Source organism: Marinobacter sp. DSM 26671 (genome assembly GCF_900112835.1).
GTDB lineage: Bacteria > Pseudomonadota > Gammaproteobacteria > Pseudomonadales > Oleiphilaceae > Marinobacter > Marinobacter flavimaris.
Genome location: NZ_FONF01000015.1, coordinates 1 through 98,154 on the forward strand (window position 1 = coordinate 1; position 98,154 = coordinate 98,154).

Annotated in this window: 90 protein-coding genes and 1 pseudogene; 51 read left to right on the forward strand and 40 right to left on the reverse strand. The window is 58.6% G+C overall.

All coding sequences use genetic code 11. The features are described from left to right. Positions 1 to 71 precede the first annotated feature (71 nt). Both BM035_RS15535 and BM035_RS15540 read left to right on the forward strand, forming a co-directional pair. Entirely contained in the window at positions 72 to 1,016 is a 945-nt protein-coding gene (locus tag BM035_RS15535; protein WP_011784145.1) for an IS5 family transposase, read from the forward strand. Positions 1,017 to 1,433: 417 nt separating this feature from the next. Beyond that, on the forward strand, positions 1,434 to 2,558 hold the full coding sequence (locus BM035_RS15540; protein WP_092033022.1) for an HD-GYP domain-containing protein: 1,125 nt from the start codon (positions 1,434 to 1,436) through the stop codon (positions 2,556 to 2,558). 14 nt (positions 2,559 to 2,572) lie between these two features. Here the strand turns inward: BM035_RS15540 and fghA are convergent, their stop codons facing one another. Then, complete coding sequence (gene fghA, locus BM035_RS15545; protein ID WP_008177000.1) at positions 2,573 to 3,415, reverse strand: S-formylglutathione hydrolase; 843 nt, start codon at positions 3,413 to 3,415, stop codon at positions 2,573 to 2,575. A 30-nt stretch (positions 3,416 to 3,445) separates the two neighbouring features. Continuing rightward, a complete protein-coding gene (locus tag BM035_RS15550; RefSeq protein ID WP_008176998.1) occupies positions 3,446 to 3,877 on the reverse strand; it encodes a CBS domain-containing protein in 432 nt (143 codons plus the stop codon). Between the two features lie 182 nt (positions 3,878 to 4,059). Between BM035_RS15550 and BM035_RS15555 the strand changes: the two genes are divergently transcribed. Both BM035_RS15555 and BM035_RS15560 read left to right on the forward strand, forming a co-directional pair. After that, complete coding sequence (locus BM035_RS15555) at positions 4,060 to 5,421, forward strand: alanine/glycine:cation symporter family protein (protein WP_092033027.1); 1,362 nt, start codon at positions 4,060 to 4,062, stop codon at positions 5,419 to 5,421. A gap of 122 nt (positions 5,422 to 5,543) precedes the next feature. Then, positions 5,544 to 6,197 (forward strand): peroxiredoxin, encoded by a 654-nt coding sequence (locus BM035_RS15560; RefSeq protein WP_062783364.1) that lies wholly within the window; start codon positions 5,544 to 5,546, stop codon positions 6,195 to 6,197. Positions 6,198 to 6,275: 78 nt separating this feature from the next. On the opposite strand, the gene BM035_RS15565 is transcribed toward BM035_RS15560, so the two are convergent. The 3 genes from BM035_RS15565 to BM035_RS15575 all read right to left on the reverse strand — a co-directional run bounded on the left by BM035_RS15565 (position 6,276) and on the right by BM035_RS15575 (position 8,919). Further along, positions 6,276 to 7,058, reverse strand: coding sequence for a MetQ/NlpA family ABC transporter substrate-binding protein (locus BM035_RS15565; RefSeq protein WP_014579024.1), 783 nt, complete (start codon positions 7,056 to 7,058; stop codon positions 6,276 to 6,278). Between the two features lie 188 nt (positions 7,059 to 7,246). Further along, positions 7,247 to 7,912: a methionine ABC transporter permease gene (locus BM035_RS15570; RefSeq protein ID WP_008176989.1), complete on the reverse strand. Its 666-nt coding sequence runs from the start codon at positions 7,910 to 7,912 to the stop codon at positions 7,247 to 7,249. Beyond that, complete coding sequence (locus BM035_RS15575; protein ID WP_008176987.1) at positions 7,912 to 8,919, reverse strand: methionine ABC transporter ATP-binding protein; 1,008 nt, start codon at positions 8,917 to 8,919, stop codon at positions 7,912 to 7,914. Before BM035_RS15575 ends, BM035_RS15570 begins: the two co-directional genes overlap by 1 nt. Positions 8,920 to 9,130: 211 nt before the next feature. Between BM035_RS15575 and BM035_RS15580 the strand changes: the two genes are divergently transcribed. Continuing rightward, complete coding sequence (locus BM035_RS15580) at positions 9,131 to 10,552, forward strand: HDOD domain-containing protein (protein WP_092033029.1); 1,422 nt, start codon at positions 9,131 to 9,133, stop codon at positions 10,550 to 10,552. A 7-nt stretch (positions 10,553 to 10,559) separates the two neighbouring features. Here BM035_RS15580 and BM035_RS15585 read toward each other — a convergent pair whose 3' ends face one another. Continuing rightward, positions 10,560 to 11,261: an anti-sigma factor gene (locus BM035_RS15585; protein ID WP_092033032.1), complete on the reverse strand. Its 702-nt coding sequence runs from the start codon at positions 11,259 to 11,261 to the stop codon at positions 10,560 to 10,562. Further along, complete coding sequence (locus tag BM035_RS15590) at positions 11,258 to 11,815, reverse strand: sigma-70 family RNA polymerase sigma factor (protein ID WP_092033033.1); 558 nt, start codon at positions 11,813 to 11,815, stop codon at positions 11,258 to 11,260. The genes BM035_RS15585 and BM035_RS15590 overlap by 4 nt, the downstream gene beginning before the upstream one ends. 156 nt (positions 11,816 to 11,971) lie before the next feature. On the opposite strand from BM035_RS15590, the gene BM035_RS15595 reads away from it, so the two are divergent. The 4 genes from BM035_RS15595 to BM035_RS15610 all read left to right on the forward strand — a co-directional run bounded on the left by BM035_RS15595 (position 11,972) and on the right by BM035_RS15610 (position 16,028). Further along, on the forward strand, positions 11,972 to 13,456 hold the full coding sequence (locus tag BM035_RS15595; RefSeq protein ID WP_053113594.1) for a DUF4331 domain-containing protein: 1,485 nt from the start codon (positions 11,972 to 11,974) through the stop codon (positions 13,454 to 13,456). Between the two features lie 13 nt (positions 13,457 to 13,469). Further along, positions 13,470 to 13,706 carry a hypothetical protein gene (locus tag BM035_RS15600; protein WP_053113592.1) on the forward strand — a complete coding sequence of 79 codons (237 nt, stop codon included), beginning with the start codon at positions 13,470 to 13,472 and terminating at the stop codon, positions 13,704 to 13,706. 76 nt (positions 13,707 to 13,782) lie between these two features. After that, positions 13,783 to 14,901: a tetratricopeptide repeat protein gene (locus BM035_RS15605; RefSeq protein WP_053113591.1), complete on the forward strand. Its 1,119-nt coding sequence runs from the start codon at positions 13,783 to 13,785 to the stop codon at positions 14,899 to 14,901. A gap of 125 nt (positions 14,902 to 15,026) precedes the next feature. Then, on the forward strand, positions 15,027 to 16,028 hold the full coding sequence (locus BM035_RS15610; protein ID WP_227507864.1) for a HupE/UreJ family protein: 1,002 nt from the start codon (positions 15,027 to 15,029) through the stop codon (positions 16,026 to 16,028). 17 nt (positions 16,029 to 16,045) lie between these two features. Here the strand turns inward: BM035_RS15610 and BM035_RS15615 are convergent, their stop codons facing one another. Continuing rightward, on the reverse strand, positions 16,046 to 16,663 hold the full coding sequence (locus tag BM035_RS15615; protein ID WP_053113587.1) for a hypothetical protein: 618 nt from the start codon (positions 16,661 to 16,663) through the stop codon (positions 16,046 to 16,048). Between the two features lie 130 nt (positions 16,664 to 16,793). Continuing rightward, complete coding sequence (locus tag BM035_RS15620; protein ID WP_053113585.1) at positions 16,794 to 18,281, reverse strand: amidase; 1,488 nt, start codon at positions 18,279 to 18,281, stop codon at positions 16,794 to 16,796. A 52-nt stretch (positions 18,282 to 18,333) separates the two neighbouring features. On the opposite strand from BM035_RS15620, the gene BM035_RS15625 reads away from it, so the two are divergent. Together BM035_RS15625 and BM035_RS15630 are read left to right on the forward strand one after the other, a co-directional pair. Beyond that, the gene (locus BM035_RS15625; protein WP_092033036.1) at positions 18,334 to 19,473 is read left to right on the forward strand and encodes a hypothetical protein; all 1,140 of its coding nucleotides are present in this window, start codon (positions 18,334 to 18,336) and stop codon (positions 19,471 to 19,473) included. After that, positions 19,452 to 20,222 (forward strand): sulfite exporter TauE/SafE family protein, encoded by a 771-nt coding sequence (locus BM035_RS15630; RefSeq protein ID WP_092033038.1) that lies wholly within the window; start codon positions 19,452 to 19,454, stop codon positions 20,220 to 20,222. Before BM035_RS15625 ends, BM035_RS15630 begins: the two co-directional genes overlap by 22 nt. On the opposite strand, the gene BM035_RS15635 is transcribed toward BM035_RS15630, so the two are convergent. Beyond that, positions 20,205 to 22,553 carry a sensor domain-containing diguanylate cyclase gene (locus BM035_RS15635; protein WP_092033041.1) on the reverse strand — a complete coding sequence of 783 codons (2,349 nt, stop codon included), beginning with the start codon at positions 22,551 to 22,553 and terminating at the stop codon, positions 20,205 to 20,207. The genes BM035_RS15630 and BM035_RS15635 overlap by 18 nt on opposite strands. Positions 22,554 to 22,739: 186 nt before the next feature. On the opposite strand from BM035_RS15635, the gene BM035_RS15640 reads away from it, so the two are divergent. The 10 genes and pseudogenes from BM035_RS15640 to BM035_RS15675 all read left to right on the forward strand — a co-directional run bounded on the left by BM035_RS15640 (position 22,740) and on the right by BM035_RS15675 (position 29,401). After that, positions 22,740 to 23,528, forward strand: coding sequence for a MotA/TolQ/ExbB proton channel family protein (locus BM035_RS15640; RefSeq protein ID WP_092033042.1), 789 nt, complete (start codon positions 22,740 to 22,742; stop codon positions 23,526 to 23,528). After that, entirely contained in the window at positions 23,515 to 23,910 is a 396-nt protein-coding gene (locus tag BM035_RS15645; RefSeq protein ID WP_092033044.1) for an ExbD/TolR family protein, read from the forward strand. Before BM035_RS15640 ends, BM035_RS15645 begins: the two co-directional genes overlap by 14 nt. After that, on the forward strand, positions 23,907 to 24,317 hold the full coding sequence (locus tag BM035_RS15650; RefSeq protein ID WP_092033047.1) for an ExbD/TolR family protein: 411 nt from the start codon (positions 23,907 to 23,909) through the stop codon (positions 24,315 to 24,317). Before BM035_RS15645 ends, BM035_RS15650 begins: the two co-directional genes overlap by 4 nt. After that, the gene (locus BM035_RS15655) at positions 24,314 to 25,078 is read left to right on the forward strand and encodes an energy transducer TonB (RefSeq protein WP_092033050.1); all 765 of its coding nucleotides are present in this window, start codon (positions 24,314 to 24,316) and stop codon (positions 25,076 to 25,078) included. The genes BM035_RS15650 and BM035_RS15655 overlap by 4 nt, the downstream gene beginning before the upstream one ends. 81 nt (positions 25,079 to 25,159) lie before the next feature. Further along, positions 25,160 to 25,972: a formate/nitrite transporter family protein gene (locus BM035_RS15660; RefSeq protein WP_092033053.1), complete on the forward strand. Its 813-nt coding sequence runs from the start codon at positions 25,160 to 25,162 to the stop codon at positions 25,970 to 25,972. Positions 25,973 to 26,049: 77 nt separating this feature from the next. Next, positions 26,050 to 27,274, forward strand: a pseudogene (locus BM035_RS15665) (serine/threonine protein kinase). Positions 27,275 to 27,489: 215 nt separating this feature from the next. Beyond that, complete coding sequence (locus BM035_RS15670) at positions 27,490 to 28,008, forward strand: Hcp family type VI secretion system effector (protein WP_008176957.1); 519 nt, start codon at positions 27,490 to 27,492, stop codon at positions 28,006 to 28,008. Positions 28,009 to 28,061: 53 nt separating this feature from the next. Beyond that, positions 28,062 to 28,409: a hypothetical protein gene (locus BM035_RS22380; RefSeq protein ID WP_139043689.1), complete on the forward strand. Its 348-nt coding sequence runs from the start codon at positions 28,062 to 28,064 to the stop codon at positions 28,407 to 28,409. Positions 28,410 to 28,419: 10 nt separating this feature from the next. Further along, complete coding sequence (locus tag BM035_RS22385; protein WP_139043688.1) at positions 28,420 to 28,869, forward strand: hypothetical protein; 450 nt, start codon at positions 28,420 to 28,422, stop codon at positions 28,867 to 28,869. Between the two features lie 103 nt (positions 28,870 to 28,972). Continuing rightward, complete coding sequence (locus BM035_RS15675) at positions 28,973 to 29,401, forward strand: hypothetical protein (protein ID WP_008176952.1); 429 nt, start codon at positions 28,973 to 28,975, stop codon at positions 29,399 to 29,401. Positions 29,402 to 29,520: 119 nt separating this feature from the next. Here BM035_RS15675 and BM035_RS15680 read toward each other — a convergent pair whose 3' ends face one another. Both BM035_RS15680 and BM035_RS15685 read right to left on the reverse strand, forming a co-directional pair. Beyond that, on the reverse strand, positions 29,521 to 30,426 hold the full coding sequence (locus tag BM035_RS15680; protein ID WP_008176949.1) for a nucleotidyl transferase AbiEii/AbiGii toxin family protein: 906 nt from the start codon (positions 30,424 to 30,426) through the stop codon (positions 29,521 to 29,523). 47 nt (positions 30,427 to 30,473) lie between these two features. Beyond that, positions 30,474 to 31,046 carry a type IV toxin-antitoxin system AbiEi family antitoxin domain-containing protein gene (locus BM035_RS15685; RefSeq protein ID WP_008176946.1) on the reverse strand — a complete coding sequence of 191 codons (573 nt, stop codon included), beginning with the start codon at positions 31,044 to 31,046 and terminating at the stop codon, positions 30,474 to 30,476. A gap of 299 nt (positions 31,047 to 31,345) precedes the next feature. Here BM035_RS15685 and BM035_RS15690 point away from each other — a divergent pair, with 299 nt between their 5' ends. Next, positions 31,346 to 32,011, forward strand: a complete 666-nt coding sequence (locus tag BM035_RS15690; protein ID WP_053115514.1) for a hypothetical protein — start codon at positions 31,346 to 31,348, stop codon at positions 32,009 to 32,011. Here BM035_RS15690 and BM035_RS15695 read toward each other — a convergent pair. Next, positions 31,995 to 34,640, reverse strand: a complete 2,646-nt coding sequence (locus BM035_RS15695) for a nitrate reductase (RefSeq protein WP_092033118.1) — start codon at positions 34,638 to 34,640, stop codon at positions 31,995 to 31,997. The genes BM035_RS15690 and BM035_RS15695 overlap by 17 nt on opposite strands. Positions 34,641 to 34,735: 95 nt before the next feature. On the opposite strand from BM035_RS15695, the gene BM035_RS22390 reads away from it, so the two are divergent. The 4 genes from BM035_RS22390 (at position 34,736) to BM035_RS15710 (ending at position 38,614) form a co-directional block, all read left to right on the forward strand. Next, positions 34,736 to 34,918, forward strand: a complete 183-nt coding sequence (locus tag BM035_RS22390) for a hypothetical protein (protein ID WP_139043687.1) — start codon at positions 34,736 to 34,738, stop codon at positions 34,916 to 34,918. Between the two features lie 223 nt (positions 34,919 to 35,141). Next, entirely contained in the window at positions 35,142 to 36,524 is a 1,383-nt protein-coding gene (locus tag BM035_RS15700) for a CmpA/NrtA family ABC transporter substrate-binding protein (RefSeq protein ID WP_092033057.1), read from the forward strand. 27 nt (positions 36,525 to 36,551) lie between these two features. Further along, positions 36,552 to 37,559, forward strand: coding sequence for an ABC transporter permease (locus tag BM035_RS15705; RefSeq protein WP_217646355.1), 1,008 nt, complete (start codon positions 36,552 to 36,554; stop codon positions 37,557 to 37,559). Positions 37,560 to 37,747: 188 nt separating this feature from the next. After that, positions 37,748 to 38,614 carry an ABC transporter ATP-binding protein gene (locus BM035_RS15710; protein WP_092033059.1) on the forward strand — a complete coding sequence of 289 codons (867 nt, stop codon included), beginning with the start codon at positions 37,748 to 37,750 and terminating at the stop codon, positions 38,612 to 38,614. A gap of 10 nt (positions 38,615 to 38,624) precedes the next feature. Here BM035_RS15710 and BM035_RS15715 read toward each other — a convergent pair whose 3' ends face one another. Beyond that, positions 38,625 to 39,920 (reverse strand): nitrate- and nitrite sensing domain-containing protein, encoded by a 1,296-nt coding sequence (locus BM035_RS15715; RefSeq protein ID WP_092033062.1) that lies wholly within the window; start codon positions 39,918 to 39,920, stop codon positions 38,625 to 38,627. Between the two features lie 384 nt (positions 39,921 to 40,304). On the opposite strand from BM035_RS15715, the gene BM035_RS15720 reads away from it, so the two are divergent. The 3 genes from BM035_RS15720 to nirD all read left to right on the forward strand — a co-directional run bounded on the left by BM035_RS15720 (position 40,305) and on the right by nirD (position 44,626). Beyond that, entirely contained in the window at positions 40,305 to 41,537 is a 1,233-nt protein-coding gene (locus tag BM035_RS15720) for an NAD(P)/FAD-dependent oxidoreductase (protein ID WP_039882156.1), read from the forward strand. A 25-nt stretch (positions 41,538 to 41,562) separates the two neighbouring features. Then, complete coding sequence (gene nirB, locus BM035_RS15725) at positions 41,563 to 44,070, forward strand: nitrite reductase large subunit NirB (protein ID WP_092033065.1); 2,508 nt, start codon at positions 41,563 to 41,565, stop codon at positions 44,068 to 44,070. Between the two features lie 187 nt (positions 44,071 to 44,257). After that, a complete protein-coding gene (nirD, locus tag BM035_RS15730; protein WP_092033067.1) occupies positions 44,258 to 44,626 on the forward strand; it encodes a nitrite reductase small subunit NirD in 369 nt (122 codons plus the stop codon). Positions 44,627 to 44,761: 135 nt separating this feature from the next. Here the strand turns inward: nirD and BM035_RS15735 are convergent, their stop codons facing one another. Continuing rightward, positions 44,762 to 47,926, reverse strand: a complete 3,165-nt coding sequence (locus tag BM035_RS15735; protein ID WP_008176925.1) for an efflux RND transporter permease subunit — start codon at positions 47,924 to 47,926, stop codon at positions 44,762 to 44,764. Further along, positions 47,926 to 48,990, reverse strand: a complete 1,065-nt coding sequence (locus BM035_RS15740) for an efflux RND transporter periplasmic adaptor subunit (protein WP_008176923.1) — start codon at positions 48,988 to 48,990, stop codon at positions 47,926 to 47,928. The genes BM035_RS15735 and BM035_RS15740 overlap by 1 nt, the downstream gene beginning before the upstream one ends. Positions 48,991 to 49,190: 200 nt before the next feature. Between BM035_RS15740 and BM035_RS15745 the strand changes: the two genes are divergently transcribed. Then, entirely contained in the window at positions 49,191 to 50,558 is a 1,368-nt protein-coding gene (locus tag BM035_RS15745; RefSeq protein ID WP_092033070.1) for a WS/DGAT/MGAT family O-acyltransferase, read from the forward strand. Positions 50,559 to 50,567: 9 nt separating this feature from the next. Here BM035_RS15745 and BM035_RS15750 read toward each other — a convergent pair whose 3' ends face one another. After that, positions 50,568 to 50,975, reverse strand: a complete 408-nt coding sequence (locus BM035_RS15750; protein WP_014578994.1) for an NINE protein — start codon at positions 50,973 to 50,975, stop codon at positions 50,568 to 50,570. 364 nt (positions 50,976 to 51,339) lie between these two features. Further along, positions 51,340 to 52,446 carry a helix-turn-helix domain-containing protein gene (locus BM035_RS15755; protein ID WP_092033072.1) on the reverse strand — a complete coding sequence of 369 codons (1,107 nt, stop codon included), beginning with the start codon at positions 52,444 to 52,446 and terminating at the stop codon, positions 51,340 to 51,342. 225 nt (positions 52,447 to 52,671) lie between these two features. On the opposite strand from BM035_RS15755, the gene BM035_RS15760 reads away from it, so the two are divergent. Further along, positions 52,672 to 53,577, forward strand: a complete 906-nt coding sequence (locus BM035_RS15760; RefSeq protein ID WP_092033073.1) for a metal-dependent hydrolase — start codon at positions 52,672 to 52,674, stop codon at positions 53,575 to 53,577. Positions 53,578 to 53,705: 128 nt separating this feature from the next. On the opposite strand, the gene BM035_RS15765 is transcribed toward BM035_RS15760, so the two are convergent. The 3 genes from BM035_RS15765 to BM035_RS15775 form a co-directional block, all read right to left on the reverse strand. Further along, positions 53,706 to 54,491: a class II glutamine amidotransferase gene (locus BM035_RS15765; RefSeq protein ID WP_092033076.1), complete on the reverse strand. Its 786-nt coding sequence runs from the start codon at positions 54,489 to 54,491 to the stop codon at positions 53,706 to 53,708. Between the two features lie 48 nt (positions 54,492 to 54,539). Continuing rightward, the gene (locus BM035_RS15770; RefSeq protein ID WP_092033079.1) at positions 54,540 to 55,640 is read right to left on the reverse strand and encodes a GGDEF domain-containing protein; all 1,101 of its coding nucleotides are present in this window, start codon (positions 55,638 to 55,640) and stop codon (positions 54,540 to 54,542) included. A gap of 101 nt (positions 55,641 to 55,741) precedes the next feature. Next, positions 55,742 to 56,557: an SDR family NAD(P)-dependent oxidoreductase gene (locus BM035_RS15775; protein ID WP_053113553.1), complete on the reverse strand. Its 816-nt coding sequence runs from the start codon at positions 56,555 to 56,557 to the stop codon at positions 55,742 to 55,744. A 205-nt stretch (positions 56,558 to 56,762) separates the two neighbouring features. Here BM035_RS15775 and BM035_RS15780 point away from each other — a divergent pair, with 205 nt between their 5' ends. Both BM035_RS15780 and BM035_RS15785 read left to right on the forward strand, forming a co-directional pair. Further along, positions 56,763 to 57,221 (forward strand): NfeD family protein, encoded by a 459-nt coding sequence (locus BM035_RS15780; protein WP_008176913.1) that lies wholly within the window; start codon positions 56,763 to 56,765, stop codon positions 57,219 to 57,221. 2 nt (positions 57,222 to 57,223) lie between these two features. Next, a complete protein-coding gene (locus BM035_RS15785) occupies positions 57,224 to 58,258 on the forward strand; it encodes an SPFH domain-containing protein (protein WP_008176910.1) in 1,035 nt (344 codons plus the stop codon). Positions 58,259 to 58,271: 13 nt separating this feature from the next. Here BM035_RS15785 and yfbR read toward each other — a convergent pair whose 3' ends face one another. Beyond that, entirely contained in the window at positions 58,272 to 58,865 is a 594-nt protein-coding gene (gene yfbR / locus BM035_RS15790) for a 5'-deoxynucleotidase (protein WP_008176907.1), read from the reverse strand. Positions 58,866 to 58,971: 106 nt separating this feature from the next. Here yfbR and BM035_RS15795 point away from each other — a divergent pair, with 106 nt between their 5' ends. Beyond that, positions 58,972 to 59,796, forward strand: a complete 825-nt coding sequence (locus BM035_RS15795) for a substrate-binding periplasmic protein (RefSeq protein WP_227497887.1) — start codon at positions 58,972 to 58,974, stop codon at positions 59,794 to 59,796. Positions 59,797 to 59,798: 2 nt separating this feature from the next. Here BM035_RS15795 and BM035_RS15800 read toward each other — a convergent pair whose 3' ends face one another. Both BM035_RS15800 and BM035_RS15805 read right to left on the reverse strand, forming a co-directional pair. Beyond that, a complete protein-coding gene (locus BM035_RS15800; protein ID WP_092033082.1) occupies positions 59,799 to 62,624 on the reverse strand; it encodes a DUF748 domain-containing protein in 2,826 nt (941 codons plus the stop codon). A 79-nt stretch (positions 62,625 to 62,703) separates the two neighbouring features. After that, a complete protein-coding gene (locus tag BM035_RS15805; protein ID WP_008176902.1) occupies positions 62,704 to 63,990 on the reverse strand; it encodes an MHYT domain-containing protein in 1,287 nt (428 codons plus the stop codon). A gap of 234 nt (positions 63,991 to 64,224) precedes the next feature. Here BM035_RS15805 and pdxH point away from each other — a divergent pair, with 234 nt between their 5' ends. From pdxH to BM035_RS15830, 5 genes are read left to right on the forward strand one after another with little or no spacing between them, the layout of a single operon-like run. Beyond that, positions 64,225 to 64,860, forward strand: a complete 636-nt coding sequence (gene pdxH / locus BM035_RS15810; RefSeq protein ID WP_008176900.1) for a pyridoxamine 5'-phosphate oxidase — start codon at positions 64,225 to 64,227, stop codon at positions 64,858 to 64,860. Then, the gene (locus BM035_RS15815) at positions 64,829 to 65,587 is read left to right on the forward strand and encodes a 4'-phosphopantetheinyl transferase family protein (RefSeq protein ID WP_008176898.1); all 759 of its coding nucleotides are present in this window, start codon (positions 64,829 to 64,831) and stop codon (positions 65,585 to 65,587) included. The genes pdxH and BM035_RS15815 overlap by 32 nt, the downstream gene beginning before the upstream one ends. A gap of 33 nt (positions 65,588 to 65,620) precedes the next feature. Next, positions 65,621 to 66,202 carry a DNA-3-methyladenine glycosylase I gene (locus tag BM035_RS15820; RefSeq protein ID WP_092033085.1) on the forward strand — a complete coding sequence of 194 codons (582 nt, stop codon included), beginning with the start codon at positions 65,621 to 65,623 and terminating at the stop codon, positions 66,200 to 66,202. 57 nt (positions 66,203 to 66,259) lie between these two features. After that, on the forward strand, positions 66,260 to 66,565 hold the full coding sequence (locus tag BM035_RS15825) for a DUF6482 family protein (protein WP_008176895.1): 306 nt from the start codon (positions 66,260 to 66,262) through the stop codon (positions 66,563 to 66,565). Further along, positions 66,562 to 67,020 carry a DUF3429 domain-containing protein gene (locus tag BM035_RS15830; protein ID WP_008176894.1) on the forward strand — a complete coding sequence of 153 codons (459 nt, stop codon included), beginning with the start codon at positions 66,562 to 66,564 and terminating at the stop codon, positions 67,018 to 67,020. Before BM035_RS15825 ends, BM035_RS15830 begins: the two co-directional genes overlap by 4 nt. A 33-nt stretch (positions 67,021 to 67,053) precedes the next feature. Here BM035_RS15830 and BM035_RS15835 read toward each other — a convergent pair whose 3' ends face one another. From BM035_RS15835 to BM035_RS15870, 8 genes are all read right to left on the reverse strand, one after another. Next, on the reverse strand, positions 67,054 to 68,052 hold the full coding sequence (locus tag BM035_RS15835; RefSeq protein WP_092033088.1) for a sigma-70 family RNA polymerase sigma factor: 999 nt from the start codon (positions 68,050 to 68,052) through the stop codon (positions 67,054 to 67,056). Positions 68,053 to 68,190: 138 nt separating this feature from the next. Beyond that, positions 68,191 to 69,633, reverse strand: a complete 1,443-nt coding sequence (locus BM035_RS15840; protein ID WP_039882177.1) for an aspartate kinase — start codon at positions 69,631 to 69,633, stop codon at positions 68,191 to 68,193. 50 nt (positions 69,634 to 69,683) lie between these two features. Continuing rightward, entirely contained in the window at positions 69,684 to 70,952 is a 1,269-nt protein-coding gene (ectB, locus tag BM035_RS15845; protein ID WP_008176887.1) for a diaminobutyrate--2-oxoglutarate transaminase, read from the reverse strand. A gap of 207 nt (positions 70,953 to 71,159) precedes the next feature. Beyond that, positions 71,160 to 71,675, reverse strand: coding sequence for a diaminobutyrate acetyltransferase (gene ectA, locus BM035_RS15850; protein WP_008176886.1), 516 nt, complete (start codon positions 71,673 to 71,675; stop codon positions 71,160 to 71,162). Between the two features lie 148 nt (positions 71,676 to 71,823). After that, complete coding sequence (locus BM035_RS15855; RefSeq protein WP_008176885.1) at positions 71,824 to 72,774, reverse strand: hypothetical protein; 951 nt, start codon at positions 72,772 to 72,774, stop codon at positions 71,824 to 71,826. Between the two features lie 4 nt (positions 72,775 to 72,778). Then, on the reverse strand, positions 72,779 to 74,182 hold the full coding sequence (locus BM035_RS15860; RefSeq protein WP_014578974.1) for a sodium:solute symporter family transporter: 1,404 nt from the start codon (positions 74,180 to 74,182) through the stop codon (positions 72,779 to 72,781). A 387-nt stretch (positions 74,183 to 74,569) separates the two neighbouring features. Continuing rightward, complete coding sequence (locus BM035_RS15865) at positions 74,570 to 75,541, reverse strand: radical SAM protein (RefSeq protein ID WP_008176882.1); 972 nt, start codon at positions 75,539 to 75,541, stop codon at positions 74,570 to 74,572. Further along, entirely contained in the window at positions 75,528 to 77,717 is a 2,190-nt protein-coding gene (locus tag BM035_RS15870; protein ID WP_008176880.1) for an FAD-dependent oxidoreductase, read from the reverse strand. The genes BM035_RS15865 and BM035_RS15870 overlap by 14 nt, the downstream gene beginning before the upstream one ends. 254 nt (positions 77,718 to 77,971) lie before the next feature. Between BM035_RS15870 and BM035_RS15875 the strand changes: the two genes are divergently transcribed. Genes BM035_RS15875 through BM035_RS15890 form a run of 4 tightly spaced genes read left to right on the forward strand, consistent with a single transcriptional unit; the run spans position 77,972 to position 80,372 of the window. Continuing rightward, positions 77,972 to 78,589, forward strand: coding sequence for an RNA polymerase sigma factor (locus tag BM035_RS15875; RefSeq protein ID WP_092033090.1), 618 nt, complete (start codon positions 77,972 to 77,974; stop codon positions 78,587 to 78,589). After that, the gene (locus tag BM035_RS15880) at positions 78,583 to 78,849 is read left to right on the forward strand and encodes a zf-HC2 domain-containing protein (protein WP_092033093.1); all 267 of its coding nucleotides are present in this window, start codon (positions 78,583 to 78,585) and stop codon (positions 78,847 to 78,849) included. Before BM035_RS15875 ends, BM035_RS15880 begins: the two co-directional genes overlap by 7 nt. After that, positions 78,846 to 79,157, forward strand: coding sequence for an EthD family reductase (locus BM035_RS15885; RefSeq protein ID WP_008176874.1), 312 nt, complete (start codon positions 78,846 to 78,848; stop codon positions 79,155 to 79,157). Before BM035_RS15880 ends, BM035_RS15885 begins: the two co-directional genes overlap by 4 nt. Before the next feature lie 42 nt (positions 79,158 to 79,199). Next, a complete protein-coding gene (locus BM035_RS15890) occupies positions 79,200 to 80,372 on the forward strand; it encodes an ADP-ribosylglycohydrolase family protein (protein ID WP_008176872.1) in 1,173 nt (390 codons plus the stop codon). A 16-nt stretch (positions 80,373 to 80,388) separates the two neighbouring features. Here the strand turns inward: BM035_RS15890 and BM035_RS15895 are convergent, their stop codons facing one another. After that, positions 80,389 to 81,081 carry a TVP38/TMEM64 family protein gene (locus tag BM035_RS15895; protein WP_008176869.1) on the reverse strand — a complete coding sequence of 231 codons (693 nt, stop codon included), beginning with the start codon at positions 81,079 to 81,081 and terminating at the stop codon, positions 80,389 to 80,391. Between the two features lie 143 nt (positions 81,082 to 81,224). Next, entirely contained in the window at positions 81,225 to 82,247 is a 1,023-nt protein-coding gene (locus BM035_RS15900; RefSeq protein WP_008176867.1) for a Fe(3+) ABC transporter substrate-binding protein, read from the reverse strand. Between the two features lie 193 nt (positions 82,248 to 82,440). On the opposite strand from BM035_RS15900, the gene BM035_RS15905 reads away from it, so the two are divergent. Then, on the forward strand, positions 82,441 to 83,556 hold the full coding sequence (locus BM035_RS15905) for an ABC transporter ATP-binding protein (protein WP_008176865.1): 1,116 nt from the start codon (positions 82,441 to 82,443) through the stop codon (positions 83,554 to 83,556). Between the two features lie 7 nt (positions 83,557 to 83,563). On the opposite strand, the gene BM035_RS15910 is transcribed toward BM035_RS15905, so the two are convergent. The 3 genes from BM035_RS15910 to BM035_RS15920 all read right to left on the reverse strand — a co-directional run bounded on the left by BM035_RS15910 (position 83,564) and on the right by BM035_RS15920 (position 87,076). After that, a complete protein-coding gene (locus tag BM035_RS15910) occupies positions 83,564 to 85,276 on the reverse strand; it encodes an ABC transporter permease (protein ID WP_008176862.1) in 1,713 nt (570 codons plus the stop codon). A 147-nt stretch (positions 85,277 to 85,423) separates the two neighbouring features. Next, positions 85,424 to 86,275 (reverse strand): UDP-2,3-diacylglucosamine diphosphatase, encoded by an 852-nt coding sequence (locus BM035_RS15915; RefSeq protein WP_092033096.1) that lies wholly within the window; start codon positions 86,273 to 86,275, stop codon positions 85,424 to 85,426. Positions 86,276 to 86,452: 177 nt separating this feature from the next. Further along, positions 86,453 to 87,076, reverse strand: a complete 624-nt coding sequence (locus tag BM035_RS15920) for a YbhB/YbcL family Raf kinase inhibitor-like protein (RefSeq protein WP_092033098.1) — start codon at positions 87,074 to 87,076, stop codon at positions 86,453 to 86,455. 114 nt (positions 87,077 to 87,190) lie between these two features. Here BM035_RS15920 and BM035_RS15925 point away from each other — a divergent pair, with 114 nt between their 5' ends. Then, positions 87,191 to 87,523, forward strand: a complete 333-nt coding sequence (locus BM035_RS15925) for an ankyrin repeat domain-containing protein (protein ID WP_092033101.1) — start codon at positions 87,191 to 87,193, stop codon at positions 87,521 to 87,523. Positions 87,524 to 87,529: 6 nt separating this feature from the next. Then, positions 87,530 to 88,273, forward strand: coding sequence for a spermidine synthase (locus tag BM035_RS15930; RefSeq protein WP_092033104.1), 744 nt, complete (start codon positions 87,530 to 87,532; stop codon positions 88,271 to 88,273). Between the two features lie 6 nt (positions 88,274 to 88,279). On the opposite strand, the gene BM035_RS15935 is transcribed toward BM035_RS15930, so the two are convergent. Beyond that, positions 88,280 to 88,840 carry an LOG family protein gene (locus BM035_RS15935; protein WP_092033106.1) on the reverse strand — a complete coding sequence of 187 codons (561 nt, stop codon included), beginning with the start codon at positions 88,838 to 88,840 and terminating at the stop codon, positions 88,280 to 88,282. After that, positions 88,837 to 89,709 (reverse strand): glutathione-dependent disulfide-bond oxidoreductase, encoded by an 873-nt coding sequence (gene yghU, locus BM035_RS15940; RefSeq protein ID WP_092033109.1) that lies wholly within the window; start codon positions 89,707 to 89,709, stop codon positions 88,837 to 88,839. Before yghU ends, BM035_RS15935 begins: the two co-directional genes overlap by 4 nt. Positions 89,710 to 89,818: 109 nt before the next feature. Between yghU and BM035_RS15945 the strand changes: the two genes are divergently transcribed. Next, positions 89,819 to 91,927 (forward strand): NosR/NirI family protein, encoded by a 2,109-nt coding sequence (locus BM035_RS15945; protein WP_092033111.1) that lies wholly within the window; start codon positions 89,819 to 89,821, stop codon positions 91,925 to 91,927. A 26-nt stretch (positions 91,928 to 91,953) separates the two neighbouring features. On the opposite strand, the gene BM035_RS15950 is transcribed toward BM035_RS15945, so the two are convergent. Continuing rightward, a complete protein-coding gene (locus BM035_RS15950) occupies positions 91,954 to 92,508 on the reverse strand; it encodes a carboxymuconolactone decarboxylase family protein (protein WP_092033114.1) in 555 nt (184 codons plus the stop codon). Between the two features lie 117 nt (positions 92,509 to 92,625). Between BM035_RS15950 and BM035_RS15955 the strand changes: the two genes are divergently transcribed. The 4 genes from BM035_RS15955 to BM035_RS15970 form a co-directional block, all read left to right on the forward strand. Next, positions 92,626 to 93,231, forward strand: coding sequence for a TetR/AcrR family transcriptional regulator (locus tag BM035_RS15955; RefSeq protein ID WP_008176841.1), 606 nt, complete (start codon positions 92,626 to 92,628; stop codon positions 93,229 to 93,231). 246 nt (positions 93,232 to 93,477) lie between these two features. Then, positions 93,478 to 94,788, forward strand: coding sequence for an NAD(P)/FAD-dependent oxidoreductase (locus BM035_RS15960; protein ID WP_008176838.1), 1,311 nt, complete (start codon positions 93,478 to 93,480; stop codon positions 94,786 to 94,788). Positions 94,789 to 95,375: 587 nt separating this feature from the next. Then, positions 95,376 to 97,412, forward strand: coding sequence for a TonB-dependent receptor family protein (locus BM035_RS15965; protein ID WP_217646356.1), 2,037 nt, complete (start codon positions 95,376 to 95,378; stop codon positions 97,410 to 97,412). 488 nt (positions 97,413 to 97,900) lie between these two features. After that, positions 97,901 to 98,154, forward strand: a 254-nt coding sequence (locus BM035_RS15970) for a transposase (protein ID WP_175497406.1), incomplete at its 3' end; no start/stop codon positions are given.

Below are 98,154 nucleotides of genomic sequence, written 5' to 3' on the forward strand. Positions count from 1 at the left end.
GGAGGCTCTGAATAAGTCTCCAAAATCAGCGATAATACGGCCATCGTCAATCGCATAGGATCGTTGCCAGCATGGATCAGATCACCTTCTCCGAAGCCGAATACCAGACCAAGAAGCGCAAGACCCGTCGCGAGATCTTTCTGGAACGGATGGACAAGCTGATTCCGTGGAAGCAGTTGGAGAAGAAGGTAGCCCGTTATTACCCGAAGGGCCGGAACGGACGGCCCCCTTATCCGCTGCCTGCCATGCTGCGGGTTCACTGCATGCAGTTGTTCTATAACTTGAGCGATCCGGCCATGGAAGACGCGCTGTACGAGATCGAATCCATGCGGCACTTCGCGGGTCTGAAGCTGGACCGTTTGCCAGATGAGACGACGATTCTCAACTTCCGGCATTTCCTGGAGCAGCACGGTCTTGGCAAGGCGCTGTTTAAAGAGGTGAACAAACACCTGGAGAAAAACGGCTTGATGTTGCGTGAAGGAAGCATCGTAGATGCCACCATCATCTCTGCTCCCAGCTCCACCAAGAACCAAACTGGCAAGCGTGATCCGGAGATGCACCAGACCAGAAAGGGCAACGAATGGCACTTCGGCATGAAAATGCACATTGGTGTCGACGACACGTTCGGTCTGATTCATAGCATTGATACCACCGCTGCCAATGTTCACGACATCGTGCCCACCGACAAGCTGCTGCATGGTGAAGAGCAACGAGTCTTCGGCGACGCCGGTTACCTTGGCATTCAGAAGCGGGATGAGCATAAGCACCGCAAAAACGTCTCCTGGTTCATTGCCAAACGGCCTGGCACCCGGAAGACGCTGGATGCCGACAAACTGAAAGCAGAGAAGATCAAAGCCAGTGTTCGTGCCAAGGTCGAGCATCCCTTCCGGTACATCAAGCGGGTCTTTGGTTATGGCAAGGTCCGCTATCGCGGCCTTGCCAAGAACAGCAACCGGTTGCATTTGCTGGCCGCGTTTAGCAACCTGCTGATCGGTGAAAAATACATGCTGGCGTAGGGCCAGTGCGCCTGTTTTCCGCCAAAATGGCGGGAAACGGGCAAAAAACACACAAATAAAGGGAAAATAGTGTCTGAATCTTCGATTTTTTGCCGTTTAAACCCAAGATGGGCAAATATCAGCAGTTATTCAGACCTTCCTTAGCGTTTTCGTCCGACAAAAGTACTATCCAGAATCCCAGAATAGCTCAACCAATTTGAATGATCGTTAAAGGACAACGATTCTTTACATATTCTCTATCAAAAAAGACAAAGTGTGAACGCTTGCTCATTTTTTCTTCCTCCCGAAACAGGGGCAGCGGTAAAATCAGGTAAAACCACACTGCTTCCTGGCCAGAGCCAGCCCGCGCCAGTGGAGCCCCAGCCGCATTCGGGGTTACACTGGCGACACAATTAACCTGTACCAGAGACAGCTGATTTGACCGAACTTGTCCGAATTGCGCCCGGGGCGCTGACCATCGGCCGGCCCCTGCCCTGGGACGTCTACGATGCAGACGGTAATATCCTTCTGCGCCAGGGCTATGTGATTCAGACAGATTCCCAGCTGGAGCAATTGTTCGAGCGCGGCCGATTCAAACCTCGCAAGATCGAACGCCCTCAGGAAGAAGTGTTCGAGGATAACCGGGACAGGAACCCGTTTGCCGATTACCCGGACCTGCTCCACTCCCTTGAAGCTACCCTGAAAGCCATTACCGATTCTGATCCTTCGGCCCAAAAACGGCTCCTCGGTCTGGCCCGGATGATCGAGCGCACATGCACGGAATCACCCGATGCAACCCTGGCACTGGTTCACCTCTACTCAATCGGCCCGGTCATTCACGAACAGATCCTGTTTTACGCCATTCTTTGCCAGTTTATTGGCCGGCAATTCGGCCTGGAGGAGAAACGAGTTGCAGTACTGACTGCTGCCGCCCTTACCGCCAATCTTGCCCTCGTGCCCATCGCCGACAAGCTGAATGCGTCCAATACAGTGCTTAACGATGAACAGCGCGGCGTCATTCGCAAACACCCCGAACGCAGCATCCAGGCCCTGCAGGCCGCGGGCATCGATAACAAGCTCCTGCTGACCATCATTGCGCAACACCATGAGCAAGCCGACGGAAGCGGCTATCCGAAAGGTCTGAGTGGCACCGAAATACGGCCGGAAGCGGAGATCCTGGCGCTGGCAGAGCGTTACGTGGCCATGATCACCAAACGGGCCTACCGGCAGCGCATGAATGTGGCCGACGCCCGGAAGCTGATTGCCAACCTGGCCGACGGCAAGTTCCGACCGGCCATCCCCAAGGCCCTGCTGCAGATTCTCGGGGAGTATCCGCCCGGCATTCTGGTTCGTCTGGAAAACAACGAAGTGGGCGTGGTTACCCGCCGGCCAGTCAGAGCCCGGGGACCTTTCGTCAAAGCCATTTTCGGTCCCCGTGGCAACCGTTACACCGGCACCTTCGAGCGGGACACCAGCGAGCCGGATTTCGGCATCCAGTCCCTGGAAGAGCCGGAAGTCATGCCTTCCATGGACTTCAGCCTGGTCTGGGGCTTCCGCTCCTGACCAATGTCACCATGCTATAAACCCAGTGCTTTTGCATGATGATCAAGGTGATCATCAATGAATGAGGCAATGAAGAAATAGCTGTGATCATAGCCCCGGTGCATGCGCAGGTTGATGTGATGGTGGAACTTCTCACAGGCGTCCGCCAGCGCATCCGGGTTCAGCTGGCTGTCCAGAAACTCGTCCGCCGTGCCCTGGTCCACCAGTAGCGGCAACCGCTCCCGAGCGGTGGGAATGAGCAATGTGGCATCCCATTCTTCCCAACTTCGCGGATCGTCTCCAAGATAGCCCTTGAAGGCTTTCTGGCCCCAGGGGCACTCGGTTGGGTTGGCGATGGGCGCAAACGCCGACACCGAGGCGTAGCGGCCCGGATTCTTCAGGGCGCAGATCAGAGCGCCGTGGCCGCCCATGGAGTGGCCGCTGACGGAGCGCTTGTCTGTTACCGGCAATTCATTCTCGATCAACTGCGGCAATTCCTTCACCACGTAGTCGTACATCCGGTAATGGGGTGCCCAGGGTTGCTCTGTGGCGTTGATGTAGAAGCCGGCGCCGGAGCCAAAGTCATAACTGTCATCCTCGCCCGGCAGGTTCACTCCACGGGGGCTGGTGTCAGGACAAACGATGGCCATCCCCAGCTGAGCGGCCCGTTTCTGGGCACCCGCCTTTTGCATGAAATTCTGGTCGGTGCAGGTCAGCCCTGATAGCCAGTAGAGAACCGGCACCTTCTTCGGGTTGGAGCCCACAGCCACGGGCGGCAGGTACACCGCAAACTCCATGTCGCATTCGAGGGTAGCGGAAGTATGCCGGTAGCGGCGGTGCTCGCCTTCGAAACAGACGTTCGTGGATAGGAGTTCCATAGTGTCCTCAATTCAGAAAATAAGTGTGTTTCAGTCCAGGGCACTGGCGTGCTTTGGCGGCTCCAGACCGAAACCGGTGCGCGCCAACTCGGCCAGGATAGCAGTACGGGTGACAATACCAATCAGTTTGCCGTGATCCACAACCGGGTACACCTTTGGCTTGCCCGCACCGAGGTTCTGGGCAAGATCCACAACGGCCATCTCTGCCGAAATCGTCACCGGTTTCCGGAACATGACGTCGTCAACAAGTGGATCGCCCTCACGGTGATAGCCGCTGACCAGCAGGGCATGGATACAGTCCTGCTCGGAGATGAATCCGATAACATGGCGCTGGTCATCAACAACCGGAAGACCGGTTACGTGGTTGTGGAGCAGCGTCTTTACCACCTTGGTGAGCTGCGTGCCACAGCGGACCGGCTCGATGTGGTTCCACATGACATCTGAAACTTTGAGTGAACGCATGGGCAGAATCTCTCTCCTCGGTGGATGGTCGCCATTGTAATGAGCATAGGCAATCACCCCTGAATCCACCACTTTTACCGGGCCATCGGTTTACATGGGAAAATTTCTGACTAAACTCAGCCGGTTATACCCAATCCGGGTCAAAAATCCAAACCAATCCATGGCAGACAGAGGGAGATCCCATGGAAGCTATTTCTGAATTTGTAGGACAGATAAACGGACTGGTCTGGGGCCCACCCATGCTGGTTCTGATTCTGGGCGTCGGGCTATTCCTCAGCCTGGGCCTGAAGCTGATGCCGGTGCTGAAGCTGGGCGCCGGTTTCCGGTTGATGTGGAAAGGCCGCTCCGCCGCGGGATCTGAATCCGAGGGTGAAATCCCGCCGTTCCAGGCGTTGATGACAGCGCTCTCAGCCACCGTTGGCACAGGCAACATTGCCGGGGTTGCCACAGCCGTGTTCCTTGGGGGCCCCGGCGCGCTTTTCTGGATGTGGCTTACGGCCCTTGTGGGCATGGCCACCAAGTACTCCGAGGCGGTCCTGGCGGTGCGTTTCCGCGAAGTCGACGAACGCGGTGCCCACGTGGGCGGCCCGATGTATTACATCCGCAACGGCCTGGGTCGCAAGTGGGCCTGGCTTGGCGTCCTGTTTGCCGTCTTTGCCGCCATTGCCGGCTTCGGCATCGGCAACACGGTTCAGGCCAATTCGGTGGCGGATGTCATGGAAACCAACTTCGGACTGCCACACTGGCTGACTGGCCTGGTGCTCATGGTCCTGGTGGGCATGGTCCTGATTGGTGGCATCCGCAGGATCGGCCATGTTGCCAGTGCCCTGGTGCCGTTGATGGCGGTTTCCTATCTGATTGCCGGGCTGGTGGTGCTGGCGATTAACGCCGCCGACATCCCTGCCGCCTTTTCCCTGGTGATCAAGCACGCCTTCAGCCCCATCGCCGCCGAGGGTGGATTTGCCGGTGCAGCCGTGTGGGCCGCAATCCGTTTCGGTGTGGCGCGAGGCATCTTTTCCAATGAAGCGGGCCTCGGCTCCGCGCCCATTGCCCACGCCGCGGCGCAAACCCGTAACCCGATCAACCAGGGTATGGTGGCCATGCTTGGCACCTTCATTGACACCATTATTATCTGCACCATCACCGGCCTGGTAATTATCACCTCCGGCACCTGGACCTCCGGGGAGTCCGGCGCTGCCCTGACGTCCATGGCCTTCCAGGAGGCGCTACCCGGCGTTGGCAACTATCTTGTAGCTATCGCCCTGGCGGTTTTTGCCTTTACAACCATTCTTGGCTGGTCGTTCTACGGCGAGCGCTGTATCGAGTTCCTGTTCGGCGTAAAGGCAATTGTGCCTTACCGCGTTGCATGGATTCTGGCCATCCCTGTTGGCGCCACCCTCAACCTGGGCTTCGTCTGGCTGGTGGCAGACACCCTGAATGCCATGATGGCGCTGCCAAACCTGATCGCCCTGCTGATGCTGAGCCCGGTCGTGTTCAAGCTTACCCGGGAGCACTTTGAGAAAGAGAAGGCATTGGGGGTTTGAGCCCCTTGTAATTGCCTCATATGGCACCAAGGTTTGAGGTATATAGGCAGAATACAACCCGGCAGCTTTCTTGCCGGTATAACAAACGAAATTGTCACTACCATGATCGAAGGAGAGTACACATGACTTTACGTCTCGGAGATACCGCACCCGATTTTGAGCAGGACTCCAGTGAAGGGAAGATTTCGTTTTACGACTGGCTCGGCGACAGCTGGGGCGTGCTGTTTTCACACCCGGCGGATTTTACCCCGGTCTGCACCACCGAGCTGGGCCTGACCGCCAAACTGAAGGACGAGTTCGCCAAGCGCGGCGTCAAGGCCATCGCACTGAGCGTTGATCCGGTCGATTCCCACCACGAGTGGATCAAAGACATCAATGAAACCCAGGGCTGCGCGGTAAATTTCCCGATCATTGCAGACCATGATCGCAAGGTGTCCCAGCTGTACGACATGATTCACCCGAATGCCGACAGCAGCCTCACCGTGCGCTCGCTGTTCGTGATCGACCCGAACAAGAAGGTTCGCTTGATGATCACCTACCCGGCCAGCACCGGTCGTAACTTCAACGAAGTTCTGCGGGTGATCGATTCGCTGCAGCTGACCGACGAACACAAGGTCGCGACCCCGGGCAACTGGGAGCGTGGTGGCGATGTGGTTATCGTTCCGTCCCTTCAGGACGAGGAAGAAATCAAGCAACGCTTCCCGAAAGGCTACAAGGCGGTGAAATCCTACCTGCGGATGACACCAGACCCTAAAGCCAACTGGAGCGGTGACTGATCACTAGCCTCTTAAGCCTATAAAAAAGGCCGGGCAGCATTCGCTGTCCGGCCTTTTTCATGGTCGTGGATCAGGCAATCAGAATGCCGGAACCACTGCACCCTCATACTTTTCCATGATGAAGTCGCGAACCGCATCAGACTTCAGAGCCGCAGCCAGTTTCTGCATAGCCTCGCTGTCCTTGTTGTCCGGACGGGCCACCAGGATGTTCACATAAGGTGACTCGGAGCCCTCAATTACCAATGCATCTTCAGACGGGTTCAGGCCGGCTTCCAGCGCATAGTTGGTATTGATCAGCGCCAGGTCGACCTGGTTAAGGATACGGGGCAGGGTGGCAGCTTCCAGTTCCTTGAAGTCGAGATCTTTCGGGTTATCGGCGATATCACGGGGTGTTGCAGTGATCTTGCTCTCGTCTTTCAGGGTGATCACGCCGGCCTTCTGCAGGAGCAGCAGCGCACGGCCACCGTTGGTGGGGTCGTTCGGAATGGCAACCACAGCACCTTCTTTCAGCTCGTCCAGCGACTCAATCTTGCTGGAGTAGGCGCCAAACGGCTCAACGTGAACGCCGGTCACGGTTACCAGGTTGGTACCACGGCCTTCGTTGAATTCATCCAGGTACGGCTGGTGCTGGAAGAAGTTGGCGTCCATCCGCTTCTGGTCCACCTGGATATTCGGCTGGATGTAATCGGTGAATACCTTCACGTCCAGTTCCACGCCCTGCTCGGCCAGCTGCGGCTTCACGAATTCCAGGATCTCGGCATGGGGAACCGGTGTTGCAGCGACAGAGAGTTCTTCGGCAGCAACGGCGCCGGAGAACGTAGCTGCGGCAGCCAATGCTGCGAGTGTTTTCTTCAGATTCATAGATCGATTCTCCTGTTGAGCATCTTGAACAAATGAGTTCGGGATCGGAGTACGGCCGGCGGTCGGTCGGAGTACCCTTCCGAAAAACGCCCGTGAATACGTCCGTGTAGGGCTCGGTCGCGCCATCCCTGGCGCTCCACGTTTTCGGAAGGGTACTCCGACCGCCCACCGGCCTATATCCAGCTTTTCTACTTTCTGCTGAAGTACAGAACCAGACGGTCGCCGACCATCTGCAGCACCTGTACGAAAATAACCAGTAGCGCGACTGTAATGACCATTACGTCGGTCTGGAATCGTTGATAGCCGAAGCGGATGGCGAGGTCGCCCAAGCCACCGCCACCAATAACGCCGGACATGGCCGCGTAGGAAACCAGAGTGATCGCAGTAACGGTGATACCGGCGATGATGCCCGGAAGCGCTTCCGGTAACAGAGCACCGAAGATGATCTGTTTAACGCTGGCGCCCATGGCCTGTGTGGCCTCGATGATGCCGCGGTCCACTTCTCGCAGGGAAGTTTCCACCAACCGTGCAAAGAACGGCGCACCGCCAGCCACCAGCGGCGGGATTGCTCCGGCCACGCCCAGGGACGTGCCGATCAGCATTACGGTGAAGGGGATCATAACGATCAGCAGGATGATGAACGGCACGGAACGTAGCACGTTCACGACGAACGACAGCACCGCATAGGCCACGGGCTGTTCCAGCAGCTGGCGTTTGCCGAACAGGAACAAAAGAACGCCGATGGGCAGGCCGATCAGGACGCTGAACAGCAGGGACATACCCACCATGACCAGGGTATCCCAGCTGGCCCAGCCGATTTCGGTCCAGTCTACATTGCTTAACAGGTCTTCCATCAGCGCAGCACCTCCACGTGAACGTCGGCAGCCTTGAGCGCCTGCATGGCCACCTCAAGATCACCGCCCACCAGTGACAGGGTCAGCTGGCCGTAGGGTGTGTCCTTGATGTGGTCGATTCGGCCGGAAAGAATGCTGAAATCCACGCCGGATTCCCGGGCAACGCTGCCCAGCAGCGGTTTATAGGTGGATTCGCCCTTGAAGGTCAGGCGGAGGATCCGGCCGCTGGCCTTGCTCAGGTCTTCCTGGAGTTCGTCCCGGTCAATGCTTTCGCTCTCGAAGACAAAGTCTCGTGTGGTCGGGTGCTTCGGGTGCAGGAACACCTCGCTGACCGGTCCCATTTCGACCACTTCACCAGCGTCCATCACTGCCACGCGATCGCAGACCCGGCGCACCACGTCCATTTCATGGGTGATCAGTACGATGGTCAGGCCCAGCTCACGGTTGATGTCGGCAAGTAGCTTCAGCACCGACTGGGTCGTTTGCGGGTCGAGGGCGCTGGTCGCTTCGTCGCACAGCAGGATCGTGGGCCGGCAGGCCAGGGCGCGGGCAATGCCCACTCGCTGTTTCTGCCCGCCGGAGAGCTGCGACGGGTATTTGTTGGCGTGATCGGTAAGGCTCACCCGGGCCAGCAGTTCCTCAACCCGGTCACGGATCTCGGTCTTCGAGTAGATGCCCGCCAGCTTCATGGGGAAGGCAATGTTGTCCGCCACGGTTTTCGACGACAGCAGGTTGAAGTGCTGGAAGATCATTCCCACCTTGCGGCGAAAGGCACGGAGTTCGGCAGCGTCGTAGTCGGTGATGTTCTCGTCGTCGATCAGAATACGACCGCCGGTGGGTGGTTCCAGCAGGTTGATCAGACGCACCAGCGTCGATTTACCGGCGCCGGAATGGCCAACGATGCCGAATACCTCGCCGGTTTCAATGGTCATATCGGTGGGATGAAGCGCGGGGATCGCCCGGCCGCCTACCTGATACGACTTCTGTACCTGGTCAAATACAATCACGGTCAGCGCCTTGTGGGTGCAGCGTTAAAAACCGGCGATTATAGCCCATTCGGTTGGCAAACCCGAATTCCGGAATGATTCTCAGTGTGGGTAGATATCCCTACACAAACGGTTACCTGACATCCGCCACAGCCCTGAACTAAACTTGGATGTCACAAGAACCTTAATTTCCCTCCGTTTCGAGAGCCGCGCCACCCAGAGATGCCAAAACGTGACCATTGAAAAACAGCCAACGCCCTCACGGATGAACTCCACCCAGGCATGGGTCACTTATCTCAGCAAGGTCGAGCTGCCGGTTCTGGCCAACACTCTCAAGCGTATCAATGAGTTGACGGACAGCCGAAACAGCACGGTTAACGAACTGGCCAACGTCATCCTCAACGATGCCCAGCTCACCTCTCAGGTTCTGCGGCTGTCGAATACCGTCTTTTACAACCAGACCCGCACCCAGGTCAGCACCGTCAGCCGCGCCATTACATTGATCGGCTTCGATGCCGTGAAATCCATGGCCATCTCCTCCCTGATTGTCGACACGCTGTTGAAACGCAACGACCGTCCTCATCTGTTGCGCTGTCTGGCCCGTGCAATTCACGCCGCGGTTCAGGCCAGGTGTCTGATGCCGAAACGCAACGAGACCGCGCTTGAAGAGGTGTTTATCGGGGCCTTGCTGATGAACATTGGTGAATTGGCCTTCTGGTCCTGCGAAACCGACCAGGCCGCCGAACTGGAAGAACGGCTGCGCCTTGAAGAGCCCCCGGTAGAGGCGCAAAAGGCCGTGCTGCACTCTACCTTTACCGAAATTACCCGGGGCCTCGTGGATGCCTGGTCCCTGGGACCATTCATCAAGGATGTCGTCTCGCCGGGGCAGGCCAATTCCATGGCCTCGAGCCTGGTCCGGAATTCCGTGGAAATGGCCCGTCTGTCGGAACAGGGCTGGAGCGGTCCGGAAATGGATCAGCTACTCGAACGCCTGGGCAAGGACATTGGCGAGAGCCCGGCCGTGGTTCGCGACCGGCTCAAGGTAAACGCCTCGGAGGCGACTCGGGTGGCAGTCTCCCTCGGCATCCCCCAGGTAACCGCCATGATGCCGGGCGCCGAAGGCAAGGCCGGCGACAGCGGGGCGACGGCTCCGGAAATGGACCCGGAACTTCAGCTGGAAATTCTGCGTGAATTGAGCCATTGCCTGGCGGAGAAACCGGACATCAACGAAGTATGCCAGTTGATCATTGAGGGCATCCACAGGGCTGTCGGTATGCAGCGAGTCGCTCTGCTGATGAGTGACCGAACCGGCAACGAACTGGTGCCCCGAAAGCTCGGAGGCCGCGGCACCGAAGAATGGCGACAGCATTTTGTAATCCGTAAGGATGGCAGCGGGCCACTGGGCTCGCTTCTGCCCCATGCCCATTGCAGCATCTACGAACCCAAACGGAACTCGGAAGGCGTACCTTACGATCAGTGGCTTGGCAAAGTGCCGGCGCTTATCGGGCCGATCAAGGCGAATGGTCGTCTGATCGGCCTGTTTTACGCGGACAATGCAGCCGGCGCTTACCTACCCTCAAAAGAGCAGTTATCAGCGTTTGGCCACTTTATCCAGAATGCGCAGCTCTGCCTGAACCTGATCTCTACACATTAACGCTCGTTCACAGCTCGTAGAGCTTGGTGACGTGCAGAATCGGCCCGGTTGGAGCCCCAGTCGGTGAGCCACCTTCGGGTTCGAGACTGATCGCAAGGGTCCGGCTGCCGCTCAATGAGCTCTGAGCTTCATCCGACAGCCCCACCTGGTGAGTTTCACTCGCCGGCAGGACCCCTAGCGAAAGAGGCCGCCCCTCCTCTGGTACAACCCAGAGCTCATAATCCTTACCGGACTCCGCGGAGCCTGCGGCAACAGCGCGCAATTTCAGCAGGTTGCCACGATCCGTCTCACTTAACAGCCACAGCGGGTCGCCAAGTTCGGCCTCGATGATCGCCCCGGCTAACATGGGCCTTTCTGGAACGGGAGACGGCTGTAAAACTAACAGAACGGCGAAAAAGACCGCCGCTGCGGTTGCCGTCAATCCCCAGCCTGGCCAAAACCATCCGGCTCTTGAGGAAACCGGGGCTTTCGGTTTGGAGTGTTCGGGCCACAACCGTTGCTGGATGCCCGACCAGATGCTTGGCGGGGGCGTCTCCGGGATGGCGATCGTCGACAGGGCGCCGAGCTGCTGCTCCCAGAACCAGACTTCCTGACGAACCCGACCGGATTCCATCATCCATCCCTCGAAGCGGAGGCGAGCAGGGCCTTTCAAAGAACCCAGAACATATTCCGCCGCAAGAATCTCTACGCGCTCGGGTGTTTTTTTCATCGCTCAAGACACCTCTTCAATGCCATAAGCCCCCTTCGAATCCAGCTTTTCACCGTCCCAACGGGTGAGCTCAGGGTTTTCGACAGCTCATCGTGAGTGAAACCCCGGTAGTAGGCGAGCAGAATGCTGTCACGCTGAACATCACTGAGCTCTTCAAGGCACCCCGTGAGCTGGGCCGACCCGGAGATCCGCAAGGAGTCATCCAGAGGTCCACCACGGTTGTCCTCAACCTTGTCAAGGTGCTCATCTCCGGTCGTCTGCCGTACTTTGCGGGCTCGCATCAGGTCCAGGGTCCGGTAGCGCGCAATGGTCATCATCCAACCGAGCGGCGCACCCCTGTCCCGATGGTACTCGCCCGCGTGATGCCAGATCTGAATAAAGCTCTCCTGCATTGCTTCCTCGGCCAGCTCACGATGGTTTGCCAGCTTGATGCAAAGGCCGAACATCCTCGCCGCGACCTTGCTATAGAGTTCTTGAAACGCTTTCCGGTCCTTCCTTGCCACTGACCGCAGCAAGCGCATCAACTCGTCCTGATTCACCTCGGCATAAGCCATAAACACCCTCATTTTTCTGGTAACTGCAAAAGGTACGAGCGCGGGAACGCGGAAGTTGCGTGTCTACCAAGAAAGTTTTTTTGCAACAGCTGCAACTTTTGACGTCCACCACCCGTTCCTTCCCCCGACGCACCCAAACACAGAGAGGAAAACAACATGAAAACAATTCTGAAGCGGTCCAGCCTCGCTATCGCCGTGGCCGGAACCTGCCTCGCCACCGGCCTGGCCCAGGCTTCGAGTCACCGTGAAGCGCCCTTCATCACCGAAATCCCCAAGGTCGACGGCACTGACTTTTATATGTTCCGGAGCTACGAAAGTGGCAGAAGCGACTTCGTAACCCTGATTGCCAATTACCTGCCACTGCAGGATGCCTATGGCGGTCCCAATTATTTTGATCTGGATGACGACGCCATCTATGAAATTCACGTCGACAACGACGGCGATGCCGTTGAGGACCTGACGTTCCGTTTCCAGCTGGAAGACAACCTGAACGACATTCAGTTGCCGGTCGGGCCGGATGGCGACCAGCGGATGGTATCTGTGCCCCTCAAAAACATTGGCGATGCAAGTGACGGGGCCAACGTTCAATTGCGACAAACCTACACAGTGGATGTCATTTCCGGGGATCGTCGCACCGGTTCCGTGCAGGCAGCCACCAACGTGAACACCGGTACCGAAGTCTTTGACAAACCCCTGGATAACATCGGTGCAAAGTCCTTTGGTGATTACGCCGGCTACGCCAGCCAGCACGTGTTTAACATCGCCATTCCCGGCTGCGGAACCAACGGTCGGGTATTTGTCGGGCAGCGCCAGGAGGCGTTTGCGGTGAACCTGGGTGAAATCTTCGACCTGGTTAACACCAACCCGCTTGGCCCCCGGAATGGTGAAGGCCCCGGTGATCTGGCTGACAAGAACGTCACCTCCTTTGCCCTTGAGGTGCCTACCGATTGCCTGACCGGCACCGCCATGAACTCCAACGGCCAGCCCGTAATCGGTGCCTGGACTACAGCGAGCGTCCGGCAGGCACGTATCATCAACCCTGCTCCCAGCACCGCAGGCCGGGGCGCAACCGTTGAAGGTGGTGCCTATACCCAGGTTTCGCGTCTGGGCATGCCACTGGTAAATGAGGTGGTTATCGGGCTCAAGGACAAAGACCGTTTCAACGCCAGTGAACCCAAGGATGATGGGCAGTTCGCCACCTATGTCACACACCCGACACTGCCGGAGCTTCTGGAAGTGCTGTTCCCCGTAACTGCACCGAACAACTTCCCGCGCAACGATCTTGTCACGGCATTCCTCACCGGCGTACCGGGAGTCAACATGCCTGAGGGCGTAACTGCCTCCGAAATGTTGCGACTGACGCCCGCCGTTGCACCAACGCCGCTGAACAGCCAGAACGATCTCGGTGTTCTGGCGGGTGACAACGCCGGCTTCCCGAATGGCCGTCGGCCCTACGATGACACCGTCGACATTGCGCTTCGCGTCGCCATGGGTGTACTGGCAGACCCCGCCGATGCGCCTGATGGCAGCCTCGAGTACACCGACGGCGTCCAGCTGGCAGCGGATCCTACCAGCCTGCCCGCAGACTATGAGTCGTTCCCTTACCTGGCGACACCCATCGCCGGTTCACCCAACGAATAACCGGGAGGTAGCCATGAGGTCCCTCACAAAACTTACGGCCGTCTGCGCGATTGCGTTATTGATGGCAGGTTGCTTCGACGGCTCCAACAGCCGATCGGAAAGGCCGGCTGTGACCGTCGACTTTACAACGTTTGTTAAAACCCAGTTCGCCCGGACAAGCGACGACGCCCAGCCGGCGAACGTCAACGGCATCGACCTGAGTTTCAATGACCAGAATAATCCACAGGCATTCGATGACCTGCTTCAATAACACTCCACTTGGCCGGTTTCCCCGTTGTTTCGGGCCGGCCTTATCCTTGCCTGCCCTTCGGGGCAGGATTTTTTGGTTGATCGCGATTTTCGCGCCCTGCCAGATACACGCCGCCCCGGATCCCATCATCACGGAGTTCAATGACAATGAAATACTGACCGAGTTACCCGGCGCCGCTAACGAGCTCTTACGGGAGACGGATTCCCCCGAAGTGGTTGGGGACCGTCTGCAAATGCTGATCACACAGGCCAGGGCCAGTGGTGATCCGAGATACATGGGGTACGCCCAGACATTGATTAACCGCTGGCCGGACGAGCAGCTGACCGACCGGCTGCGAGTGCTCCGGGCAACCCTGCGCCAGAGCCTGCATCAATTTGATTCCGCCCGCGCCGATCTTGAACAGGTACTTTCAAGCTCTTCGGACAATCAACAGCGTATCCAGGCTCGCCTGACCCTTGCCAATCTCGAGCTGGTTCAAGGTCGTTACACCGAGGCCGGGCGGAATTGTCAGGCACTTCAGTCGGACTATCCCGGCCTGATAGCGAAGAGCTGCCTGGCTTCCGTGCAGGCGAGGACAGCCGACCCTCAAAAAGCCTACCGGAATCTTGCGCAACAACTCGCCGAGGCGACAGGCCGCCAGCCTGCTGATTCCACCAGTCGACTCTGGACCGAAGGCACACTTGGCGATATCGCGGCCCAGGCAGGCCTGCCCGAAGCCGAACTGCATTGGCGAAGGGTTCTGCAGGCATCTCCGAGCGACCTGTATATCCGAGCCCAACTTGCCGACTGGCACCTTGAGCAGGACCAGTTCGAGCGCGTTTTGACACTCACCCTGGGATTCGAGGCCGTTGACACACTGGCCGTGATTCGGGCCATCGCCATGAAACGCTCCGGCCACCCGGGCAGTGACGAACTGATCGGTCGTTTACGGCAACGATTTGAAGAGGCCCGGTGGCGAGGCACTTTACTGCACGCCAGAGATGTTGCCCGTTTCCTGCTGGATGTAGAGAACCAGCCGCACGATGCCCTGAGACTGGCGATCGAAAACTGGGAGAGTCAGAGGGAGCCCCTGGACACCCGGCTTTCGCTCAGAGCTGCTCTGGCTTCAGGTGACAGGGCCCAGCATCAAAGAGTGAGCGAATGGCTCAGTCAGCAGGGTCAGATCGATGCCCGCTATCCGGAGTTCAAACAATGAGGATAACAATAAGAATCTGGCTCGCCTTGACCACAATAGCGCTGATGTCAGCCAGTGGGATGGCAGCAGCACACAAAGCAAGCGACAGCTTTCTTTACCTGAACAGCGGTCCGACGGAACTTCGAATGGATGTTGCACTACGGGACCTCGCGCTGCTCGTGAGCATTGATAGCAACGGAGATAACGAAATATCCGGTCAGGAACTGCGACAGGCAAGACCAGAAATTACGCGGACCATCGAATCCGCGCTCACCTTTTCGAACAGCAGTGGCAACTGCGGTCTGGCCGGTAAGACTTGGGGTATCAGCGAGCACAGTGACGGATTCTATTCCGCTGCCCGTTACGCTATCCAGTGCCCCGATGGTGAGCCGCCGAGAGCGCTTGAGTACAACCTACTGTTTGAACAGGATGCACTGCATCGGGGCCTGGTGAGCCTTGACCATGATGGGCAGAAACGTCTGACCGTACTGGGGCCCGATTCCCGAACGCTGGATCTGACAGGCACGGACACCCCGGGCTATTTCGGTGTGTTTACCACCTTCGTTTACGAGGGCGTTATCCACCTACTTATCGGCCTGGACCACATCCTGTTTCTGCTGGTTCTGGTCATTCCGGCAACGCTGTCCACTGCCAAAAACCAGGCATCCAGCGGCCAGTCACGAGCCTTGCGGGGCCGTCTGCTTGAACTGGCCGGCATTATCACGGCCTTTACCTTGGCGCACTCCATCACGCTGGCGCTGGCCGCCCTCGATATCGTTTCACTCCCCATCGCATGGGTGGAAACGGTTATCGCGCTTTCCATTGGCTTGGCAGCATTGAACGTGGCCTGGCCGATTCTCGGGCACAAAACCTGGAAGCTCGCGTTCGGATTCGGTCTGGTGCACGGTTTTGGCTTCGCCAGTGTTCTGGGCGATCTCACCAGTGGCGTATCCGGGCTGGCGGTGGCGCTGGCAGGTTTCAACCTCGGTGTGGAACTCGGTCAACTGGCGCTGCTGGTCGTGGGATTCCCGGTGCTGTATTACCTGGGTAAAAATCGGATGTATCAAAAGGGCGCCGTGCCAGTGATGCTGGCCGGCATAGGTGCTATCAGCCTGTTCTGGGTTGTCCAGCGCGCGCCCCTGTCCTGAGCGCGCACCGGATGACCTTAATGCAGGGCCCGCATCTGACGCGGATAAAGTGCGGCGCTGACTTCCGGCTCTTCCAGCAGGTCGGCCAGCTCGCGGTCTACGTTAGTCTCTTCACCTTCTTCCGGCAACGGCTCGAACAGGGTGCTCAGCCAGGAGGCTACGGAGGGTGCTTCGTCCCGTTTGTAATCGGTGGACAGCGCCTTGATCCGGCGGAAGCCGATGATGCGCTGGTGTTTGGGATCCCGAATCTGTTCAAAACCCCGCCAGTAGACGTGATCCCTGGTGTGCAGTTGCACGAACAGGGTGTCGATGGGGCCGTCTGAATCGTCGGCACCCTCGGCTTCTTCCTCAATGGCTTCCGGGGCCGCTTCGGCTTCCACTTCGGGTTTCTTGTGACGGATGGTGGTCCAGGCCGGGTACAGCACGGCCACGGCATCCGCTTCAACATGCTCGCGGGCGGCGCGGAGGATCAACCCCCAGCGGGCCTTGTCGGCATCGGTTTCAAGGGAATTGATGGGCAAGTCATAGCTTTGTTCGCTGGACAGGACGATGGCCATCATGGGGGCGTCTAACTCCCCCATGGCCTCGGCCTGTGCTACTGATACCAGTTCGTCGATTGCCATCGGTTGGTTCATAATACGCTCGCCTCCTCGATGCCATCAGGGTCGTTCAGGAAGAAGGGGTCTTCCTGACTAACAGCATAGCCTGTTCCGGCTACAAAGATAAACGTGGAGTTTCCCCAGCCGGATCACAACCCCGGATACCTCAGAACGCGTCCTCAAGCCTTTCGTAGTTGCTGAACCAGGGATTGGCCTCTTCCAGTTGGCCCGCCAGCTGAAGCAGGGTCGCTTCGGCGCCGTGGGGACCGCCAAACTGGACCCCGACCGGTAACCCTTCGGCAGTCCAGTGCATCGGCACAGACATGGCCGGTGTCCCGGTCAGGTTTGCCAACTGGGTAAACGGCGTCCGGGCCAGGCTTTCCAGGGCCATCTGATCCACCTGTCCAGAGCGATGAACCAGTTTACCGGCCTTCAATTTCAGCATCAGACGGGCAGCGAATTTGAGGTGGGCCGGCGTTTCCAGTTCGCCGATGGCGGCCGGCAACTGCCCGGTGGTCGGGCTGAGGTAGAGATCGTAACTCCCGAAAAACGCACCCAGCGCCCTGGCAAACTCGTTCCACTGCTGGCGCCGCCGGACATAGTCGGACAGCGGCATCGTCTCACCAAGCATGCCAATCAGCCGGGTATCCAGCTCGAAATCGCTGTCGGTGGCGCCGAACTGCTCTTTCGCCTTCGCCATCAGCGCCGACACTTCACCGAAATACAGGCCGAGGTAGCAGCGGGCCAGGGCCATGCCGTCGAATTCCGGCGCAGCATACTCAACCCTGTGACCCAGATTCTCGAGAACCCGGGCCGTTTCCTCCACGGCTGCAACGCACTCCGGTGCTACCTCCGTATTGTAGGGTGAAGACGTGAACACGCCGATTCTTAGCTTGCCCGGAGACCGCTGCATGAGCTCGGAGTAGGCCGCAGACGGCCCGGGAATCTCGAACGGGTCGCCCGGAGCCGGCCCACTGAGCACATCCAGCATCGCCGCACTGTCTCTCACCGTCCGGCTGACCACATGGTCGGTAGACGCACCGGTCCAGGCTTCACCCATAAAGGGACCCGAGGAAATGCGTCCCCGGGACGGCTTGAGGCCAAACAGGCCATTGTAGGCAGCTGGAATGCGGATGGAGCCGCCGCCATCGTTGGCGCCGGCCATGGGTACAATGCCGGCCGCCACCGCCGCGCCGGAGCCGCCACTTGAGCCACCCGGGGTCAGCTCCGTGTTCCAGGGGTTGCGGGTTGGCCCCCAGAGCTCAGACTCGGTCACCGCTTTCAGACCAAACTCCGGCGTGGCGGTTCGCCCCAGGAAAACCAGCCCACCGTCCCGTGCCCGGCGGACAAATTCCGAATCCTGGGGCGCAATATTCTTTATCAGCCCCCGGCTGCCGTAGGTACACGGGTGACCCGCCTGCTCCTGGGCGAGGTCCTTGAGCAGCAGGGGCACGCCGGCAAAAACCGCCTGCTCGGGGAAGTGCTGTGCTGGCGCCTCGGAGAACTGCGGATAGCAGATCGCATTAAGTGTGCTGTTCACGCGGGTTGCCCGCTCAACCGCTGCCTCGCATACTTCCCTTGAAGTGACCTCACCCCGACGGACAAGATCAGCGAGTGCGGTAGCATCGTAACGAAGATATTCAGATTGCTTCATGGCAGGTTCCCTTTGTTATTCTGTTTTGAGGAAGGTCACGGGTATATCGTCTATGGTCAGAATTCTCAAGAGCTTACGCCAGCTTGCCGTGATTTTCATCCTGGCAGCGCCGGTTGCCGTTGCCGCCCAGGACCCGCCGCCAGCGGCCAGTGAAGACAGCGACTGGACTCGCGTGGTCCGGTCCTCGCCCTACTGGGTCAGCCAGGGGGTATTTGAAAACATCCTCACCATCCGGCGCTGGGTATTAAAAGAATCCGGCTATTGCGCCAGTGCCGAGCGCCACGTCCTCTACGATATGCGGGGGCGCTTTCTGGCCTGGATCAGTGATGGCGAAGACCGCGAGGCCACCCAGCGCCTGCTGAACACCACCCGAAAATCACTGTATGAGAATGACAAGGTGGAAGACTGGGTTGCCGGCGAGACCGGCCAGACCGGCTATCCGTTCGCCCTTTCCTGCGACCAACCCCATGTAAACGTTGATGAAGCCGTTGCCCGTTATCTTGGCACCCTGCCGGCAGACCGGATCTGGGGCGCCTGGGACGACCTCAACTTTGCCGACAGCAGTGCTCCGGAAAGCCTTCATGATGCACTGATCTACGTGTACGAACACCGCAGCAACCAGAACCGCCTGACTCTGCCACAAGCCTTGCCCCGCTACCTGGCGGGCCAGATCCTGATTGAGAGTGGCGCACAGGCAAGAGCCCATTCCCGGGCAAACGCCAGGGGCATCCTGCAGCTGTCACCTGCGGCTCTGTCCGACTGCCAGATTGCCCCCAACAATTTCTGGCATCGGCTGGCACAGATCGACTGCGCCCTGCGGCTGATGAACCAGAATGCCCGCAATCTGGCACCGGTTTTCGAGCAACGGTTTGGTCATCTGCCAGAAGCCAAGAGGGACCGTCTGTTCACCCTTCTATTGGTTCAGGCGTATCATGGCGGCGCCGGACGGGTTCAGGCGTTGTTGGACGATCCAGTGCTGTCGCAACCAGCAGAGTATTTTGCCGCCAACCATGAACGCTTTACCGCCGGCGATATTGCCTTCGGCCTGATTTTTCACAATCTGGGGCGGGACCGCCTCGGTCTTGCGTCGCTCTACTATGTGGCCGACGTTCAACTGGCAACCGAGGCCCTGTGTCGCACGGCCAAACTGAAATCAACGGAATTCTGCGAATGGAAGTACTCCACCAACTGATACCCGAAAGCCTGAGCCTTCCAGTCGCCGTTTTCCTGCTAGCCAGTTCCACCATCACCTCGATGATCACTGCCAGTCTCGGCGCGGGTGGCGGGGTTCTGCTGCTGGTACTTATGGCCAGCTGGATGCCGCCCGCCGCCATTATTCCGGTTCACGGCATGATCCAGCTGGGTTCCAATGTTGGTCGGGCAGCACTGACCTGGCGACACGTGGACTGGCGGGTCATTGCCGCGTTCCTGCCCGGCGTCATGGTAGGCGCGGCCCTGGGCGCCTGGTTGCTGGTGAATCTTCCGGCCCATATCTGGCAGCTGACCATCGCGCTTTTCGTTCTCTACCTGTGCTGGGGGCCGGCGTTGCCCAAAGGTGCATTTGGTGCCCCTGGGGTATTCCTGGCGTCGGCGCTGACCAGTTTCGTCAGTTTGTTCGTGGGCGCCACCGGGCCACTCGTTGCAGCGTTCATCAAGCAGATTCATACCGACCGGTTCAGAACCGTCGCCACGTTTGCCACTGCCATGACACTGCAGCATGCGCCCAAGGCGCTGGTGTTCGGGGCGGCGGGCTTCATGTTCTTCGAGTGGCTGCCCTTCATTCTCGCCATGATTGCCTGCGGCTTTGCCGGGACCTGGCTTGGGCTGCATGTGCTCCGTTCCCTGAGCAACAGCAAGTTCACGTTGATCTTTAATATCGTGCTGACCGCGCTGGCGATTCGCCTGCTCTGGCAGGCCAGTCTCTCAGCCGGCTGGTGGTGACGGCACCACAACAACCCTGTTACGTCCCCGGGATTTGGCGATGTAGCTACCCTCATCCGCCCGGGCCATAACCTCCCGGGGGCCGCTGTCTTCCGGTGTCAGTTCCGTCAGGCCGATACTCGTGGTTACACCGAATGACCGGCCGTCATGCTCAAGGCGAAGAGCCTCAACATCAGCGCGGATCCGTTCCGCCAGAGCCTGCGCCCTTGCCATGCCACAGGCGGGCAAAATAATGCCAAACTCATCCCCGCCGAGCCTGGCCACGGTATCGGACTGGCGAACCGAGTCCTTGAACAGGTCCGCCAGCCGTTTGAGCAGATCGTCGCCGAGCAGATGACCACCTTCATCGTTTACCGGTTTGAAGTAGTCGAGATCAATGAGCATCAGTACCGAACGGACTTCCTGGCGACCGGACTCCCCAAGGCAGCGGACCAGCGACGCATTGAACGCGCGCCGATTCAGCAACTGGGTCAGACTGTCGTGGGTTGCCTCCCAGGACAGCAGCTCCTCCTGCCGGCGGCGGTCGCTGTCATCCCGTAACACGAACACCAGGCGCTCATCCTCGCGACCCTGACGAATGTGCAACATAGTGAGATCAATCGGGAAGGGCACACCCAGCGAGTTCCGCAGAGTCACGTAAAGACTGTCCAGATCTTCTCCAGAAAGGAACTCCTGCGCTGTCAATTCCCGCTCTTCAGCTTCAATGGTGACCAGCTGGAAAAAGTTCCTGAGTAAGCACTCACCCTCTGTTCCCAGAAGCCGACAGGCGGCATCGTTGGCAAACCGTATCACACCCTCGACGTCCACCATGAGAACCCCTTCCTGGAGGACGCGAAGTATCGTCTCGGCGCGCTGCTGCTCTGTCCTGAGCGCCTCTTCCACCTCCAGTTCATGGGAAATGTCGCGGACTACGGTGATGGTACCGAGGGCCTTTTCCGGCGTCTGAATTGCTGCCGTCATCACATCCCCCCAGATCACCTGATCCGGAGCAGGCGACGCCAGCCTTAACCGGCCCCGGAAAACACTTTGATTCCTGATCGCGTTTCTCCAACCGGCAATCGCCTCCTGCCTGTCGGTCTCATGGACGCGATTAGCCAGGTAACTGTAGGTGAGATCTTCCGCCGGCTGGCTGACGATAGCCTCAAAGGCCGGATTGGCGAATTCGATACGGCCCAGAACGTCTGTCTGGACGATACCGATAGGCGCACTCTGGGTGAGGGAGCGGAAAAACGCCTCTCTTTCGGCCAGGGATATCAGTACCTCGTCCCGCTCATCGGTCACCGTATTAAAAATCTCCGCGACCCGGCGGATTTCCTTGCCTCCGGAGACATCCACCGGATCGGAACGCATACCAAAGTGGCGTTCCTGAATCTGCATGCCTAATGTTTTCAGCGGCGCCATCAATCGCCGGAAACGCCAGAGCGCCAGAGGCGCAATCAAAAGGATGACCAGCAGCAGAATCCAGACAAACGCGTCCACGGTGCGGGTGATCGGCGCCAGGGCTTCGCGGGCCGGCCAGGAAGCGGAGACAAACCAGGGCACCTGGGTCAGCTGCTGTACCGACATGATGGTTCTTTCCCCGTCGCTGCTGCGAGTCTCCAGCGTGCCTTCAAAGCCCTCCATGGCATCCCGGAGCACAGGATTCGCTACCCGCACCGGCGTCATGGCTTCGTCACCCCGCTGATTGACGACCACAAAACCACTCCGGGTTGCCACTCCCAGATAACCGGAAGTTCCTATGCGGATATTGATAAACTGATCAAGAAAATTGTTGCCATCCAGGGCGATGGCGCCACCAATCACACCAATGAAACGCTGGCGGTGGTCGAAGATCGGCGCGGCCACCATGATGGCCGGCTTGTCCTGATAGTTGGAGATGTAGGGCTCGCTGATCACTGGTGTGAGCGTGGAGGAAATCCGGCGAAAATACTCCCGGTCACTGACATTCAACCCCGCCTGGTGGTAATCCTCTGGATGCTCGGCAATAACCAGGCCCTTTTCATCCATCAGGTAGACCGCATCGAACAGGTGACCCAGGGCTGTTTGCCGGCGGATCAGAACCCGGGCTCTTGCGTCCAGAACATCGCTGGACATGGTCAGGTTCTGGGCCACGTGATTGAGTGCTTCAAGACGCAGGGCGAGCTTGTCGTCCAGCTCCCCGGCAATCAGGGTGGCAATCGTTTCCACCTGGTTACGGGCCTGCTGTTCCAGCTCAGAACGGCTAAGCAGGAAACCGGCGACGGTTACCAGCAAGGCTGTCAGGATGATCGCGACAACCACCAGCGCAACGGCCCGATTCGCCAGGCTGCCCAACCATCGCTTGATCAGCATGACATCCAGACTCCGCAGCGGGTTCGACAACCAGTAATGACCTAACCTCCGTTCTCACGCTTTTTTGTGGCTCTTATCTCTGGGTTAAGTCTAACAGAGGGGGTGCTGAAGTCAGATTACACGCTTGCAAATTCAATGATAATCGTTATTATTTAGTTCCATTTTTGCACATTGAGAAACCTTCTCATGACGGACCTCTCTTTGCCCCTGAATACCGGCCCGCTCGCGCAACTTATTGATATGGGCGGACCTGTGATGATTGTGCTGGTAATGCTCGCCGTTATCGGCTTCGTTACCTTCGTGTATCTGATGCTCCTGGGGGCCCTCTATGCACCGCGTTTGTCCGGCCGGCTTAAAAAAACCGTAATGAACTGGCAGAAGGTTCCGGCATCGGTGCGACCGTCCAACGTCCGTCATCAGGCAGGTCGCTGGGGGCGGATGAATCCGCTGCAGCATCTGGTCACCGATACGATTGAGGCAATCCAGAACGGCCAGGACGACCGGCAGATCCGGGAAACCGCCGCACGGGATGCGCAGCATTCCCTGGAGCCGTTCGAGGCACCGCTGAAGATTATCGAAGTCATCGCAGCCCTGGCACCTCTTCTCGGCCTGCTCGGCACAGTGCTGGGCATGATGGAAGCGTTCAGTGCCATGGCGGCCACCGAAGGCCGTGCCAATGCCACCCAGCTCAGTGGCGGCATCTACGAAGCACTGACCACCACAGCGGCGGGCCTGGTTGTGGCCATACCGTTTGCGGCGCTGGCTGCATGGATCGAGTTCCGGCTGCGACGCATCCACAAAATCATCAACAGCACACTGGTTTCGATTCTGCATATCGTGCCGGAGCAGACTCTGGACGCCGTTGAAGCAGACGACCAATTGCCGGAAAGCCAGCGTAACGCCAGGACAGCCGTGGACGAGCCCGACCGTTATTCAACCGCCAGGGGTCAGCGATTCGCCCATGCAACTGGTTGAGCCGAGGCCAAACCGTCCGATTCCAATCCGGATCACGCCCCTGATCGATGTGGTCTTCATTCTGCTGGTGTTCTTTATGCTGACCACCCGGCTATTGCCCGTGGACTACCTGGAGTTGGCCAACAACACTTCGAGCCGCAGCCCGGTCACCGGAGAGCCTCTGCCGGAACTGACGGTCACGGCCAATGGCGACGTAAGGTGGCAGGGCCAGACGTTACCCCTGGAGCGGCTGGTCAGCGAACTGTCAGAAGCCGGTGTCACCGAAGTCAATCTGTCGACAACGGGCGACGCCCCGCTTGGCGCTTTCACCACGGTTCTGAGCGGCTTGACTGACAGAGGTATCGATACCCACTGGAAGCGGACAAACGCAACGACACCATGAGCGATCTGGTTCCACCTCCGTTTACCTCCGGCAAAACCTTGATGGAACGCGTGGAAGATGCACTTCTGCCGTTGATTAATCTGGTGTTCCTGCTGCTGATGTTTTTCATCGTTGCCGGCCAACTTGCCGATGACCCGCTGCCAGAATTGCCCGCCACCCGGCAGGCAGAGGACCGGCAGTCGCCCCATGCGGACATGATTGTAAGCGCCGACGGAGAATGGAAAGTTGACGGTGAGCTGCTCAGTAAAGAATCCCTGGTTGCCCGGCTGCCGGAGCCTGATGGCCAGCAGCCCCTGAAAATCGCCGCTGCCGAGAGCATCACCATGGCAGATCTGGAAACACTCTTCCGTTTGCTGGAAAAGGCCGGGTATCAGGATATTCTGCTGTTGACGGAGCCTGGCCAATGATGCCGCAAAAGCCGCCCTTCCGTTGGGCACTTCTGCTGCTCGCAACGGTAGTGACCTTCGTCGCCCTGGCGATCGCCTCTCCCGAAGAGACGGTGGAGCTCAACACCCTGGGCGAATCCGCGGTCAACACAGCGCCGGCCATCCGAATCAAGCTGGCTGGCGAACCCGCGCCGAAACCCGACGCTGCGCCAGAGCCAGAGCCAAAGCCTGAACCTGAACCTGAACCTGAACCTGAACCTGAACCTGAACCTGAACCCGAACCTGAACCCGAACCCGAGCCAGAACCTGAGCCCGAACCTGAGCCGGAACCTGAGCCAGAACCGGAACCCGAGCCGGTAACGGAACCAACGCCCGAGCCAGAGGTTGCCGAAGAGGTCATGGAAGCGGAAACACCGAGCGGTGATCCGGCAGAGACTGCAACTGAGGAGCAATCACAGGCAACCGTTCCACTGCAGAACGCTGGCGTTAAATCAGAAGTGGATAATTACCTGTCCAAACTCAGTCGCCATCTTGCCCGATATTATGAATATCCGCGCAGGGCGAGGCGCCTTGGCCAGGAGGGCACACCCGTGATTGTGTTCGAGTTTCAAAGGGACGGGTCCCTGGTGGCCCACAGCCTGAGAACCAGCTCCGGACATCAGCTTCTGGACGAGTCAGCGCTGGCCATGCTCGAACAGGCGGCGCCTCTGCCATCAGTGCCGGAAGCGATTGCAGGACAGAAATTCCGCTACGCCTTGCCCGTGCGGTTCAGCCTTCGCTGAGCCGCGGCCCCGCTGCGCCAGGTTGCAGCAGCGTTGAATGGTGACGCACCGATCGGGTGCGTGAGAGCGGAGGTCGCCTCTATGGTCGACGCCGGCGAATCCAAGATCTACATGTCTACCCGGGACACCCTGATCCGGGCTTTTATGGCCGGCGCCATTCTGGCGCTGGCTGCAGCGTTTGCCATCACTGTAGCGGTCGAGACCGGAGTCTTTCTGATCGGCGCTATCCTGTTCCCTATCGGGTTTTGCATGCTCTACCTGATGGGCTTTGACCTGCTAACCGGGGTGTTCATGCTCACGCCCCTGGCATTGCTTGATAAACGCCCCGGAGTGACCCCGGCAGCCATACTGCGCAACTGGGGTTGGGTATTCCTTGGCAACCTGGGCGGCGCACTGACCGTCGCCTTCATGATGGCGTTTATCTTCACCTACGGTTTCAATACCGATCCCGGTGCCGTTGGCGCGAAGATCGCCAGTGTTGGTGAAGCGCGCACGCTTGGGTACGCGGAGTTCGGTGCTGCCGGCTGGGCCACCATTTTCATTCGCGGCATGCTGTGCAACTGGATGGTCTCCATGGGCGTGGTTGGCGCCATGATTTCCACCAGCGTCAGTGGCAAGGTACTGGCTATGTGGATGCCCATCATGCTGTTCTTCTTCATGGGTTTCGAGCACTCCATCGTGAACATGTTCCTGTTCCCGTCTGCCATCATCATGGGCGGCGAGTTCTCGGTGATGGACTACCTGTGGTGGAACGAGATTCCCACCGTTCTGGGTAACCTGGTTGGCGGCCTCGCCTTTACCGGCCTGACCCTCTACACCACCCATGTGCGCACCGCGCCCAAGCGCAAGGTTGCGGAAACCTACAACGACGCTGCCCTGGCCCGTACCAACTGAGTCGGGGCGTCCTGCAACTCCGGCTGCCGCACCCGCCGGAGTTGCGTTTTCCTTGATCGAGGAAATGCCGTTTCCCAATGACCAGCTCCCTTTCCGTTTCCGCCGGCCAGTACTCCGACGCTGGCGTCAAACCAGTCAACCAGGACTTCCACGGTTTACTGGTGCCAAAGGGCCACCAGCTGATCACCAAAGGCATCGCCGTTGCCATCGCCGACGGCATCAGCTCCAGCAATGTCAGCCAGATTGCCAGCGAGTCCGCCGTCGCGGGTTTCCTCAGCGACTACTTTTCCACTCCGGAAAGCTGGTCGGTGAAACAGTCCGCCCAGCGTGTGCTACGAGCTGGCCGGGTTACCGTTTGCGCCGGAACTTCAGCCGGGCCAACATCTGGACGGTTACCGGATTCTGAGACAGATTCACGCCAGCAGCCGCAGCCATGTCTACCTGGCGGTGGATGAGGAAACCGATACCCGGGTGGTGCTGAAGATGCCCTCACTGGAACAGAGACACGATCCGGTCTACCTGGAACAGTTTTCCACCGAGCAGTGGATTGCCAGGCGAATCAGCAGCGCTCATGTCGCAAGACCGTTCCAGTCCAGCCAACGACCCAGCTTTCTCTACCAGGCCACAGAGTTCGTGGAAGGCTGTACCTTGCGGCAATGGATGCTGGACAACCCGGCTCCGACACTTGATACCGTGCGTGATCTCGTTGAGCAGATTGGTAAAGGCTTGAGGGCATTCCACCGGCTTGAAATGGTGCACCAGGACCTGAAGCCGGAAAACGTGCTGGTGGATCCCCATGGCACTGTCACGCTGATTGATTTCGGTGCCACCCGGGTCGCCGGCCTTGAGGACTCTGAGATCGGCGAACAGGCGGTTCCTCGGGGGGCCGCCCTTTACAGTGCCCCTGAGACCTTTCTCGGCGAGCCCGGCAGCTGGCTATCAGACCAGTTCTCCCTGGGCGTGATTACCTACCAGTTGCTCACCGGCCAGCTTCCCTATGGCGCGGAAGTACCGAAAATCCATAGCCGGAACCAGCTTCGCGGGCTGAACTACCGGCCCGCGAGACACTTACGTGAGAATCTTCCCGCCTGGGTCGACGATACAATTGAAAAAGCGGTTCACCCTCAGGCCCACAGACGTTACCCGGCGCTCTCGGAATACCTGTACAAGCTGCGACACCCATCCGTCGACTGGCACAAGCGTCATCGGCCGCCGTTAATGGAGCGCAATCCCGTGGCCTTCTGGCAGGGTGTATCCGCGTTATTGCTCCTGGCGTTGCTGGCAGCCCTCGGCCTGGGCTGAAGCGGGTATTGCCCGAGCAAGTTTTTGCCCCACCAGCAATCCTTCGCCCGGCGTTCGGGCGCGCGGTTGCCTGGCCCGCCGGGGACATCTCCGAGAAAAAAGATAACCCACTGTTTTAAAAACTATTTCCTCTTCTGGCACAGGCTTTGTAATGAAAGTCCGCGTCCAGGGAACACCCCGGGGACACTATTCATTCACAAGTCATGGAGCAGACTATGCCAACTCCTTGTTATATCAGCATCGAAGGCCAGACCCAGGGCAACATTACTGCCGGCGCATTCACTTCCGATTCCGTCGGTAACATCTACGTGGAAGGCCACGAAGACGAAGTGCTGGTTCAGGAATTCAGCCACGTCGTTACCGTACCGACCGATCCCCAGTCCGGTCAGCCTTCCGGCCAGCGCGTGCACAAACCGTTCAAGTTCACCTCCGCCCTGAACAAGGCCACCCCGCTGATGTACAACGCCCTGGCCTCCGGCGAGATGCTGCCCAAGGTCGAGCTGAAGTGGTACCGCACCTCCGTTGAGGGCAAGCAGGAGCACTTCTTCTCCACCATCCTCGAAGATGCGACCATTATCGACATCAACTGCAACATGCCCCACTGCCAGGACGCCGGCAACGCCGACTTCACCCAGCTGGTCACCGTTTCCCTGTCCTACCGCAAGGTAACCTGGGAGCACGCCGTTGCCGGTACTTCCGGTGCTGACGACTGGCGTTCGCCGATCGAGGCGTAATCACGCCAGAAGGGCCCCGCAGGGGTCCTTCTGCCTTTGCAGGGATGAAAAAAATGGATAGTCAATTGTCGGCCGAAGACATTGATAAAATCAGAGCCATCATGAAGGCGTTCTACGGCCATTCTGTTGCTTCAGGATTCACTGAAAGCAGCGTAACCGAAGAAACCGTGCGCGCTATCGCCCATATGCTCGTGGAAACCGTCGATTGTAGTAGATGGGTTGATGCTGTTCCTTCTCCACAGGACCTACTACGACCAACACGCAGGATCACAAAATGGGCTTTACGCCTGATTCGCGAGGCAGGGAAACCTTTTTTGCAGAACGAAGTGAAGGTAAGCTGGATTTGCCGAACTGTTCGTTCTGGCCAGTTCAGATCCTCTATCGAAACGACATTGAGATGAGACTCCCACCATGGCAAGGATAGCCCTAGCTTTATCATTTTTACTTCTTCTCTCCGGCTGCGCATCCCAATCTTCATTGGTCATTCAACCATACAGCGAACTAGCTATAGAAGTACCAGAAAAGATGTTCTCCTCTGTGAAGATGAGGGATGGCGAGCTTGTATTTTTGAGAAACAACCGGGTCGTAGGTTTTGTCAGATCGGAGGAGATTCCAAGTACAGTAAGCTCAAGTTCAGCGATTGACACCTCAACGACGCTTTTTGAGAGTGCCAATCAGGGTTCAAGTAAACCAATTTGGATGGAGCAAATTCCCGAAGCTCAGGTATTTGGAGTAGTTCAGGGGGACTTTAGAACCGTATTTATTGTACCGAACGGCCAAGCTCAATCGCTTATTACCTTCCAGGGCCCAGTTGAAAGCTCAACGTCATTGCGGATAAATGGCGCGAAGATTTCAGAATAATGCATAGCTACCACTCACCCGAGTCCCGAATTCAGCAGCCTTCCAGCAGCTTTACGTCGAAATACAACCGGTAATGAGAAGATTCATAATTTTAAGGATTGTTTTGGCCAGCCTGGTCTCAGGTTGTGCTGTAACTGACCAGGCATCCATTGAGTTTCGCACCTCCAACGATCTGACGTTCGAACTCAGTAAGAGTCGGTTTGATGCTATCGAAGTGCAGCCTTTCGAAACACAACTTTGGCTTGATTCAGCAATCGTTGGTTCGTTGAGGACTATGGAAACCAGCCCAGATTTTGAAACGGCCGTTGACGAAGTTCGGCAAGGATCTAACGAAACGCAACAATACTCTGGTAAGGTCAAAAAGTTGGATTTGGGTGGCAGCGCCTACGGCTTCTCGGTCACCGTCAAAGGCTACACCACTGCATTTATCGCGACCTCGGAACACCCTTCTTCATGGATTACCATTAGTACTCAGGATGACGTGTTCGGCGAAGTTCTATCTTCTTTGTCTGTCAGTAAAACACGCGAATGATCTATGCTGTCTATGTCAGGTTTTCCAGCTTTTCGGTATGACGGTCCAGCCCATTGGAGCCGTAAATATGCTGCAAGCGCTGCAAAAGTTCTTGCTTGATACTGTCTTCCGAAATAAGACTAGCCATAAGCCTGCCGACTCCATGGACCGGGTGGGCACCAAATTTCCTTGGGCGCGTCCACGTCTCTGCTCAGCATCAAAGGGCCGAGGAACTCAACCACCGCCTCTACTACCTCCGAAAAAGCCTCTGGCACATGTTCTTGGCCAAGGCGCTTACGGAAAGCCCGCCACTGTGGTTGCTTGCTGTCCATAAAAGCGGCAGAAAAGGGACTGGTTTCAGGGATTGCTGTCCCACGCTTTCGGAAGGTGCCCTCAACCGCCCCCTCGAGATTTTCCAACCGGAACTCGTGCTGACGCGAAAGCAGCCAGATATCGTAAAAGTCCTTCATCCGGCTGTTCAGTTCGCCAAGGTTGACCATCGCCTGGAACTTCTCAGCAATCGACGATTCCGGGGTGTAGCACTTAATCCGTGCAGTTGGAAAATCCAGCAAGCCCGGGAACTCCAGCCAGGATGGGAACGGAAATATGGGATCGCCAAAGCCAATGTCCAGTTGCATTGGAATCCTGGCGTTGTCGAGAAAACCGCTGAAGGTCACCCTTAGCCCCTGATAGTCTGCATCTTCGGTAATGGTCTCCGCCTTCAGGGTATCCGGATCAAATCGCAAGCCATCATCCGGCACCTCAGTCGCAATAATCTCGCCCACCTGGGCCAGAATAGCCTCTGGATCATTGCTGGTCTGGCCCGACATATCGATATCCCGTGTCGGTCTGCTGTTCGGCCCCTGCATTGCCCAGAACATCAGCGCACCTTTGAGGGTAAAGCAGCGGTTATGGGGCGACTGACTCAACCGGTAAAGAAACCGCTCCATGGCGTAATACTGCAGCAGTTCATCAAAGCGACGCTTTTCTTCCCGGGACTTATTCAGCAATCTCTGCCGAACGGACGCAGCAGTGTTTTGTGCCACCGTGATCTCCTTTCACTCTTTTTATTCCATCGCCAGGATGATTCTGTTCACAGCTTGGCTTCCAAGTAGGGTGCCATGACATTGGCGACCCTGCAGATTCTGGCATATTCCATCAGTTTTCCTGGACGGAAGTTTTTGCGGGTGCGGTATAGATCCAACGCCTCCAGAACCACATCCATGCCGATTCGATTCCGGAACTTGAAACAGTCGGCCAGGGTTTTCTCCGGGTTGTAGACGTTCAGGGTGATGGCATCCACGTCAACCTGTTCAATGCCTTCACTAAAGGCCCGCCCGGAGAACCGGTACCCGGCTACCGGCGGATAATCCAGCACCGGCAAACGGGCATCCCGCTCCACCGCCAGATGCACCTGATGGGGAATCTGTGTAGTAATGTCGTGCCAGGCCAGCGCGGAAATCAGGCAAAGCACCGCATTGGGAAAACGGGTAGCGGCAGCCACCAGATCCGGGTTCTCTATTGAGGGCAGGTCCGCCAGCCGGTAAATGCCACGGCTGACCGGCTCAATCAGCCCCTCGTCCCGAAGCTGATAGAACTGGTACCGGCTAAAGCCCCGAGCCAGCGCTTCTGTCAGGCGGAGCTGACCGCCGCGTTGACGGAACATGGTTTGGAGTTTTGCCCTGGAAGATCGGGCGGAGTCGGAGCCAGACAAATCGTCACCACTTATTTATATATGGTGACAGTTTGTCTGAATGGCATAGGTCATTCAAGTGTCGGCTTTGCTGGACCTTTCCCAAGGTCGATAATCAGTACCACCGCATAATATTGCCGAGCCAGACCATAGCAAACCGTAAATTCGAACGTTAAGCTTGTTTGGTATTACGCATCCGTGAAGTAGCCAGGTACCCAAGTTTGCAGAAAACGCCCCTACCAACCCAGACCGCCATCAGCCTTGGCGAACTCATGTGCGCCGTCACCCGGGACTGGCTCTGGCAACCGGCGGAGCAATGGGTCCGGGAACGCAATCCGGGCAGCGTCCTGCATTGCCGGGTTGGGTCCGGCCAGGCCACCTATCACCGTTACGATTCTCGAGACCGGCAACACCTGATCACCTACGGTGCCCGCATGATTGCCGCCAAGCACCAGCCGGAGACGGCGAGCGGCTGGCTGTCAGGCCGAGAGATCCGGAAACGGGGGTACTTTGGCGGGGAACTGAGCACTCTGAATCTGTTGGCACACACCTGCTGCCACGAGTTTGCCCATCTCCTGCAGCAAAGTGCCGGCCAGCGATATCGGGGCTCTGTGCACAACCGCCATTTCTATACCATTCTGGATGAGTTGCACGAGAACGGGGCGGCGCAAGCGACCCGTAAGGCCCTGGCAGATGAGGCGAGGGAACAGGGTCTGGCGCTACCGGATACGCCCTTCGAGCCTGTGGACACAAGGCAACAGATGGCCCACTGGCAGGTGGGCGATACCGTGCGTTTTGGTGCCGGCCGGCGGGAACTGCACGGGCAGATCATTCGGGTCAATCGAAAGACCTGCACCGTGGACGGCATCGGGCACTCGAAAGGGGTGCGATACAGAGTGCCTGTGCAGATGCTAAGCCCGCTTACACCACCTCGGTAGAGGCAACCAGGAGGCTCCGTATCTCCGGCACACAGGACCCACAGTTGGTGCCACACTTGAGCTCACGGCCGAGGGCATCGACGCTGTTGGCACCCCGCCCAATTGCCTGCTGAATCTGTCGGTCCCCAACCTGGAAGCAGCTGCAAACCAGGTTGCCAGCATCATCCCCATCGACGGCCTTTGCCGCCAGCAGGCCGCGCCGGCTCGCCTCGTCGAGCTCTGGCTGACTAAAGCAGCTGACCAGCCAGTCCACGGATGGCAAGGCAGCCGCGTCACGATCCACCATGAGTACCGCCTCCAACTGACCATTGCGCAACCGCGCCGCCCGGAAGCGGCCTTCGCGGACATCTTCCATCACCAGCTGCGGCTGGCCGCCGAGCCAGTCTGGCACAGCACTTTTCCAATCCATTTTGCACTGCCCCGCCACGATCCAGCTATCGCAATCGGGCAGAACCTGTTGGGCCCAGTAGTCTGCCTTCCAGCGTTTTGGACGATCCCGTCGCACCAGCAAACGTCCATACCAACGGGCAGGCCAGTGGGTGAGGGTAGCACGACCGTGCTTGGCTTCCGGTTGCCCGGATATCGGGTCTACCAGGCTGTCAGTAAGCGCTGTAGCCAGACCCTGCCCGGTGAACTGATCGTTCCAGTGGATCGGCACAAACACCTCACCACGCCGCTGCTCCGGCGCACTGCGCACCCGGCCGACAAAGTGCCCATGGGCACTCTTCAGTGTTGCCAATGCCCCCGGGGTGAGGGAAAGCGCCCGAATATCCTCGGGATGCACCTCAATGAACGGCTCGGGGCGATGGGCCAGCAACCGGCTGGACCGGGCTGTCCGGGTCATGGTGTGCCACTGGTCCCGGATACGGCCGGTATTCACGATCAACGGAAACGCTTCATTCGGATTCCTGGCCGGTAATCGAGAGGCAACTGGCATCAGTCGAGCGCGCCCGTTGGCGGTCGCGAACCGACCGTCAGTGAACAGTCGCCTGGAATCAGACGCCGCCCCGGTAACCGGCCATTGGACAGGCTCAAGCAACTCGTATTGTTCATTGCTCAACTCCGCCAGCCCGGAAATATCAAAGAAACGCTGACCGGCGTTCTCGAACCCCGACAACCGGGCATGTTCCCGGAAAATGTCCGCGGGCTTCCCATAGTCAAAGCCCGCCTGGTGTCCCAGGGCGCGGGCCACCGCACTGACGATCCACCAGTCGGGCCGGGCCTCTCCGGGCAACGGCAAAAAGCGCCGCTGACGGGAAATGCAGCGTTCGGAATTGGTAACCGTGCCGTCTTTCTCACCCCAACCTGCCGCCGGCAACAGGATGTCCGCATGGCGAGCGGTGTCTGTGTCCCTGACGCAATCAGACACAATGACAGTCGGGCACAGGTCCAGAGCCCGCCGAATACGATGGGTCTCCGGCAAACTGACCGCAGGGTTGGTGGCCATGATCCACAACACCTTGATATCACCCCGCTCAACCGCATCGAACAGGTCGACGGCTTTCATGCCCGGTCCATCTGCGACCGCCTCGGTCTCCCAGAACCGGGCCACGCGGTCCCGGGCATCCGGTCTGTCGTAATCCATATGAGCGGCAAGGGTGTTGGCCAGCCCACCCACTTCCCGGCCACCCATGGCATTGGGTTGGCCGGTCAGGGAAAAGGGGCTGGCGCCGGGCTTTCCCACCCGGCCTGTGGCCAGATGGCAGTTGATAATGGCGTTGCCTTTATCGGTGCCGGCTGAGGACTGGTTGATGCCCTGGGAGAACGCCGTCACCGTGCGCTGTTCTTCTGCGAACCATCGGTAAAAGGCAATGACATCTTCTACCGGCAGTTCACAGATCCTGGACACCGCTTCGGAAGAGGGTGCCGCGATTCTGGCAGCGCTGAGGCTGGCGTCGAAACCCTCACAATGGTCCTCCAGATAGCCATTATCAACAGCCTGCTGGTCGGCCAGCCAGACCAGTAAGCCATTGAACAGCACCGTATCGGTCCCGGGGCGGATGGCCAGATGCAAATCCGCCAGATCGCTGGTCGCGGTTTTACGGGGATCAATCACTACGACCCGGCGACCGGGTCGCGCCGAAGCCTGCATTCTCTGATAGAGCACCGGATGCGCCCAGGCCGCATTGCTGCCGGCCAGCACCAACAGGTTGGCCAACTCCAGGTCTTCATAACAGCCGGGAACCAGATCCCCGCCAAAGGCCCTTTTATGGGCTGCAACGGCAGACGACATGCACAGGCGGGAATTGGTATCCACGTTGGGTGTGCGGATAAACCCCTTGGCGAGTTTGTTGGCCACGTAATAATCTTCCGTCAATAACTGACCGGAGAGATAGAAGGCCACAGACCGGGGCCCATGAAGCGCCACTGATTCACGAATCCGTCGGGCCACTTCCGCCACTGCCTGCGGCCAGGCACTTTCACGACCGTGAACAACAGGCCGCAACAGTCGTCCATCAGGAGTCAGCGTTTCGTGTAAGGCAGAGCCCTTCACGCAAAGGCGCCCCAGATTCGCCGGATGTGTCTCATCCCCGCGGGTCGCAGATGGCGTTGCGCTCACTCCACAACCCACACCGCAATACGGGCAGGTGGTTTGAACCGTCGCCGGTTTTTTGTTGGTACCGGTCACAGCACCTCCTCGGGTTTCATAAAAAAAGCCCGCCAATCCGGATGCCTTGGAGGCGCATCAGGGGCGGGCTTCTTTGCCAATGGAATCAGGTTGTCTTGAACAGTCGCATTACCGGCTGCAATAACAGGGCCATTCCGATCAAGGGCGGCTCCGGGCTCTGCCAGACACCGACTATGGCGGCTCTCGAGGATTTCAGCCCCGCATCAATGCGCCAAGGCTCCGGGCCAACCATCAAATCCGGTATCAAAGTGGTGCAAACCTGGCCTACCACGCACTAAAACCAGACGAATGCCCGCTCACCATACCTGCCGCCTCCTCGAAGAGCTCTCCTAACTCGTTGTTTTATTGAGACCAGCCGAGATGGCACGGCCCGTGCAAGACTATAAACAGAGACGCGCGTTACGACTCAACAGAAAACTGATCCCCAGGCACAGGCGCCTGCTTTCCGGCAACGGAGAGCGGGCGTTTTTGCGTTTGGGCCAAACAGAATGAGGTATATCCATGTACACGCTCACACGAAGAACCGCCCGCTGGCTCACTCGAATTCTGCTTACAGCCACCGTCTGGACAGTCAGCACGGGGGCTCACGCGGAGATCGGTCCGGCCGAGAAGCCGGACCTCAAGCTCGGCTTTATCAAGCTGACCGATATGGCGCCCCTGGCGATTGCCTGGGAACAGGGCTTCTTTATGGACGAAGGCCTGTTTGTTGAACTGGAAGCGCAAGCGAACTGGAAGGTCCTGCTGGACCGGGTGATTACCGGAGAACTGGATGGCGCCCATATGCTCGCCGGCCAGCCTCTCGGCGCCTCCATTGGCTACGGCACCCGGGCCGATATCATCACGGCCTTCAGCATGGACCTGAACGGCAACGGTATAACGGTTTCCAATGATGTCTGGGACACCATGAGCCAGCATATCCCCGATAATGCCGACGGCAAGCCCGAGCACCCGATCAGCGCCAGTGCACTTCTGCCCGTGGTGGAAGCGGCCCGGGATCGGGGCGAACGGTTCAGAATGGGCATGGTGTTTCCCGTGTCCACCCATAACTATGAGCTTCGTTACTGGCTGGCAGCCGGCGGACTGAACCCCGGCTACTACGCCCCCCAGCGCGGCGACACCAGCGGCACCCTGGAAGCCGACGTGCACCTGTCGGTGACGCCACCGCCGCAGATGCCGGCCACCATGGAGGCGGGCACTATCCAGGGCTACTGCGTAGGTGAGCCCTGGAACCAGCAGGCCGTGTTCATGGGCATCGGCGTTCCGGTGATTACTGACTATGAGATCTGGCCGAATAACCCGGAAAAGGTCTTCGGCGTAACCCGTCAGTGGGCCGAGGACTACCCGAACACCCATCTGCGCCTGCTGCGCGCCATGATTCGCGCCGCCCACTGGCTCGATGAGAACAACAATGCCAACCGGGACGAGGCCGTGAAAATCCTGGCCCGGCCCAGCTATGTAGGTGCCGATGAGGCGGTGATTGCCAACTCCATGACCGGCACCTTCGAGTATGAAAAAGGCGACGTTCGCGAAGTCCCGGATTTCAATGTCTTCTTCCGGTATCACGCCACCTACCCGTATCCGTCCGATGCCATCTGGTATCTCACCCAGATGCGCCGCTGGGGCCAGATACCCGAGGCCAAGCCGGACGACTGGTATATGGAAACCGCAGCCCGGGTTTACCGGGCCGACATCTACCAGCAGGCAGCTCGTTCACTGATTGCCGACGGCACGCTGAAGGCCAAGGATTTTCCGGACTTCGATGCCGAGAACTTTCAGCGCCCGCAACAGGGCGAGCTGATTGACGGTATCGCCTTCACCCCCCGAACACCCAACGCCTATATCGACAGTTTCGAGATCGGCCTGAAAGGTACGCAAACCCCGTAACCGGGTTTGCAAGGAGGTTTGATAACCATGACTACGATTACTTCGGCCAAAAAACCCTCCCAGCCGCCGCGCTGGCTGGGCCAGAGATTCAGGTCCCTCGGTGAGTCGCTGACACCCGGCCAGCTCGCCGCCACCGGGCGCCAGATGTTGCTGCCACTGATAGGTATTCTGGTATTCGTCGGTTTCTGGCATCTGGCGGCACCGCAGGTGGATACCTCACTGGGCAGCTTCCCGGGCCCGGCACAGGTCTGGGAACAATCGGGGCAACTCTGGCAGGAGCACGTCAACCAGCGCGAGCGGGCCGACAAGTTCATTGCCATGCAGGAAGAGCGGAACGCCCGGATTCTGGCGGACAACCCTGAGGCTGAGGTCAGGATTCGGAATTACCCCGGTGCCCCCACCTTTCCCGACCAGATCCTGACCAGTCTGGTTACGGTCCTGGCCGGATTCATCGTGGCGACCGCTATCGCCGTGCCCCTGGGCATCGTGGTTGGCCTGAACCGGCATTTCCAGGCGGCGGTCAACCCGCTGATCCAGGTGTTCAAGCCGGTGTCACCGCTGGCCTGGTTGCCGCTGGTGACCATGGTGGTCTCAGCAACCTACGTGAGCGATGACCCGATGTTCGAGAAGTCGTTCCTGACCTCCATGATCACGGTCACTCTGTGCAGTCTATGGCCCACGTTGATCAATACCAGCGTCGGTGTGGCCGCGGTCAATCCGGATCTGCTGAATGTCTCCAGGGTGCTGCGGCTGTCGTTCTGGACCCATGTCCGCAAGGTGGTTTTACCTTCTTCGGTGCCGATGATTTTCACCGGCCTTCGGGTGTCGCTGGGCATTGCCTGGATGGTGCTGATCGCGGCCGAGATGCTGGCCCAGAGCCCGGGGTTGGGCAAATTCGTCTGGGATGAATTCCAGAACGGCAGCAGTGAGTCCCTGAGCAGGATCATGGTGGCGGTTCTGGCTATCGGGTTTATCGGGTTTGTGCTGGACCGGGTGATGCTTCTGATCCAGCGCAAGGTTGCCTGGAATGAGTGACGTACTCCCATCGAGCTTTCGAGTTCCAACAGTGTTCTTTTACCACGGAGCATGCCGCACCGGGTGGGTCATGCCTCCCGAAACACGCGGCGAGTACATCCCTGTACGCTCCGCAAAAACATCCATGTTTTTGAGGGTTTCGGGAGGCGTGACCCACCCGGCGCTCCGATTACCGCGAGGTGCTTTCCATGAGTAAGGCTCATCTTGAATTAACCGGTGTTGAAATGGCGTTTGATACGCCGAAGGGACCGTTTGTGGCCCTGGACAACATTAATCTGAAGATACAGAAGGGCGAGTTTGTTTCCCTGATTGGCCACTCCGGTTGTGGCAAGTCCACCGTCCTGAACATTGTGGCTGGCCTGCTTCAGGCGACCAGGGGCGGCTGTGTGCTGGATGGCCATGAGGTGAATTCGCCGGGGCCGGAGCGTGCGGTGGTGTTTCAGAACCATGCGCTGATGCCCTGGCTGACGGTGTACGAGAATGTCGAGCTGGCAGTGCAGCAGGTTTTTCGAAAATCCATGGGCAAGCAGGAGCGACGCGACTGGATTCATCACAACCTGGAGCTGGTGAATATGGCCCATGCGGCGGACAAGCGACCGGGTGAGGTATCGGGTGGTATGGCCCAGCGGGTGGGGATTGCCCGTGCCCTGGCCATGAAGCCCAGCGTGCTGCTGATGGACGAACCGTTCGGCGCGCTGGATGCACTGACGCGGGCCCACTTACAGGACTCGTTGATGGAGATTCAGCAGGAGTTGAACAACACGGTAATCATGATCACCCACGATGTGGACGAGGCGGTGTTGCTGTCAGACCGGATCATCATGATGACCAACGGGCCCGAGGCCACCGTGGGCGAGGATCTCTACATTGACCTGCCCCGGCCGCGCAACCGGGTGACTCTGGCCGATAACCCGGAATACGTGCATTACCGGCAGGAGGTCTTGCGCTTCCTGTACGAGAAACAGCGCAAGCTGGAGCACATCTCGCCACGTCGTTCGGGAAAGCCGGAAGCCTCCGAGGGTGAGCAACCGAAGGCCCGGGCCGCCAGGACGTGATACGTTTCGGTTACTTCAGCACATCCGCCATGGACACCAGGGCCCGGGCTACCTCGGGCAACTTCCGGCCCTGGTCCATGGCCAGTTTCCTTAATACCCGGTGAGCTTCGTCGTTGCTGATCCTGCGATGCTCCATCAGCAGTAGCACGGCTTTTTCCTGGGTTTTGCGGTCTTCCAGAGCCTCCCTGGCACTCTGCAGTTCATCGGTCATCTGTTGCAGGCGCCGGGTCTGCTCCTGGACCAGATCGAAGATGGAGCGGCCAAACTGCTGACCAATACCATCGCTGGCCCAGGACTCACCGGCCTGTTGTTCGTTTCCGGAATCGCACAGCACCAACATGGGTTGAGAAGCCGGTTCCTGGGCATCCAGGGAAGTAATCAGGGTTTCCTGGTGGGCCAGCGAGTTTCTGGCATCGGCAAAACGCTCGGTGCAACGGGCGTGAAAACAGCCCTCCACGGAATCCTCTATCTTTTTGAGCTCATCCATCCGCTCAGACATGAGCCTGAACCATTCATCGGCCAGGGCCGGGTCCAGGTCTTTATAACGACCAATGGCTGTGCCCCGCTGGCGGAGGTTTTCAATTTCGGACTCACGGGGGTTTTCGCGCAGTTTTTCCCACAGGTCCAGGGAACCCTCATCGGCAAAGCTGTTAAACACCTCGAAACAGCGTTCCTGCGCCTCAATCAGGTGCGCCATGCGCTCTGACAGTGCACGATCAAACCGGCCACTGGAAAACCCCGCCGAACCGACAGCCCGCTCCTGTCCACAGAATTCTTTGCCGTTCATCAGGTGCACCATGGCCACCAGAAGCCCCGCTATGGTGGGGTCAACCGCGGTATCTGCGGCCTCAAACACCACCGCAATCAGGTTGTGGATCAGGGTACTGTAATCCTCGGTGGCAGAGGCCGCGGTTACTTTCCGGGCCACCACACACCGTCGCAGTTCGGGCAAGCCCTCAAGGCCGTGAAGGGCGCTCGCAAGCTGGTTAAGCAGGCGGCTACTGACAGGATGCGCCGTCAGTTCCTGGTGAATCTCGGCAAGGGCCTGCTCAAACTCAGAACGGAGCTGATCCGACGTCGCAACCAGGTGTTTTCGCTCCTGGGCAAACTTTTCGCCGGAAGAACCAAGAAACACGTTAGACGCACCCCGCTCGCACTGCAGTGCATGTACCAGATTGCTGATGCACTGGACCAGTTTGCCCATCTGCAAGAAGTACTGGAGGTTCATCAACTCGCAGCTTTTCGAGGCAATCAGGTAGTCGCCCGCGGATGGCGATTTATAGGCGGGGGCACGTTTGGTGTTCATAACAGACTCCGGAGGCAGACAGCCTCAAATGCGACAATCACGGTCAGATCAGTCACTCGCGTAACCAACCTCCTGCCAGTGCGCAGCAATTACCGCGCCACCGCATCTGGCCCAAAACCGTGCAATCCGCCCCGTCGCAGGGCAGTTTTCAAGTGTTCGTACTGGTGATAGCAGCCTTATAAAATTCTAATTATCTGATTTTTAAAGGTTCGTAGAACTGGCACGAAGATCGCTTTGCAATTGGTAAGGACGAACGTCTCGGCCAAGGATCAGGCCGGACCATCAGATCATTGTTGTTGGCATTGGCGCCGGACCATCGACTTCCCCTCGGGAATAGATGCTCCGGCTTTTTTTGTTTGGTCGAAAAGTACGGGTTCGAGCGAAATGACAGGAAACACTGAATCGACACTGGTGATCTGCGGGCACGGCATGGTTTCGCAACGCCTGCTGGAAGCTCTCTGCCGTGGGCGAGTCAGACCGTTTACCCGCATCATCGTGTTCAACGGCGAAGCATCCGCTGCCTACAACCGGATACAACTCTCGCTGCTGCTCGCCGGTGAAACAAACGAAGCTTCGCTGGCCTTGCAGCAGGACGAGTGGTTTCGGAACAGCGGTATTGAAGTCTGCAACGGAGAACCGGTAGTCACCATCAATCGGGAAGATCAGACGGTGACCACCGGATCCGGTCGGGTACAGCCCTACACCCATCTGGTGCTGGCCACCGGATCGAGGCCCGCAAAACCGGGGCTACCGGGCGCAGACCTTCCGGGTGTCATGACCTTCCGGGACCTGGAAGACACCAGGACCCTGATTGAGTCTGCTGGCCGCCATCGGCGGGCGGTGGTCGTCGGCGGAGGCTTTCTTGGCCTGGAAGCCGCTGAAGGTCTCCGCCAGCGTGGTATGGCCGTCACCCTGCTGCACCGCAGCGGCCATCTTCTGAACCGTCAGTTGGACAGAATCGGGGGTCAGCTCCTGCAACAGCACATGGAAGAGCGGGGCGTAAATATTCGCACCGGAACGGCTCCCAAAGCCCTGCTCGGGCGTTCCATGGTCCGGGCCGTCCAGCTGGATGACGAAACTCTCGTCAGCACGGATCTGGTGCTATTCGCCACCGGTATCACGCCTGCTACCGAGCTTGCCCGGACTGCCGGCCTGGAATGCGATCGCGGCATTCTCGTGGACGGGCAGCTAAGCACCAGCGATCCGGCAATCTCTGCGCTGGGTGAGTGTTGTCAGCGTGGAAACACCACCTTCGGACTGGTGGAACCCGGGTACCAGCAGGCCGAGGTGCTTGCAGGCGTGCTCAACGGAAACACTCCAGACGCCGAGTATCGGCCGGTGGACACACCGACCCGCCTGAAGATCAGCGGCGTTCCGATTTTCTCCTGCGGACAGATCAGCCCCGACGGGGACACCGAATCCGTGGTCTGGCAGGACCACGAACAGAATCACTATTGCCGGCTGCTGATCCGCAATCAGCGCCTGACCGGCGCCGTACTGCTGGGCGACACCCGGGACGGCCCCTGGTACAGCCAGCGCATTCAGCAGCAGGACGATATTTCCCGCTACCGGGACTTCATTGCATTCGGCAAGAACTACTGCGAGGCGGCGGCATGAGCCGCTCCGGAAAGAGGACAGACCCATGAGCAAGAAAACCCTGATAGTCGTCGGCAACGGCATGGTCGGCCATCATTTCCTGGAACAATTCTGCGCCAGCCCGGCCGCTGCCGATTTCGAGATCATCGTGTTCGGCGAGGAAAAACAGCTGGCCTATGACCGGGTCCACCTTTCCGAGTATTTCGGCGGCTCCAGCCATGCCGATCTCGCCATGGGTACCCTGGAGTGGTACACCGAGCAGGGGATTCAACTGCACCTGAACGAACAGGTAACCGGCATAAACCGGGAAAATCGCACTCTGGAAACGCCCCGTGGCAGCTACCGGTACGACGAACTGGTCCTGTCCACCGGCTCCTATCCGTTTGTACCCCCTATCAAGGGCAATGACCGCCCGCACTGCCTGGTTTACCGGACCCTGGATGACCTGGATGCCATTCACGCCAGCTCGGAAGGTGCCCGCACAGGCGTGGTGGTAGGCGGCGGCCTGCTGGGTCTTGAAGCTGCCAATGCGCTCAAGAGCCTGGGACTGGAAGCCCACGTTGTGGAATTTGCACCCCGGCTGATGCCGGTTCAGCTGGATGCCGATGGCGGCGCCCTGCTGCGCCACAAGATTGAGGAGCTTGGCGTTCAGGTGCACACCGAGAAGGCCACCACAGCGATTACCGAGGGCGAGGATGCCCGTCTGCGCATGAATTTCAGCGACGAATCCTTCCTCGAGACAGACCTGATCGTCTTCTCCGCAGGCATTCGGCCCCAGGACGCCCTGGCCCGGGCCAGTGGACTGGAGATCGGCGAGCGCGGCGGCATCGCCATCGACAACCACTGCACCACTTCGGACCCCCATGTGCACGCCATTGGCGAGTGCGCGCTCTGGGAACAGAAGATATTCGGCCTGGTGGCCCCCGGCTACACCATGGCCCGCACTTTGTCTTCCGCCCTGAACGGTGATCGGGAGACTGCTTTCACCGGCGCCGACATGAGCACCAAGCTCAAATTGCTGGGCGTGGACGTGGGTTCCATCGGCGACGCCCATGCCCAGACCCCGGGCGCCCGCAACATCCGCTTCAACGATGAGCGGGCCGGCCACTATCGACGAATGGTGATCAGCGAGGATGGCAAGACCCTGCTGGGCGCAATTCTGGTGGGCGACAACAGCCACTACGACACCCTGCTGCAATATGCCCTCAATGGCATCACCCTGCCGGAGAATCCGGAAACGCTGATCCTGCCGGAGAGCCAGGGCGGAGCGCCGGCCCTGGGCCCGGATGCCCTGCCGGAAACTGCCTCCATTTGCTCCTGCCACAACGTCACCAAGGGCGATATCTGCGGCGCCATTGATGCCGGCTGCTCGGACCTTGGCAGCGTCAAGGCCGAAACCAAGGCCAGCACCGGCTGTGGCGGCTGCACCGCCCTGCTCAAGAACGTAGTGGACAGCGAGCTGGAAAAACGCGGCGTGGAGGTCAGCAAGGATCTGTGCGAGCACTTCCCGTACAGTCGCCAGGAGCTGTTCCACCTGGTGAAGGTGAACGGCATCCGCACCTTCCGCACCCTGATCAGTCAGCACGGCAAGGGGCACGGCTGCGACATCTGCAAACCGGCGGTGGCGTCGATTCTCGCCACCTGCTGGAACGAGCACATCCTGGCCACCGACCACGTGCCGCTTCAGGACACCAACGACACCTTCATGGCCAACATGCAGAAGAACGGCACCTACTCGATCGTGCCGCGCATTCCCGGCGGCGAGATCACCCCGGACAAGTTGATTGTGCTGGGTGAGGTGGCGAAGGAATACGATCTTTACACCAAGATCACCGGCGGCCAGCGCGTGGACCTGTTCGGCGCCACCCTGAGCCAACTGCCGGATATCTGGGAAAAGCTGATTGCCGCCGGGTTCGAGACCGGCCATGCCTATGGCAAGTCACTGCGTACCGTGAAGTCCTGCGTTGGCAATACCTGGTGTCGCTACGGCGTTCAGGACAGCGTAGGCATGGCGATTCGCCTGGAGGACCGCTACAAAGGGCTGCGGGCGCCCCACAAGGTGAAGATGGCGGTCTCGGGCTGTACCCGGGAATGCGCGGAAGCCCAGAGCAAGGACTTTGGTGTGATTGCCACGGAGAACGGCTGGAACCTGTATGTCTGCGGCAACGGTGGCATGCGGCCCCGCCACGCCGATCTGTTTGCCACGGATCTGTCTGACGAGGAGCTGATCCGGACCATTGACCGGGTGGTGATGTTATATGTGCGCACGGCCGACCGGCTGCAGCGTACCAGTGTCTGGATGGAAAATCTGGAGGGCGGCCTGGAGTACCTGAAGCAGGTGGTTCTTGAGGACAGTCTGGGGATCGGCGCTGAGCTGGAGGAGCACATGGAGGGGATTGTTGGGACCTACCAGTGCGAGTGGAAGACGGCCGTCGAGGATCCGGAGAAGCGGAAGCGGTTCCGGGAGTTTGTTAATGCGCCTTCTCAGACGGATCCGGTGCAGGAGTGGACCGTTGAGCGGGGGCAGCGGCGGCCTGTGTTGGAATCTGCGTAGCTTTCGAATTTGGAGTTAGAGCAAGGCGCCATGGGGGTACTTTTCTTCTGGGAAAAAGCAACTCGCTTCGCTCAGACATCTTTTCCCCGCCAGAAAAGTACCCCCATACCACCTCGCTCACCGGGCTTCGGTGGTATCAGAGGCAAACATTAGTTGAGACAAACACAGACTGTTTGGGAGAAATATCATGAAACCACGCACTCGTTGGGAAGCCGTCTGTACCGTTGACGACCTGGTGCCGGAATCTGGCATCGCGGTCTGGACACCGGACGGGCCGGTGGCGGTGTTTTACCTGCCGCACCGGCTGCCGGCGTTGTTTGCCATCAGCCATACGGACCCGTTCAGCGGCGCCAATGTGCTGGCCCGGGGGATTACCGGGGATCTGAAAGGGGAGCCGGTGGTGGCGTCGCCGTTGTACAAGCAACATTTCAGTCTGCTTACGGGTGTCTGTCTGGAAGACGATACCGTGCGGGTCAAAACCTACCCTGTCCTGCTGGACGGCAACCAGATCCGCTTGGAAGTACGGGCCAACCAGCGAGAATCCATCGCGGCCTAGGCCCTTAACAATGCCGGCGAAAGCCGGCGCGTGGTATGGGAAGTCTTTGTGCAGGGGAAAAGATGTCTGAGCGAAGCGAGTTGCTTTTCCCCGGAAGAAAGACTTCCCATGGCGCGTGACGGCGATACTCCGAGGCTAAACCTCTCTGGAGCGACGCCAACGCTCCCGCCAGCCAAGAACAAAGATGGTCAGTGACGGCAGAAAAGTCACGGTTACGATCGCTGCCCCAAGCAGGCCAAACAGAACGATGGCGCCCACGCCCCGATACAGCTCGGTGCCTTCGCCGGGCAGGAACACCAGGGGCGAGAGGCCGCAGATGGTGGTCAGGGTGGTCATGGCGATGGGGCGCAGGCGGGTCTGGACGGCGGCGGTGACGGCCTGTACTACGGTAACGCCTTTCTGGCGCAGGTTCTGCCGGGCCTGGTCCACCACCAGGATCGGGTTGTTCACCACGGTTCCCATCAGTATCAGGAAGCCCAGCATGGTAATCATGTCAAAGGGCTGCCTCAGAGGCTGGAGGCCGATCATGGGCAGCAGGCCACCGACCAGGTTCATCAGGGCCAGGCCCACAATGCCACCGGCCACGCCAAGCGGTATTGCGGTCATGATCAGCAGCGGGAATCCCCAGTGCGCGAAGATGGCCACCAGCAGCAGGTAGACAATGGCAATGGCAATGATGAAATTGCCGGTCAGAGCCTCCCGTGTGGCATTAAGCTGATCGCTGGCGCCGGAAATATCCACGTTCACATTCGCGGGCAATGCGCCGCTGTCCCGCATGAACTGCAACAGTTCCGTGCGTACCCTCTCAACGCCGGCTTCGAGCGGCACATCGTCCGGGGGAATCACGTTCAGAGTCACCGTGCGGCGACCGTCCACCCGGCGGACCGTGCTGGTATCGACGGTTTCCTCGATGGTAGCCAGGCTGGAGAGCGGCAGGGTAGCACCCTGGGGGGTGTGCACCATGACATCCGGCAGGCTGTCCAGTGACGGGTTGCGACCCTCGCTGCCGTAGACGTAGATATCGATCTTTTCGTCGTCCAGGAAGAAATCGTCGACGTAGCTGCCCTCGGTCAGAGAGGCTACGGTGAAGCCAATGCTTTCTGCTCCCAGACCCAGTTCAGCCGCGCGATCCCAGTCGGGCATAATCTGGATCAGCGGTTGCGCCAGGGACAGCGTGGAGGGCTGGCTCTGGATGCGGGGGTTGTCGAAGATCTCCTCGGCCCGCTGGTAAGCGGCATTGGCGGCGCTGTAGACCGACACCAGGTCCGGGCCGGAGATGTCCAGGTTGATGCTGCGGGTGCCGCCGTCGTTGCTGGAAATGATGGAGCCCTTGGCCGCGAAGGCGCGCATGCCCGGGAACTGTTCATAGAACCGGGTGATCTCGTCCATCAGGGCTTCGATGTGCCTTGGATTCAGGGTCTCGGCGATGATCCGGATCCTGGTGGGCGTTACCTGCATGTTGAGATAGGCCATGGGCGGCACGCTGGTTTCGCCCGCGGCGTAGGCCTGGCCGTCCGCGTTCACGTGGGGCAGGAAGTAGTCTTCCACCTGGCGGGCAATGGCTTCCATCTCCTGCAGGTTGTAACCCGGCGGCGCCGACATAGCGGCAAAGGTCTTGGGCTCCTCGCCTTCCGGCAGGTATTCGGCGGGTGGGGTCAGCACAAAAATCACCCACAGGCTGAAGCCGACGGTGGCTGCCATCACCAGAAGCCGGCGCACCGTGCCATTCACCAGCCATCGCACCGCCCCCATGGCGGCCCCGCTCCAGCGACCCGAGGTTTCGTTGCCGTATTCATCGGTGGTCACGCCCCGGCGGCCGAAATCCAGCCGGGCGCAGAGGGTGGGTATGATGGTGATTGCCACCAACATGGAGGCGAGAATGGCGGCAGAGATGGCAATGGCTACGTCGGAATACAACTGGCCCGCCTCTTCCTCGATAAACAGGATCGGCAAGAACACCAGAATGGTTGTGGTGGTGGACGCCAGCACCGCCGGCCAGACTTCACGCACGCCCTTGAGGGCCGATTCGAAACGGTCCAGCCCCAAACGCCGGTGTCGCTCGATGTTCTCCAGCACCACGATGCTGTTGTCCACCGTCATGCCGATGGCAAAGGCGATACCGGCCAGAGAGATCACGTTGATGGTGCGGCCGGTGATCAGCAGCCCGATAAACGCGGCTATGGCACACAGCGGTATGCCCACCACCCCGGCAAACGTGGCCCGGCCGGATCTCAGAAACAGGAACATCACCAGGGTTGCGAAGGCGGCACCAATCCCCAGGTTGGTCCAGACATTGGCCACCGAGGCTTCCACGTAACGGGCATCGTCTGCGGTCAGGCCCAGCCTCATGCCCGCCGGCTCCAGCACCTCCTGGTTGATGGCGGCCACTTCGTCCATCATCGCGCGTTTGATATCTATGACGTTGGAGCCGCTTTCACGGCGCACCTGCAGGCCAATCACCCGCTGGCCGTCGATAAAGGACAGCTCCCGGATCCGGGAATGGCCCTGCTGAACCCGGGCCACCTCACCAAGGCGCACCACGCTGTCACCCTGCCGGCGTACCACCAGCTGTTCCAGGGATTCAACGTCGTCAAAGCGCCCGACCGTGCGCAACAGATACCGGCGCTTGCCAGAGTCGATCTCGCCGCCGGAAATGTCCTGGTTACGGGCCACGATTGCGTTGCGCAGATCCACCAGGCTCAGGCCGCGCTGGGCCAGGGCGGATTCGTCCACAATGATCTGCATCTGCCGGTCGGCACCACCGCCAACGGTAACCTCGGAAACCCCCGGCACACTCTCCATCCTTGGCCGGACGCGATCCTCGATGAAATCGCGCATAAGCTCGATGTCCAGCTCGCGGGGATTGCCCTCCAGGGTAGCGACACGGAAATACATGAACGCATTGGATGAGAAAGATGCCGCCACTATGCGCGGCTCATCGACGTTTCTCGGGTAGTCAGGGACCTGGCTCAGGGCATTGTTGATCTGGATAAGGGTCTCGGTGATATTCACCCCGAACGGGAACTCCAGCTCGATCTCCGCCGCTCCGCTGGATGCGGTGGAAGTCATCCGGCTCAGGTTAGGAACATTGCGCAGGAACCGTTCCTGCTCAATCAGTATGTCCTTCTCAATGTCCTGGGGCGTCGCACCCGGCCAGCTGGTTTCAACGGTGACGGTGCGCACTTCCAGGTCCGGAATCATCTGGACCGGAATCCGGAGCGCCGCGGCGGTTCCAAGAATGGCAACGATCAGGGCGGTAACGGTAACCAGGGTGCCATGACGGATAATGCCGGCGAACATCAGCGGCTCTCCCGTTCGGCAATGCGCACGCTGATGCCCTCGCTCAGGGACTCGTTGCCACGGACCACCACCTGCTGGTCCGACTCAAGACCACTGGTAACCTCTACCCGGCCCTCGAAGCCGGTGCCAAGGCGCACCCGCTTTTCGCTCACGGTCCAGGTGTCTTCATCCCCCGGTTCGGCGATCCACACGGTGGTTCGTCCTTCGGGATACCGGTTGATGGCATCGCGGGAAACCGTCAGGCCACGTTCACCGGTAGTGACCCGCAGTACCGCCTGTACCGACATCCCCGGGAGCAGCTTCACGGATTCGGGCTTGATGGCGCGGAGGAGAAAGGTTCTGGACTGGGGATCGTTGACCGGTACCAGAACATCGATGGTGGCGCTGCTCAGTGCCTGGTCATCCTGCACCAGCAGCCGGCTGTTGTCGTCGATGCGTTTGTAGAAGGACTGGGGTACCTGGAAATCCAGACGAAGGTTGTCGGTATCCACCAGAGTCAGCAGCTGGTCACCGGGGGTAACCCATTCCCCGAGATCCCGGGAGCGCTGGCTGACCACACCGTCGAAGGGCGCGGTCACGCGGTGGCGCCCGGCCCGGACTTCCACCTGGCGGCGGGCGGCTTCCAGGCGAGCCAGGGTCGCTTCGCTGGCGGCCACTTCACTTTCCCGTGCACTGACTTCGGTGGCCGCGATATTGCGGCCTGCGCCAACGGATCTGGCCTCACGCAGGCGACGCCGGGCTTCCTCCAGGCGACTGCGGGCCTCTTCTGCCTCGGCTCTTGCCGCGGCCAACTCCCAGGTAACCAATTCGTCATCCAGCTCGACCAACACATCGCCCCGGTCAACACGATCACCGGTTTCCACCCGAACCTCGTCCAGCAGGCCCGCAACCGCCGCCGACATGCCAGATACCCGAAGGGCATTCACCGTACCATTCAGGGTCACTTCCTGAACGATATCTTCTGAAGAGACGGTTTCCAGCTGAACACCAGGCAGGTCCTGGGCAGCGGTGAGCACCGGAAACAGGCTGCACAAAAACAGAACAACACCCTGCAGGCTCTTCATGGGGGTAGCCACGTCCTTTTCTCCAAGATTCATTTCGATGGATGCAATTACTAACCTTAGTTCATGGCTTACGAAGAAAAACCCCGTCCAGACCTTGGCCCGCGTTTGACCTGGCCGGTGCGGAGAATGCGAACCGTGGTCAATCACGTTGCCAGCTATCTGCGCTACTATTGTCACAACACCGACAACAAGGACGCCCTGTGAAACCTCTTAGCCCTGCGGATCAGCTTTTTCTCTGGCTGGAAAAGCGGCAGCAGCCCATGCACGTGGGCGGTCTTCAGCTGTTCTCTTTTCCCGACGACGCACCGGATGATTACGTCGCACAGCTGGCCGACCGGCTCAGGCAGTACACGAAGGTGACTCCGCCGTTTAATCAGCGTCTGGATTACCGTTTCGGCCAGCCGGTCTGGGTGGAAGACGAGCACCTGGACCTGGAACACCACTTCCGCTTCGAGGCACTGCCGACACCCGGGCGGGTCAGGGAACTCTTGTCGTTTGTCTCGGCGGAACATTCCCACCTGATGGACCGGGAACGTCCGCTGTGGGAGTTTCATCTGATTGAAGGCCTGGGGGAACGGCAGTTTGCGGTGTATATCAAGGTGCACCATGCCCTGGTGGATGGTGTATCCGCAATGCGGATGGTCACCCAGATGCTCTGCCAGGACACCGGCGAGCGGGACATGCCGCCGATCTGGGCCATGCCACCCCACCCATCCCGTGAAAAGGATGATGGCGGTCCTTCGCTGTGGCGAAGCGTTGGCCACCTGCTGGGTGAATCCGGCAAGCAACTGGGCACCGTGCCCACCGTCGCCCGGGAACTGCTGCGAACCATCAACGACGCCCGCAAAGACCCGGCCTACTCCTCCATATTCCACGCGCCCCGCAGCATTCTTAACCAGAAGATCACCGGGTCCCGACGCTTCGCGGCACAGTCTTACTGCCTGCGCAGGATAAAGGGTGTTTGCAAGGCCTATGGAACCACGGTCAATGATGTGGTGATGGCGATGTGCGCCACCGCGCTGCGCAGCTACCTGATGAACCAAGACGCCCTGCCGGAAAAGGCGTTGATCGCCATGGTGCCGGTGTCCCTGCGCAAGGATGACAGCTCAGGCGGCAACCAGGTAGGTGTTATCCTCGCGTCGCTTCACACCGACGTCACCAGCCCGGTTACCCGGCTGAAGCAGATCCACGAGGATGTAAAGGCGGCCAAGGACCGATACGCCCATATGTCTGCGGAAGAAATTATCAACTACACCGCCCTGACCCTGGCGCCGGCGGCGTTCCATCTGCTTACTGGCATGGCACCGAAATGGCAGACCTTCAACGTGGTCATTTCGAACGTCCCCGGGCCCCGGGAGACCTGCTACTGGAACGGCGCCATGATGGACGGCATGTACCCGGTCTCCATCGCCATGGACCGCCTGGCCCTGAACATGACCCTGACCAGCTACGGCGACCAGGTGGAGTTCGGTCTCATTGGCTGCCGCCGCACGCTACCCAGCCTGCAGCGGATGCTCGACTACCTTGAAGAGGCCCTGGTCGAACTGGAAACCGCCGCCGGCCTGTGATCCGATCGGTCAGCCGAAGCGGCGCTCTTCGTTGCGGATGGAAATCTGGTTGTTCAGAGTCCAGAAATCATACAGCACACCGATCAGGAACAGGCCGCCGGTAAACAGGTAGATGATGCCCGTGATCCATTTGCCCATGTACATCCGATGAATCCCGAACACTCCCAGGAAGGTCAGCAGAATCCAGCCGATGTTGTAGCTGACCTCACCTTCCCGGAACCGAAGATCCGCCTCCCGGTCCATGGCCGGGATCAGGAACAGGTCGATGATCCAGCCGATGAACAGCAGCCCCAGGGTAAAGAACCAGATGGTGCCGGTAACGGGTTTGCCGTAGTAAAACCGGTGTGAGCCCAGGAATCCGAAGATCCAGAGCAGGTAGCCGATCAGTTTGCTGTGGGTGTCTGGGCGTTCTGTCATATCCGTTCTCATCCTTCTGGATTCGTAGCCGATTTTCACTATAGACCCAGCCTGCATGTGCTGGGGGCTGGCCGGGGGGAAGGAATATTTTCCCTCGGGAAAAACAACTCGCTTCGCTCAGACATCTTTTTCCTGTCGGGAAAATATTCCTTCCCCCCGTCCGTCCAAACATTGTGGCATAGGAGACGAAAAACAAATTAAGGCAGAGCAATAAAAACTCGGACGGCAATCTTCTCTGTCAGCAGGGCGTGGGGTGGGGCTTTATTTTTTCGGGGAAAAAATGTCTGAGCGCAGCGAGTTGTTTTTACCCGAAAAAATAAAGCCCCTCCCCGCGACCACGCTCCAAACCAGGAAGCCCAAAAAATCAGGGCCCAACCTCAGGCGCCGGATCCGGACCACCCTCGCGAAACTCGCTGGCCGACTTGCCGGTCCACTTCCGGAACGCCCGGCTGAAGTTGGAAAGGTCCGCATAGCCCAATTCGTAGGCAATCTCGCTGACCGACTGGTTGGTATACCGGAGCAACTGGATCGCCCGGTCTTTCAGCACCGACTCGAGGATCTCCCGGTAGCTGGTGTCCCGGTCCGCCAGCCGGCGTTTCAGGGTTCTGGACGAAACGCAGAAACGCTCGGCCATGGCTTCCAGTGACGGCAACGGCCCGGGCATCATCCGGAGCATGTTGCGGATCGCCAGGACGATGTCACCCTGTTCCTTCAGGGCCTTCTGCAGCTCGAACTCGCACTGGTCACGGGCCATTCGGGAGGCTTCGGCATCGGCCAGGCGCATGCGCACCTCCAGAAGCTCCCGGGGGAACACCATCATTTCGTCGGGCTGGCCGTACTCGAACCGAACCGGAAGCTGGTCGGCAAACCGCTGGTACCAGGGCGGCTCCGGAGCGCTCAGGCGAACGGTGACACCCGGCAGTTTGCCGTCTTCCAGGGCAAAGCCGTGTTTTGCTGCGTCCTCCCGATCCAGGAGCTGTTCGGTGAGCAGGATCAGGGTGGCGCTGACGGTCTCCGCCAGAAACGGATAGAGGCCGGGCACTTCGAATTCGGTGCACAGCTTTACCAGCACCTGATCGCCCGCTTCGGACTGGCTCATGCCGAGAAAAGGCACCCGCAGATGCAGGTAACGGCGCACGGAATCCAGGGCATCGGCGAAGGTGGGGCTGGTGAGGGCCGCGAAGCCCAGGGTGCCGTGGATTGTCAGCCGCAACTCCCTGGCCAGCGTGAAGCTGAGACCGTCCTGGCCGGCCAGGTTCACGGCCCGTTTGGCCATGATGATGGCATCGGTAACAAACACCCGGCTGTCGTTGGACTTGAGATCGTCTGGGGTGACATCCAGGCCTTCATAGAGTAGACGGTCGTTATAGCCCAGTTGCCGGACGGTTTCGGCCAGAACCCGCAGGTAAGCGCCCGGCACCAGGAACAATCCCAGCATCTGCCGTTCTTTGTCCGGTCCGGTTGCACTCATTGGCATTCCTTCTTATTGGGTTGGCTGAAGCACGTCAATTGACTCTATCAGATGCCTCCCGCCGCTACAGTGGGGCCCGGTACACCTTGCTCGCCGTCAGCCTGGCCAATCAAATCCCGGCCCGTGTCCCATCCTGATCGACGGCCGTCCCCTTTGCGCATTCCTGCCCGGGCTTGACTGCCACACACTGGAGCCATGACATCAGCCAGAGTGAGGAGTACACACATGCTGAGCAGCAAAACCGCAGAAAAGAAGACGGCTCCCGTTACGCGGGCCTCCAACACACCGGACAACGTCACCATCACCGCCCAGCGCATGGGGTTTGAGTTTGGTGAGCAAGCGCCCCGTTACTGGGTCGACAACAGCTACACCATCAGCCACATCATGAATGGGCTCTCGGTGCTGTTTCCTCAGGGCGAGCAGTTCTTCGTGGATTCAGTAAGGGCGTTCCGGGACCAGATTTCCGATCCCAAGCTGAAGGAAGAGATACGCGGATTCATTGGCCAGGAAGCCATGCACTCCCTGGAGCACATCGCCATGAACCAGCACGTTCGTGACCAGGGCATGCCGGTGGAAGAACTGGAAAAACACCTCGAGGTGGTTCTGGGGATCGCCAAGAAGCTGCCCAAGCGTCACCAGCTGGCGATCACCTGTGCACTTGAGCACCTCACCGCCATGATGGCCGACATGCTGCTGGAGCGTGACGATGTGCGCCAGGACATGGATGAATCCATGCGTCCGCTATGGGTCTGGCACGCGATTGAAGAAACCGAGCACAAGGCGGTTGCCTACGACGTGTTCCAGGCGGCGGGCGGCACCTACGCCGAGCGAACCTTTTACCTAATGTTCAGCACCGCCGCCCTGGGTGTGATGAGCACCTATTTCACCTGCCGGATGATGCTGAACGACCGCAAGAACTTCTCTTTGAAAGACACGGCTACCGGCCTCTGGCGACTCTGGGGCGTAAACGGCACCTTCTCAAGCCTGATTCCCACATGGCTGGAGTACTTCAAACCGGGCTTCCATCCCTGGGATCACGACAACAGCGACCTGATTGCCCGCTTCAAGGAAGAAATCCAGGCGCATATTGCACCGCAGTATCAGAAGGGTAATCGACGAACCCTGCAGTAATCTTCGGAGTTACGCGGACAAGCAGGTGGGGAGGCCTTTGTTCCGGGAAAAACAACTCGCTGCGCTCAGACATCTTTTTCCCTGCACAAAGGCCTCCCCACCCACTCATCCGCTTGATCTGGCAGAGATCAGCAGCCCGCTTTGGCCACTCCGGATCTAATGACCTCTCCTTTCTTCCATAACCGCCATTCACCTGGCTGGTAAACATCCCACTTTTCATCTGTGGTCAGAGGTTCAGTAACGATCACGCTGACGATGTCGTTGGGCGTCGTTTCCGATTCGAAATCCACCGTTACATCGGCGTCTTTCAGACGGGCAGGACCAAACGGGGCTCTCCGGGTGATGCTGGCCATTTTGGTGGTGCAGTAAGTGAACAGCCAATCACCGTTACTCAGTAGGAGGTTGAAAACGCCCTGGCTGGCGTAGGCGACGGACAACCGGACCAGGCGGTCGATGATTTCATCGGTTCCGTTATTGCGATCGCAGTGCGTTCGAAGGTGGTTAAGAATATCGCAGAACAGCGCCTCGCTGTCGGTGGTTCCGACCGGCTCATAGAACCCTGGAGTCGAACCGAAGCCGGAGAGCTGGCCATTGTGGGCGAACACCCAGTAGCGACCCCAGAGTTCGCGCATGAAGGGATGGGTGTTGGCCAGGCAGATGTCGCCGACGTTGGCCTGGCGAATGTGGCAGATGGCCACTTCGCTTTTGATCGGATGGGTCTGGACCACTTCGGCGATTCGGGAATTGGCGCTGGCATCTGCGTCGTGGAAGGCCCGGACGCCTTTGCCTTCGTAGAAGGCCACACCCCAGCCGTCCTTGTGGGGGCCGGTCTGCCCACCCCGACGGGTCAGGCCGGTGAAACTGAAACACAGGTCGGTGGGCGTATTGGCACTCATGGCCAGCAGTTCACACATGGGTTACTTCAATCTTGCAGGAGAATGATTGTCTCAAGAATACCGGAATCAGCCGGCTTCGACAGTCAGAATCTCAAGCTGACGGGGGTTATGGCCAGCCCCTACAACCCGATTTCGCCCCGCTCGCTTGCCACTGTAGAGCCACCGATCGGCAACCCGGAACAGGCTTTCGGCCTCGCGACCATGGTCTGGCCACTGGGCTATCCCGAAGGAGGCAGTCACCCGGATGCGGGCTTCCCCGTAGGGCAGTTCAAGGTCAGATATCCGCTGGCGCAGCTCGTCCATCAGGACAAAGGCATCCGCCGGCTTCACATCTCTCAGAATCAGGCCGAACTCCTCGCCACCCAGGCGGCCGACAAAATCGGTGCTCCTCAGCCGTTCGGTCATGCATCGGCTGATGTTTTTCAGAACAAAGTCTCCGGCCTCATGGCCCAGAGTGTCGTTAACGACCTTGAAGTGGTCAATATCCATCACCACCAGCGCAAAACCGGCTCCACTGCGATCGCACTCGGCAATGGTGCGATTCAACGTACCCTGGAAGTTGCTGCGATTGGCCAGACCAGTGAGCGCATCGGTCTGGGCCATGTCCACCAGGCGCTGCTCGGACTCTTCGCGGCGCACCTCATACAGGTGAATGAAGGCCAGCATCAGTGCACCGCACAACACCATGTTGAGCAGATCGATCATCGCGTGGGGGCTGCCGACCTGGCCAAGGTGAATGTAATAGATAACGCCCCCGACGAGCATAAAGGGTGCGCTGAGAATCATGCCTTCTTTCTTGCCAAGCAACAGGTAGGCGAGAACCGGCATCATCAGCACCCAGACGAAAGCGGACACCGAGGCTTCCGGTAACAGCATGATCACCAGGAAGAACGCGAACAAAGGCACCAGATAGGCATAGACCCACTGCTGCAGATGAGGAGTGGATTTCAGGCGCCAGACGCCGAAAAAAAGCAAAGTGCTGGCAAACAGCTCAGCAACCGCCACCCATGGGTAGCCATTGAGAAACTGCAGGCAAGCAAAAATCACCAGAGCCGAGCCGGTGATCAGAAAAAGCAGCCGCATCAGTGAGCGGCGATGGCTGTCGCGCAGACCCGAGCGGCTCTGTTCCAGAGTGGCCCCCAGGTCAGAATGGTGAGGCGTATTCATGCTGACTCTTCCTTGGATCAGCTTCCGAGTATAGCCCCGAAAAACTGTTTGTAAAACGTACAGCGAGCCCAAGCTTCAGGCCCGCCGCACGCATCGAGTCTTCAGATATAGAGGTTCTTGCGGGAGAAACGCTCCACCAGCGGCTGGTAAGCAGAACCCAGCAGGCGGTTGATCGCATCAATACCCCAGGCGTCCGGGCCCACCAATATGCGGGACTCATTCTTGAGGATGCCTTTTACAATGATTTCTGCGGCTTTCTCGGGCGTGGTCATGGCGAGTTTATCGAAGCCTTTACGCTGGGCGACGGCGTTCTCGGACTTGCCCATGCGCGCTGCATTGACAATGTTAGTGCGGATACCACCAGGATGCACACAACTCACCGCCACCGGCTGGTTCTCCAGCTTCATTTCCTGGCGCAGGGCTTCGGTGAATCCTCGCACCGCAAACTTGGCGGCGTTGTAGGCGCTCTGCTTGGGCACTCCAATCAGGCCAAATACACTGGAAACGTTCACCACATGGCCATCGCCCGAGGCAATCAGATGGGGCAGGAAGGCCCGGGTACCGTGAGCAACCCCCCAGAAATCAATGTCCATGACCCATTTGAAGTCTTCGTCGGTCATCTCACGGACCGTGGCAGACAGGGCAACGCCCGCGTTGTTGATGACCAGATTGACCTGACCGAAATCTTTCACAACCTCCTCCGCATGGGCAAAGATGGCATCGCGATCAGACACGTCCAGCCGGTAGGTTTTTACATCAGCGCCGCTTAGCGCTGCAGCGGTTTCGGCCAGGCCTGACTCATTGACGTCGGACAGCGCCAGTCGGCAGCCCCGGTCCGCCAGCGATTTGGCGAGCGCGCGGCCGATACCCGAACCGGCACCGGTAACAACGGCAACTTTGTTCTTCAGATTCTTCATGGTCACAGACCTCTTAATTGTAGGCACATCAATTAAAGCAGATACTCTAACAATTGCCTGCTTGCGGGATATGGCTTTAGTGAACCAGGCCACATGGCATTCCGGCCACCCTCTGACGCGGCACCCGGTTTCCGGTACAATCCCTTGCCGTTGGCCGGTGCACGACACCGGCCCTCTACCTCCCCCGAATCTGTGGATTTTCTGTATGGAATGGAGTCTTACGCATTTCTGGCTGATCCTGGCGCTGGTGCTGGGCCTGGCTGAACTGGCCTCAGGTGTCCTGTTACTTCTGGCCCTGGGCATTGCGGCCGCGCTGACCGCCTTGCTGGCCTTTCTGGGAGCACCATTCGAATGGCAGCTGGCCGGTATGGGGCTGTTCTCGGGAATTCTGGTACCTGTCGCCATTCGCTGGATCCGTCCGCGCTTCTCACCCAAAGGTGTGGCATATGGCACAACCGGTACCGGCGTGGAGCAAGGCCGGCGTTATCAGACCCTGAAGCGGGATTTCGATGGAGCCACAGGCATCAAGGTCAATGGCGATTTCTATCGCCTGCGAGTGACTGACACCGGAGAAACCGACCTTCCGGAAGGAACCGACGTCATTTTCAAACAGTTTGACGGCACGACCGCCGTTGTTGAGACGATCACACACAAGGAACAGTAAGCATGGAACAGTATCTTTCACCCGGGCTGATCATCAGCCTGATTCTGGTCGCTATTGGCATCTTCATCATCGCCAAGGGTCTGGTCATCGTGCGCCAATCCGAGGTTATGGTCATTGAGCGCCTCGGTTCGTTCAACCGGATCCTCGAAAGCGGTGTGAACATCATCATTCCCTTCATCGAGCGGCCACGGCCGATCACCATGATCCGCTACGTGCGCATGGGCGAGGATTATCATCCGGTGATGAGCGATGAGGTCCGGATTGACCGCCGGGAAACGGTTATGGACTTCCCGGGCCAGCCGGTCGTGACCACCGACAACGTGACGGTGAAGATCAACGGCGCCCTCTACTACCAGATCATCGACCCGCGCCGGGCCGTGTACGAAGTGGCCAACATGAGCCAGGCGGTGGAAGTGCTGGCCAAGACCACCCTGCGCTCGGTGGTCGGCAAGATGGAACTGGACAAGCTGTTTGAATCCCGCAGCGAGGTGAATAACGCGATCCAGGCCGAGATGGAAGAGGCCGCTTCCAAGTGGGGTGTAAAACTCACCCGGGTGGAGGTTCAGGACATCAGCATGCCGGAAGAAGTGGAAGAAGCCATGCGATTGCAGATGGCTGCGGAGCGGAAACGCCGGGCCACGGTTACCGAGGCCGAGGGTGAAAAGTCGGCGGCCATCGCCATGGCCCAGGGCCAGCGGGAGTCTGCCATTCTCAACGCCCAGGGCGACAAGGAATCAGCCATTCTCCGCGCCCAGGGCGAGCAGGAGTCCATCCGTCTGGTACTCAGTGCCATGGGTGACTCCGAGGAAAACAAACAGACCGTCATTGGCTACCTGCTGGGCCAGAGCTATATCAAGGTTCTGCCAAATATGGCGAAAGAGGGAGAGCGGGTGTTCGTGCCCTATGAATCCTCAGCGCTGCTGGGTTCCATGGGCATGTTCCGGGAACTGGCCGGCAGCCCCGAAGACACCGTTCGCCAGCACTTGCAGCGCGATGGCTTGCGTGGCGGACTGGTTGGCTCGGCCGGTAACAGTTAAGCCCTGAAAGCTTTCACCCCAGCAGGTTGTCCAGGGGTTGCTCGTAACTGGGGGCAAACACCTTCAGGAAATAGGCAACCTCTGACAGCCCGTCTGCGTCCAACCGCTGGCGGATCTGCCGGGCGGCCGGCTCGAATTCCTTGTTGCCGGCCCGGATCTCCGCCTGGCACTTGAGCCACGCCGAGAGCCTGTCGGCGGCCTTGATCAATTCCCGGTCTTCGGCCGGTAGCTGAGACTCCCGAACGTAGGGCGAAAAAGCCTCCCGCAAATCCTCCGGTAACAGCGCCAGCAGCTCGGCCTCGGCCTTGTGCTCGATGTCCCCGAACGCCTCACGCATCACCTTCGAATGGTATTTCACCGGTGTTGGCATATCCCCGGTAATTACTTCCGTCGCATCATGGTAAAGCGCTGCCGCTGCAATGCGGTCGGCGTTCACCTGGCCGCCAAAATGCCGGTTGCGGATGATGGCAAGGGCGTGGGCGAGGGTCGCCACCTCCCAGGAATGGGTGGCCACATTTTCCTCAATGGCATTTCGCATCAGCCCCCAGCGCTTGATCCAGCGCAGGCGGGAAACATAGGCGAAAAAATGGCTGGCAACGTTACCCATCACTTACAGACCTGTTTTGCATAAGTTCATAATCTTTTGCTTCAGGTGCACAAAATCCCCGTGCTATTCTGAATGCGTATTCAATTGTTACATAACCGGGGATATCGTGTCCGCTGAAGCCCATATTCGAAGATTAATGGCCATTCTTGTTGCGGCTATTATGCTGGCAACGGCGCCGGTTCGGGCAAACGAAACCGAAATCACTGTGGGCGTTTACCACTTTCCCCCGATCGCCAGTGTCAATTCCGATGGCAAAGTCGAGGGCTTCCTCGGGGGACTGCTGGAGGTGCTTGAGCAGATACACCCGGATGTCTCATTCCATATCATCCACACCTCCCCCAAACGCCGCCACCTGGATTTCGATGCCGGTCTCTACGACGTCATCTTCTTTCAAAGCCCTGACTGGGGTTGGACAGAGAAGGATGTGGACATTACCCGCCCGATCCTGGCCGACGAGGAACTTTATGTCGCTCTCAAGAAACCCGGCAGAGACTCCTCATTCTTTAACGACCTGCGCAACCGATCTATTGTGGCCATTTCCGGCTATTACTATGGTTTTACCGGGTACGAAACTGACAACTCCGTGCTGGAAGAAAAATTCAATATCGAGTTTTCCGACAGCCACACGCGCAACATGAATCTGATCAAGGCCGACCGGCCTTCTGTTGCCGAGGTTGCCATCATCAGCCGTTCTTACCTGCAGAAACATTTTGCCCAGCACCCGCAAGACCGGGACAAATTGCTGATCTCGAACGAGCCGGATCAACGCTACCAGCTCAGCATCATTGCCCGAAAGGGCGGCGCCCCGAGTGCGGACGAAATGCTTCGACTACTGGCGCCACTGGTGGACGACGGCCGCTACCGGCAACTCGTTGAAAACTGGGGCCTGCGGTTGCCAGCGGGCTTTCTGACCAGCTTCGAGGCACCCTGACTTCATCGCACGTCCAGGTTGAACGCCACGATAACGTTGCCCTCATCACCCACTTCCGCATTGCGGGCCGGACTCAGAAGGAACAATTGATCGGCAGGGACTCCGTGGGTTTGCTGCATGATGTTACGCAAGCTTTGGCCTCGCGAGGATGCCAGATTTCTCAATGCCTCCGGCGCAAGTGACCGCTCACCGGCCAGGTAGGCTTCCCGGGCCTCCTGCCATGCCTCCTCCGACAGGTCCTGCTCACCACTTGCAGTCAGTTCATCACGCAACAGGGCAAGGCCATCTGCCTGGGACTCAACGTTGCCACGTATGTTCAGCAACAGGTCCGGCCGGTCCAGCAGCGCGTCTGCCAGAGCGGCCAGCTTTTCCGCCTCGCCGTCAGCCAACTGGACACTGCCCGGAATGAAACGCACCTTGCCAAGCTCTTCGCCACTCAGGCCGGCCAGTTCGGCAATCGAGCCGAGCATACTGAACGGCGACGCCGCCGCCTTCGCCAACAGGTTCACAAACGCCCGCATCACTACCTGTCCGACGCTGAACTCCGGGTCGGACAGGTCCCCACTGATGGGCAGGTCCACTTCGATAACCCCTTTGCTGTCACGCAGCAGGGCCAGACCAAGCTTGACCGGCGCATTGACGGCCTGATCGCTGGCTATGGCGGACCCCAGCTCAAGCCGATCCATCACCACCAGATTGGATGCATCAATCCGTGAACCGGCAATCTCGTAATCCAGATTCAGGTTCAGCTTGCCACTGTCCACGCCATAGCCCAGGTATCGACCGAAATACGGCGAGAGCGCCGGCAGCGAAACATCCTGCATCATCAGCTGGAGGTCGCTGACGTCCTCGGTTCCGAGTGTGCCAATGGTGCCTTCAAAGTCCATATCGGCCACGCCGCCTACCCGACCCCGGATAGAGACCTTGCCCTGCTGCGGGGAAATGTTGCTCAGCCCGGTCACGCTGCCATTCAGCTCATCAAACGACGTGGTGAAGGCCGGGTCCAGAGTGCGATCGGTATATGCCAATTCGCCATTTTCGAGCATCAGCTGGCCAATACGGAAAATGAACCCCGGCTCGGAATCCTCCCCCTGCTGAGCATCTGCGGTCGCCTCCTGCTGACCACCGGCCGCTGGCGCTTTGGCGATCCGCTCGACGTTGTGGATATTGTCGGTATTGCGGACAACGTTGATGACCGGCTGGGCCAGGGTCACCGTTCCTATTTCCAGGCGTGCCGGATACACGTTGTATTCAATAGGTGCCAGGCGCAGGGTTTGCCAGGAAACCAGCGAACCAGAACTGTCGGGCAGCTTCAGATCCAGACCGGCCACTTCCGCGGTGCCGCTGAAGGTGCCTGTGAGCGGCTCCTGCTGCCCATCCAGATCAAGGTTGCCGTCAACGCCCAGCGTGCCGCTGGTAATGGCGAGGTTGGCGCCTTCCTGAACGTAGGGCTCAAAGGCGGCCAGAGCGATGCCGTTTCCGGAGATGGCGGCTTCCAGGGTAAACGGTGCAGGTGTCAGCTGGCCGTTCAGTGACAGTTGGCCGCCACTGGCCAGGCTTCCGGTTATCTCGTAAGACACCGGTTCTTCAAGTTGATGGCTCAGTGGCCCGATGGATGCGGAAAGCTGCTCTACGGCAATTTCAGTCGCTGTCGCCGGTTGACTGTCCTGCCAGAGAATACGCCCACCGGAGAGCGCGACGCCCGCCACTGACCAGCGGAATGGCTGGCCGCCGGTAGACGCTTCGCCGCCGCCCTCCGTCTCACCGTTGTTGGTGGCCAGCGGCGCCAACCAGTCAATCTCTCCGTTTGCGCTCCTGGCCACGGCCACATCGAGCTTGTCCAGAGAGACCTGGCCGATACGGATTTCGCGGCCATTCAAGTCGAACCCGACAGCATCCAAAGAAAGCTCAGCGTTGGTCAATCTCGCCTGCTCACTCTGTTCATCCAGAGCGACGGCCAGATTCTCGAGTTGCAGCTGACCGTTGGCCGTCTCCAGGAAAAAGCCGTCGCCGGCCTGGATTTCATAGTCGGAGCTCAGGGTGACGCTGCCACCACGCAGATCATAGGGAAAGAAAGGAGCCAGGAAATGAGCCAGGGTTTCATAGCCCACCGATGACACCTTGAGCGTGCCGTTCGAGTAGAACGGGGCGACGCTCAGATCACCCTGCCACTCGATGGTCTGACTGCCCAGCGCCGCCAGCAGGGAGTAATCGCTGTCCTGCCCCTCGCGACGCCAGGTGGCCAGATCACTCAGGGTAAGATCCATCGGGGTAATCCGGAACTCGGCCATGTCCGCCTGGGTAAAATCCCGGAACAACATTTCGCCGCCGTTGAGTTCAATTTTCCCGAAGTACAGCCGGGGTGGCGCCGCCGCGTCATCCGATTGCGACGCTTCAGGCGCTGGTTCTGCAGGTCCCGGGTTGGCCGCCTGCCAGTCTCTCGCAAAATTGACGCTGTAGTCCTCCAGCAGATCCACCCGAACATAGGGCTCATCCAGCTGGATGGCTTCAAACCCGGCAATACCCCGAACCAGCTGGAAAAAGTTCATGTCCAACATGAGCCGGTCAAAGGCAACCACCTGCTCACCCTGGGGATCGTTGGCCGACAGACCCAGCGCCTCAACTCGAAGGGTGAACGGGTTGGTTCGGATATCAGTGATTTCTGCCTGCCAGCCCATACGCTGGTCCAGCTGCTCGGGTACCAGACGCTCCAGCCACCAGGGAAGTAGCAGGAAACCGGCCAGGGCATAGAGGATGAAAAGCACCAGGAATCCGATCAACAGATTCCTGGGCATATGACTGCGTTTACGGCTCTGGGCCACGGACATCTCCTTCTAAACGGCGGATTCCCGGGGCAATCTTGCCCACCTGCCTGTTCACAAGGATAGTCGTCCCAGAGGCTGTTTGTCAGCTGTGACGGTTATGACCCGGCATCACTAACTCCGGGTCGGCGGCCATGTTCGCAAATTCGCCGATCTCATTGAGGTCTCTGGGTACCATGGCAGCCCGCACCAACTTGCGGGTCGAATTGCCGGTTTTCGGATAGGCCGCCTGGCCGGCGCGCCAGGTAACCGGCATTGAAGGCGTGCCGATACGCTGATCAATCTGCCGCAACCGCTTGTACATGAAGGCATGCTGGCTATCTTCATGATCTGGCACCAGGGCAAAGAAGGCGCTGGCCGAGTATCGGGCGAGAAACACCTGATCCGACATCTGATCACGCAATGCCTCGCTGATTTCCCTGACGACCGCGTTCAACGACTCATCACCCATTCCGGTGGACAGTTCACGGAAGTTGGCGATGTCGAGGTAAATCAAGGCAAACGGGTTGCCGCGGTCGTTGTCCCGGGCAAGGATATCCAGCAGGCGTTGTTCCAGCGCTGACCGGTTGGGCAGGCCGGTAACGGCATCGGTAAAGGCAAGCTCTGCCACCCGTTTATCCTCTTCCGCCTTGAATGCCTCAAGTGCCCGCTGATGTTTTACATCCAGAACGGTCACAACCAGGGCCACGGCCAGCATCGCAATGCAGAAGACTGCCAGGGGTATTCCCATCCAGTTCCCCCGCAGGCCGTTGTCAGCTGCAGGCACGGCGCCCTCCGGAAAGGTCATCGCCATCATGCCCGTGTAATGCATCCCACAGATTGCAGCGGCCATCACCAGGGCGGCCACGAACTGTACCGCCAGGGTGCCGGATCCGTCCATGCCCTGCAGTTTCCGGCAGAGGGCAAGCGCAGCTCCCGAAGCCACAACGGCAATCGCGATCGAAATCAGCAAAAATACGGTGTTAAACGTTGGCGGCGCTGACATGCGCATGGCATACATGCCCAGGTAGTGCATCACTACGATACCGCTGGCCATGGACAGGGTCGCACTGACGAACAGAGGGACTCCCAATTGTTTGCGCCCGATGATGTGCAGAGCCACACCGGAAGCGAGCACGGCTGCGAGCCAGGAAACCAACGTCATCATCACATCAAACGACATGGGAACACCCATCGGCATAGCCCGCATTCCGACGAAATGCATCGTCCAGACTCCGGTGCCCATCAGCAGGGCGCCGGCCAGTAGCCATTTCCGACGTTCGCCAGACTCCGCATTAACGAGTCTGGCACCAAAAAACAGAGCCGCATAAGCTGCCAATACAGCAACCAGAAAGGAGGCGACAACCAGGGGCAGATCATATTCGGACATCATTTGTGCAAACCTTTGTTTTGTGTGTGCGCGCGGGCCAGCCAGGAAGTTTGCCTAAACCAGACCCGCATCAGCGTCGAAGGAGATACGGGCCAGCTGTGATCCGGGTCTCACTTTATTGTTGGGTTTATGTAACCGTTTCAGACATAAGCAGCGCTGACAGTGAACCCTGAACCCGATATGCTTCTGGCTCGTATTTCTCCCGGGTCGTTTTACGCGCAGGCAAGAGGACAGGTTATGGACATCGGCGATATGCGTCGTGATTTCGAGAGCGAGGGGCTGGATCGCGATGCACTGGACAATAATCCGGTGCAGCAGTTCCAGAACTGGTTTGAGGATGCCCGGGAAGCAGGCATTCTGGAACCCAACGCCATGTCGCTGGCGACCACGGGGCAGGACGGCATGCCAGATCTACGCACGGTATTGCTGAAGTACTTCGACGACCATGGCTTTGTGTTCTACACCAACTACGGCAGTCGCAAAGCGAAGGAGATGGAGGAAAATCCGCAGGCGGCGCTTTTGTTCCCCTGGATCGGATTGAACCGACAAGTGAGGATCCAGGGTGCCGTTGAGAAAGTCAGCAAGGCCGAATCCCTGCGGTACTTCGCATCGCGCCCCAGGGGCAGCCAGATCGGCGCCTGGGTTTCCGAACAGAGCAAGGCCATTACGTCCAGGGGCCTACTCGAACAGAAGGTTGCCGAAATCAAGCGGAAATTCAGCGAGGGCGAAGTGCCTCTTCCCAGCTTCTGGGGCGGCTATCGCATCGTGCCGGAGCGTATCGAATTCTGGCAGGGCAGGCCCAGCCGGCTTCACGACCGTTTTGAATATGTGAGGAAAGGCGATGGCTGGCTCATCCAGCGACTTCAACCCTGAATCCCGACCGTCGGTCTGGCTGTGTCACCAGACCGACGGGCCCGAAATTGCGCACCCGCACTGGCTGACTGACTACGAACGCCAGACAGCGAGCAAGTTCAGCGGTCCCCGGGAACGAGAATACCTTTCCAGCCGCTGGCTGATTCGTCAGGCCATCGGCAAGTCAGCGCAGATGGCACCGGACCTCTGCTGCCCGGTATCCGGGCGCCCCAATGCGTCCGGCACGCCCGAGGGCTGGCGACTGTCCCTCAGCCACAGCCAGGGCCTGTCTGCCTGCGCCACTCTATCAGGCTCCCCCATTGGACTGGATCTTGAACCCTGCCAGCGCCATGCTCAATGGCAAAAAGTAGTAAAACGCTGGTTCTCCCCCGTCGAGCAGGAGTGGCTGTTCCGCGAAGACGACTCCAACACCTTCCTCAAGGTCTGGACCCTGAAGGAAGCATGGCTGAAAGCCACGGGCAGAGGCATTGCCGGCAACCTGCAAACGCTTGAGGTGCGGAAGAATTTCGAGATCTACGGCGACCAGCCCGAGCAGGACTGGCAGGCGGCCTGTTGCTATATTGAAGGCTATCTGTTGACCGTGGTGTACCGTGGAAGCCGACCCCTATGGCCGGAAATCACCCTACTTGAGCCGCCGCCACGGGACTTCGCCCTGGTGGATGCCGAGCCGATGGAGGCCTACTGGGAGCCACTGTTCCAACGCACGATTCGTCGAAAAAGCCCGTAACCCGAACCAGACATAAATAACACAGGCTATTGTATGGAGACCGCTGAACGCTGCCCCTGGTGTGGAAATAATCCGCTTTACGTGCACTATCACGACACCGTCTGGGGCCGCCCGGAGTACGACGATCTCGCCCTTTTCGAAAAACTCTGCCTGGACGGCCAACAGGCCGGCCTGAGCTGGATCACCATCTTGCGAAAACAGCACAATTACCGAGCCGCTTACGACGACTTCAATCCGGAAAAGATCGTCCGTTACGATGAGGCAAAGGTCGAGGAACTGCTGTCCGACCCGGGCATCATCCGCAACCGGCTAAAAGTCAGATCGATCATCAAGAATGCCCGGGGCTATCTGGATCTGCAGGAACAAGGTATCGGTTTCAGTGATTTTCTCTGGTCGTTTGTTGGCGATAAACCAATCCAGAACCATTGGCGCGCCTTCTCCGAAGTGCCGACCACAACCGCAGAATCCGAGGCCATGTCGAAAGCTCTGAAGCGGTCCGGTTTCACCTTTGTCGGCCCAACCATTGTGTACGCCTTCATGCAGGCGACCGGCATGGTGAATGATCATCTGGTTCAGTGCCCACAACACCGGGAATGCTATTTACTAAGCCAATGATCTCAATAGGCTGGGGGGTCGTAAGTTCTGGAGTGTTTGAAACCGCGGAGCTTTACTGTGCGAATCACTCTTGACCAACTCAGAAGCCTGCAGAGTCCGGTTATCGACCTGCTTGAGATCCTCTCGCTTGAGGGCCAGCACTACATGGCCCGCCTGAGTATGGACAACCAGACCCTGCTCCTCTCGGAAAAGAACGGAACCACCAGCCTTTTCCGGGGTGCCTGGCAGATCCAGGACACCCTGGCGTCGTTCGACATTCGGGAGACCCAGGTGGTCCACCCCTCCGCTTACCACGAAATGGTGGGAATGGAACCGACCGACGTTGAACCGATGCGAATCCGGGTGCAGAGGCAGAAACCGTGATTGCTGTAGCGAGACTAGCCATCCTTGTTGGCATCGCGGGGTTGATCCCGTTTATCGGCCTCCTGGCGGGGCTGTTTTTCATGCCGCAATACAGTGTGGCGCTTCTCGGCTACTTCTATCTGTACAGCGCAGGCATTCTGGCGTTTATGGCTGGCGTCTATTGGCCCATTGCCATGCAGCTGGACAACTGCTGCTACCCGTTGTCTCCACTGATGACTATGCTACTCAGCCAGGTCTTCTTTGTGGCCGCAGGGATAGGGCTACTTCTGCCTGTCAGTGGCCAGATTGTGTTGTATACCAGTGCCTATCTCGCCCTCTATCTGGTGGACGCCCGCTGGATGAAGGTCTATTGGCCAGCCTGGTATCTTCGCCTGAGACTCGTCCTCACCTCAGTCGTCCTGGTCTGTCAGCTTACAGCGGCAGCCTGGTTTCTCCTGCTGCACACTGCTCACTGAATTCTGAAGGGGAATGCGGGAGCCTGACGTAAATCAGGCTCCAAACGCATCTTCGGGGGATTCGTAACGACTCTGCAGCTTCTTCAGGGCAGTTTTCTCGATCTGGCGCACCCGCTCTCTGCTGATGCCAAGATCGTCGGAAATCACCTGCAGCGTTTCCGGTTCCGGCAGTCCCAGACCATAACGACGCGACAGAATGTCTTTCTCACGATCATTCAGCTCGCTGAGCATCGACTTCAGGGTGCGCTGCCGGTCCCTGTCCGACATCGGGTGATCCGGCGCCATCTGGTCGCCGGCGTCCAGGCTGTCTCCGAGGGTGACGGACCCGTCCTCAACAAGGGGAACATCGGTTGATATCTCCCGGGTCGCCAGCGCCCTTAACTCGCCGATCCTCGACGGGCTTGCCTCCATTTCGCTGGCAAGCTCCGATTGGGAAGGCGTCCGCCCAAGGCTCTGATGCATTCGCAGCGACACCTTGTGCAGCTGTCGAATTTCATCCACCACATTTTCCGGTGTGTGCACCAGCCGCGTCCCACGCTGCAGGCAGCGTTTGACTTCCTCGCTTATCCACCAGTAGGCATAAGTCGAGAATCGGAAGCCCTTGGTGGGATCAAAACGCTCTACCGCCTTGATCAGACCGACGTTGGCGTCCTGGATGAGGTCAGACATAGGGATGCCGTGCTGCCCGTAACGGCGGGCAATATGCACCGCCAGACGCAGATTGCTCTGTATCAGCTTGCGCCGACAGGCAGTCGCCAGATGAAAGGCCCGGCGACATCGAGATGAAAACGCACAGGCGTCTCCGAGGCTACCAATCACTTCCCGGAACGTCTGCGGAGTCTCCTCCGGCAGGGCCAGTTCGGTACTGATAATTCGGTAGCACAGTGTCAGTTTGCTGGAGAGGCGGCGTTCGGCCTCATCTGTCAGCAGTTCATACCGGGACGCATCCCTGAAGTACAGCCCGACCAGGGAATCCCTTTCACCATCGTTGGGCGTTGTCGGAGACGGTCCCAGCCTTTCGGTCGTTCGCATGGCTTAGGTACCGGTCAGAATTTACACCAAAGAATACGACGTGCTGTAGCTGATGGATTTACCGGGGCAGGGTCAGTAAAAACCCACAGGCGACACGGACGGTCGGCTGTGGGTATCGTGCGGGGAAGTTACAGAAACTCAGGCTGCGACGATGGCATACTCATGGTTGTGAGGCTCGATCAGAACGCCATGCAGAGCAACGATGGCTTTCTCATAGTCGTCCTCATCCACCACAAACTGGATGTCCACCTGACGCATGCACTGGTGCAGCGCAAGAATACTGATTTCCTCATCGGCCAGCGCCTTCACGGAACGGGCCAGAATACCCGGAACCTTCATATCGCTGCCGATGGCCGAAACAACCGCCACCTTCCGGGTGTTGATTTCGGCATTGGGGAACTCTTCCTTCAGCGCTTTGACCACCCGCTTGACGTGTTTCAGCGTGCTGCCCACATAGTGGGTAATGGTGTTGGCGTTGGTGTCCTTGGACATGAACCGAACCTTGAAACGGCTCAGCACGTCCAGGATACGCCGGTCGGAACCGGGCTCACCCTGCATGTCCTGATCGAAGACTTCCACGGCAAACACGCCCTTGGCGCCGGCAATGATCTCTACCTGGGGCTTCTCACTGACATAATCGCCGGTGATCAGGGTGCCGGTGTGCTCCGGCTCGAAGGTATTCATCACACGCAGCGGAATCTCGTTCTGGCGCATACCCTTACCGGCACGGGGATGAATCGCTTCCATACCCAGGTTGGCCAGCTGGTCTGCCACGTCGTAATTGGTGCGACCGAGGGGGACCACCTTGTCTGCACCAACGATGTTGGGGTCGGCGGAGCTCAGGTGGTATTCCTTGTGGATAATCGCTTCGCGGGCCTCGGTGATCACTGCCACCCGACTGAAGGTCATCTCGCTGTAACCGCGGTCGAAGGTGCGCATCAGACCTTCCTTGCACTGGGCGTAACCGGTCACGATCGGCAGCTCACGGGTGAGGTCCACCGCATCGAAGGCCTGCTTGAGCTTTTCGTCCAGCGGCAGCAACTCGTTATCGCGCCAGCCGGTCAAATCCACAAAGCGGGCATTGATGCCTTCCTGCTGGAGCTTCAGGGCGGTATTGAAGGCACTGTGGGCCTCACCAATACCGGCCAGCATTTCACGCACCGTCAGCAGATGTTCTTCCAGCTGGAACTGGCCATAGGAGCACAGGCGCTGCAGGTCGATGAGGCAGCCCCGAACACCTTCAATCCGGTCGGTGATAAACTGATCCGCCTGCTGCTTCAGCATCGGGTCTTCGAACAGCTCGCCGTTGATGTCGGTCAGGAACTTGACCAGCTTGGTGAGATCGTCACCCCAGGCCCAGTCAGACTCTGCATCCGCAAACAGGGCATAGACGCCTGGCTCACCGGTCTTCTTGTGTTCCAGCAGTTCATTGGTCACGCCGCCATAGGCAGAGACCACGAAAATGCGCTGGTACAGATTGTCCTTCTTGCGATTACCGATAATGATGTTGTCACGAACGGCCTCGTAGTTACTCATCGAGGTGCCGCCGATTTTTTCAACGGTATGTAGTTGGCTGGTCATAATCTTGCCTTTGCTATCCTGCAGCATGAATGTCCGGAGGTGCAGGCGTCTTACGACGCCTCGCTGAGCCCTTCCTGCATGATTTCGTCCACACTTTTTGCCAGCAGAGCAGCCCCTTTCTTGAGGTCTTCCTCGCTGGTTGTAAGCGGCATCAGGCACTTGATGACTTCATCATTCGGACCACTGGTCTCGATGATCAGGCCGTGCTCGAAGGCACGTTTGGTGATCGGGCCTGTGATGTCTGCGTGTTTTGCTTCAATACCACGCATCAAACCGCGCCCCTTCATTTTGAACTGACCGGGGTACTTGTCGCAAATCGACTGAAGGGCATCGCCCAGCACCTTGGTCTTGGCCTTCACCTCATTGGCAAAGGCATCGTCTTTCCAGTAGTTCTCGACAGCAGCGCGGGCAGTGATAAACGCCATGTTGTTGCCGCGGAAGGTACCGTTGTGCTCGCCCGGATCCCACACGTCCAGCTCCGGCTTGAACAGTACCAGGGCCATCGGCAGGCCATAGCCGCTGAGGGACTTGGAAACCGTTACGATGTCCGGCTTGATACCGGCAAATTCAAAGCTGAAGAACTCGCCGGTGCGGCCATTGCCCGCCTGGATATCATCCAGGATCAGCAGAATATCGTGCTTCTTGCACAGCTCCGACAGACCTTTCAGCCATTCCGCGCGACAGGCGTTCAGACCGCCTTCGCCCTGAACCGCTTCGACGATTACCGCCGCTGGCAGTTCAAAACCGGAGGAACCATCGCTCAGCAGTTTATCCATGATCGCCAGGGTATCGACATCGTCGCCCAGGTAGCCGTCATAGAACATGAAGTCGACATTGCCCAGGGGCGTGCCAACACCGCCGCGGTGATGCTTGTTACCCGTAGTGGCAACCGCGCCCATGGTCACGCCGTGGAAACCGTTGGTAAAGGAAATAATGCCGCTGCGGCCTTTCACCTTACGGGCCAGCTTCAGGGCCGCTTCCACACAGTTGGTGCCGGTGGGACCGGTGAACTGCATTTTGTAATCCAGACCACGGGGATCCAGAATGTGCTTCTTGTAGGATTCCATGAAGTCGTGCTTGGCCGTGGTAAACATATCCAGGCCCTGGCTCACGCCGTCTGCCTCGATGTACTCAAGCAAAGCCTTCTTCAGGGTATCGTTGTTGTGGCCGTAGTTCAGGGACCCGGCGCCGGCGAGAAAATCCAGGTATTCCTTGCCATCTTCGGTGTACAGATGCGCGTTCTTGGCGCGGTTGAAGATAACCGGAAACGCACGGCTGTATACACGTACTTCGGATTCAGTCGACTTGAAAATTTCCATCGTCTTGCCTCTTAGCATGTCAGGTTCGAGGTAGATGCGCGGCGGCTTATCAAAAACTGCTGATGGGGTAGCGATAGGCCTACCGTGCGTTGATTAAAGCCCTGTGACAGACCTACCTCAGTGGTCCGCCGGCTAATTCAAATCACAGCTTTACAGTCGTTCACAGCGCCGCAATCTTGTTGCAGGGCTGATCCAGGACCGCGGCCCTCAGGCTGGCTTCGTGAAAGGCCCTATGCGCAGCAAGAATTCGGAATCGTGCTTGCCGCCAAAGTGGGTCTCTTTCTCGAAATGCTCGTGGTAGGTGAGCTCGGCTCCCATATCACGGGCGAATGAACGGAACAGCGCCCATGAGGCCTCGTTGTCCTCGGTGATGGTTGTCTCCATATGGGTGACGTTCTTGCACGCATCACGGCCAACGATTTCTTTCAGCATCCGCTTGGCCAGGCCCTGTCCACGACCTTTCTCATGCACGGCCACCTGCCAGACAAACATGGTTTCGGGCTGTTGGGGAGGGATGTATCCGGAGATAAAGCCGACCAGATCGCCGTCCTTCTCCGCGGCCACGCCGGTTTCGGCAAAGTGGCTGCACTGCAACAGGTTGCAGTAAATCGAGTTGGGGTCCAGCGGCGGGCACTCTGCCACCAGCTGGTGGAGCCTGAAGCCATCATCTTTCACCGGTGTGCGAAGCGTGATGGCGGTGGTATTCGATCCTTCTGATGTCATAACGAGATCAATTCGTGGCAAAAAGTTAGTGTTGAATTATATAGACCACAAAATATATTTCAAGTACAGCTCAAACCCGCCTACGGCAAGGCTCCAGCTCACTCTTTCAGAATAGACCGGATTGAAGCATTCGCCAGTGACAAAATGGTTAAATTAGTGAAGGAAAAATCACATCATCGGCACTCAGTGAGGTGCCTTTCAGAATTCGGTTCCGATAGGACACAGCGGCAGGCGAGCCGACCGGCCACAACCGGTCAAACTCCGGCAACCAGGCCTCAAGTGCATAGGATACAGGCAGCAGAGACACATGCAGCCCATGCCGCTCAATTCCGGCAACCGGCTCAATGACGGGGCTGGACAGACCAATCCGGGTGATCAGCCCACGCGGGTCTGATTGCAGATTCCCCATGCCTGCGGAGCCATTGTTCACTACCACCCGATTCTGCTCACCCACCAACCCCGACCAGAGCACCGGCAGGCACGTGTGGGTTGAGGCAATGACATCGGCCCCCGACGCCAGGAACCATTGCGAGAGCTTGCCATCGTTACCCTCGACAAAAGCTTCGTGAGCCAACCCCCATCCGGCCAGGGACTCCAGATCCCCGTGCACCACCAAAACCTTTAGGCCTCCAAAGATCAGGCATCGATACCGCGGCAGCAAGGACAAGCGACGCTGGATATCCGGATGTTCCCCGGCAATCCCCTGAAGCCGCTCCATGATAAGGTTCGACCGCTCCACTACGCCCTGATCGACAAAATCCGGGTAGGCGCAACCGCATCCGGCACCGGCACTGGGATTCGCCAGCTCGAAATCCACATTCCCGAGACTGACCGTGTGATCCAACACCCGGTTATTGATGGTTCGGAACAGGCGATCGCTGGCGTTGAACCAGTTGAAGTCACCATTGAACACCAGCTTCACCCGGTGCCCCTGACGCTCCTCCGCCAGCGCCATCTGCTCGATTTCATCGAGGGCCCAGGGATTCCCGTAAAGCCCTCCAATGATATACAGCACGTCCTCGGAAACCGTGCGGGGATCCTCGCAAAGCGATTCGGCAGAGTACCGGTACGCCAACGGACAGCTGCGGCCTTCGCTCATCGGCTCAGGCCTCCCCCGCCGCCAGTGACCGTCCGGCAAGACGACGAAGCACTAAAGGCGTAAAGAAGCCAGCCGTGCAGATCAGGAAGCCATAGGCGTTCACGCCCAGCAACATGGCGTATTTGCCATCGCCAATGGCCCAGCTTGCTGGAATCAGCCCAACCGCAAGCAAGACCCCGAGCCCCAGGCCGGTCCAGAAACTCAGATGGAAACTCCACGGCGACCACTTGGTGAAACCGTAGAACAGGAACACCGGCGCCAGCCCCATGACCATCGTCCCGGAGATGGTCGTGGCCTTGAGGATATCGGTGCCGGCGAACATCGGCAGGTTGCCCAGGAAGGCAAAGATCACCATCACGACCGCACCCACCCGCATGCTCGGCAGCTTGTCAGAGGCACGTTGCGCCAGCCTGGGCAGATCTACCGCCAGCGACTTGGCCAGCGACGTGAAAGTGGAATCCAGGGTGGACCCCGCCGACGTCATCATGACCACGCTCATGAAGAACAACGCTGCCAGGCCCAGAGACTGGCCCACGGCAGCAGGCGCGTTGCCCATGGCCTCAATGCCGTTAAGACGGGCGTGAACACCCACCAGACTGAAGATAAACACCGCCACGAAGCCCAGTAGCCCGGCCACCACAAAGCTCTTCAGCATGGTCTTTTCCTTGTTCACAAAGCCCCGGTCGGTCAGCACCGGATCGTGGAACGGATAACTGAACAGCTGCAGCAAAGCCACCAACAGCAGGTCAAAACCGGCGTTGAGCCGGAACTCACCATTGGTCAGCAAGGCGCTGGTATCGTTGGCCGGAATGATCAGGAACAGCACCGCTCCCACAAAGAACACAAACACGAAAGCCTGAATCACATCGGTGAAAATCGAAGACCGCAGCCCACCCTTCAGGCTGTAGGCCAGAGTAAACACCGTAAACAGCATCGCCGCCGCGTAATACTCCCACTCACCGGGCAACCCGAAATAACCGCCCACCACCGCCGTATTACTCCAGACTTCGTTATAAAGCCGGATCAGAATCGCCGCCGCAAACGCCAGACTGGCCAGCCGGCCAAAGCGGGAGGTCAGAAAATCCTGCAGACTCCGCGCCCCGGTCTGGGTTCGGATCAGGTAAATCACATACCCCGCCACAGGAATCGACAGCCAGTAACTGGCATAGGCCAGACCGCCCACCACGCCATAAGCCGCACCCAGGTTCGCCGCATTGGTCACCGACTTGGCAAAGATCCAGCTGATAAAAATACTGGCCGTAAGCGACCACTGCCCCACCGGGTTACCCTGGTCATCGGCGCCTTTATAAAAAGAATTCGCGTTCTTGCTCCTGGGCGACAGCCAATACATCACCACGCCGTAGACCAGCAGGAATCCCCAGAACAGGGAGGCCTCTGTGAAGTTCATGTTTTCTTACCTTGTTCTTTGTCGTTTAATCCGGGGTTTTTCCCGGGTTTCTGGTTTGGGTGCCTTTCGGGACAGGCCGGTAGGGATTTCAAAAAAACGCCCGTGAACCCATCCATGGGGGGCTTGGTCGCGCCGTCCATGGCGCTCCACATTTTTTGAAATCCCTACCGGCCTGCCCCTTGTTCAACTTCCGTTCTGGTTTCCCCGGCGAAGGAGATAGCCAACAACCGAATAGCAAAGCCGTACCCGCGGTCTGGGTGGTGAGGTTATTTTCCCGCCAGGAAAAAGATGTCTGAGCGAAGCGAGTTGTTTTTCCCAAGGGAAAATAACGTCACCTCCCAGGCCGCCAATGACCAGCAATCAGTCCTGAGCGGCCCTACACCAGAATCAAGCCGGCGCCGAACAACTAGCCCCAAAGCGGTAACAGGAAAAACACCGGTGATGCCGCAACATAATGCGCTCATCCATACTCTCGGTCAGCGTCCCCCCCAGGTCATACTGCGGGTCATCGTCCACCAAAGTGCAGGCATACACCCGAACCTCATCGCCCTTCTTCACCAGCATCCGGGTATAGGTGCACATGAAATGAGAGCGAGCCTCCTTGGTCGGATACTTCTCCATGCAGGTCTCGGTAATCTCCGGGCTGCCGTCTTCCGAGCCTGGCGTACCCAGATCCGGAAATGCGGTGAATGCCAGGTTCTCCGGAATGCCCCACTCCCGGAAGATGTCACGGAACGCGGCTTCGACATCTGCCGGAATTTCCTCCGGATCGGTCTGGCGGGCAATGGACACCTTGAAGCCCTGATCGACCAGCCAGCGGATGCCCTGCAAGGCCTCATCAAAGCTGCCGTCACCGCGGTCCTTGTCGTGACGGGCCCTGTCCGGGAAGTCCAGGCTGACCCGGAAATGAATCGGGTAGGGGTTATCCAGCAAAGGCAGCACCTGATGCTGTCGCTTGTGCAGCGGCTCGGTGGCGTTGGTCAGCACGAAGCAGGGCCGGTGCTGGCTGGCGTAATTCAGAATATTGACGAAGTCCCGGATCACGAAGGGCTCACCACCGGTGAAGGAAAACTGCTCCACCCCCATGTCGATGGCTTCGTGGATAAACGGCTTCACGTCACTGAGCTTCATGCCCGGAATGCGGCCATCGCCGGGGTGCGAACCTTCCAGGCAAAACGGACACGCCAGATTGCAGGCGGTGCCGGTGTGGATCCAGAGCTCTTTGAGCTTGTCTGCATCGATGTAACCCCGGGGGTCGCCGTTGCGAGTGTGGGTCCAGCTATCACGGGCCCGGGGTTCCAGGACTTCAACGGCCGGAATTCGATTTTTCCGGGCCGGTCTGGCTTCAGTCAGGGGCATAGATGCTCCTCGGTGTATTCGTGTTTTTCCCACGGCGCCAGCCGTGCAGTTTCTCCAGCAGCTTCAGAATGCCTTCAGGGGCATGAGCGCGCTTCCATTCGCCGGCAGCGTATTTCGCCGACTCGTTCCAGGTCGGGTACGGGTGAATGGTGCCCAGGATCTTGTTCAGGCCCAGGCCATGCTTCATGGCCAGGGTGAATTCGGCCAGGATTTCCCCGGCGTGGCTGCCAACCACCACGGCGCCCAGGATCTTGTCCTTGCCCGGCGGGGTCAGCACCTTGATAAAACCATGATCCTCACTCTCGGCAATGGCACGATCCAGATCATCCAGCCCGTAGCGGGTCACTTCGTAGGCCACGCCCTGCGCGGTTGCCTCGGCTTCACTGAGTCCCACCCGCGCCACTTCCGGCGAGGTAAAGGTCACCCAGGGCATTACGCGGTAGTCTACCTTGAAGCGCTTGAACTGCCCGAACAGACCGTTGACCGCCGCGTACCAGGCCTGATGGGCCGCCGCGTGGGTGAACTGGTATGGACCAGCCACATCGCCGCAGGCAAATACGTTCGGGTACCTCAGGCTCATGTCTTCCTCTACCGGTACGGTTCCGTTCGGCAGGGTATCCACACCAATCCGCTCCAGGTTCAGGCCGGCGGTGTTGGCTGCACGGCCAACAGCAACCAGAACCTGGTCGAAAGGAATGCGCACCCGCTCACCCTCGTGCTCGCAGTAGGCAACTTTCTCTCCTTCCTCCATACGGAACTCGGCAGCAGCATGTTTCAGGCGGACATCCACGCCGTCTGCCTGGAACTGCTTCAGAACCAGTTCAGAGACATCCTCATCTTCCTTGGCCAGCAAGCGCTCGCCCATCTCCACCTGGGTCACCTTGCTGCCCAGTCGGGCAAAGGCATGGGCCAGCTCCGAACCGATCGGGCCACCGCCCAACACCAGCAAGCGCTCGGGCTGCTCCTGCAGTTCCCACAGGTTATCCGAGGTTAGCGGCTCCATGTCCTTCAGGCCGGGAATCGGTGGTACCGCCGGCTTGCCGCCGGTGGCCACCACAATGCTGCGGGCGGTCAGGCGTTCGGTGCGGCCGTCATTGTGCCGGACCTCTAGCTCCCAGGGCGACACGAAGCTGGCTTCGCCGGCAATGCAGTCCACACCCAGCTTGCGGTATCGCTCCGGCGAATCGTGGGGCTCCACTTTCGCGATGACATCCTTGACCCGGTTCATGATGTTCTTGAACGAGCCTTTAACGGGCACCGATTCCAGCCCGTACCGGTTGGCATGGCGCAGGGTGTCCGCCGCCTTGGCGCTGCGGATAAGCGCTTTGGAGGGCACGCAGCCGGTATTCAGGCAGTCGCCACCCATCTTGTGCTTCTCTATAAGAGCCACCTTGGCTTTCACGGCTGCGGCAATGTAGGCCGAGACCAGACCGGCAGAGCCACCGCCTATGACCAGAAGGTTGTAATCGAAATGTTCGGGCTTCTGCCAGCCGGCGTACACTTTGCGGCGGCGGATAAAGCCCACCACAAATTTGGCAATCAGCGGGAACAGACCCAGCAGCGCGAAGGAGAGCAGTAGATCGGCCGAGACGATGTCGCCGGTGGACTGGATCTGGCCCAACTGGGTACCCGCATTCACATAAACAAAGGTGCCGGGCAACATGGCGATCCAGCTTACCAGCGCATAGGTGCGCAGCTTCATGGCCGTCAGGCCCATGGCCAGGTTGATCAGGAAGAAGGGAAATACCGGCACAAGCCGCAGGGTTGCAAGGTAGAAGGCGCCGTCTTTTTCAATGCCGCGATCCATCTTCGCCACGGTTTCGCCATACCGTTTTCGAAGCGTGTCTCGCATCAGGAACCGCGCCACCAGGAAAGCAAGCGACGCACCGATAGTTGAAGCAACGGAGACGGCTGCCAGACCGTAGAGATTGCCGAAAAACGCACCACCAGCCAGAGTCATGATGGTAGCGCCTGGCAGAGAAAGCGCTGTTACCACGACATAAACAACAACGAAGCCCAGCACCGCAACCAACAGATTATGATCGATCCAGTTACCGAGGGACTGTTGGTTTTGCTTCAGGTTCTCGAGAGTCAGAAGCTCGCTACCACCACTGGCAATAAACCCGACAACCACAGCCGCAATCAACGCGACCAGAATCCATTTCTTGAGTGTCATGAAATAATCCTTTCTACCTTGAACGTGATAACGAAGAGACACCCCAATCCCGGAAGTGTTACATCAAACCTTGGGCTCAGTGTTCGTTACCGGCTTACCGTTGTTGTACGTCGTTCGGCAACGCATTGTGTCAACGATTGCTCATGAATATCTAACAATTTGATTACACCGCCTACCGAATACGCCGGGAACTTATCGACCGATTTCCAAACTTACTGCTATTCTTGAACAATTGCTCATAAAAGGGAACGGTCATGACTGACTCAAGTCGGGAAAAGGAGATAGAACTGATTCAGGGCTTGAAAACGGGTGATAATGATTCTTTTCAGGAAGCAGTACGTGCCTACACCCCCGGCATGTTAGCAGTCGCCCGGTTCTATCTGGATCATTCCAGTGCAGAAGAAGCCGTTCAGGATTGCTGGGTTAAAGTTATTGATGCGATCCATGGCTTTGAAGGTCGTTCAGGTTTAAAAACCTGGTTGCACCGGGTTGTTGCCAACCGTTGCAAGAATCAGCTTCGATCGGCCAAGCGAGAGGTTCCTTCCGATTTTTCGGGGGCCTTGGAGCCGGCGCTGTCGGACCGATTTAACGCCAAAGGCCAATGGGATCTGCCGCCCAAACTGCAGTTTCACGACTCTGCCGACACCCTGATGGAAAACGGCGCCCTCAGCGATTGCCTGGACAAGCACCTCTCTGCGCTGCCGGAGACCCAGCGTTCTGCCCTGATGCTTTATGAGGCCCACCAGCACAAATCCGATGACGTCTGTAACATTCTGGACGTCAGTGCCTCTAATCTGCGTGTACTTTTGCATCGAGCGAGGCAAAAGATCTTTCTGATGGTGGAGAATTTCCAGGAGACCGGCGAATGCTGATGTGCAGGGATCTCGCGGTAATTGCCAGCGACTATATTGATGGCGAGCTGCCTGTTCTCCAGAACATGTCAGTCAAAATGCACCTGATGATGTGCAAGGACTGCCGGACCTTTATCGGCAATCTGCGGGCAAGCACCGACATGTTAAAAGCACATTCCTCTGGCGAGACAGACGAGGAGCTTATCCGCAAGATTGACGAACGGGTGGCCGAGGCGCTAAAAGAGGGTCCCCGCGATTCCACAAACCGAGGCCCGAAATGATCAAAGTCAGTGTGATGTATCCGAAAACCGCAGAAAGCACCTTTGACCTTGCCTACTACCGAGACACGCACATGGCGTTGGTCCGCGACAGGCTGGGCGATGCCTGCAAGCGCACAGCCATCGAATCCGGGTTGGCCGGCGGCGCCCCGGGAGAGGGCCCCACTTACATTGCCATGGGCCACATGTATTTTGACTCTGTTGCCGATTTCCAGACCGCCTTCGGCCCCCATGCCAAGGAAATTCTTGGCGACATCCCGAACTTCACCAACGTTCAGCCAACGGTCCAGATCAGCGACGTTATCGAATAATCCTTCAGGTCGGACTCACAAACCGGACATCAAGGATCTCCCATGGTCAGCAATCTCCCTCCCGAAAGAAAAGGCGCCATCACCGCTGCTCTGGCAGGCGGCTGGGTCGCAGACGCAGCCAGCCTGGGTTTGCACTGGCTCTACAACAGCGAGCGCATTCTGGAGGTGGGTGGACAGTCGCCCGAATTCCTGCCTCCACGAGCCGAGTACTACACAAAGGGATTCGGTTACTTCGCTCACGAGGGGAAACAGGTTGGCGATGTGAGTCACTACGGCGCAGCCACCGGCGTGCTGACCGACAGCTTACTGGCCACCAACGGCAATCTGGACATCCGCGATTACCAGCGCCGGTTTCGTTCGTTCTTTGGGCCCGGTGGCCAGTGGCGGGGATTCATCGATAACCCGACACGGATCACGCTGGAGAATTTCAATGCGATCGAGCGCAAGGCGGTCGAGGAGGCGCAGTCCGGCATGCCGGATGATCTTTCCGACAAACAGAAGCGGATTCTGGTGCAGAAGGTCATGCCCTACACCCGCCGTCTGAGCGGCAGCGCGCTTGCGCAGCCGGTGCGGGAGGCCATCAGCCTGACGTACAAGGAAAAGGCCATTCAGGACGCCGGCGTTCATCTGGCGGAAACCATCGACCGCAATCTGGTACCGGCGAGTGGCGCCGACGACATGCAGTTGCCTGCGGTGTCCAAGCTGCCGCCACTCGTTGCCGCCCATAGCGGAAGCACAAACCTCCTGGACGTTGTTGAAGCAGCCGTGCGGGTTACCAATCACAACGACGAGGCCGTTGCCTGGGCAAAGTGTGCAGCGGTGCTTCTGGACGGGCTATTCAGGGGCGAGCCTCTTGCCAAGGCAATGAATTCGGCCATCGACGAAGCACCCGATCAGGCGTCCCTCAAACGGGCACTTGAGAGCTCGGAACTGAACGGCGTTGCTGCCGGTGACACGTTTGGCCGCACCTGTTACCTGCAGGAAGCCATGCCGGTCAGCTTTCACATTCTGAACACGGCCCGGAGCTACACCGAAGCCATCCGCGCCAACATTCATTGTGGTGGTGACTCCTGCGGTCGAGCCTGGCTGATTGGCCCGGCCATGGCCGCCATGCACGGTGTTGGCGGTGAGAACGGCATTCCTCTGAGCTGGCTCGCCAGGGTAACGGATGCTGCGACCGTCTATCAGGATATCGAGTCGCTTGTGGGAAATTGAGAATCTGCAGCGGGCATCAGACCCTTCCATCCAGCTGCAGCCAGCGAGCCAGACGGGAATGTGGGCGATGCCGCAGGTAAAGGGGCAACGTGCTCATGACCAGCAATACCGTAGCTGCCGCTATAACGGTCAGGGTGGGGTTAAGCTCGAGGGTATGCCCCAACCCGGCAAACACAAAGGTCATGGGTAACATTCCAATAACCGTTGCCAAGGCGTAACGCCAAAGGTGTATCGCCGTCACTCCGGCGGCATAGCTGATCAGGGCGAAGGAGAACACCGGGATTAACCGGGTGAGGAGGACTGCAATAAACAGGAACCGCTGTGACCCTCTGGCCGAGAATACCGGGTTGTTTTCGAGCTTCTGCTGAACAGCATCGCGACCAAGCACTCGCGCCAGATAAAAGGCAATCAGCGAACCCGCCAGTGCACCGGCTACCGCGATTGCCGTTCCGTTGAACATTCCGTAAACCAGGCCGGACGCCGCACTGATCGGCAACGTGGGTATTGGCCCGACCACGACAGCAAGAACCATCAGGAGCATCAGTAATACCGGCCCAAGAGTCCCCTGACTGGCAAACCAGTCGGACAGCACCGTTGGTGCAAAGCTGGCAGGCATGCCCAGTTGCCGCAGCAGAAGCCAGATCATGGCCATCAAAAACGCGACAATGGCAAGAAAGGAGAGACGGAAAACCAGCGGCGATCGGGTCATCCGGCTATTCTACCCGCTCATCAGGTAACAGGAAGCACAGCCGGTGCCTCGATAAAATAAAAAGGGCCGGATGTCTTACCAACATCCGGCCCTTGGGCACGCTCTCTCAAGCGTAATCTGCGATCAATTTCGTGATACTTCGATTAACGCCAGCCCACACGGTCGAAGATCTTCACCGCTTCCGGATTGTTGGTGCCCAGTACGCTCACATTGATGTCATCAATGTTCAGGTTGCCCCAGGAATCCAGCACCGGATTCTTCAGTACACCGTCTACCGCCGGGAACTCGTGATTGCTCTCAGCGAAGATCTGCTGGGCGGTATCGGAGGACAGGAACTCCAGGAACCGGACAGCGTTGTCGCGGTTAGGCGCGGTAGCCACCACACCCGCACCACCGATGTTGGCGTGAACACCACGGCCATCCTGGTTCGGGAAGATAATGCCAACCTCCCGGGCCACTTCACGGTCTGCAACATCATCAGAGTTCAGCAGGCGCGCGTAGTAGTAATGGTTGCCAACCGCCAGGTTGCATTCACCGGCAGCCACAGCACGGATCTGATCGGTGTCGCCACCCTGGGGATCACGGGCCATGTTATTGACTACGCCCTGCGCCCACTCCTCAGCGCCTTCTTCGCCGTGGTACTCAACGAGGCTGGCCAGCAATGACTGGTTGTAGATGTTGCTGGAGGACCGGATGCAGATCTCGCCCTTGAATTCCGGCTTGGCCAGGTCCTCGTACTGACTGATCCGGGAAGGATCAAAGTCTGAACGATCGTAGTAGATCACGCGCAGACGCTGACTGAAGCCGAACCAATGCCCTTCCGGATGACGCAGGGAATCCGGCAGACGGCTGTTCAGAACTTCCGAATCCACCGGCTGGAAGATGCCTTCCTGGTCGGCTCGCCAGAGGTTACCCGCGTCAACGGTAATCAGGATATCGGCCGGGCTGGCGACACCTTCTCGCTGGATTCGCTGGATCAACGCATCGGACTTCCCCTCAATCAGGTTGACCTTGATGCCGGTCTCCTCGGTGAAGGCGTTATAAATTGCCTGGTCCGAATCGTAGTGCCGCGCAGAGTACAGGTTGACTTCACTCGCGGAGACACTCGTTGCTGCCAGTGTTGTTGCCAGGGCAGCGGCTGCCAACTTCGCTTTATGAGATACCACGGGATCTCTCCTTGGTTGCTAATTACTATTGCAGGTGAAAACGATTAGTATTTAGATGCGATTTAAACGAACCCGGGCATAGAAGTCAATAAATAGGAATCAGTCGCTTTTACGTATTCAATACACAATCAGACGCAACAAGCTTACAATTGCACCTCCACTGGAGTTTGAACCGGGAGGCTGGATCGGCACCATGAGCATTTATCAGGAAAGCCCAACCTACAGCGACCAACTCGAGAACGGCCTGTCGGGCCCGTCATTGATGCTTGACCGCGTGCATTGCCAATTCCATGGCGATAGCGTTGTCAAAGACATCAACCTGCATCTGGAAGCAGGCGAGGTTGTCTGCCTCCTCGGCCCTTCTGGCTGCGGCAAAACAACGCTGCTGCGTATCGCTGCAGGCCTCCAGACGCCGTCCCGCGGCAAAGTCTTTCTCGGCAGCTCCCTGGTTTCGGCACCCGGTGGCGTGCAGGTACCCCCGGAAAAGCGGAATGTGGGCCTGGCATTCCAGGAATCTGCACTCTTCCCCCATCTGACGGTGCTGGAGAACGTCTGCTTCGGCATCAGCTCCATGCCGAAAAAGCAGCAACGTACGCGCGCACTCGAACTGTTGGGGCGCCTGGGCATGGCCGATGCCGCCAATGTTTACCCACATACCCTCTCAGGTGGTCAGCAGCAGCGGGTAGCCCTGGCCAGGGCCCTTGCTCCGTCGCCACGGGTCATGCTGCTGGACGAACCATTCTCCAGCCTCGACGCCCGGCTGCGCGACCAGATTCGGGACGATACACTGCATGTGCTGAAAGAGCTGAACACGGCCACTCTTCTGGTTACTCATGACCCGGAGGAAGCCATGTTCATGGCAGATCGGATCGCACTGATGCGAGACGGAGAGATCGTGCAAACGGGAACTCCTACAGACCTTTACTGCAATCCTGCCGAGCCGTTCGTGGTCAACTTTTTCGGGCAGGTGAACGAACATCGCGGCGTTGTCCACAACGGCGTGGTGACAACGCCATTGGGCCACCTGGAAGCTAAAGGTTTTGAGGACGGCAGCAGCGCTAGAATTCTGATCCGTCCGGAGGCGGTCAAAGTCAGGCAACTTGAAGGACAGGCCGGTGATGACCGCACCAGCCATGTTCTGATGTCCCGACTGCTCGGCCCGACCAGTCTGTTGCATATTTGTGCTCACGGGCCGGACGGGCAGGAAATGCACCTGCATGCAAAAGTGCCCGGGGTGTTTCTGCCGGAAGAGGGACAGGCTGTCTCGCTTGAGCTGGATATGTCGCAGGTTTTTCTGTTCGCCGAGTAAACCGTGGCTACCCCGTTTTACTTCCCGGGCGGGACCGACGCATCGCCAGGCTCAGAATGACCACGGGAATGATCCCGACCACAACAATGGCGAGGGAGGACATGGCCGACTCGGCCAATCGCTCGTCAGAGGCCAGGCTGTAGGCACGGACCGCCAGGGTATCGAAGTTGAACGGCCGGAGTATGATGGTCGCCGGCAACTCCTTCATCACGTCCACAAACACCAGTATACCGGCCGCCAGCAGGCTACTGCGCATGATCGGCGTATGAACCTTGCGCAAGGTACCACCGGCGGTTTGACCGAGGGTTCGCGCAGCTGCGTCCATTGAGGGCGTAACCTTCCCCAGACTGGCCTCAACCGTATTGAAGGAGACGGCCAGGAATCTCACCGTGTAGGCGTAGATCAGGACAAAAGCGCTGCCACTGAGTACCAGACCCACCATGAAACCAAAGTTGTCACGAAGAAAGAGATTGAGCTTCTGATCCAGCCAGGCCAGCGGAATCATGATGCCCACGGCAATGACAGACCCGGGGATGGCATAGCCCATGGCCGCAATCCGGTTCGCACTCCGGACCCAGGAGCTGGGATTCAGCCGTGCGCCGTAACTCAGCATTACAGCAAGCGTAACGGCAACCAGCGCCGCGCTTGAGGCGAGTATCAGACTGTTGAACGCGAATTCCAGAAAACGCGTCCCGAAAAGGCTGTCGCCGGTCGTAATCGCCATTTCCAGCAGAATCAGGGCCGGAACAATAAAACCAATAAGAACAGGCAGGAAACACACTGCAAAGGCGAGCGCAGCCTGACCTGAATTCAGCGAATACTCGGGCAATGCCTGGTACCGTGCCGAGGTATGGTATTGCTTGCCACCGCGGGAAACGCGTTCCAGAACAACAACAAGAACCACGAACACCAGCAGGCAGGCTGCGAGCTGAGCCGCTGCAACCGGCTCACCCAGGCCAAACCAGGTCCGGTAGATTCCGGTGGTGAAGGTATCGACGCCAAAGAACTGGACTGCCCCGAACTCGTTCAGTGTTTCCATCAGGACCAGCGAAACGCCGCCGATGATCGCAGGACGGGACAGCGGCAGAGCAATGCGTTTGAACATACGCCATGGCCCCAGGCCCAGAGTGCGGCCAACATCAAGTGCACTTACCGACTGCTCCATGAACGACGCCCGGGCAAGCAGGTACACGTAGGGGTAGAGCACCATGGTAATCAGCAGGGCAGCACCGCCCAGGGACCGGATATCCGGAAAGTAATAGTCGCCAAACTCCCAGCCGAACCAGTCGCGCAAGGCGCTTTGTAGTGGCCCCGCAAACTGCAGGAAATCCGTGTAAGCATAAGCAATAACGTAGGTTGGCACCGCCAGCGGCAGCAGAAGGGCCCACTCGAACAGCCGCCTGCCGGGAAACCGGCACATAACCACCAGCCAGGCGCAGGCAGTGCCAATCAGGGTGGTTCCTACAGCCACAGAGACACTGAGCACCACGGTGTTACTGAGGTATCTTCCAAGAACCGTGCTGACAAGGTGTTGCCAGACTTCACCGGACGGGAAAAACACATGGGCAAGGATGACCAGCACTGGCATCGCAACCAGCAGGGCGATCACGAGGGTGCTGACCGTCCAGGCATTGAAACGACGCGCGCGATGACTGGCGGCGCCGGTTCCGGGGCCAGCGCCAGCAAAACCGCTTGTCTGTGATGTCGTATGTTCAGCCATAAAGCCTATGAAGGGCTGGTAGGGACACGGAGTATAAGGGATACGATGGCGTTATGAAAAATAGCCACCCTGAAGGAGGGATATTGAAGCCTCGATCGGCCTGAGCGAGTGCCAGGGTGGGCGACCGAGGTCGCCGCACACCTCTGCTCAGCTGACGAGCCGGTTGACCTGCTCCACGAACGCTGTGGGCAGGGCATCAATCACCGGCCGGGCGTCTCCACACACATCCGGATGCGGGGCGTCAGGCTCTCTGGCCAGAACATTGGGGTTTTCCGACCAATGCAGCAGCTCCAGTGTGCCGTTCTCCTGCTCCACCAGCGCCGTGCAGTGTTCTACCCAATCGCCGTCATTGCAGTAAAGACCATCTTCGCTGCGCAGGAAGCCGGCGGAGTGGATGTGGCCGCAGATGAAACCGTCGTAGTTGCCCTTTTCCGCGACCGTCAGCGCCGCCAGTTCAAACCGCCGGATGAACGTGCGCGCCTTGCCGATTCTGCTCTTTACCCAGGCTGCGAGCGACCAGTAAGGCTTGCCCTTGAGCCGGCGCCAGGCGTTGAACCAGCGGTTCAGGCGGAGCAGGATACCGTGGGCACGGTCACCGACCAGAAGCATCAGTGGGCTGCATCGCACCACCTGATCAAACTGGTCGCCGTGGCAGACCATGAAGCGTCGACCATCAGCCGTGGTATGCACAGCTTTGTACTGCAGTTCAATTCCGGCAATGGTCTGGCCGCAGAACCGGCGCAGGAAATCGTCGTGGTTACCGGGCACATAGACCACCCGCGTTCCACTGGCCGCCAGCTCAATGACTTTGTGAATGACGGCCTGATGGGAATCCGGGAAGTGAACCCGTCGCTGCATCGCAATCAGGTCGATGATATCGCCCACCAGATACAGAGTTTCGCAGCGGACCTGGTTCAGGAAATCCAGCAGATACTCGGCCTGGCAGTCAGCCGTGCCCAGGTGCACATCGGAAATGAAAACGCTCCGGTAGCTCCGCATCTTGCCTCCCGTCTTTCAAGTATTCCGGATGCTGACACCTTGGCAAGACCGGGTGACGGGGACATGACAACAACAAGACACTTCTGTGACGTTCAGAAAGGAATCAGGGGGAGGGAACGATGGCTATCCGGTAACCGATTGGGTTACCGGAATATCACTGCTCGGTGTCTGAATCCGTTAGCGCAGGTCCGGATTCAGGGTGTAGGTACCCGTCACCCGGGCGCTGGCCAGTACGTGACCTGCCATGGCTTCGCGCACATCGTTACCATCGAACTCGCCATTCAGGGCAAGGGTATCCACATCCAGTGCATGCACCTCGAAGTGGTAGTGATGGATGATCTCATCGTTCCAGGGCGGACAGGGACCATCGTACCCGGCGTAGGTGCCGTTCATGTCGGGATTGCCCGCCAGGAACTGGGTGTAATTGTTCACGCCGCGGATACCGATGGGACCGGGCCCCGGCTCCTTGCCCTTGGGAATCACGCCATCGCTGTCTTCGCCTTCCGGAATCCGGGTGGTGCCGGCAGGCACATCCACCAGCAGCCAGTGGAAGAAGTCGACGCGGGGAATATCTTTTGAAACCGTCTTGCCTTCCTGGTTCACATCATCCGCAACGCTGGGCACGTCCGGATCGAACATCATCACCACGAAGCTTTTCGTGCCCTCTGGCGCATCGTCCCAGACGATCTCGGGATTCCGGTTGGGGCCGAAACTCATGTGATCTTCTTCACTGTAGACCCCGAATGCGAATTTCTCCGGAATCGGCTGGCCTTCGTCTATGCCTTCAACTTGTAGTTTCACGGCGTTGCCTCCTGTCGTTTTTAGCCTTGGGCTCATTGACTGTGTCTGGGACAGTCTCATTCTGTGATAATACGTTTTTAACACAAAATCGATTGAACTGACCACGGAGCCCCGATGAGCCAACAGAAGCCCGGCAAGCCGCAAAAACCCGCGAACCAGAAAGACGAGGATGCGGTTGCCTTCGCCCAGGGTATTTTCGAACTGGCCCGCAACGGCGGTGCCGGACCTCTGAGCGTGATGCTGGATGCCGGCGTCCCGGTGAACATGCGCACCAGCGACGGCGAGACCCTGCTGATCCTGGCCAGCAAGCACGGCCACCCGGAAACGGTACGTCTGCTGCTGGAAAAAGGGGCCGATCGCGAAGCGAAGGACAGCAACGGCAATACCGCTCTGTCGCTGGCAAAAACCGACAGCGTAAAGCGCCTGTTCGAAGAATCCGGCCAGTAAGCCGGCATGTTCAACAAAGGCGAGATTATTCATCATACCCGGGATGCCCTGGGCAGTATCCTGGTGGTCGATTACCGCAAACACCGGGTGCTCACCTTCAATTCGGTGTTCGAGCAGAGCAAGATCGACCGTCGCTATCCCTATCTGCCAGTACACGAGTACAACCGGGCCATGATGCTGCCGGCGGTCTTTGCCAACCCCCGCCACGTCACCATACTGGGCCTGGGCGGCGGCGTGATGGCCGGCGCATTTCACCATCTCTATCCCGCATGCCGGATACACGCCGTAGAACTTCGTCAGGCGGTACTGGATACGGCCAGGGAGTTTTTTGACCTGCCCGACAGTGAGCGCCTGGAGGTCACCATTGCCGATGCCCGGGATGCCCTGGAAAAGCTGCCGGAGGCGAGCACGGACATGATCCTGGCCGACCTGTATAACGCAGACCGGATGAGCCCTGCCCAGGCCCAGAAGCAGTTCGTTGATGAATGCACGCGGGTGCTGACCGACGATGGCTGGCTGGTGCTGAACTACCACAGAACACCGGATGTCGAAGGGGCCTACTTCCGGCGGCTCAAGCGGCACTTTGCGGTGCTTCTGGGTTTCCGAAGCAAGAGCAACAACACCGTGGTTTACGCCAGCAAACAGCACTTCCAGTCCGTACATCCGAAAGACCCGGTGTTGGCGGAACTGGAGAACCGGCTACCAATAGACTGGCGTCGTTTGATGGCGAAAGTCAGCCGGATGGAGTGAGGTCGCTCACAACCACTTTTCCCCGGGGCCCTGATAGTCCTGAAAAGCCCTATGCAGGCGATCTGGCTGGTCGGTCCGGATCAGCATGTCGATGTATTGTTGCTGCAAAAAACCGGCACGTTCCATGTTCTCCGCCATCGCCAGCAACGGGTCAAAAAACCCGTTGACGTTGTAGATGGCACAAGGCTTCTGGTGCAGCCCCAACTGGCCCCAGGTCCAGGCTTCGAACAGCTCTTCCAGCGTGCCAATACCACCCGGCAATGCGACAAAGCCGTCGGCCAGATCCGCCATCAGGGCCTTGCGCTCGTGCATGTTTTTGACCACATGCAGCTCGGTCAGGCCGGAGTGGGCCAGCTCACGATCCCGCAGATGCTCCGGGATGACCCCGTGGACCCGGCCGCCCGCGGCCAGGACAGCATCCGCCACAACACCCATCAGGCCGACGTGCCCGCCACCGAACACCAGCTCAATGCCATTTCGACCGAAGTAATCACCTAACTCCCGGGCCTTGTCCGCGTAAAGCGGATCATTTCCGGACCGGGAGCCGCAATAAACCGCGACCTTCATTCACCGTCACCAATCTTGTCCTGGGTTTGGGTCTCGAAATCACTGGCGTCGTGACGCTCGTGCAGCTGGCTGCTCGGCTCACCCCAGGCCCGGTTGACCATGCGGCCACGCCTGACCGCCGGACGCTGGGCAATCTCATCGGCCCAGCGAATGACGTTGGTGTAGGTGTGGGCTTCCAGGAACTCGGCCGCGTCGTACACCTTGTTTTTCACCAGGGCACCATACCAGGGCCAGATCGCCATATCGGCGATGGTGTATTCGTCGCCGGCGATGTATCGATTGTTTGCCAGCTGACGGTCGAGCACATCCAGCTGGCGCTTGACCTCCATGGTGTAACGGTTGATCGGATACTCATAGTATTCCGGCGCGTAGGCGTAGAAATGACCAAAGCCGCCACCGAGCATGGGCGCACTGCCCATCTGCCAGAACAGCCAGTTCATGGTCTCCGCGCGTCCGGCGATGTCACTGGGCAGGAACGCCCCGAATTTTTCCGCCAGGTAAAGCAGGATGGACCCGGATTCGAACAGGCGGATGGACGGGGTGACACTGTGGTCCATCATGGCCGGGATCTTGGAGTTGGGGTTCACTTCCACAAACCCGCTGCCAAACTGATCGCCCTCGGTAATCCTGACGAGCCACGCATCGTACTCGGCGTCCTTGATACCCAGCTCCAGCAGCTCCTCCAGCATCACCGTTACTTTCACGCCGTTGGGCGTCGCCAGCGAATAAAGCTGCAACGGATGCTTGCCAACCGGTAGCGCCTTGTCGTGGGTCGGACCGGCGATCGGGCGATTGATACTGGCAAACCGACCTCCGCTCTCAGAGTCCCATTTCCAGACTTTGGGTGGCGTGTAGGTAGCGTCGGTCATGGCATTTCTCCTCACAAAGTAGCATTCAGCTGGCTCCGAGGTCGCATTGAGCCCGGGGCCGAAAACTCTAGCATGGAAGTTCAAACAAAAAGAACCACAGGAGTACCCCATGGCAGGGCGCATCGTGCTCCTTCTTGCCTGTCTGTTTTTAGTGCCCCCGGTTCACGCCGAGCTGTCAGACAGCAAGCGGGCGCTGATTCAGGAGCTGTTTCCCTCGGCAACGGTCATTGAAGACAAGCTGCCCGATTTTCCCGTGTACCCGGTGTATCAACTCCAGGAACTGCTTGGCTATGCCTACGAAACCGCAGACCATAGCCGCCTACAGGGCTTTGCCGGCAAACCGATCAGCATGCTGATCGGCCTCGACAGCAAAGGGCGTTTCACCGGCATCAAGGTGCTGAATCACCACGAGCCGGTTTTTCTCCATGGCCTGGGCGAAGGCCCCCTGTTCGACTTTGTAGACCAATACGAAGGGCATTCGTTACAAGAGCAGATTATTGTCAGCACCTCCAACTCCAGCCGTTCCGGACGAACCAGCGACGGCAACGTGGTGCACTTTGACGGTGTCAGCAAGGCCACGGTTTCGGTCCTGATCATCAACGACACCGTGCTCTCTTCAGCCCTCAAGGTGGCCCGCAAGAAACTCGAGGGCTTTGCCCAGAGCGCACCCACACGGGCGAAACCGGATTTCTACCAGCCCATGTCCTGGCAGCAACTGGTGGATCGCGGTTACATCGGACACTGGCAGATTGCTGCCGAATCCATCGAGGCCGAGCTGGGCCGGCCTCTTTCAGACTACCCCATGGACATCGAACCCGCAGACGGCGAACCTTTTACCGAGCTTTTCTTCGCCTACATCAATTCGCCCATGGTGGGACGGAACCTGCTTGGAGACGATGGCTACCAGCGACTTATGGAACGGCTGGATGATGGCGCACAGGTTCTGGCCGTCATGTCCCGCGGCGCCTTTCCCCATGTTTCCCGCGAGTTCGTCCCCGGCAGTTCTCCCGACCGTGTCGGCCTTACCCAGAACAACCTTGCCGTGGAGATGCGCGACCTGAACCTGCTGGACCAGAATCTAGATTTCCGGGCGGCCGGCATCCCGTCATTCGATGCCGGAAACCTGTTCCGCGTGGGCGGTAACGCCGGTTTTAACCCAGGAGCGGAAGCCAATCTGAAGCTCAATGTCGAACTGGCCCGCAATCACCTGATGGTGGACCGCACATCCCTGAATATCCCGGTTCGGTTCAACGAAGAACTGTTCGAAACCGTCGAGGTTGCTCCCAACCCGGAGGACACCCGTCAACCGGTCTGGATCGGCCTTTGGAAAGAACGTTGGTGGCAGATTTCACTGCTGGTAATCGGCCTGACCGTTCTGACCGTGTTCTTCGCCCGCCAGAAAACCCTGAGCCGCAACCCGAAGCTGGTACACCGGTTCCGCTGGGGATTCCTGTTTTTCACTTTGTTTTTCATTGGCTTCTACGCCCAGGGCCAGCTTTCGGTGGTTAACATCTACACCCTGTTCCTGGCGATCTGGGACGGTTTCTCTCTCAATGTTTTCCTGCTGGATCCGATCATCTTCATACTCTGGATCTACACCTTCGTGACCCTGTTCATCTGGGGCCGGGGCCTGTTTTGTGGCTGGCTCTGCCCGTTTGGCGCCCTGCAGGAAATGGCCGCCTGGCTTGGCGAAAAACTGAAATTCCGCCAGATCAAGGTGCCCGAGCACTGGCACCGGCGACTGATTCTGCTCAAATATCCGATCCTGCTGGCTCTGGTGGGCACCGCTTTCTACTCCCTGACCGTCGCCGAAAAAATGGCGGAGGTGGAACCATTCAAAACCAGCATAACCCTGTTTTTCGTTCGCTCCTGGCCCTTCGTTCTCTACGCCGTCGGCCTGCTTGTGATCGGCATGTTCATCCACAAATTCTACTGCCGCTACCTGTGCCCGCTGGGCGCCGGCCTCGCGGCGCTCGGCCGGTTACGCTTGTTCAGCTGGCTGGACCGGGTTGAGCTCTGTGGCAACCCCTGCCAGCACTGCAAGAATGAGTGCGGTATCAATGCCATTCGCAAGGATGGCCGGATCGATTACGACGAATGCATTCAGTGCCTGGAATGCGTCGTTATTCTCGAGGACGACACCCGGTGCGTCGACAAGCGGCTCGAGACCAAAAAACGATCAAGACAGGCGAACATACTGGCAACGGACGCGGGCTGACCCGTCCCGTTGCCGCGAAGCCCGGATTATTGCTTATTCTGCCATTCAAACTTCTTGAACGGCTCATCAACGGGCGTCTCCGCAATGTGGTTGACGTAGTTACTCATGACTTTCTGGGACAACACCAGAATCACTTCCAGTACCTGGCGGTGCTGGTAGCCCGCTTTATAAAACGCGTCCAGATCCTCTTTGCTGACATTGCCGTGTTTGCGCATGACTGCGAGAGTGAAGGTTCTCAGCGCCTCGAGCTTGTCGCTCGGCAGCGGCGTTTCGTCCCGCAGTGCATTGGTAATGTCGTCAGACACGTCCATCATTTTGGCAATCCCGGTATGGGCCGGGACGCAGTAATGACAGGCGTTTTCCACGTTGATGGTCTGCCAGACGACGGTCTTTTCATCATTATCAAAGCTGCTGTCCAGCACCAGTTGATGCAGTTGCTGGTAACCCTCGAGGATGCCCGGCGCCTCCGCCATGACCGCGTGCAGGCCAGGAATCATGCCGAACGCCTTGAGCGAGTTGTCCAGCAATGGTCTGGATTTCTCCGGTGCAGTGTCTTTGTCGTGAAGGGGGAAATCTGTCATTGCCAACTCCTTTATTGAATGTTTGCTCAATTAATACTTCAGGCTGACTGTTATTGAGCGATCATTCAATATATAATTGAGCGGTCATTCAAATCACTACGATGGTGAATTGTTGTTATGGCCAGACACGCACGCTATGACCGAAAAACCGCTCTGGAAAAGGCCGTTGGCCTGTTCTGGGAGAAGGGCTATCACGGCAGCTCCATGAAGCAGATCGAGCAGGCCCTCGATATGCGGCCGGGCAGCATCTACGCCACGTTTGGCAGCAAGGACGGTCTGTTTTCAGAAGCACTGGCCGCCTATGCGGAACAGGGCGGCCGGGAGTTGGCCGTTCACCTCAAGGGTTTTGATTCCATTGTTGACGGCCTTCAGGACTATCTACGCGGCATCGCCTGCAGTTGCGGAGACGGAAGCGCGGCACCCTCACGAGCCTGCATGATCGTGAAAACGCTGCTGGAATCCAGCAATACGCATTCGGCCCTGGCGGACCAGGCTAACAGCATTCTAGCCGCGATCGAGGGATCTCTTGCAGACCTGGTAGAGCAGGCTCGGGTGAAAGGGGAGCTGGCGCAATCCGTAGACAGCCGTCGACTTGCCCGGCTCCTGCAGGCGCAGATCATGGGCCTGAGATCCATGGGTGAACGCAATCTGGATCCGCAAGCCATGAAAGACCTTGGTGACGATATGGCCGCCATCCTGGACGGGTATCGCACCCAGCATTAAACCCGCTTTTCCTTCTGCGGCTCCGGCGAGCGCGCCACCCACAGGTTCGCGAGCGCCAGGCCGGAAGGAAACAGCACTTCCGTAGAATTGTACCCACAGGTCCGGGCGCGTTAACATTATTGCCCGGCTCAGGCCCCGCCCTGTTTCCCGATCGAATTCCGGCTTCTCGTCTGGTTCCGAGTGAGGACAGCCAAGCATTCTCGCCTGAAGAGTCCTTGGCTCTCTTCACTTACAGGTCTGATTGGTATGGACAACCTTCATCACATTGTTGTGGTCGGCGGTGGCGCCGGCGGTCTCGAACTTGTTACCAGCCTCGGGAACAAACTGGGTAGAAAGGGAAAAGCCAGAATCACGCTGGTGGATTCCGGTCTGACCCACGTCTGGAAACCCCTGCTGCACGAAGTTGCCTCCGGTTCCCTGGATGCCAGCGCGAACGAGATCAACTACCGCGCCCATGCCCGCAAACACCATTACGAATTCCAGCTCGGCCGCATGAGCGGACTGGACCGCGATAGCAAGAAAGTGGTCATAGCCCCGTTCCACGATGTCGACGGTACAGAGGTCGTTCCCGAACGCCATATCCCCTACGACACACTGGTGATTGCCGTGGGCAGCACCGCCAACGACTTTGGCACGCCCGGCGCCCAGGACAACTGCCTGTTCCTGGACAGCCTCAAACAGGCCCGGCGCTTCCACAACCTGATGCTCAACGCCTTTCTGCGCAAGAATCACGAGGCGTTGCAGGGGGCTGAGCATACCCTGAATATCAGCATCATCGGCGCGGGTGCCACCGGTGTGGAACTGGCAGCAGAATTGCGACTGGCGTCCCGCGAGCTGCCGGTGTACGGCATGAACCACCTTCAGCCCTCGGACGTTTCCATTTCCGTGATCGAGGCCGCTGACCGCATTCTTCCCGCCCTGCCTGGCCGGCTGTCTGCGGCGGCCACCAGGGAGCTGGAACACCAGCGGGTGAAAGTACTGACCGGCCAGCCGGTGAGTGAGGTACGGCCCAGTACGGTCGTGATGAAAGACGGCACCGAATTACCCTCGGAAATGACCATCTGGGCAGCGGGCATCAAGGCCCCGGCCTTCCTGGCCGAGCTGGAAGGTCTGGAGGTGAACCGGAGCAATCAACTGGTGGTGGAACAGACCCTGCAAACCACCCAGGATGCCAATATCTTCGCCTTCGGCGACTGCGCTGCCTGTCCGCAACCGGATTCCGACCTGCCGGTTCCCCCCCGGGCCCAGGCTGCGCACCAGCAGGCAGACACCCTGTTCAAGACCCTCTGCAACCGCCTGGACAATGGCGAGGCGGTGCCCTTCGTCTACAACGACCACGGCTCGCTGATCAATTTCAGCCGCTACACCACCGTCGGCAATCTGATGGGCAACCTGTCCGGCCGCAGCATGTACATCGAGGGCAAGGTGGCCCGCATGTTCTACCTGTCCCTCTATCGGATGCATCAGGTAGCCCTGCACGGCATGTTCCGCACCGGGATTATCTGGCTGATGGATAAAATCAGCCGTGCCATGCAACCCCGACTCAAACTACACTAGAGATACAGTCGAGCGGCAATGAAGTGGAGCGGGTGAAGGGAATCTAACTTCTCATTACAATCAAATGTTTATATACATTTATCAGGTTCGTCATACAAGCTGCCATACAAGCCTGATCGGCCTGAATTTTTTGTTATTTTAGGTAACTTCGGGTACTGCGCCGTTCATCTGTAAACTCCTCAGAAAATAGTCGCGGTTAAGAGTGGGGCGTCATAACGATCGCAAAGGTCGCAAAGCGGACATTCAGGTTGAGGGCGAGTTCGCCATAGTCACTTGTTAAAAGTTTAGCGGCCGGATTTTTCCAACTCTGGGTGGACCTAATACGGGGTCAGGGTCAAAGGCGGTGTTTTTCAAGGTAGTTGGTGGCACTGTTCGTCCGTCTAAGCTGCGTTTTTTTCCACTATCAATTTTTCCGGGTTCAGCGTCAAAAGTTACAGCGGAACTGCTATCATTTTGGCTTTTGACGGATATGCCTCGGATAAGGATGACGAGGCGGTGCATAAGCTAGGGTCAGCAAAAGCCATAAAAAAACAATCAGGCGGGAAGCAGGTATGAGGATCAGGCAAGCATGTAGAGCAGGCCCATTGATGGCCGCGGCACTGGCATGGAATGGCGACGCAACCGGGCAGGATGATGCCGCAACCTCCGCGGAAACCCTGCCGTTTATCACGGTGACTGCGCCTCGGCTGTCACGGGATATCTATACTACCCCGGCGGCGGTTTCCGTCGTTAACCGGCGGGATATCCAGCAGGGCCAGCAGCGTATTCACCTGGACGAGTCCCTGGAATTTGTCCCTGGCCTGTATCTGCAGAACCGGGAAAACTATGCCCAGGGCCAGCGCATCTCCAGCCGGGGCTTCGGGGCGCGGGCGCCATTTGGTATTCGCGGCCTTCATATCCGGGTCGATGGCATTCCCTACACTTTGCCCGACGGGCAGGCCCAGATCGACGCGGTGGACCTGGCCAGCGCCGAGCAGATTGAAGTGATTCGTGGTCCTTCCTCGGTCCTATATGGCAACGCCGCCGGAGGTGTTATTGACATCACTACGGCGGATGGCCGTCGCATGCGGCAGTCACCGGTGATTGATCTGCAGGGTGGTAGTCACGGACTGAAGCAACTTGGCATCCGGGCTGGCGGTGAGCAGGGCGACTGGTTCTACTCGGCCAGTGCTTCTGCCCTGCAGTCCGATGGCTACCGAGAACAGAGCGAAGTGGAAAAATACCTGTTCAATGGCAAGCTGGGCTATCAGTTGGATGACCAGCGATCCCTGACCGTGCTGCTCAACCTGCTGGACACTCCGAAGGCGGAAGATCCGAGTGGTCTGAACCTCGAAGATGCCGAGGAAGATCCACGCCAGGCACGAGACATCGCCAAGAACATCGATTCAGGGCAGACCGTGGACCAGCAGTTGGTGGGTGCCCACTACAGCGACCAGGCCTTTGCGGGCGGCGCCCTGGATGCCCGGGTCTTCTACAGCTGGCGCGACTTCGAGCAACAACTGCCGTTCCCCGGCTCCAGCCTAATCAACTACAAGCGGGACTATTACGGCGGGAGTCTGGAATACAGTCGACAGGCCGACCTGGCAGGGCGTCCATTCAACTGGATCGTGGGCACGGACCTGGGCTGGCAGGAAGACGACCGCGGACGTCGCAGTGTTGATGTCACCGGAATGGTTACCGGCACGACGGGGGATGAGTTTCAGCAAGCTAGGAGCACAGGGGTCTTCGCACAGGGTGAGTGGGCGCTGACGGAAAAACTCGCCTTCAGTGCTGGGGTTCGACATGACCGGGTTGCCATGGAAATAGACGATGATTATCTGGGGGATGGCAGCGATGATAGTGGCGAGCGAACCTTTCGCGAATGGTCCGGTAGCGTTGGTCTGAGCTATCAGTACCGACCGGCCCACCAATGGTACGCCACCGTCGGCGATGCCTTCGAAACACCAACTTTCACCGAGTTTGCCCGCCCTGATGGCACGGGCGGCTTCAACCCTGACATAGAGCCCCAACAGGCCCGGAACTATGAAATGGGTGCCCGCGGGTTATTCGACATGGGGCTGGAATACGAGGTCGCTCTGTTTTCCATCAATGTCGATGACGAACTGATTCCATTTGAGAGCCCTGGTGGGCGTACCTTCTATCGGAACGCAGGCCGAACCTCCCGCGACGGTCTGGAGGCGGCGGTCCGTTATCCCTTCCTGCCTGCCTGGGAGGTCCGCAGCAGCCTGACCCTGGCCCGTTACGAGTTTGACCGCTACACCACCAGTGGCGGCGATGACTATGCCGGCAACGATCTGCCCGGGCTGCCGCAAACTCTCTGGAACGGCGCTTTGGCATGGCAGGGGCTGGGCGGTCGTTTCGCCGAAGTGGGTGCTCACTATGTCGGGGATTTCTATGTCGATGACGCCAACACCGAAGAGGTCGACAGCCACTGGCGGTTTGACCTGAGGGGCGGGGAAAGGTGGCACGTGGGTGGCGACACCACCGTGGATCTATATGGGGGTATTCGCAACCTCTTCGACGAGGACTACTACGAGAACGTGCGTATCAATGCCAGCTTCGAACGCTATTACGAGCCTGCGCCGGGGCGTACTTTCTACGCCGGTGTGAAAGTCGGATTCTAATGTTCAGTGCCAGAAGGGAGTGTCGCGGGACGAGGCCATGTAACGTTACGTCGACAGGTTGGAAGAACCCCGCAGCTGGCACTTTTCGCGCTGTTACTTAGTCGCTAGTGCCGGTGATTTGGATCCGGCCAATAGCACGCCCTCGGGCGATTACGTGACTTCAGTCACGGGCACCATCGCTGGTACATCACAGCTACAATGGCAACTACGGGCGTTAGTAATGCAATCACCCGACGAGAGCTCGACATGATTCTAGGCACAGCCACTGGTCAGTTCTCCTTTGCAGGCGGTTCTGGTGCCAACGACATGCCTGAATATGCAACGTGCATTTGATTAGTGAATTAGGATAAAACATCGTCTTGGGCAAGCTTAGCCTGATCTGATGCCCCTAGCCCGAATTTCTCATGAGGGGATAAAAGAAAGCGGCTGAAAGTGTTAAAATTTCAGGACCTTACACCATCAATCAACACCAACAACCGCTATCCAAAATGGTACCTCAAAAACTGACCTTCTCGCCACTTTCCCGCCGCCAGATTGAAACCGACTTCTCCGGAGGCCATATCACCTCCGATGCCGGCTTGCTGTTACTGCGCGAAGTCGACAAACAACACCGGTTAACCCAACGGCTGGCCGAGACTCTGACCGACCAGCGGGATCCCCGGATGATTCGTCATGAGCTCAAGTCCCTGGTCCGGCAACGGGTCTACGGTGTGGCCGGTGGCTACGAAGATCTGAATGATCA

Bases quoted from the DNA above. Each gene is read 5' to 3' on its own strand.
- nirD (WP_092033067.1), top strand. From the start codon at position 44,258: ATGAAACCACGCACTCGTTGGGAAGCCGTCTGTACCGTTGACGACCTG.
- BM035_RS22380 (WP_139043689.1), top strand. From the start codon at position 28,062: ATGGATAGTCAATTGTCGGCCGAAGACATTGATAAAATCAGAGCCATC.
- BM035_RS15630 (WP_092033038.1), top strand. From the start codon at position 19,452: ATGGAAGTACTCCACCAACTGATACCCGAAAGCCTGAGCCTTCCAGTC.
- BM035_RS15720 (WP_039882156.1), top strand. From the start codon at position 40,305: ATGACAGGAAACACTGAATCGACACTGGTGATCTGCGGGCACGGCATG.
- BM035_RS15610 (WP_227507864.1), top strand. From the start codon at position 15,027: ATGGATGTTGCACTACGGGACCTCGCGCTGCTCGTGAGCATTGATAGC.
- BM035_RS15710 (WP_092033059.1), top strand. From the start codon at position 37,748: ATGAGTAAGGCTCATCTTGAATTAACCGGTGTTGAAATGGCGTTTGAT.
- BM035_RS15835 (WP_092033088.1), bottom strand. From the start codon at position 68,052: ATGCGAACGACCGAAAGGCTGGGACCGTCTCCGACAACGCCCAACGAT.
- BM035_RS15935 (WP_092033106.1), bottom strand. From the start codon at position 88,840: ATGAAGGTCGCGGTTTATTGCGGCTCCCGGTCCGGAAATGATCCGCTT.
- BM035_RS15890 (WP_008176872.1), top strand. From the start codon at position 79,200: ATGGTCAGCAATCTCCCTCCCGAAAGAAAAGGCGCCATCACCGCTGCT.
- BM035_RS15915 (WP_092033096.1), bottom strand. From the start codon at position 86,275: ATGCGGAGCTACCGGAGCGTTTTCATTTCCGATGTGCACCTGGGCACG.
- BM035_RS15805 (WP_008176902.1), bottom strand. From the start codon at position 63,990: ATGATGTCCGAATATGATCTGCCCCTGGTTGTCGCCTCCTTTCTGGTT.
- ectB (WP_008176887.1), bottom strand. From the start codon at position 70,952: ATGGAAATTTTCAAGTCGACTGAATCCGAAGTACGTGTATACAGCCGT.
- BM035_RS15650 (WP_092033047.1), top strand. From the start codon at position 23,907: ATGAGCGATCTGGTTCCACCTCCGTTTACCTCCGGCAAAACCTTGATG.
- BM035_RS15735 (WP_008176925.1), bottom strand. From the start codon at position 47,926: ATGTTCGCCGGCATTATCCGTCATGGCACCCTGGTTACCGTTACCGCC.
- BM035_RS22385 (WP_139043688.1), top strand. From the start codon at position 28,420: ATGGCAAGGATAGCCCTAGCTTTATCATTTTTACTTCTTCTCTCCGGC.
- BM035_RS15895 (WP_008176869.1), bottom strand. From the start codon at position 81,081: ATGACCCGATCGCCGCTGGTTTTCCGTCTCTCCTTTCTTGCCATTGTC.
- BM035_RS15755 (WP_092033072.1), bottom strand. From the start codon at position 52,446: ATGAGTGCAACCGGACCGGACAAAGAACGGCAGATGCTGGGATTGTTC.
- ectA (WP_008176886.1), bottom strand. From the start codon at position 71,675: ATGACATCAGAAGGATCGAATACCACCGCCATCACGCTTCGCACACCG.
- BM035_RS15590 (WP_092033033.1), bottom strand. From the start codon at position 11,815: ATGGCTTATGCCGAGGTGAATCAGGACGAGTTGATGCGCTTGCTGCGG.
- BM035_RS15715 (WP_092033062.1), bottom strand. From the start codon at position 39,920: ATGAACACCAAACGTGCCCCCGCCTATAAATCGCCATCCGCGGGCGAC.
- BM035_RS15600 (WP_053113592.1), top strand. From the start codon at position 13,470: ATGAGGTCCCTCACAAAACTTACGGCCGTCTGCGCGATTGCGTTATTG.
- BM035_RS15685 (WP_008176946.1), bottom strand. From the start codon at position 31,046: ATGTTCCGTCAACGCGGCGGTCAGCTCCGCCTGACAGAAGCGCTGGCT.
- BM035_RS15670 (WP_008176957.1), top strand. From the start codon at position 27,490: ATGCCAACTCCTTGTTATATCAGCATCGAAGGCCAGACCCAGGGCAAC.
- BM035_RS15875 (WP_092033090.1), top strand. From the start codon at position 77,972: ATGACTGACTCAAGTCGGGAAAAGGAGATAGAACTGATTCAGGGCTTG.
- BM035_RS15690 (WP_053115514.1), top strand. From the start codon at position 31,346: ATGTGCGCCGTCACCCGGGACTGGCTCTGGCAACCGGCGGAGCAATGG.
- BM035_RS15870 (WP_008176880.1), bottom strand. From the start codon at position 77,717: ATGACACTCAAGAAATGGATTCTGGTCGCGTTGATTGCGGCTGTGGTT.
- BM035_RS15760 (WP_092033073.1), top strand. From the start codon at position 52,672: ATGCTGAGCAGCAAAACCGCAGAAAAGAAGACGGCTCCCGTTACGCGG.
- yghU (WP_092033109.1), bottom strand. From the start codon at position 89,709: ATGACCGACGCTACCTACACGCCACCCAAAGTCTGGAAATGGGACTCT.
- fghA (WP_008177000.1), bottom strand. From the start codon at position 3,415: ATGGAACTCCTATCCACGAACGTCTGTTTCGAAGGCGAGCACCGCCGC.
- BM035_RS15785 (WP_008176910.1), top strand. From the start codon at position 57,224: ATGGAACAGTATCTTTCACCCGGGCTGATCATCAGCCTGATTCTGGTC.
- BM035_RS15800 (WP_092033082.1), bottom strand. From the start codon at position 62,624: ATGTCCGTGGCCCAGAGCCGTAAACGCAGTCATATGCCCAGGAATCTG.
- BM035_RS15905 (WP_008176865.1), top strand. From the start codon at position 82,441: ATGAGCATTTATCAGGAAAGCCCAACCTACAGCGACCAACTCGAGAAC.
- BM035_RS15740 (WP_008176923.1), bottom strand. From the start codon at position 48,990: ATGAAGAGCCTGCAGGGTGTTGTTCTGTTTTTGTGCAGCCTGTTTCCG.
- BM035_RS15635 (WP_092033041.1), bottom strand. From the start codon at position 22,553: ATGCTGATCAAGCGATGGTTGGGCAGCCTGGCGAATCGGGCCGTTGCG.
- BM035_RS15595 (WP_053113594.1), top strand. From the start codon at position 11,972: ATGAAAACAATTCTGAAGCGGTCCAGCCTCGCTATCGCCGTGGCCGGA.
- BM035_RS15775 (WP_053113553.1), bottom strand. From the start codon at position 56,557: ATGAAGAATCTGAAGAACAAAGTTGCCGTTGTTACCGGTGCCGGTTCG.
- BM035_RS15585 (WP_092033032.1), bottom strand. From the start codon at position 11,261: ATGAAAAAAACACCCGAGCGCGTAGAGATTCTTGCGGCGGAATATGTT.
- BM035_RS15620 (WP_053113585.1), bottom strand. From the start codon at position 18,281: ATGAAGCAATCTGAATATCTTCGTTACGATGCTACCGCACTCGCTGAT.
- BM035_RS15570 (WP_008176989.1), bottom strand. From the start codon at position 7,912: ATGGAAGACCTGTTAAGCAATGTAGACTGGACCGAAATCGGCTGGGCC.
- BM035_RS15855 (WP_008176885.1), bottom strand. From the start codon at position 72,774: ATGAGCGAAGGCCGCAGCTGTCCGTTGGCGTACCGGTACTCTGCCGAA.
- BM035_RS15910 (WP_008176862.1), bottom strand. From the start codon at position 85,276: ATGGCTGAACATACGACATCACAGACAAGCGGTTTTGCTGGCGCTGGC.
- BM035_RS15550 (WP_008176998.1), bottom strand. From the start codon at position 3,877: ATGCGTTCACTCAAAGTTTCAGATGTCATGTGGAACCACATCGAGCCG.
- BM035_RS15615 (WP_053113587.1), bottom strand. From the start codon at position 16,663: ATGAACCAACCGATGGCAATCGACGAACTGGTATCAGTAGCACAGGCC.
- BM035_RS15640 (WP_092033042.1), top strand. From the start codon at position 22,740: ATGACGGACCTCTCTTTGCCCCTGAATACCGGCCCGCTCGCGCAACTT.
- BM035_RS15840 (WP_039882177.1), bottom strand. From the start codon at position 69,633: ATGACCAGCCAACTACATACCGTTGAAAAAATCGGCGGCACCTCGATG.
- pdxH (WP_008176900.1), top strand. From the start codon at position 64,225: ATGGACATCGGCGATATGCGTCGTGATTTCGAGAGCGAGGGGCTGGAT.
- BM035_RS15930 (WP_092033104.1), top strand. From the start codon at position 87,530: ATGTTCAACAAAGGCGAGATTATTCATCATACCCGGGATGCCCTGGGC.
- BM035_RS15700 (WP_092033057.1), top strand. From the start codon at position 35,142: ATGTACACGCTCACACGAAGAACCGCCCGCTGGCTCACTCGAATTCTG.
- BM035_RS15555 (WP_092033027.1), top strand. From the start codon at position 4,060: ATGGAAGCTATTTCTGAATTTGTAGGACAGATAAACGGACTGGTCTGG.
- BM035_RS15660 (WP_092033053.1), top strand. From the start codon at position 25,160: ATGGTCGACGCCGGCGAATCCAAGATCTACATGTCTACCCGGGACACC.
- BM035_RS15765 (WP_092033076.1), bottom strand. From the start codon at position 54,491: ATGTGTGAACTGCTGGCCATGAGTGCCAATACGCCCACCGACCTGTGT.
- BM035_RS15780 (WP_008176913.1), top strand. From the start codon at position 56,763: ATGGAATGGAGTCTTACGCATTTCTGGCTGATCCTGGCGCTGGTGCTG.
- BM035_RS15815 (WP_008176898.1), top strand. From the start codon at position 64,829: ATGGCTGGCTCATCCAGCGACTTCAACCCTGAATCCCGACCGTCGGTC.
- BM035_RS15625 (WP_092033036.1), top strand. From the start codon at position 18,334: ATGGTCAGAATTCTCAAGAGCTTACGCCAGCTTGCCGTGATTTTCATC.
- BM035_RS15860 (WP_014578974.1), bottom strand. From the start codon at position 74,182: ATGAACTTCACAGAGGCCTCCCTGTTCTGGGGATTCCTGCTGGTCTAC.
- BM035_RS15955 (WP_008176841.1), top strand. From the start codon at position 92,626: ATGGCCAGACACGCACGCTATGACCGAAAAACCGCTCTGGAAAAGGCC.
- BM035_RS15950 (WP_092033114.1), bottom strand. From the start codon at position 92,508: ATGACAGATTTCCCCCTTCACGACAAAGACACTGCACCGGAGAAATCC.
- BM035_RS15770 (WP_092033079.1), bottom strand. From the start codon at position 55,640: ATGAATACGCCTCACCATTCTGACCTGGGGGCCACTCTGGAACAGAGC.
- BM035_RS15645 (WP_092033044.1), top strand. From the start codon at position 23,515: ATGCAACTGGTTGAGCCGAGGCCAAACCGTCCGATTCCAATCCGGATC.
- BM035_RS15925 (WP_092033101.1), top strand. From the start codon at position 87,191: ATGAGCCAACAGAAGCCCGGCAAGCCGCAAAAACCCGCGAACCAGAAA.
- BM035_RS15865 (WP_008176882.1), bottom strand. From the start codon at position 75,541: ATGCCCCTGACTGAAGCCAGACCGGCCCGGAAAAATCGAATTCCGGCC.
- BM035_RS15820 (WP_092033085.1), top strand. From the start codon at position 65,621: ATGGAGACCGCTGAACGCTGCCCCTGGTGTGGAAATAATCCGCTTTAC.
- BM035_RS15965 (WP_217646356.1), top strand. From the start codon at position 95,376: ATGGCCGCGGCACTGGCATGGAATGGCGACGCAACCGGGCAGGATGAT.
- BM035_RS15945 (WP_092033111.1), top strand. From the start codon at position 89,819: ATGGCAGGGCGCATCGTGCTCCTTCTTGCCTGTCTGTTTTTAGTGCCC.
- nirB (WP_092033065.1), top strand. From the start codon at position 41,563: ATGAGCAAGAAAACCCTGATAGTCGTCGGCAACGGCATGGTCGGCCAT.
- yfbR (WP_008176907.1), bottom strand. From the start codon at position 58,865: ATGGGTAACGTTGCCAGCCATTTTTTCGCCTATGTTTCCCGCCTGCGC.
- BM035_RS15535 (WP_011784145.1), top strand. From the start codon at position 72: ATGGATCAGATCACCTTCTCCGAAGCCGAATACCAGACCAAGAAGCGC.
- BM035_RS15960 (WP_008176838.1), top strand. From the start codon at position 93,478: ATGGACAACCTTCATCACATTGTTGTGGTCGGCGGTGGCGCCGGCGGT.
- BM035_RS15885 (WP_008176874.1), top strand. From the start codon at position 78,846: ATGATCAAAGTCAGTGTGATGTATCCGAAAACCGCAGAAAGCACCTTT.
- BM035_RS15880 (WP_092033093.1), top strand. From the start codon at position 78,583: ATGCTGATGTGCAGGGATCTCGCGGTAATTGCCAGCGACTATATTGAT.
- BM035_RS15560 (WP_062783364.1), top strand. From the start codon at position 5,544: ATGACTTTACGTCTCGGAGATACCGCACCCGATTTTGAGCAGGACTCC.
- BM035_RS15655 (WP_092033050.1), top strand. From the start codon at position 24,314: ATGATGCCGCAAAAGCCGCCCTTCCGTTGGGCACTTCTGCTGCTCGCA.
- BM035_RS15750 (WP_014578994.1), bottom strand. From the start codon at position 50,975: ATGACAGAACGCCCAGACACCCACAGCAAACTGATCGGCTACCTGCTC.
- BM035_RS15565 (WP_014579024.1), bottom strand. From the start codon at position 7,058: ATGAATCTGAAGAAAACACTCGCAGCATTGGCTGCCGCAGCTACGTTC.
- BM035_RS15705 (WP_217646355.1), top strand. From the start codon at position 36,552: ATGACTACGATTACTTCGGCCAAAAAACCCTCCCAGCCGCCGCGCTGG.